Source organism: Nocardia sp. alder85J (genome assembly GCF_020176955.2).
Taxonomy (GTDB): domain Bacteria; phylum Actinomycetota; class Actinomycetes; order Mycobacteriales; family Mycobacteriaceae; genus Nocardia.
In genome coordinates, this window is the sequence record NZ_JAIUCZ020000003.1 from 403,701 (window position 1) to 519,043 (window position 115,343).

Sequence of the window (115,343 nt, forward strand, 5' to 3'; positions counted from 1 at the left end):
AACGTAATCGGATCCGAACGCCGGCCGGGCCGGGTGCGCGGCCACGACGTCGTCGAGATCGGCTGGAAAGTCCTTGCCGCACACCACATTCAGCACCCGATGGGCGATCCGGCGGAACAGCGGGACCGGCAGTACGCCGTCGATCACGCCTGAGCGATAAAGGTTTTCGGCCGTCTGCACGCCCTCGGGAAACGGATGCCCGTACAGCGCCTCGTACACCCGCGGGCCGAGGAAGCCGATCAGCGCGCCGGGCTGGGCGAAGGTCATGTGCCCCAGCGAACCCCAGGACGCGAACACGCCACCCATGGTCGGGTCGCGCAGATACACCAGATAGGGATGTCCCGCCGCCTTGTGCGCGGCCACCGCACCGGCGATCTTGACCATCTGCACGAAGGCGACCGTGCCCTCCTGCATCCGGGTGCCGCCCGAGGTCGGCGACGCCAGCAGGGGCAGGCCCAGTTCGGTGGCGCGCTCGACCGCCGTCACGACCCGTTCCGCCGCCGCGACCCCGATCGACCCCGCGAGGAAGCCGAACTCGCACGCGACCACGGCGACCCGCCGTCCGCGCAGTAACCCCTCACCGGTCAGCACGGACTCGTCGACGCCCGCACGGGCGGCAGCCGCCCGTAGCTCCACCCGGTACTCGGGAGCTGCGGCCACCTCGACAGGCGGCCGGTCCCAGCTCACGAAGGAATCCGGATCGAGCAGGTCGTCCAGCAGCTGTCGCGCCGAGATCTTCACGCGGCGAGCGTAGCCGAACACCGATCACCGGCCACGAGACCGTGAGCCCGGCGGCTCCGGTCGTGGCCGGGTCTCAATATCCCTGGACGACCTTGCGCAGTGCGTATTCGGTGACCGAGACCAGCGCCTGCTTGACCGGCTCGCGGCGACGCGCGTCCAGCGACATGATCGGCACATCGGCCGGCACCGCGAGCGCCTGCCGGATGTCCTCCAGCGGGTACCGCGGTGCGTCGTCGAACTCGTTGATGGCCACGAGGAACGGTAGGTGCCGCGCCTCGAAGTAGTCCACCGCCGCGAAACTGTCTTCCAGCCGGCGGGTGTCGACCAGCACCACCGCGCCGATGGCGCCGCGGATCAGGTCGTCCCACATGAACCAGAAGCGGTACTGGCCCGGCGTGCCGAACAGATACAGCACCAGATCGTCGGCCAGGCTGATCCGGCCGAAATCCATCGCCACCGTGGTGGTGGCCTTGGTCGGCACGGCCGCCAGGCTGTCGACGCCGACACTGGCATTGGTCACCAATGCCTCGGTGCGCAACGGAACGATTTCCGAAACGGCACCGACGAGAGTGGTCTTACCCACACCGAAGCCACCGGCGACCACGATCTTCGCCGAGGTTGGCTTACTGGTGCGGGTATCGACCGAGGACGTCGAATCATATACGCCGGAGTCCACTGAGAACCCTTTCGATCAGCTCGCGACGTTCGTCGTCGCTGGAATCGTCTTTCAATGTCGCCGAAACCCGCACATGGCCGGCTTCGATCAGGTCGGCGACCAATACCCGTGCCACCCCGATCGGCATGCCCAATCGGGCAGCCACTTCCGCGACCGACGGCGATTCTCTGCACAACTCCACGATCGACGTCTCGATGTTGGTGAGCTCGAACTGCCGCTCCAGGGCGACCGGATGCGATGCGACGAGCGCCTCCAATGCCAACTCGACCGTCGGCCTGGTACGGCCGGCGGTCAAGGAGTAAGGGCGGACGAGGCTCGGCTCGGCGCTTCCCACGCGTTGGTTGTTTATGTCCATCCCACCGTCAGGAACCCATCGTGACGCGAGGTGTCGCTTGGACCGTCTGGCCCACTCGCTCGACCAACAAGGCCATCTCGTATCCCACTTGGCCGATATCGCAGGACGTGTTCGTCAGCACGGCCAGGTAGGAGCCGTCGCCCACTGCCATCAGCAATAGGTAGCCGTGCTCCATCTCGACCACCGACTGCAACACGGTGCCGCCCTCGAAGAGGTTGGACACGCCCACCGAGAGGCTGGCGAGTCCCGCGGTCACCGCGGACAGCTGTTCGGCGCGGTCCACGGGCAACTGCGCGCTCGCGGCCATCAACAGACCGTCCGCCGAAACCAGCACGGCGTGAGCGACGCCCGGAACCTCGTTGGCGAAGTTCGAAACCAGCCAATCCAGCTGACGGTTCGTACCACCTAGATCGGGGTTCATCGGTCTCCTTTATCTCCGGTTAGGTTCATTGCTCTCATTGCGCGGCCATCCCGGACGCCCTGCTGGTGACGACTCAGACTTGACCTGATGGATTCTGGATCGCGGTCGGTGCTCGCGTCGGTGTTTCCGGTGACACCACCTGGAACCAGTCGGTTACCCGGATCGCGCTGCGGCAATCCGGCCGCCGTCCGCCGCTCCGGCTGTACCTCCACCGCGTGACGCGCGGCCTGCCAGCCCTCGTCACCAGGTGATTCGAAGGAGGCGGCCACCTGGGACCGGTCCGCATTCGGATCCTGGAGCCAGGCGGACATCATCTCGGCGAAGATCGGCGTACCGCCGATCACTGGATCGGCCTCCATCGTCGGCTGTAGCCGCGTCTGGAAGAACGAAGCGGTCTTCTGCGGGTTGGCCCGGTAGCTGTGCCGCCCGCGCTCGCGACCGTCACCGGCAGCGTCCTCGAGGTGGTCACCGGGCGTGCGTAGGCCGGGGGTCGGCTCCGGTCTCGGCGGCAGCCCGGCGCCGGGCTGGCGGCGGGGCAGGCCGGTGGGCAGGCCACCGGAGGGATCCCGCTGCGGCAGACCGGTGTCCGGGGTGGCGTCGCGCTGCGGCAGGCCGCCGGGCTGACGCTGCGGCAGACCCGTCGCACCGGTATCCCGCTGTGGGAGACCGTGCGAACCCGTGTCCCGCTGTGGGAGACCGTGCGAACCGGTGTCCCGCTGCGGTAGCCGGGTGGCGCCCGCATCCCGCTGCGGCAGGCCGGGCGCACCGGTATCCCGCTGTGGGAGACCATGAGAACCCGTATCCCGCTGCGGAAGCCGGGTGGCACCCGCATCCCGCTGCGGCAGACCGGGCGCACCGGGCTCGCGCTGCGGCAGACCGTGCGAACCCGTATCACGCTGCGGCAGACCGGTAGGGCCGGCTTCCCGCTGCGGCAGGCCCGTCGCACCGGCTTCCCGCTGCGGCAGACTGTGCGAACCCGTGTCACGTTGCGGCAAGCCGGTGGGACCGGTTTCCCGCTGCGGCTGACCCGGCGCACCGACCTGGGGCAATCGGGCCGCACTCGGATCCCGCTGCGGCAGGCCGGAACCCGGCTCCCGCTGCGGCAGACCGTGTGAACCCGTATCGCGCTGCGGCAGGCCGCTCGGCCCGGCGTCCCGGCGCGGCAGGCCCGGCGCACCCACGTCCCGCTGCGGCAGGCCGGTGGCGGGATCGCGCTGCGGCATCCCGGGTGAGGTCGGCTCGCGGCGCGGGAGGCCGCCGGACTGGGTGTCGCGAGTGGGCAGACCGGGTGCGGCGGTGTCGCGCGGCGGCGCACCGGCGCCGGGCTCACGCGGCGGCAGACCGGGCGCCGGGCGCTGCGGCAGGCCGCTGCCCGGGGTGGTCGGCGGCCGCGGCGGCAGTCCGGTCGGGGCCGCGTCGCGCTGCGGCAGGCCGTTGGGGGCGGACGGCGGACCGGCCGGCCGCTGGGACAGGCCGTTGGGGCCCGGCGCCGCGCTGCCACCCGGTATTCCGTTGCTCCCGGGCTGGCGCTGCGGCAGCCCGCTCGGCGGCATACCGGTGGTCGCCGGCGGCGGCCCGGCCGGTCGCGGCGGCTGGCCCGGAGTCACACCCGGCTGGCGCTTGAGCATGTTCGCCGCCAGCCCCGGCTGCGGCTGCGGCGTACCGCTGCCCGCCGGTCGCGGGGGCAGCCCGGTACCCGGCTGCGGCTGCGGCTGCTGCGGCCCGTTCGCACCCGGATCGCGCTGCGGCAGACCGGGATTGCGCAGATTGGGATCGGAGACGGTGTGCCGCACGGTCGGGCCGTTGGTGCCCGGCTGCCGCTGCGGCAGGCCACCGCCCGGCTCGCGCTGCGGCAGCGGACCGCTCGGCGGCGCCGACAACGGAGTCCCGTTGGGACCCTTCGTCCCCGTGGTGCCGTTGATCCCGGCGGCGCCGTTGGCGGCGACGGTGCGATCGGTGCCGTTGGCCGAAATCGGCCCGCTCACACCGGGATCCACCGTCACCATCATGTTGCCGCTGGGCGTCCGAGTGACCGCCCGCATCTGCATCGAGGACGGGCCGGTGGACTGCACCGGATTGTTCGGCTGGCTCGGCGTCGGCGCCGGGACCGTGACCATGCCGCCGGGGGGCGCCACGATGAGCACCTTGGGCACGTGCACCGTCACAGTGACGCCGGGATCGCGGGCGGTGTCGAAGGTGGGCCGCAGGCGCACGGTCAGACCGTGCCGCTCGGCCAACCGGCTCACCACGAACAGGCCCATGTGCCGCGCGGTGTCGGAACCGACCTCGGCGGTGGTCTCCAGCCGGCGGTTGATGTCGGCCATCTCCGCGGGCGGCATACCGATGCCGCGGTCCGCGACCTCGATCAGCACGCCCTGATCGTGCGCCTGCGCGAAGGTGAACTTGACGTCCGTCTCCGGCGGCGAGGCGCGCAGCGCGTTGTCGAGCAGCTCGGCGAACAGGTGCGCGAGGTCGGAGGCGGCCGGTTCGGTGATGGCACCGCGCGGTGTGGCGCCCAGCTTCACCCGCTCGTAGTCCTCGACCTCGGAGATCGCGGCACGCAGCACGTCGGCGATCTCGACCGGGGCGGACTTGGTGCGGCGCTGCCGGGTACCGGCCAGAATCAGCAGGTTGTCGCCATTGCGGCGCATACGGGCGGCGAGATGGTCCAGCCGGAAGAGGTTCTCCAGCAGACGCGGGTCCTTCTCGTCGTACTCCATCGCCTCGATCAGCGAGAGCTGATGGTCGACAAGGGACTTCGAGCGCCGCGCCAGGGTCTCGAACATGTCGTTGACCTGGGTACGCATCGCGGCCTGGTCGGCGGCGAGGCGCAGCGCCTGGCCGTGGATGTCGTCGACCGCGCGGGCCAGCTGGCCGATCTCCTCGTCGGTGTGCACCGGCATCGGCTCCAGCGGCACGTCCTCCGGGCTGGCGCCGTCGCGCAGCCGCGACACCTCGTGACCCAGGTCGTGCTCGGCCACGCGCAGCGCGGCCAGGCGCAGCTTGCGCAGCGGGACGATCATCGACCGCGCGATGACCACGGCCAGCAGCAGCGCGGCCAGGATGGTGGTGATGACGATCGCCGAGTATCGGATGGCACCGGTGCGGGAGTTGTCCGCGAGGGTGTCGACCAGCGAGGTGATGTCCGCGGTGGAGCGGTCGACGATCTTCTGGTAGTCCGCGAGGCTGGTCTCCGAGGACTGCTTCATGTCCTGGATCGGCACCTGGCCGGAGGCCACCTGCGGGCCGCTGCCCAGTTGCTGCCGATTGTCGGCCTCGGCGATGAGATCGGCGATGGTTTGGTCGCCGTCCGGGAAGCGGTGTGCGAGCACGCCCAGCATCTGCCGCTCGGTGGAGACCGCCACCAGATAGTCGCGCAGCCCGTCCTTGGGGCTGCCGCGCAGCGCGGTGGCGATGGCGGCGCTCTGGGTCACCAGGGCCGCGCGGGTGTTCAGCGAATCGACCAGCCGCAGCTTCGCGGATTCCACGCTCGGGTCGGCGACCGTGCCGACGATGGATTCCACCGTCTTCACGCTGTTCTGCCGGATGCCCTCTTCCTGGTTCAGGGCATCGGGAACGCTGTGTGCCGGAGTCTTTCCGGCGGAGCGCACCGCGCGGGCGCTGGTGATCATGGCATCGAGTGCGGCCCGGCCGCCGGACACACCGTCCAGTTTGGATTCGGCCCTGACCGCGGCGTCGATCGCCGCATCCAGTTTGGTGAGATCGGCATCGTCGACCACCGACTGGGTGCCGATCTGGACCATCTGGGAGGCGGCGATGGTGCCGGCCGCGGCGCTCAGACCGGTGACCGCCGGGATCGCCTCGACCTGACCTACGGAGGAGTTGAGCCTGCTCGAGTCGCCGAACTCGGATGCGATCCGGGATGCTCCGAGTACCACCGCCACCAGCAGGGGGACGGCCAGCACGGCCGTGACCTTCCAGCGCAGGTCCCAGTTGCCGAGCGCCCAACGCTTCGTACCGGGCCTAGCGGCGTCACGCATCTCCACTCACTTTCCAAACTGGCCCCAGCCATGCGCCATGAGCGAGCCTCCGCGATCGCACGCTGGGCTCGACAGGCGGAGCTGGCCGAGAACTGCGGCTGGCCGAGAAAATTGCGTCCATGACGGCCGATATATGTGGCATGCGATTCTAACGGATCAATAACTTCTTGTGTGACCTCTTGGCATTCCCCGGCCACCAACCAGCCCATTCTGGACAAAATCAAAGGTCGCGGCGTCCGCCCGGACGTCGCGTGAAGTCTGCCACAATCAGGCTGATCTATCGAGGCGGGCATCAGAGGCGAGGCAGGGAGTCACAGGGTTGAACGCGAAGCGGGAGTACCGGCCCACCTACCAAACGAGCCTGGTCGATCCCTCGGACTTCTGGCGCGCTGCGGCCGAGGCTATCAGCTGGGACGTTCCGCCCACACAGATCCTCGACGCCACGGCCCGTCCGACCGCTCGGTGGTTTCCCGATGCTCGCCTGAACACCTCCTACAACGCACTCGATCGTCATGTGCGCGATATCACACCGGAAGAGGACTCGACGCAACTCGAAGCGCCCCAACCGGACTCGGCCGGCCGCCCCACGGCTCCGGGGGGTCGCGCACACCAGCCGGCCCTAATCTATGACTCGGCCATGACCGGCGCCAGTCGAACCTACACCTACGCCGAATTGCTGGCGGAGGTGGCGCAGTTCGCCGGCGCGATGCTGCGACTGGGCGTGCGCACCGGCGATCGTGTGGTCATCTACCTGCCGATGATCCCGGAGGCCGTGGTCGCGATGCTGGCCTGCGCCCGGATCGGCGCCGTGCACTCGGTGGTGTTCGGCGGATTCGCCGCGCACGAGCTGGCCGCCCGCATCGACGATGCCCAGCCCACACTCATCGTCACCGCCTCCGGCGGCCTGGAACCGGGCCGGCGGATCGAGTACCCGCCGATCGTGTTGCAGGCGCTGGACCTGACCAAGACCGCGGCTCCGCACCACGTGGTGGTGAAGCAGCGCGAGGGCTTCCCGGTGATCCCCTTCGCCGCTCCCCAACCGGCCACCGAACATTTGCCGGATTCCTCGGAAACCGTTGCGGCACAGTGGCTGGACTGGGAAGACATGATTCTGGACGCGGAACCGGCCGACCCGGTGCCGATGGCCGCCACCGATCCGCTCTACATCCTCTACACCTCCGGTACCACCGGCCGGCCCAAGGGCGTCGTGCGCGACAACGGCGGGCACGCGGTCGCGCTGACCTGGTCGATGCGCAACATCTACGACGTGGCGCCGGGCCAGGTGATGCTCACCACCTCCGACATCGGCTGGGTGGTCGGACACTCCTACATCGTCTATGCCCCCTTACTGGCGGGCGCGACAACCGTTCTGTACGAAGGCAAACCGATCGGTACGCCGGACTCCGCCGCCTACTGGCGGGTGGTCGAGAAGTACGGCGTGGATGTGATGTTCACCGCCCCCACGGCCCTGCGCGCCATCCGCCGCGCCGACCCCGACGCCGCGCTGGCCGGCCATCACGATCTCTCCTCGCTGCGCGCCCTGTTCTGCGCCGGCGAACGACTGGATCCGCCCACCTACCAGTGGGTCCGTGACACCCTGCTGGCCGGCCATCCGGACATCCCCGTGGTGGACCACTGGTGGCAGACCGAGACCGGCTGGCCGATCTGCGCGGATCCCATAGGGCTACAAGAACTTCCGATCAAACCCGGCTCGGCCTCGGTACCGGTCCCCGGCTACCGCCTGCGGGTCCTGGACTACGAGGGCCGCGCGGTACCACCCGGCACCGAGGGCAACATCGTCATCGGCCTCCCCTTGCCTCCCGGCACCCTCACCGGCCTGTGGGGCGACGACGAGCGCTTCGCCCGCTCCTATCTCTCCGCCTACCCCGGCCACTATCTGACCGGCGACTCCGGATATTTCGACGAGGACGGCTACCTCTTCGTCCTGGGCCGTAGCGACGACGTGATCAACATGGCCGGCCACCGCCTCTCGGCCGGCGGGATAGAAGCAGCCGTCGCCGGCCACGAGGCCGTCGCCGAATGCGCCGTGATCGGCATCCCCGACGAACTCAAGGGCCAGCGCCCGATCGCCTACGTGGTCCTCAAGGCGGCCGCCACCGACATCGACCCCGCCCGCCTGCGCGACGAGGTCATCGCCCGGGTCCGCGATCAGATCGGCGCCATCGCCACCCTGCACGACGTCGTGATCGTCCAGGGTCTCCCGAAGACCCGCTCCGGCAAGATCCTCCGCCGCACCATGCGCCAGATCGCCTCCGACGAGGCCTGGGAGATGCCCGCCACCATCGAGGACCCGGCCGTCCTGCTGGCCTTCGAGGACCAGATCCTCGCCGGCCGCGCCGACACCCATCCCACCGAAAAAGCCTCTGCTCCCGCCTCTTCCGACGAGGACCCGACGGCCTGACCCGTTACCCCACCGGCAGGCCCCCCGCCCTCCTGCCCCGGACCCCGACCGTCCAGCAGGCCCGATCGCCGCAGCCGCCTCCCAAACCCAGCCTGAAACCACCCTCCGACCGTCCCGCCTCCCCGCCCCGCCACGGTTTGTGGCCGCCCCCGGCGTTCCGGCGCCCGATGCGATGCGACGAAGGAGCAAGCAGCGGGTGCCGGAACGCCGGGGTTACAGGCCACAAACCAGCGAGGCGAAGCCGAAGCAGTCAAACACAGCACAGGCCACAAACCAGCGAGGCGAAGCCGAAGCAATCAAACACAGCACAGGCCACGAGTCCGCGAGGCGAAGCCGAAGCAATCAAACACAGTAGCGTGTGGTGGGTGGACACGGTTCCTACCGTCTTATTGGTGGACGACGACGAGGATCTGCTGGCGTCGGTGCAGCGTGGGTTGCGGCTGTCCGGGTTCGAGGTGCTGATCGCCAGAGACGGGGCGGCCGCGCTGCGCAGTGTCGGTGAGCAATCGCCCGATGCGATCGTGCTCGATATGAACATGCCGGTGCTGGACGGGGCCGGGGTGGTGACCGCGCTGCGGGCGATGGGCAACGAGGTGCCGATCTGCGTGCTGTCGGCGCGCAACTCGGTCGACGACCGGATCGCGGGCCTGGAGTCCGGGGCCGACGACTATCTGGTGAAACCGTTCGTGCTGGCCGAACTGGTCGCGCGGATCCGCGCCCTGCTGCGACGCCGCAGCGATGCCGCCGTCCCGGCCGGGACCGGTCCGGCCGGAATCACGGTGGGCCCGCTAGAGGTCGACGTCGCCGGGTATCGCGCACTGCTCAACGGGCAGGAGATCGAGCTCACCAAGCGGGAATTCGAGTTGCTGTCCACGCTGGCCCGCAATGCGGGCGTGGTGCTGAGCCGGGAGCGGCTGCTGGAACTGGTGTGGGGCTACGACTTCGCCGCGGACACCAACGTCGTCGACGTCTTCGTCGGCTATCTGCGCCGCAAGCTGGAGGCGGGCGATACGCCGCGGCTGTTGCACACCATCCGAGGGGTCGGCTTCGTGCTCCGGGCGCCGAAGTGAGCGGCGGCGCGGGCGCAGACACGAGCACCGGCACCGGCACCGGCACCGGCACCGGCACCGGCACCGGCACCGGCACCGGCACCGGCACCGGCACCGAAAAACGTACCGGCGCAACGGCTACCGTCTGCCATCCCCGGCGGCGGCGCGGCTCGTATTCGCTGCGCACCCGGGTGGCGACGGCGACCGCGCTCGGCGCGACCGTCATCGCCGCGGTGGTCAGCTGGTTGTCGGTGCAGGCGCTGGAACGCAACAATCTGGCCCAGGCCGATCAGGAGCTGACCATCGCGGCGCGGATCGTGCTGATCCAGCCGGTGATCGCGGTCGGGGTGCTCTCGCTGGTTGGTCCCAATCACGACCTCGCGGTCACGGTCCGCGACGACAGCACGGTGGTCTCCAGCACCAGTGTGCATCTGCCGGAACTGCATCCGGGATCACAGACCATCTCGCTGGACGGCGTCCCGTTCCGGGTGCTGACCACCACCGACAATCAGCCCACGGGCCGGATCGTGTCCATCGGCATCCCGTTGACCCAGGCGTATCACGCCACCGCCGAACAACGCCGCTGGGTGCTGGCCGCGGCCGTGCTGACCATCGCCGCGACCGCGGGGCTGGGCTGGGTGTTCGGCGGGCGCGCGGTGCGCCCGATCGTCCATCTGACCGAACAGGTCGGCGCCTACGGCGCCACCGGGCAGCCGGACGAGCCGGTGGACGGCGCCGGGGTGCGCGAGGCCGAACAGCTCGCCGACGCCCTGAACGGCCTGCTGGAACGGGTGAACCGAGCGCAGGGGGAAACCGCCGCGGCGCTGGAGACCGCACGCGATTTCGCCGCCGTGTCGGCGCACGAGTTGCGCACCCCGCTCACCGCGATGCGCACCGACCTGGAAGTACTGCGCACCCTCGACCTGGACGAGCAGCAACGCACCGAGATCCTCGACGATCTGCAACGCAGCCAGGGCCGGGTGGAGGCCACGCTGGCGGCGCTGGAACGGCTGGCCGCCGGTGAGCTCACCAACGACAGCGATCTGGTCCGCACCGATGTCGCCGAACTGGTCGATCAGGCCGCGCACGATGCCATGCGGCACTATCCGAAGCTGACCGTGCGCATCGACACCGATCCGGAGCTGATCATCCGCGGCCTGCCGACCGGCCTGCGGCTGGCGGTCGACAATGCCCTGACCAATTCGGTCCGGCACGGCGGGGCCACCGAGGCGCTGGTGTCGGCGCACCGGACCGGCGACGGCGCGATCGTGTTGTCGGTCGACGACAACGGCCGCGGCATCCCGCCCGCCGAACGCGAGGCGGTGTTCCAGCGCTTCGTCCGCGGCAGCTATGCCAGCAAGGGCGGCTCCGGCCTGGGTCTGGCGCTGGTCGCCCAGCAGGCCCAATTGCACGGTGGCCGAGCGTTTTTCGACGACGGCACGCTCGGCGGGGTGCGCCTGAAGCTGGTGCTGCCGGATCACCGCTACCCGGCGTAGACCGCGAACCCGCCTCCGCGGCAGGACCACCCGGGCCCAATCCTTACCGAATCCTCAGAGACGCGCCAGAATTGGCGCCGAGTGCACCCGCTACGGTTCGTCGGTGCTCGGTAGACGTCTTCGCTGGATCCTGCTCGCCGTGGTCGTGCTCGTGGTGGCCGCCGTCGCCGGGGGTGTGGCGCTGTGGCTGCGGCCGGGCGACGCGCCGACCCGGATCGCCCTGGTGAACACCGACGCCGGACCGACCGGCGCCCGCATCGCGAAGGCGTTGCAGGACGACCACTCTCAGCAGTGGGTGACCGCGCAGCCGGGGGCGAGTACCGCCGACTACGCCGCGGTGATCACGCTGCCGGCCGATCTCTCCGGCTCGATCGCCACGCTGGCCACCGCCACCCCGCATCGCGCCCAGGTCACCGTGGCCGCCAATCGGCATGCCGACACCCACCTGGTCGACGACGCGGTGGGCGAGGTGACCCGCCGGGTCGGCGCAGCGGGCGTGGACGAGATGCTGGCGGCCATCGCCACCGCGCGGGGTTCGGTGCAGCAGGCGGCGTTCACCACGCAGCTGCTGGGCGCGGGCGTGCAGGCCGCGGCCGGGGCCTCCGGCGAGTTCTCCGCGGGCGCCGATCAGATGCTGGGTTTCCTGGACACCGCCAAGAGCGGGGCCGGTGAGCTGACCGCGGGTATCGGGCAGCTGGACAGCGCCCTGACCGCGGTGCGTTCCACCGCGTCGAGTCTGGCGGGCGCACTGGACGCCTCGGGCCTGACCCTCGGGCAGGTGACCACCTCGGCGGGGCAACTCGGCACCGGACTGGATCAGGCGGTGACGCTGCTGCGGGGGCTGCCGTTCGCGGCCGATCCGCAATTGGCCGACGTGATCGGCAAATTGGACGCGCTGCGCGGAGTGGCGAATCAGGCCGCCGGACAGCTCCAGGGTTTCGCCCAGTTGGCGGGCAGCAGCACCGATCCGGACACCCCGCTGGCCACGCTGCTGCGTGACGCGGTGGCACGCCTCGACGATGCGGGCAAACTATTGAATACCGGCGCCGGCATGGCGCAGCAGATCCCGCAGCTGGCCGATCAGGGTTCGGCGGCGCTGGTGAGCGCCATCTCGCAGCTCACCGGCGGCGTGCAGCAGTTGCAGCAGATCGTGGGAAATCTGAACACGCAGACCGGGAAGGCGCTCACCACACTGCCGGGGCACACCAGCTCCCAGCAGTCGGCGATCGCCGAATCGCTGACCGATCCGGTCGAGATCGTGCGCAGGTGACGTTCGCACCCGGGTTCCGGTGCGAACCGGAACCCGGGTGCGGACGTGTCGGCGGCGGAGCCGCCCGGGACAACTCAGCGGCGGAGCCGCCGGGAACAGCTCAGCGGCAGAGCCGCCGGGAACAGCTCAGTTGACGACGTTCAGCAGATCGATCACGAAGACCAGGGTCTTGCCGGACAGCTGGTGACCGCGTCCGGCCGGTCCGTAGGCCAGCTCCGGCGGGATGGTCAGCTGCCGGCGGCCGCCGACCTTCATCCCGGGAATGCCGTCCTGCCAGCCCTGGATCAGGCCGCGCAGCGGGAAGGTGATGGATTCGCCACGGTTCCAGGAGGAGTCGAATTCCTCGCCGGTGTCGTATTCGACACCCACGTAGTGCACCTCGACCGTGCCGCCGGGCACTGCCTCCGGACCGCTACCGGTGAGGAGATCCTCGATCACCAGCGTGGTGGGCGCGGGGCCGTCCGGGAACTCGACTTCCGGCTTGGTCATGGATCCTCTTTCTGTCGACGGTAGGCCACCTCCGGGGTGCGTAGTCCACCGCCCGGAGGCCGCGAACAACAATACGCACCCCGGGGTGCAGGATGGTGATTCGTGGCCGTAGTGATCGACATCGATGACCCGGACGACCCCCGGGTCGCCGACTTCCGCGACCTCAGCGCCGCCGACCGCCGGCCGGACCGGCCCGGCGGGCGCGGGCTGGTGCTGGCCGAGGGGGTGGTCGTGGTGCAACGGATGCTCACCTCCCGGTTCACCCCGTTCGCGCTGTTCGGGGTCGGCCGCCGGTACGAGCAACTGGCCGCGGACCTGGCCGGGGTCGACATTCCGTACTACCGGGCCGAGGCCGAGGTCATGGCCGAGGTGGTCGGCTTCCATCTCAATCGCGGGGTGCTGGGCGCGGCCCGGCGGCCGCCGGAGCCGGCGCTCGCGGACCTGCTGGCGTCGGCGCGCACGGTCGCGGTGCTGGAGGGCGTCAACGACCACGAGAACATCGGCTCGATCTTCCGCAACGCGGCCGGGCTGGGGGCCGACGCGGTGCTGTTCGGCGGCAGCTGCGCCGATCCGCTGTACCGGCGGGCGGTGCGGGTATCGATGGGGCATGTGCTGCGCGTCCCGTTCGCGCAGTTGCCGGTCTGGCCCGATAATCTGGAGCTGTTGCGTGACAAAGGTTTCCGGATCATCGCCCTGACCCCGGATCCGGCGGCGGCGACCCTGGCGGCGGCGATGTCCGGCGAGCGGGTGGCGCTGCTGCTCGGCGCCGAGGGTCCGGGACTGACCGCGGCCGCCATGGCCGCCGCCGACGTGCGGGCTCGTATCCCGATGTCGGCGGGCACCGACTCGCTGAACGTCGCCACGGCCGCGGCCATGGCCTTCTACGAAAGGGTGCGCGCCTCGTGATTCAGCCGGACGGGACTCGCCACGGGTACTACCCGGAGCCGACGCCGTGGGCGGCCGGGCTGGCGGTCGCGATATTCGTGGGCGTCCTCGCCGCCGTCGCCGTCTACGCCTTCGGGGTGGCCCTCGCCGAGGTGCCGCACGTGGGCTGGCTGCTGGCGGTGGTGGTGAACGTCATCGCCGTCGGCGGCGTGACCCCCACGGTGTGGCGCTGGCGCCACATCGTGGTCACGCGCTGGGTGCTCGGCGGCGTCGCCGCGGGTGTCGTGCTCGGCTGGCTGGTATTGCTGATCGCCGCGTTCCTGGCCTGATCGCCACCGGCGTGATCGCCACCGGCGTGATCGAGCGCGGCCCGATCGTGCGCGACCGGCTCAGCTCACCCGGTCGCGGCCGCGCAGCCAGCCGAACCATCGCGTGTGCGTGACCGATTCGCGGTCGTCCGGCACCGCCACCGCGGGCGCCTGGCCCCTCGGGAACAGGTTGAAGCCGCTGACCGGAATCTCGGCCGGGCGCACCGCGCCGTCGGAAGTCGCTGCCCGATACCCGAATCCGAGCCATTCGGAATTCGCCTCGTCGGCAAAATCCGGCGGGTCGAACGGGAGTGTCTGCGGATCGGGCCGCTCACCGGGCCGCAGCGGCACCGGATGCTCACCGGCCCAGTACGATCGCTCCCATACCAGCGGCAAGCCCTCGTCCTCGAGGATGCTGACCCGGGTGGCGCTGAACGACCGCCGGAACTCGCCGCGTTCCCAGTGCGCGAACGCACCCCAGCCGCGCGGCATGTCGTAGGACACCAGATAGGTGTGCTCGGAGGCGAGCGGGCGAATCAGCAACTCGGACAACCGGGTCGGCTTGGTGACCGCGGCGGCGGTCGTGCACACCACGGTCAGGCCGGGGAAGCAGCCGATGTAGATCGACCCCTGGTCCGGCCCCGCCCAGACCTGCAACGAACCCGAGGCGGCCGGGATCACGTCGCTGTCGGGGTGGAGTTGTCTGGCGAGGGCGAACGCGGCCTCCGGATCGGGTTCCGGATTCCGGCGCAGCACGGCCGCCGGGTCGGGGTCGTCGACATACCAGAGGGACGAAGCTGTGGACGGCACTTCGGGCACCTCCCGATGCTCGTTCGAGTAAGCAGAGCTACTCTTCAGCAAATCAGGAGAGCGGACCGGGCCCACCGTCGAGACCTGCCGATTCCCCCCGGATGAGCACCGGGGCATACCAAAAATCTACTCCCCCAACCGGCGAAAACGCGGCGCTTCGCATTCCCGGACGGCGCGTGTCGAATTCGTCCGGCTCGTCCCGGCCGCGACGGCCCGGACCACACCGGTTCAGTGCCCGGAGCTGCGCACTCCGAGCAGCACGTCCTCCCAGGACGGCATGGGCGCCTTGCCACCACGCTTGGACCGGGCCTTCGGCGCGGCCTTGGCGGGCGCCGCCTTCGCCGCGGCGGGGGTGGACTTCGCCGGAGCCGGTGCGGGTTCCGGGGCCGGCGGGGTGGCCGGTTGCGCCGGGGCGGTGGCCGCCGGGGCGGACGGCGCCGCCGGGGGCGGCGAAACATGCTGCGGCGCAGCGGTTTCCACCTGCTGCGGGGCGGCGGGCTGCGAAGCCGGGGCGGCGGTTCCGGCGTGCTGCGGGGCGGCCGGTTCCGGATGCCGGGGCGCGACCGGCTCACCCTGCCGGGGCGCCGCGGGAGCGCTCTTCGAGGTGGCGGCGCCACCGGCCGCGGCCGGCGCGGCCGCGGCACCGGTCACGGCAACCGTGTTGCCGCCGACCGCGGCTCGCGGCTCGTAGTACTCGTCGAAACCCTGCTGGCTGCGCTCGGCCGCGGCGCGGGCGGCGGTCGCCCCTTCACCACGCGGCGCGGGCGCGGGGGCCGCGGGGACCTCGGCCGGGCCGGACTCGACGGCGGGCTCCGGCAGGATGGTGGCCAGGCCACGCAGCGCCCGGCCGAAATCCGGATCGACCAGATCAGAGGCCGGATCGTCCAGTGGCGACACCGAACCGCCGTGCGCGTCGGGCTGGTAGCGCCAATGCGCGGCAATGACCGAACGGCCCGCCTGCCACTGCAATTGGGCTACCCAGTAGCCCCTTTCGTCCTTCCAGGCATCCCATTCGGCGATATCGATGTTGTGGCCGCGCTCGGAGAACGCCGCGGAGACCACCTCGATCAGGGTCTCCACCGCCGGTCCGTCCTTACGCACCGGATGCGCGCGCTGCGCCAGTTCCGCGGCCCGCGCCCGCTCCAGCAACACCGGGTAGGCGAACCGCTCGACCCGGCTGGCGGGCATGCCGGACTCCTCCGTCACCTGCTCCACGGAGGCACCGGCACGGATACGGGCCTGGATATCGCGAGGACGCATAGTCGCTTCCGTTTCGATCTCGATCTGGCCGAATCGGGCAAGGTCTCCGCGGGCGGCAGCGCGCAATTTCTCGTCAGCGGCGAGCCGATACTTCTGGCCGGTCTCGGTATCGATGCACACGATGTGCGTGGAATCGGGCGTCAATCCGATCACTCGAAGTTCACGCACCGTTACCTCCTTATCGCGTCGGCTCCGCGACACCGCCCACGTTCTGGAACAGTAGTGCACTTCTGAGATTCGTGGGGCAAGACACGCTGCCCGAAAATGTACCGCCCCCCAACCGCATAGGGCTAATCTGCTGAGTTCCAGACGAACTCGGCAGCGCCGATCGGCGCTGGATCGGGGCCGGAAAAGCGGCGTGCCGCAATCGAATTCCCGGGATCGGAGCGACCCGGACCGAGCGCCGCAACGGCCTCCGCCCAGGCGGGATTCGGCCATCATCGACATACTTACCGCCGATGCGCGACGCCCGGCTTCGCGTGTCGCGAAGCCGGGCGTCCGGCGTGCGGCATATCCGCCGCGGCGAAAACCGCGGCCCCGGCAACTATCCGGCCAGGTTCTGCACGACCCAGTCGATGCTGCGGGTCAGCTGCGACACGTCCTCGGGATCGATGGCCGGGAACATGCCGATGCGCAACTGGTTGCGGCCCAGCTTGCGGTAGGGCTCGGTGTCGACGATGCCGTTGGCCCGCAAGACCTTCGCGACCTGCGCCGCATCGACCGAATCGGCGAAGTCGACGGTGCCCACCACCTGCGAGCGCTGCGCCGGATCGGCGACGAACGGGGTGGCGAACTCGCTGGACTCGGCCCACGAGTACAGCCGCGAGGAGGAATCGAGCGTGCGCTTGACCGCCCAGTCCAGACCGCCGTTGCCGTTGAGCCACTCGATCTGATCGGCGAACAGCAGCAGGGTGGCCAGCGCCGGGGTGTTGTAGGTCTGGTCCTTGGTGCTGTTGTCGATCGCGATCGGCAGCGACAGGAATTCGGGCGTGTAGCGGCCGGACGCGTCGATCTCCGAAACCCGTTCCAGCGCCGCGGGGCTCATCAGCGCCACCCACAGGCCGCCGTCGGCCGCGAAGCACTTCTGCGGGGCGAAGTAGTAGACATCGGCATCGGCCACGTTGACCGGCAAGCCGCCGGCGCCCGAGGTGGCATCGATGGCGATCAGCGCGTGCTCGGAACCCGCCGGACGCTGCACGGGCACGGCCACCCCGGTGGAGGTCTCGTTGTGCGCCCAGCCGATCAGGTCGGCGCTCGGATCGGAGACCGGCTCCGGCGCGGTGCCCGGATCGGTGGAGACCACGATCGGATCGCCGACGAACGGGTTCTTCTTGGCCACCGAGGCGAACTTCGAGCTGAACTCGCCGTAGGTGAGGTGCAGCGAACGCTCCCGGATCAGGCCGAAGGCGGCCGCGTCCCAGAACGCGGTGCTGCCGCCGTTGCCGAGCACCACCTCGTACCCCTCGGGCAGCGAGAACAGTTCGCGCAGACCGGAGCGCACCCGCGCCACCACGTCCTTGACCGGCTTCTGCCGATGGCTGGTGCCGAAGACCGAGGCGCCGACCTCCACGAGGGATCGCAGCTGCTCGGGCCGGACTTTGGACGGGCCGCAGCCGAAACGGCCGTCAACGGGCTTCAAGTCGTCGGGGATGGTCGGGAACGCAGCGGTCATGGCCACCAGCCTAGAGCGTGACCGGCGTCTCGCCCCCGCGTGGGTGGCGGTGTGGCCGGATACGCCCGGCTACCTTCGGGAATCATGCATACCGGACTTCCCGAGTGACCTGTGACACATTCCGGCTACTCTGCTCGCCATGAGTGCCTTGGCCCGCCGGCACGCCGCGATGTCCGAGACCGCCCAGCGGGAGTTGCTACGCCGCGGGGTGGCCGGTACCGCGACGATCCTCGGCGTCCGCGCAGACCGCTTCTGGGTGCAGGTGCGCGTCGAGGAGCGGACGCCGTACGAGACGCGGGTGCGCCAGCGCGTCCCGGAGACCGACCTGCGACTGATGCAGCCCGGCGACGTCGTCGGCTGCCGCGTCGACCCGGGCGACCGCGACCGGCTGGTACTGCACGTGCCCGGCCCCGGCGAGACCGGCCGGGTCAGCATCGCGAAGATCCTCGCCGACGGCCGCCGCGCCGACGCCACCGTGCTGAACGCCACCCCGGTCGCCGCCGACTACACCGGCCGCGACAACCCGGTGCTGCGCCTGGACCTGGAGCTGCACGCCTGGGACGAACCGGCCCCCTGGCGGGTGCGCGTCGTACAACCGGTACCGCTGTCCGCCATCGAACTGGTCGACCTGGGTAGCCGGTTGGAGGTGGCGTTCTTCACCGTGGACCGCGGCGAGTCGGTGGCCGTGGACTGGGCGGCCTCCCGGGAGGAGTGAGCGCGGGACGGCGTCGCGCGGCCGTCGTCGGCGACAGCGCGAGCCGGTGCAGCACCCGCGCCGCCGCACTCGCCGCGTCACCGCACAGCTCCACCTCCGCGAAGCCCTCGCCGAGCGCCGCGCTCGGGCGCAGCAGGCCGCGGTCGAAGCACGCCGCGCCCAGCCCGCCACGCCAGCGGCGATAGCCGGTGACCACCGAGCCCAGCGAATCCGCCTGCGCCCCACCGACCTGCGCTCCGCTGACCCGGAGGTATTCGGCGATCAGCGCCTGCTGCACGCGGCGGCGGACCTGCTCACCCGTCGAGATCGCCAGGGCATCGCCGATCGCGCGGACCAGCGCGGCGTACAGCGGCCGGGCGGCACAGACCGCGGTGACGGCCTCGGTGACCCCGGTGACCTCCCTGAACAACGCGGTGTCCAGCACCGCTGCCGGCTCCAGCACGATCCACAGCGCCGCCTCGGCGCCCAGTGTGTCCCGGCGCTCGGCCCGACATCGCGCACCCGGCCGCGCGGCGATGTCGAGGCCGCGCAACAGGTCCGGGCAGCGTGGCAGTACCGAATCCAGGGCGGCGGCCAGTTCCCGGGCCGCCGGTACGCCGATGCCGGAGGTGTCGAATCCGGCGAGTTCCAGCCCGTGCCGGGCGGCGGCCTCGCGGACCAGCCGCAGCGCCTCGGAATCGGCCACCGGCGCAGCGGGAGCGTCGCGGCCGGCCCGGACCTTCTCCCGCTCGGCCCGCTTCGGACCGGCGGGCCGGGGCGCCCGGTCCGTCCGCCGCGGTGGGGACACCCGCGGCGGCGATCCGTGCTGCGGTGGCGCAGCGGCCGGTTTCGCCCACGGGCTGCTGTTCGGTCCGCGCGCGGACCACGGTGTGCCGGAGCGCGATTCGGCCGCATCGGGCGTCCGGCCGGACTGCGCCGCGGCCGGGCGATCCGCGGCGGCGCTCACCGCGCCGACGGCCGGAGCCGGATCGCCGCCGGCTCTCCCGGTTTCGGTCGTGGCAGGCGAATCCGATACCGGTGCGGTCACATTCGGCCGCTGCGCCGGATCGGGGGAGCCGGAGTCGCCGGGCTGTGCCGAATCCGGCCGGGCTCCGGTCCGGTTCGCATTCGCCGTGCCGACATCCGGCCCGGAGCTCGACGTCTCGTTCCCGGTCCGGGCACCGGCCGGGGCCACGTCCGTACCCGGTGCGGTGACTCGGGCTGCGGTGGCGGCCGTCGGAGCGCCGGTTTCCGCCGGCTCGGGACTCGCGGAGCCGGCAGTCGCGGAGCCGGGGCTCGCCGTGACGCCGGTGGTCGCGGTGGGCCATGCGGTCGCCGGGGGCGTGGCCGCGAGACCACCGTCGCCGGTGGTGCGGGCGACCACCGACCCGGCGACCCGGTCCTGCTGGTCGAAAGCATCGGCGGAGGCGGCGACGTCGCGGCTGAGCCCGTGCAGATCGGAAACCAGTTCCCGCAGGCTCTGCATCCCGCGCTGGGCGTCCGGGACGTAGTTCTCGGCGAACCGTTCACCGGTCTCGTCGGTGCCCCAGGGCTGTTGCTGCTGCTGGACGACCTGTTGCAGCGCCGCCAGCATCCGCGAACCCTCGTCGGCGAGCCGCTGGAGTTCCGATACCGTTGCGCGCAGGCCGGATTCGTCCACCCACAACGAATCCGCCATCCCGCATCTCCCTGGTTCGCTCGCCGTGGCGGCGAACCGGCAGGGGCGCCCGCAGAGGCGAGCCCACGACCGTCCCGCCTTGCCGACCGTCCCGAATTGTCACCTGTGGGACCGGCCGTTCCCAGCAATGGAAACTCCCGGTGAACCGGACGGATCGCGGCGTGTCGGGCGCATGTCGCCCGGGGCCGGCTCAGGGCAGCTTGACGAATTCGTAGCCGGCAGCGAGCAGGGCGGGCAGCGCCGCGGACATGCCCGGCGCGGTACCGGATTGCGGCCGGTGCATGTGGGCGATCGAGATGGCGCCCGGGGCTGCCTTGGACATCGCCTGCCGGACCTGCGCGGCGGTGTAGGTGGCGCCGGCATCGGCGTTGATGCTGAATCCCACCGGCTGCTCGCCGAGATCGTGCACGATGGCGACGGCGAGTTCGTCGTAATGGGCGGTGCCGGCGCGGAAGAACCGCGGCGGCTGCCCGGTCAGCTGGGTGAGCCGCTCGTGATTGCCCCACACCTCGTCGACCGCTTGCTGCGGTGAGGCGGTGCCGTCGATGTCGTAGGCGGACCGGCCGTTCACCGACAGCGGGCAATGCCGGGTGCCGTGATTGCCGAGTTCGAACAGCGGGTTGGCCGCCAGCCGGGCCGCGCGGCCGGGGTCGGCGTCGATCCACCGCTTGTTGAGGAACAGCGTCGCCGGAATCTCGTGGGCGAGCAGGAAATCGAGCAGATCGTCGTTGATCTCGTTGTTGCCGGGCCCGCCGCAGGCGTCGAAGGTGAGCGCCATCTGCTTACCGGTCGCGGGGATCGTGGTGGTGATGCCGTCGAGATCCATCCCCCACCGCGCGGGTTGCCGTCCGGCGTACTTCGCGGCGACCGCCTGCGGCGAGGCGCCGGTCCGCGCGGGCGGCGGCACCTGCGCGGCCACCGCATCACCGGTCGGCGTCGCCGACGGACTCCCGGTCGGCGCCGACGACCCGGTGGTCGAACTCGCGGCCGTCGAATTGCGGTGCGAGCCACTGCATCCGGCCGCTACCGCACCGGCGGCGGCCGCCGCCGCGGACACCAGCAACCGTCGTCGTGACCATCCTGGACCCACCACGGCACGGATGTTACGTGATGGAAACGAAATTCGTCGATCGGCGCAGCTCAGTGCCCGGCGAGGGTGTCCCAGCCGGTGACACTGTCCGGTTTGCGGGGAGCCGGGCCGGTATAGATGGCGGCCGGCCGGACGAGCTTGCCCAGCCGCTTCTGCTCCAGGATGTGCGCACACCAGCCGGCGGTGCGGCCACAGGTGAACATGGCCGGCATCATGTGCGCCGGCACCTCGGCGAAGTCGAGGATCACCGCGGCCCAGAACTCCACGTTGGTCTCGATGGCCCGATCGGGGCGGCGCTCCCGCAGTTCGGTCAGCGCGGCCTGTTCCAGCGCGGCGGCCACCTCGAAGCGCGGCGCGCGCAGCCGCCGCGCGGTCTCGCGCAGCACCCGGGCGCGCGGGTCCTCGGCCCGGTACACCCGGTGCCCGAAGCCCATCAGCTTCTCCTTGCGGTCGAGGATGCCCTTGACCAGCGCGCGGGCGTCGCCGCTGCGCTCGACCTCCTCGATCATCGGCAGCACCCGGGCCGGCGCGCCACCGTGCAGCGGGCCGGACATGGCCCCGATCGCGCCGGACAGGCAGGCCGCGACATCGGCGCCGGTGGAGGCGATCACGCGGGCGGTGAAGGTGGAGGCGTTCATGCCGTGCTCGGCCGCGGACACCCAGTAGGCGTCGATGGCCTCGGTGTGCCGCGGGTCCGGATCACCCTTCCACCGGGTCATGAAGCGCTCGGTGATGGTGGTGCACTCGTCGATCTTCTTCTGCGACACCGCCGGCTGGTAGATGCCGCGGGCGGACTGCGCCACATAGGACAGCGCCATCACCGAAGCGCGGGCCAGATTCTCCCGGGCGCTGTCGTCGTCGATGTCCAGCAGCGGCTGGTAACCCCAGATCGGGGCCAGCATGGCCAGACCGGCCTGCACGTCGACCCGGACGTCGCCGGTGTGCACCGGCAGCGGGAACGGTTCGGCGGGCGGCAGGCCACGGCCGAATTCGCCGTCGACCAGCAGGGCCCACACGTCACCGAAGGTCACCCGGTTGCCGACCAGATCCTCGATGTCGACGCCGCGGTACCGCAGCGCCCCGCCGTTCTTGTCGGGTTCGGCGATATCGGTGGTGAAGGCCACCACGCCTTCCAGGCCGGCGACGAAGTCGGCGGGTATTTCCGAGTTGAGAGGAGCCGCAGCACTGGTAGTCATGGGTCCGACTCTCCTTGCATTCCTGGCCGCGACGTCTGTGAGGCGGCCGCAGCGTGCCTGCGGGTGCGCCGCCCGTGGTAACGGGGACCGGCCGCCGGAAGGCGGGTGCGCACGCCGCTCAGACAAACCATAGCTCCCCGTTACTGGGGAGTAACGTCTGGGTTCATGCGCGAATTGGATATCGCGGCGATGCGGGCCGAGTACGGCGGCGAGCCGGATATGTCGGAATCCTGGCTCACGGACGGCTGGGAGCCGCTGCTGCGCCGATGGCTGGCGGAGGCCGCCACCTCGGGAATCGCCGAGCCGAACGCGATGGTGCTGGCCACGGTCGACCGCACCGACGACGGTCCGCGCCCGGTCTCCCGGACCGTGCTCTGTAAGGACCTCTCATCCGCCGGTGTGATTTTCTACACCCATTACGATTCGGCGAAGGGCCGGCAACTGGCGGACATTCCGTACGCCTCGGCGACCTTCGTCTGGCCCGCGCTGGCCCATCAGGTCCATCTGCGCGGCCCGGTCCACGCGGCCGACGACGACGTGACGGCCGCGTACTGGCGGTCGCGGCCGCGCAATTCCCGGCTCGGCGCCTGGGCCTCGGAGCAGTCGCGCCCGATCGGATCCCGCGCCGAACTGGACCGGCTGCTGTCCGAGGCGGCGGCCCGGTTCGAGGACGTGGACGACATTCCGGTGCCGCCGCGCTGGGGCGGCTACCTGCTGCGCCCGGAGATGGTGGAGTTCTGGCAGGGCCGGCGCAGCCGGTTACACAACCGGATCCGGATGCGCCTGGACGACAGCGGCGCGACCGTCGCGGTGGAACGCCTGCAACCCTGAGCACAGCCGCACACAAGGGTTGTAGTCATGGGATGAATCACGGAAAATATCTCGTCATGATCTGTTTCGTCACGCTAATCTTCGCCCGGTGAAACTGCTCGCCGACCTCACCCCGCTCCGCACCGACTCGTTCCGCAGGCTGTGGACCGCGGGCGTCGTCACCACCATCGGCGCGCAATTGACCGTGGTAGCGGTACCGCAGCAGATCTACGAGATCACCCGCAGTTCGGGATATGTCGGGCTCGCCGGGTTGTTCGGCCTGGTGCCGCTGATCGTGTTCGGACTGTGGGGCGGCGCGCTCGCCGACGTGATGGACCGGCGGAAGCTGCTGCTGATCACCACCGCGGGCACCGGCGTCACCTCGCTGCTGTTCTGGGTGCAGGCCGCCGCGGGGGTGGACAACGTCTGGCTGGTGCTGGCGCTGTTCGCGATCCAGCAGGCCTTCTTCGCGGTCAACCAGCCCACCCGCAGCGCACTGCTGCCGCGGCTGCTGCCCGACGGCCTGCTGCCGGCCGCGACCTCGCTGAACATGACGGTGGTGCAGTTCGGCGCCATCGCGGGCCCGGTGCTGGCGGGCGCGCTGATCCCGCTGACCGGGTTGCCGCTGCTGTATCTGCTCGACGCGATCGCGGTGCTGGCCACGCTGTGGGCGGTGTGGCGACTGCCCGAGGTGCCGCCGACCGGCGCCGTGCGGCGGGCCGGGCTGCGCGCCGTCATCGAGGGTTTCGGCTATCTGGCCTCGCAGCGCATCCTGCTGGCCTCCTTCGCCGTCGACATCATCGCCATGGTGTTCGGAATGCCGCGCGCACTGTTCCCCGAGATCGCGCACCACACCTTCGGCGATCCGGCCGCCGGTGGCGTGGCCCTGGGCCTGCTGTTCGCCGCCATGTCGGTCGGGGCCGTCGCCGGTGGCGTGTTCTCCGGCTGGCTGGGTCACGTGCGGCGGCAGGGACTCGCGGTGACCGTGTGCATCGGCCTGTGGGGTGCGGCGATGGTCGGCTTCGGCCTGGCCGTCGGCGGTACCGGGCACACCTTCGGCGCCCGCGCCGGACTGTGGGCGGCGCTGGTCTGCCTGGCCTTCGGCGGCGCGGTCGACATGTTCTCCGCGGCGCTGCGCAATTCGATGCTGCAACAGGTCGCCACCGACGAGATGCGCGGGCGGTTGCAGGGGGTGTTCATCGTCGTGGTGGCCGGCGGGCCGCGTATCGGTGACGTTGCCCACGGTTTCGCGGCGGCAGCGTTGGGTACAGCTACCGCGGCGGCGGGTGGCGGCCTGCTGGTGGTGGTCGGCGTCGTCCTGGCGGCCATGGTGTTCCCGGCCTTCCTCCGGTTCCGGGTGGGCCGGTCGACGGCTGACATCACGGTGTCGTAAACCCGCCAGCGGGGGTCGGCCAGCGAGCGGCCGACCAGTCGGAATTCGCTGAGTTGCAAAACGTACTGCGAAGTAGTTAACGCGCACCCTCGCTGCTCGCCCGTAACAGACACGGGTTAGCGTGGAGGCCAAGCATCGGTTGCCGATCGCGTCCGATGCCTGCCGTTCTAGCCTGAGAGGGATCCTTCCGTGCCCGCTGAGAACATCATCAACGTCGACGACGACGCCAAGCCGGTACTGTCCTACCCTGGCGGCGAATACGCCATGACGATCGCCAAGGCCACCGAGGGCAACGACGGAATCGATCTGGGCAAGCTGCTGGCCAGCACCGGATACGTGACCTACGACCCCGGGTTCACGAACACCGCTCCGACCAAGTCCGCGATCACCTACATCGACGGCGAGGCCGGCATCCTGCGCTACCGCGGGTACCCGATCGAGCAGCTGGCGGGCCGCAGCAACTTCATCGAGGTCAGCTACCTGCTGATCTACGGTGAGCTGCCGACCCAGGCGCAGCTGGACGATTTCACCGACCGGATCCGCCGCCACACCCTGCTGCACGAGGACCTGAAGCGCTTCTTCGACGGCTTCCCCCGCAACGCGCACCCGATGCCGGTGCTCTCCTCCGCGGTGAACGCGCTGTCGGCGTACTACCAGGACTCGCTGGATCCGCGCGATCCCGAGCAAGTGGAACTGTCCACCATCCGCCTGCTGGCCAAGCTGCCGACCATCGCGGCCTATTCGTACAAGAAGTCGGTCGGCCAGCCGTTCCTCTACCCCGACAACTCGCTGTCGCTGGTGGAGAACTTCCTGCGGATGACCTTCGGCTTCCCGGCCGAGCCCTACGAGGTCGACCCCGATGTGGCCGCGGCGCTGGACCTGCTGCTGATCCTGCACGCCGACCACGAGCAGAACTGCTCCACCTCGACCGTGCGCCTGGTCGGTTCCTCGGACGCCAACCTCTTCACCTCCGTCTCCGGCGGCATCAACGCGCTGTGGGGCCCGCTGCACGGCGGCGCCAACCAGGCCGTGCTGGAGATGCTCGACGACATCAAGGCCTCCGGCGCCAACGTCAAGGAGTTCGTCCGCAAGGTCAAGAACAAGGAAGACGGGGTGAAGCTGATGGGCTTCGGCCACCGCGTCTACCGCAACTACGACCCGCGCGCGACCATCGTCAAGAAGACCGCCGACCAGATCCTCGGCAAGCTCGGCGGCGATCCGCTGCTCGACATCGCCAAGGAACTCGAAGAGGCGGCGCTGTCGGACGACTACTTCATCGAGCGCCGGCTGTACCCGAACGTCGACTTCTACACCGGCGTCATCTACCGGGCACTGGGCTTCCCGACCCGCATGTTCACGGTGCTGTTCGCGATGGGCCGGCTGCCCGGCTGGATCGCGCACTGGCGGGAGCTCCAGTCCGAGCCGCTGAAGATCGGCCGTCCGCGCCAGATCTACACCGGCTACCCGGAGCGCGACTACCACGAGATCACCGGTCGCTGAACCCGATTCACCGCGAGGCCCGCACCCGTTCGACGGGGGCGGGCCTCGGTCGTTTCCGGCGTGACCGGCTTCTCGGCCGGTAGCGGCGTTTCGACCCGGGCCCGGCGCGGCGGATCGGCCAGACTGGCGAGGTGGCCGAGCGAGCATCCGCATCCGAGGAACCGGCCGATGGTTCCGATTCGTCCGAATCCCCGGGTTCGGACCGGATGCCGCGCTGGCTGCCGCGGGCCCTGCTGCTGGCCTTCGTCCTGCTGGGCGCCTATCAGCTGACCGACTGGGCCGCACACAAACTGTTCGGGCTGTTCACCATGATGCTGGTGGCGTTCTTCGTCTCGCTGGCGATGGAACCCGCCGTGGACATGCTGGCCGCGCGCGGCATCGGACGCGGCTGGGCGACCGGGGCCGTGTTCGTCATCCTGTTCGGTTGTGTCGCAGGGTTTCTCGCGGCGCTGGTGACGCTGCTGGTGCAGACGGTGACCAATCTGCTGCGGGAGCTGCCCCGACTGCTGAACGAGCTGGTGGACTTCGTGAATCACCATTTCCACCAGCACTTCACGACCGATCAGCTACGGGATCGGCTGCTGCACGACTCGAATATCCTGTCCGGCTACGCGGAGCGGGCGGCCAACAACGTCTGGGGCCTGTCCAGCACCATCCTGGGCGGGCTGGTGCAGTTCCTGACCATCGCACTGTTCAGCATCTATCTCACCGCCGACGGGCCGAAGCTGCGGCGCACGATCTGCTCGCTGCTGCCACCGCAACGACAGGCGACGGTACTGCACGCCTGGGACCTGGCCATCGGGAAGACCGGCGGCTACCTGTATTCGCGGGCCCTGCTGGCGGTGATCTCGGCGGTGGCGCACTGGGTGTTCCTGGCCATCCTCGGACTGCCGAACGCGCTGGCGCTGGGTGTCTGGTTCGGCGTCGTGGCCTCGTTCGTGCCGACCGTCGGCACCTATATCGCCGGCATCCTGCCGATCCTGGTGGCGCTGACCATCCACCCGATCGACGCGCTGTGGGTGCTGGGGTTCGTGGTGCTGTACCAGTGGTTCCAGGACTACCTGCTGCAACCACGGATCACCGCGCGGACGGTGGACGTCAACGCCGCGGTCGCGCTGCTGGCGGTGCTGGCCGGCGGTGCGCTGCTCGGCGCGGTGGGCGCGCTGCTGGCGATCCCGGCCACGGCCACCGTGCAGGCCTTCCTCAGCGAGTACGTGACCAGGTACGAAGTGGCCGAGGATCCGCGCATCGAACGCGACGAACACCGGTCCCGGTGGCGGCTGCCGCCGGGGCGGGCGGGGGCGGGACCGGTGGCCGGGGCGCCCGGATCCGACGGCGACCCCGAATCCAAGGGCGGCAACGAGTCCGGCGGCCAGGGCACCGGGGAGGGGGACGAGCGGGCAGGCACCGGGGACGGGAACGAGCGGACGGCCGACGGGGACGACACCTCGTCATGAGGGCCCGCCGCGGTCGCTCTTTCCGTGGCGGGCGACCGTGAACCCGCAGTGACCGGCTGCCGCGGTCATGAATCGGCCGGACGGACCGGCCCGCTCACCACGGCGTCGGCGGACGCCCCGCCGACCCGCGCGAAAAAGGCATGCACGGTGATCGCGGACCGTGCAAAGGTGCAGACATGACTTCGACGGCGTACGAACACGGAATCCACGTCCGCCCGGCGACCGCGGCGGATGCGGAGGCGGTCCTGTTGATCACCGACGCGGGGTTCGGGGTCAGCAGCGAGCCGGAGAACCAGTACGAGTTCTCGGTCTTCCCGCTGGAGCAGGCGCTGGTCGCGGTCGACGGCGAACGGGTGGTCGGCTACTCGGCGGTCCGGCCGCAGACCATCACCGTGCCGGAGGGCCGCAGCGTGCTCGCGGAGACCATCGCGAATGTCGCGGTGGCGCCGACGCATCGGCGGCGTGGCATCCTGCGCGCGCTCTACACCGAGCAGCATCGTCGCACCGAAGCGGCGAAACGGCCGATCACCGCGTTCACCGCCAGCCAGGGCGGCATCTACGGCCGGTTCGGATATGCCCCGGCCGTCGTGACCCACGACATCGTGGTGCAGCGGGCACAGGCCGAGTTCCGGGCCGACGCGCCCGACCCCGGCGGGGTGGAGCTGACACCGATTCCGGTTGCGCGGCAGGTGATTCCGGAGATCTATCAGCGCTGGCAGCGGGTCACGCCGGGTGCCCAGCAGCGCCCCGGGGTCTCGTGGGCGATGCTGTTCGACGACCCGGTGCACCGCCGCGGCGGCGGGACCCGGCTGTTCGCACTCGTGCACGCCGACGGGTACGCGCTGTACCGCTACCACCGGCGGGCCACCGGGTCGGCGGTCGAGGTGGTGGAGTTGCGCGCGGTGACCCCCGTGGCGTATGCCGGACTGTGGCGCGCGCTGCTGGCGCTGGAGTTGTTCGACCGGGTGGAGGCCTCGGTCGTGCCCGGCGATCCGCTGCCGTATCTGCTGACCGATCCGCGGCAGGTGTACACCGTCGCCCACCGGGATGCGCTGTGGTTGCGCCTGATGGACGTCCCCGCCGCGCTCACCGCCCGCGGGTACGCCGGCGATCTGGATCTCGTACTGGCCGTGCACGATCCGTTCCGCGACGCGGGCGGCGCCTTCGCACTGCGGGTGTGCGAGGGGGTGGCCGAATGCGCGCCCACCGAGCGCGCGGCCGATGCCGAACTCGGCATCGATGTGCTCGCCGGGATGTATCTCGGCGCACACCGGGCACGGGCGTTCGCGGCGGCGAACCGGCTGCGGACCGGCGATCCCGCACTGCTGCGAGCGCTGGACACGGCCTTCGGCAGCGAGCGGGAGGCGGCGCTGGGCTGGTTCTTCTGACCGCCGGTGTTCACAGCCTGCTTTCAGCCCTCGCGCCTACGCTGGGCCCATGTCGCCGATTCGGTTGGTGCTCAATGTCGTCTGGCTGGTGCTCTGCGGGTTCTGGATGGCGCTGGGGTATCTCCTCGCCGGTGTGATCTGCTGTGTGCTGATCGTCACCATCCCGTTCGGCATCGCCTCGTTCCGGATCGCCGGCTACGTGCTGTGGCCGTTCGGGCGTGAGGTGGTGCCCCGGCCCGGCGCCGGGGTGCCGTCGCTGATCGGAAACATCATCTGGTTCGTCGTGGCCGGCTGGTGGCTCGCGATCGGGCATCTGGTCACCAGCATCCCGTTGTTCGCGTCGATCATCGGAATTCCGTTCGGCTGGGCGAATCTGAAATTGATTCCGGTTTCGCTGATGCCGCTGGGGCACGAAATCGTTTCCGGCGAACGAGCTTTTCCCCGCTGAACTATTTATCCTCGGAAACGAACTGTTTCATGATCACGATCGCCTCCCGCAGCACCTCCAGTTGCTGCGGGGGCAGGCCGGACAACTGCCCGGTGAGCCAGACCTCCCGGGCATGGTTCTCGTCGTCGATCAGCGCGCGCCCGGCCTCGGAGAGCGAGACGATGATCTGCCGGCCGTCGGTCGGATGCGGTTCGCGCTGAACCAGTTTCAATTCCGCGAGCGAGGCGATGACCCTGGTCATCGACGGCGGCTGCACACGCTCCCGGGCCGCGAGCGCACCCGGTGTCATGGCGCCGTCACGATTGAGCGTGGCCAGTGCCGACAGCTGGGTGAGCGAGATCTGGGCTTCCGCGCGACGGCCACGCAAGTGGCGCGTCAAACGCACGACCGCCAGAGAAAGTTCTGCGGCCAGCGCACGGATGTCGGAAGACGTTGTCACAGAGGCAAACGATACGTGACACGCCGCATACTGACCTCCTGTTCCCACCGCTATCGTTGATCCCGTGATGCAGAAGGTGCCCGAGATACCGCCACGACTGACCGATCCACGCCCGGTGGTGGCCGTCGGTATCGGCTTGTGGGTGATCGCCACGGTCGTGGTGTGGTGTGTGGACCAGTGGTCATCGGCCCGGCCGATCTGCCTCATGGGGGTAGTGACCGGCCTCCTCGCATACGGCATCTTTCTGCTGCAACGCCGCGGCGCGCGACGCGGCGACAAGGGTGCGCAGAAAGGGCTCTGATCGAAAGACTCCACAGCGGGTCGCGCATCGAGAGAAAACCGATCGAGTCGGATTTTGCCAGGTCAGGGCGCTGGCCGCCCCCAGAGCCCTTTTCGGGTACGCGAATTGACTGAACGCGTCCTTCCCGCTTAACTGCCTGGGTGTCCTCCCGATTGAGCGTCGAAGAACGACGAGCCCACCTTATCGAGGCCGCCATCGGCCTCGCCGAGAAAAAGGGCGTGGCCGGGGTAACCACGCGCGATGTGGCTCAGGCAGCCGGTGTTTCGCTCGGAGTGGTGCATTACTGTTTCGAAAACAAGGATGCGCTCATGACCGAACTGGTCAAGGCGCTGGCGATGGAATTACGCGATTCCGTCGAGACCAACGAGGCGGTCTGGCAGGACGTCAGAAGTGGAAAAGATTCACTTCAAAACCTGGTCCGGGCCAGTCTCGAACTCCTGTGGCTCAACATCGAGGCCACCCCCGAACGACAGCTGCTGACCTACGAGACCACGACCTATGCGTTGCGCGAGGGCGAGCAGACCCCGGCGAAGCTCGCCATAGCCCGTGAACAGTACACATTCAACGATTCCACGGTCGCGGACGTCCTGGAGCACGCCCGCGACGCCACCGGCACCGACTGGCGGGTCCCCGTCCAGACCCTGAGCCGCTTCACCCTCTCCGTCATCGACGGCATAGTCCTGCGCTGGCTGGTCGACAACGACAGCGCCGCCGTCCGCACCCAATTGGATCTGCTAGCCGAAATGATCACCTCCTACGCTTGAGTTTTCGGCCTCCGCTTCGCTCCGGCGACCTGCCGACCCGACCCGACCCGCCTCACCCGCCCCGGTCACCCCAGCAGGCCCAACGTTGATGTTCTCGGCCCGTCTCGATTCTGGACCGACGGAGCGGGGGAGCGAAGCGGAGGAGTGGAGGAGGGAAGAATCGAGACTCAGGGGCCGAGAACCCGCCGCAGCGAAGCGAAGGCCAAAAACACCGAGACCCCTAACCGCCGGATCGAGCCGAATGCCGAAAATCCTGCACATGCGTGGTGGTCCCGATCCGCCACCACGGAACCTCCACCTCAGCCTCGTAAGCGCCCGACAACCGCACCCGCAGCCGCTCGTGCACCACCAGCTCACCCTCCGGCGCCGGCCCGCCCCACTGCAACCGTAACAACACCCCCAGCGGTTCATCCGCCCACGTAGTACGACGCCCGGTACTCAGCACCTCGGCCGTGACAACCTGCGACACCAGCGGCAGATCCAGCAGCGCCGCCAACGCGGGCGCGGTCGCCAACTCCCCGACCACCAGCCGATCCGCCGGCACCGCCGCCGCGTACCAGGGCTGATCCAGCACCAGCGCCCGGCTCGGCTCCAGCACGTCCCCCGACAACGCACGCACCCAGCCCGGCAACGTCAATGCCTCCAGGAACAGCCGCGGCAACGCCTCCGCCAGCTGCCCGTGCACCCGCGAAATCACCTCCGGCGAAGGATTTCTCGTCGGATCGGCAAGCGCCTCCAGCAGAACGGCAGCGGAATACTGGCTGACGGTCCCCGGGTCGGCCAGCACCGCACGCAACGCCAGCACATCGGTCTCACCGAAGCCGCTCAACTCGGGCAGCAGACCCGTATACGCGGTATCCGACGGCGCACGATGAATACCCAGCGGAATATCGTCGATACGCGCGTAACGCCGCAACCACCACACGGTGTACCCGTCGCGGTCGCCGAGCAACCGACGGGTCTCCGGCTCGGACAGCAACAGCCGCAACGCATCCGGCCACGCGTCGGCGTCGATCAGATCCAGGTCGCGCACGGCCGCGAGCACCGGCGGATCCTCCGGCAGGCTGTCCCACCAGAGATCCTCCTCGTCGAGATCGTGATCGGGCCCGGTCGGATCCGCCTCGGTGACAACGGCGAAGCCCCAGCCCACCCCGACCGCGCGCAACGCCGCCGCACCGTACTGCTCGACCAGCTCGACATCGACGGTGCCGAACGGGGAATCATCGACCAGCAGCTCCGCCAGCGGCGCGCCCGGCAGCAGCAGATCCTCCGCGGGCAGCAATTCGCCGGTGTCGTCCGGCAATTCGAGCATGCCCAGCCACTCCGGCAGCGCCACATCCTCGCCGGCCAGACCGGCCAGTTGCAGCACCGCGTCGACGGTGTCCGGATCGTCGGGCTGCTCCTCGAGTTCGGCCCGCAACGCGGGATCGGTGAGCAGTTCCTCGACGGTGGCCCGGCGCGCGCCGAGCCGGATCAGCAGGTCGTGGTCGGCCTCGGGATGCACCAGCCGGGCCCAGTGCACCGGGATCGGCACCTGCAACTGATCGTCCACCACCACCGTGCGGGGCCCGGTGACCTGGCGGCCGTCGGCCAGCGGCACCGCGAGGGCCCCCAGTTCCTCGACCGCCAGCGGATCGCCGACGAACGACTGCAACGCGTCGTAGAGCGAATACCACCATTGCAGTGGACGTTCCAGCCCCGCCGACAGCTCCGCGATCCGAGCCAGCCCGATCCGGTGCACATCCAGCACCGCCAGCCGGTCGGCGACCGCGCGCCCGGACAACTCCGGAATCACCAGCGGCCCCAGCAGATCCGCGAGCAACTGCGCCAATTCCGCACTGGCGCCGGTGAACACGCTGGACCGCGTCGGCGCCGCGACACCCTCGACCACCACCGGCTCGCCGCCGTCCTCGACATCGGAGTCGTCGACGGTCAGCACCGGCAACCAGGCCCCGGTGCGCAGTTCCTCGATCAGCGCCTCGCGCAGCAGCCCGTCCACCTCGCTGCGCGCGAAACCCGGCGCGGGCACCAGCAGCAACCGGTCGCGCGGCGGCAGCGCGCGGGCGAAATCGGCATAGCCGGAAGCCAATCGGGCCACCCGCCCACCGGGCAGCAGCCGCCGCCGATCCGGCTGCATCGCGATGTCGGCGATCAGCAACGCCGGCAACGACAGTTCCTCGTCCGACCGGGTCGGCGCCCGCAGCACATCGGGCCGCGCGGCCACCGGACGGCCGTTGCGCACCGGCAGCAGCCAGCGGGCGTGCCCGGTCCGGAACTGCCACCACACCCGATCACCGGACTCGTCGTCCGCGGCGAACGGATCGACCACCCCCGAACCCGAGGTCTCCGCATCGAGACCGGCCAGCAGCGCGTCGAGCGGATCCGGCTCCGCCCCGGTGTCGTCGTCCGCCTCGGCCGCCGCCGGCGCCTCGGCCGCGGCACGCTCCGGCCCACGCCCGATCCGCAGTTCCTCCAGACCACCGCCGAGTTCGACGACGACACTGTGGAACTCGTCCTCATCCACCCGGATCGACCGCAGCGCGGGCAGTTCCAGCAACAGATCGATCGCCTCGGACCGCATCGCCGCCAGCAGCGCGCCGGCATCGACGTCCGCGCGCAACCGCACCACGACCTCGCTGTCGAATCCGGCCGCCGGAGCCGCCTGTTCGGGCCAGACCAGCCGCAACGCGGGCGGCGCGAAATCGCCACCCCCGCGCGGGCCATGTTCGGGCAGCCGGACCCCGGCCTCGCGCAACGCCTCCCAGGTCCGCGCCCGGGAGAACCGCAACGAGCCGGTGGTGGAACGGAACTCGACCTCGTCGCCGGCGCTGAGCACCGCGGTGAAGCCGACCCCGAACTCCCCCACCGAATCCCGCCCGGACTTCGCCGAGGCGCGCAGCGCGGTCAGCGCGTGCACCCCCGAAACATCCAGCGGCACACCGGTGTTCATGACATGCAGCGCGTCGCCGCGCAGCTCCACCACCAACCGCCCCGGCACCCCGGCCCGCACGGCGGCATCGGCGGCGTTCTGCGCCAGCTCGGTCAGCAGCCGATCGCGATATCCGGCACGCACGAGATCGGCCTCGGTGGCCGCATCCTCACGCAGCCGGGTCGGTGAATCCCGCCACGCCGCCAGCACTCCAGCCCGCAGCGCCGCCGTCCCGAACGGATCCGACGTATCCACTACCGTGTTGCTCAGTTCGACCCCGCCGCTCCGGATTCACCAGGCCGGACCCGAACCGCGGACACGGCCCAGGCCTCGTCGTACTGCCCCGCGTCGCCCTGCGCACCGGGCACCGCCCCGGCCGATTCGGTACCGGCGGCGGCATCCGCTCCAGCCTCGACCACATCGGCCGCTCCTGAGTCCGGCTCGGCTACTGCCGAGTCCGGCTCGGCTACTCCGGCATCCGCAGCCCCGGCCGCGACGGGAGACTCCCCGGTGACGGCCTCCTCCGGCCCGTCGACCCGGCCACCGGAATCGGTCTCGTGCGAAATCTCGACCTCACCCACCGACACGACGGCCTCGGCGGCCGTGGCGCTCGGTGCGACTGGCTCGCTCGACGGCGCGGCAGCAGCAACTGCGTCGCCGTCCGCCCCCTGATTCGCCGGCACCGGAGCATCGGTGGCGGGCGCGGCAAGACCGTCGTTCTCGGGCGAGGGCCGTAACGGCTCGTCCGGCACTGCGGTCGCATCGGCTCGAACAGCCGATTCCGGGGTGGCGCCGAACAGGCCGTCGGGGGACTCCGCGGCCACCCCGACGGCGGGCGCCGACCCGGCGGCGCCGGGGCCGCTCTCGGGATCGATGGTCACCGCACCCGGCTCGGCGGCCGGATCGGTGTCCGTATCGGTCGGCGCGGCGGCCGAGTCCACCTCGGCAGCGGCCCGGGCGGGGTGGCCGTTCGAGGAGGCGGCGGACGAAGTGGTCGCCCGGGCCGGTTCGCCGGAGGCATCGCCGTGCGGCGCCGCGGATTCCGGGGTGTCCACGGCCGGCTCGGCCGGGGGCCGGAGTTCGGCGGTGGGGATCAGGTCCACGGCGGCGTCGTCGTACGCCTCGTACAGCGGTGAACCCTGGCCGGTGGGGAGTTCGATATCCGAATGTGCGCCGCAACCGTATTCGTTGTGCACGACGTGGCCGTCGGCGCCCATGGCGTTGGCGCAGACGCCGAAGGCCGCGCGCAGGGCGCCGGCCAGCGGCACGTAGAAACCGCACAGGCCGCAGTTCGACGGGGCGCTACGGGCCATGTCGGTGTCGGGGCCGAACTCGGAATACCAGCGGCCGGCCGCCTCCTCGCGGCCCTCCAGGCTGAGCACCCGGGGGCGGCCCAGGCCGATCTCCTCGGCGACCTCGTCGGTGACCGGATCGCCGCCGAGCAGGTAGCCGGGCACCAGGCGGGGGTCGTCGGGGCCGGTGGCGAGCAGGTCGCCGGGCGACAGGTCACCGGGCCGGACCCGCTGGTCCCAGGGCACGAAATCGGGGGCCACCAGGGCATCCGGGCCGGGCAGCAGGGCCGACTCGCTGACGGTGGCACGGTCGGCCTCCGGCGGCGCGGCGACCACCACCGCCCACTGCCAGCCGCCGTAACCGGGCAGCGTGGCCGCGAAGTGGTGCGTGGCGGCGCACTCGTCCTCGCCGGTCACCCCCAGATGCTCGCCCACGCCCGTCGGCTGCAACTCCAGGAGCGCACGACGGGCCAGTTCGACCGCCTCCGCCAGGATCGGTCGCACACCGGACTCCGAAACAGGAACAGCGCTCACGCCCTACATTTTGCCGTATGGGACGCAAACATCGTGCGTGGGCCGTGGCAGGTTCGATCATGCTGGCAATGCTGGCGGCTCCGAGCGCGGCCTGCGATACGGGCGACAGCGCCGTGAACACCCCTCAACTGCGCGTTCAGGTGGTGGCAACCCGGCCCCACGACCGCTCGGCGTTCACCGAGGGCTTGGAGATCGACGGCGGTCTGCTCTACGAGAGCACCGGTCTCGAGGGCCGCTCCACCCTGCGCGTCGACGACGCGACGACCGGGGCGCAACTCGGGCGTGTCGATCTGCCGCCGGAATTCTTCGGTGAGGGTGTCACCCGGGTGGACGACACGGTCTGGCAGATCACCTGGAAGAACCAGGTGGCCTTCGCCCGCGATCCGGTCACCCTCGCCGAGCGCGGCCGGGCATCGTACGAGGGCGAGGGCTGGGGCCTGTGCACCCTCGGCGACCGGGTGCTGATGAGCAACGGCAGCAGCACGCTGACCTTCCGTGACCCGGTGACCTTCGCCGAAACCGGATCGGTGCCGCTGACCAGCCACGGGACGGCCCGGCTCAACTCGCTGAACTGCGCCGCCGACGGCACGGTGTACGCCAACGTGTGGCCGACCGATCACATCCTGCACATCGATCCGGACACCGGCCGGGTGCTCGGCGACATCGACGCGTCCGGCCTGCTGGCGCCGGCGGACAAACTCGGCACCGACGTGCTCAACGGAATCGCCCAGGTCCCGGGCACCGATCATTTTCTGCTGGCGGGCAAGAACTGGCCGCTGACCTTCGAAGTCCGCTTCGTTCCGGCGTGAGCGGAGGGCGCTCGCGGGCCCGGCCGCGCGGATCGCGGTCCGGGCACCGCCCCGCGCCCGCCGTCCGTGCGAGAGAATCGACAGCGTGACTGTCTCCCGCGATCCCTCCGGCGCCGATCCAGGTCGGTGGGACGGCGAGGAGTACCCGATGCTCGAACGCCATCCCGGTTACGACCGCTATCCGCCGCCGAACTCGCCGTCGGAGCGACCCGCCCGCGACGGCGGCGCCCGCAACGGCTCCCCCCGGACCCGGCCGTTCGCCGCCACCGAGCCGCCTCCCGCCGAACCACCCCCCGAATCCGCACCCGAGTCGCCCGATCCGCCGCGCCGGGTCCCGCGCAAACTCACCGTGACCCGGGTGGTGGCCATGCGCAGCCTGGAACTCACCGAGAAGGGGTTCCAGACCTTCCAGCGGGCCGCCAAGGCCGACGGCGCCGGCGAGTCCGGGCTGACCGCCCTGGTCTACGCGACGATGGCCAACTTCGCGCTGGACGCGGCCATCGCGGTCGCGCTCGCGAACACACTGTTCTTCGCCAGCGCCACCGCCGAGTCCAAATCGAAGGTGGCGCTGTACCTGCTCATCACGATCGCGCCGTTCGCAGTGATCGCGCCGCTGATCGGACCGCTACTGGATCGGCTGCAACGCGGCCGCCGGCTGGCATTGTCGGGTTCGTTCGCCGCCCGGATCGCCTTCGCGCTGCTGCTGATGTTCAACGTCCACAGCTGGGCGCTGTATCCGCTGGCCCTGGGCTCGATGATCCTGAGCAAATCGTTCGCGGTGCTCAAGAGCGCGGTCACGCCACGGGTGCTGCCACCGGGTATCGATCTGGTCCGCACCAACTCCCGGCTGACGGTGTTCGGCCTGGTCGGCGGCACGCTGGGAGCGGGCGGAGTGGCCGGATTGATCGCGAGCGTCGCCGGATCGGCCGGGGCGCTGGTGTTCGCGGCGCTGATCGCGGCGGGCGGCGCCTATCTGAGCCTGCGCATCCCGTCCTGGGTGGAGGTCACCGAGGGCGAAGTGCCGACCACACTGGGCTATCACCGCAAGGACGGGCACCTGGTCGCCGCCGAGGACCCCGCCGCCGAGGCCGCGCCGCCCGGCCGCCGCCGCCAGCCGCTGGGCCGCTCGGTGGTGACCGGATTGTGGGGCAACAGCGCGATCCGGGTGCTGACCGGCTTCCTGACCTTCTATGTGGCCTTCGTCGCGAAATCGACCGAGCACCGGCCGGTACAGCAGGCCGCGATGCTGGGCGCGGTCGGCGCGGCCGCGGCCGTCGGCAACTTCGCCGGCAATGCGGCCGGGGCCCGGCTGACGCTGGGCCGGCCGGCGCTGCTGGTGGTCAGTTGCACCGCGGCGTGCACGGCCGCCGCGCTGTTCGCGACCTTCCTGGACAATCTGGTGGGCGCGGCGGTCGCCGCGCTGGTGGTCGCCGGAGCCAGTGCGCTGGCCAAGGTGTCGCTGGACGCGTCCATCCAGGACGATCTGCCGCCGGAGTCGATCGCCTCCGGATTCGGGCGTTCGGAGACGGTGTTGCAGCTGTCCTGGGTGATCGGCGGCGCCGCCGGCGTGCTGCTGCCGACCGTGTACTGGAAGGGTTTCGCCGTGGTCACGGCCCTGCTGGCGGTGGGATTGGCACAAACCGTGGTGAGCTACCGTGGACACTCGCTGCTGCCCGGCCTGGGCGGCAACCGGCCGCAGCACGCACAACCGGAGGTGCCCGGCGGCACCGACCTTCCCGGCGGTACCGAGGCGCCGGGGCTGTGACGGCCCGCCCACACCCGAGCGACAGGAAACCGATCCAGTGAAGCCCAGCACCCGCACGATCGCCGCGCTGGTCGCGGTGGCGCTGATCGTGGTGATCGCCGCCGTCGCCGGCATCGTGACCGTGGCGGTCCACCGTGCGCACCGGCCGGACCCGCAGCTCACCGCCTACGCGCACGGCACCGCGGTGACCGTGCCGCCGTATCGGTACTGCACGGTCGAGGACCAGGGGCAGCGGCTGGCGCTGAAGTGCGCGCAGAGCGGGATCACGAAGCCGCTGCCGACCCCGGCGGGCTACCCGGTGCAGCTGTCGCTGCCCAAGCAGATCGCCGACGCGCCCTGGGTGATGGTGCAGCAGTACGCACTACCCGACGGCACCACCGTGCAGCACCTGGCGTCCTACCGCGACTATCCGGCCGGGACCATGGCCGTCACCGTGGATTCCCGCCCGCAGCACGATCTCCGGCTGGTGGGCGTGGAGATCCAGCTGGTGCTGCCGGTGCGGGACGAGACCGGCGCCGAATCGTTCGCGCCGTACCAGGTCTGGTCGATCGCGACCGCCTGAGCGCGGCCGGCGCCGCGATCGATCGAGCCCGGTGATCGAGCCGGGCTCAGTGATCGAGTTCGCGGGCGACGCCGCGCACGACCTCGGCGATGCGCTGGGCCGTCTTGCGATCCGGGTACTTGCCCCGCCGCAGATCCGGCTGCACCGTCGCCTCCAGCAGGGTGATCATGTCCTCGATCATCCCGTGCAGGTCGTCGGGGGTCTTGCGCGGATGCGCCGGATTCTCGCGCCGGCGGCTCGGGGCCTCCTCGCGCACCGAGGGCAGCGGATCGAGCAGCTTGAGGCTCAGCGCCTGCGGGCCGCGCTTACCGGCGGCCATCCCGAATTCCACTCGTTGCCCGGGCTTCAACCCGTCGACACCCTTGGGCAACGCAGACGACCGAACATAGACGTCCTCACCCTCATCCTGGGAAAGGAAGCCGAAGCCCTTTTCGACGTCGTACCACTTCACCCTGCCGGTCGGCACTGCGCTCACCCGTTCGTCATCGATGCCCGGACCACCCGGGCACAACCGAGGGCACCGGAATACGTCCGGACCCTGCTGCTTGCTCGCGAAAAGAACGCGCCCCACAGTCATGCAGGACGCGAATGCACTGAGTCTACCCCGGTGCCGAGAGCCCGAGCACACGAGTTTTACGGTGCAGGAGTGCCCGATTCCCCCACGCCGCCGGCTCCGCGTCGTTCCGGCAATCAGCTGCTCTATGTCGCCGTAGGGCTGTTCGCGATCGGCCTGCTGGCCGTCGTCGCCATTCTGCTGACCCCCGTGCTGTCCGACAGCAAACCCGCACTGTGGTTGTACGTGACAGCCATGGCCGGCACCGCCCTGGGGTTGTTGCTGGCGATCCTGTTCGCGCTCTGGTCCGGCCGCCGCGCCCGGTAGCGTCCGCGAGCCCGCACATTTGCCCAGTTCATTCCCGATCTACTCCTGTGATGTTGGTCACATCACAAGCGGGTAACGAGCCGGTCACGGTCTCCGCTCGGCACAGACGCACCGCATTCACCTGCGCAGAAACACTTTTCGGGGCCTGACCCCGCGAGATCCGGGCACGGGCACACGCCGGTTATCAAATGGTGATTTTCTCCGGCGTTCGTCGTACGGTTCTTAACGCAGCCGGGATTCCCGGCACCACCGGCCCGCCGCACCGAACCTCACCCCGCGGGCACGGACCCCATACGGAAGCAAGGGGTGAGGGCGGCGCACCACACGGTGTGCAGGGAACGGACAGCCTCTCAGTCCGAACCCGAGGTTCACCTCGCAGGTGCGTACGAGAGGAAGACGACCCGATATGAGTGGACGCCATCGCAAGCCGACCAACACCGGCCGCACCGTCGCCAAGGTTGCTGTGACGAGCGCGATCGTGGGTGGGGCCGGTGTCGCCCTCGCCGGACACGCCTCCGCGGCTCCCGACTCCGACTGGGACCGTCTCGCGCAGTGCGAATCCGGCGGTAACTGGGGCATCAACACCGGCAACGGCTTCCAGGGAGGCCTGCAGTTCTCCCCCGGCACCTGGGCCTCGCACGGCGGCACCGACTACGCCCCGGCGGCCAATCAGGCATCCCGCGAGCAGCAGATCACCGTGGCCGAGAAGGTTCTCGCCAGCCAGGGCTGGGGCGCGTGGCCCACCTGCTCCTCCAACCTCGGCCTGCACAGTGCGCCGACCGAGCGCACCGCTCCGGTGAGCCCTGCGCCGCACTGGAACCCGGGTGGTTCCGACGATGTCGTGGGCGCGCCGCAGGCGCAGTTCCCCGACGGCACCCAGGACATCTTCTCGGCCGTCGACAAGGTCGTCTCCGTCGCCCAGGCGCAGGGCTTCCAGGTCCCGCAGGACGCGATGGACACCTACAACGCGTTCAAGGCCAGCGGCACCAAGCTCGATCCCTCCGTGGTGAACTTCTTCGAGGCGAACAAGGGCCTGCTGCCCAACTGATCCCGAGTTCGACACCGGCCGTCGGCAATACGGTCACGGCCGGTTCGTAGTTCATCGCGGACCGCTCATCTCCAGGCTCGAGGCTGTCGATCTCCGCGGTCGTTCTGTGCCGCGACGGGCATGCGCCGTCATCCACTCCGCTGTCGGCATGTGCGCTCGCGCAGACCATTCGAACCCGCCTCGCTCGGCATCAGCGCCGATCATCCAGCCGCACGGGTTGTTCCGTTGCCCCGGCCGATGGTCGGCGCTGCCGGTCCGCACCAGCCCGGCCATTCGTGCACTGCCGGTGGTCCCTTCCGGCCGTCACTCCTGCCGCCACGGCAGCGAACAACACACGGGCCTCACGGTTCACCCCTGGCAGCCATCACGTCTCGTGGCTACGGCGTTGCTGCCGCGGCCATCCACCGTCCCAGGGCGGGTAGCAAATCTCCCGGTGCGGCGTTTCGCCGTGGCAAGCATGTCCCCGCCGGCGATCACATCACGCGGCTGGCATTCCTGTGGCGAATACTTCCGGCGGCCGTTGCCCCGGCACTCGTCTGCGTCGGTCCGCCGCACGCCGGTGGCGGTGGCAACCTCGTGGCCATCGCACCGGGTGAGCAGAGCCGCCACTGCGGCAAAGTCGGCCGACGTCCGTTTTCCGCGCAGCAAAGGCCCCCGCACCGGTGGTGCGGGGGCCTCGATGCGGCTGGGTCAGCGGTTGATGACGGTGTGCGGATGCACGTAGGGCATCTGCTCGGCGGGGACGGGGAACTCGGTGTCCTCGCCGTACGGGGACAGACCACCCGAGCGGGCCGACGAGAGTTCGGTGACCGCGTGGTCGCCGTTGGCCAGCCGCGGCCAGCCGTTGTCGACGTAGGATTTCTTCGATTCTTTCGCCACGAGGTCATTCTGACACGGAGGCACACGTTCCGGTTCGCGGCCCGGCCCGGCGGCACCGGGCAGGGGCACCGCACCCGTGGCCACCCGATAGCCGAGCGGGGGCGCGGGTACGCGGAGCGCAGACACGAATACCGCGCTCACCGTACGCTGGACTGCGATGACTGCGACCGAAGCCTCCGCCGCGACCGGAGCGGCCGGCGGGGCCACCACCCTGGCCGATTGGCTGGCGGCCCGCACCGACGACGATCTGGTGGCGCTGCTGACACTGCGCCCGGACCTGGCGGTGCCACTCCCGGCGTCGATGGCCGTGCTGGCGGCCCGCGCGGAACAGCGGGCCTCGGTGTTCCGTGCCGCCGACGACCTGAACACCCTGGATTTCGCCGTGCTGGAGACCCTGGTGGTCCAGCACGCCGTCCGCGACACCGGCGCGCGCGGACGGGACGCCGAACCGTTGCCACGGCGCCGTCTGGTCGAACTACTCGGCGACCGCGCGCCCGAGGCCGCCATCGATGCCGCCGTCCACCGGCTGACCGCCCGCGCCCTCGTCTGGGGCGCCGACGACGCGTTGTTCGCGGTGGCGGCCGCCAAGGAGGCGCTACCGTGGCCGCTGGGCAGCACCACCGAGATCCCCGACGCCCTGACCGAACCCGAGATCACCGCCGCGCTGACCGAACTGGCCCCGCCGGAACGGGCGCTGCTGGACAAACTCGCCACCACCGGTCCGCGCGGGCGCACCCGCGACGCCGCGCCCGGCACCACGCCGGACCGCCCGATCCAGCGTCTGCTCGCCGCCCGCCTGCTGAACTGGGTCGACGCCGAGACCGTCGAACTGCCCACCGCGGTGGGTCAGGTGCTGCGCCGCGAGCCGGTCGCCGATCCGCACGCGCTGGTCCCGCCGCGGCCGGAACCGGCCCGGCATCACGCGGCCGAGGCCAACGCGGCGGCCGCGGGCGAGGTCGGCGAACTGCTGCGGCACGCCACCGACCTGCTGGAGGTGCTCGGCCAGGGCCCCGCGCCGGTGCTGCGGGCCGGTGGTCTCGGCGTGCGGGAGTTGCGCCGGGTCGCCAAACAGGCCGGCGTCGACGAGAACCGGGCCGGACTGCTGGCCGAGGTGCTGGCCGCGGCCCAGCTGCTGGACAAGGGACTGCCCGAACCGCCACCGGAACTCGACACCGTCGACGACTTCTGGGCGCCCACCGCCGCCGCGGACGGCTGGCTGGAGGGCCCGTCCGCCCGGCGCTGGGTGGTGCTGGCCCTGGCCTGGCTGGAACTGGACCGCTGCCCGTGGATGATCGGCCTGCGCGACGCGAACGACAAACCGCTGGCCGCGCTCTCGCCCGAACTGCGGACGGTGCACGCCGCCCGCGACCGGCACGCGGTGCTGGCGCTGCTGGCCGAATATCCGGCCGGATCCGCCGTCACCGCGGCCGACCTCGCCCGGGTGCTGGCGTGGCGGCAACCGCGGCGGCGCAGGCAGTTCCGCACCGACACGGTCGAGCACACCCTCGCCGAGGCGGCCGCCCTCGGCCTGGCCGGCCGGGGCGCGCTGACCTCGGCGGGTCGCGCTCTGCTGCACGGCAATCCGGGCGATGCCGAGGCCGAGATGGAGGCGGCGCTGCCCGCCCCGGTGGATCACGTACTGGTGCAGGCGGATCTGACGGTGATCGCCCCCGGCCCGCTGGTCGCCGACCTCCAGCAGCGCATCGCGCTGGTCGCGGACGTCGAATCCGCGGGCGCCGCCACGGTGTACCGGGTCGGCGAGCATTCGGTGCGGCGGGCGCTGGACGCCGGGCTGACCGCCGCCGAACTCCAGCACCTGTTCGCGGCGCATTCGCGCACCCCGGTCCCGCAGGCGCTGACCTACCTGATCGACGACGTGGCCCGCCGGCACGGCCGATTACGGGCCGGTCTGGCGCAATCCTTCCTGCGCAGCGAGGATCCCGGCCTGCTGGCCGAGGTGCTGGCCGCGCCGGTGGCCGCGCGGCTGGCCCTGCGCGCGGTCGCCCCGACGGTCGCGATCTCGCAGGCGCCGCTGGGCGAGGTGCTGGAGCAGTTGCGCGCGGCCGGATTCAGCCCGGCGGGTGAGGACGCCTCCGGCGCGATCGTGGATCTGCGCCCGCGCGGGGCGCGGCTGTCGGTCCGCCCGCACACCCGCCAGGCGTGGCGGCCCACTCCGCCCAGTTCCGAACAGCTGGCCCTGCTGGTGGCCGAGTTACGGGCCGGGGAGAAGGCGGCCCGCGCCCGTCCCGGCCAGGCGGTCCGCGCCGACGGCAGCCGCACCAGCACCGCCGCGACGATGGCACTGCTACAGATGGCGGCGAAGGTGCGGCGGCCGGTGCACATCGGCTATGTCGACGCGCAGGGCATCGCCACCCAGCGGGTGGTGGAACCGTTACAGGTGTCCGGCGGTCAGCTGGACGCGCTGGACCCGGTGACCGGCGCGGTCCGGCACTTCACCCTGCACCGGATCGCGTCGGTCGCCCTCGTCGAGTGAATTCCGCGTTCAGCTCTTCGGATTGGCCAGGCAGAACGTGGTCTTGGGATTGGACAGCGTCAGGAACGTCGAATTCGAGTCACAGACGAATTCGTCGCTGGTGCCGTCGACGCGCTTCACGACCTTGACGGTGGCCGCATCCGAGGCGCAGTCCGCGTAGGCGAAGCCGGTCTCCCGGTCCTGGTGATAGCAGCTGCCCTGCTTGAGGTTCGGGGCGAGGCACAGGAATGCGGTGCCGCCGCCGGAATTCTCCTGGTACGAGGTGTTTTCGGTACCGCAGTCGGCCTTCTGATCCGAGGTCGACACGACCCGGTAGACGGCCTTCTCGGAGGAGCAGTCGATGGGCTCGGTCTTGGCCGCGGTGGTCGAACCCTCGAGGACGTTGATGCAGTCCCCCACCTTGGCCCGCGCGGTATCGGATTTGCCGGAACTGGACGAGCAGCCGGTGACCGCCAGAGCGGCCACCGCCACCAGTGCCGGCACGAAGCGAACGATCAGCTTCGTCCCTGCCTTGTTCACGTACGAAAACCTCTCTCACCCAATCGTTCACGGCGCGTCCGGGGCGCGGTCTCGCGCGAACGCCGGTGAGCGGACGATACCCCGTGTTCCTGGCCGCCGAGGCAGCCGGGCCGGATGACCGCCGCGATCAGTACAGGGTGCTCATATACAGACCGTCCAGTCCGAGCAGTGCGTAGCCGAGCGTGCGACCGATGGTCAGCAGCGTCATCATTCCGAGATAGTTGTTCATCCTCATCACCTTTCCACAGGCGCGCGGGGCATGTCCCCGTTCGCACCAACGATTGTGTCGTCCTATTTGCGACAGTCGTTACCGACTTTCAACCAAGGGAAAGGCTGCCCGGGAAAAGCTCGGCGTCCGGCGGGATCACCGTGCGGTCCAACCAGGCGTCGAGGAATCCGCCGAGTCCGATCGGCGTGAGAGATTGCAGGTAGGCGCGGAATTCCGGCATGGAGGCGTTGTCGTAGCGGTGCGCCTGGACGAATCGCGACATCGCCGGGAAGAAGACCGCGTCACCGAGCAGATGCCGCAGCGCGTGCAGGAACAGCGGACCGCGGGTGTAGACGGCGGTGAATTCGCGTCCGGCGCCGGGATTCTGCAAGGGCGTCTGCCAGAAACTCGGATCGCCGCGATTCTTGTCGATGGTCTCGCGGTACATGGCGTCGACATCCTTGCCGTCCTTGCGTTCCGGCCACAGGTAGTCGGCGGTGTAACTGGCGAAGCACTCGTTCAGGCAGATGTCGGCCCACTGCCGCACCGACATCGAATCGCCCCACCACTGATGGGTGTTCTCGTGCACCACGGTGTTCAGGTCGGACCAGGGCGCGTAGATCGGCCGGGTCTGCGTCTCCAGCGAGAACTGGAGATCGGTGTCGACGTAGATGCCGCCGCCGGATTCGAACGGATAAGGACCGTACAGGGTTTCGAGGAAGTCCAGCACCTCCGGCAGCTTGGTCTCCAGATCGCGGCGGGACACCGCCTGCGGGGCGAAGGCGCTGAACAACGGGGTGCCGTCGACGCGGCGCTGGTCCAGGAATTCGAAGTGGTCGATCGCGACCGTGGTCAGATAACCGGCCACCGGATCACGCAGCCGCCAGTCGACCGTCCGGTGCGTGCCGTCGGCGACATCACTGACCCGCACCCCGTTCGACACCACCTCCCACTCCGGCGGCACCGTCACCCGGACCTCGAAAGTGGCCTTGTCCAGGGGGGTGTCATTGAGCGGGTACCAGGTGGCGGCCGAATGCGGTTCCCCCGCGGCGAAGGCGCCGCCACTGGGTGACAACGTCCAGCCCGAATCCGGGCTGTCGGCAGCCTCGCCCGCATAGTCGACCACGATCGCGAACGGCAGTCCGGGCAGCAACGGCAGCACCGGTGTCACGGCCAGCTTGTGCGCCCCGGTCCGCTCGAAGGTGGCCGGGCGGCCGTTCACCGTCACGGTCCGCACCGCCGGGCCGCTGAAGTCGAGGTCGAAGGCGCGCAACGGTTGTGCGGCGATCGCCGACAGCCGGGCGGTGCCGGTCAGCTGCCGGCTCGGCGGGTCGTAGCCGAGGGTGAGGTCGTAGTGCTCGACGCGGTAGCCGCCGTTGCCGTCGTCCGGGTAGTAGGGATCGTCCAGCCCCGGCGCGCCGACTGTCGGATCGGCGACCACCTGTGCCCGCGCCGGGGCCGGGGCCACCGTAGCGCCGGCGAGCAGCAGCCCGGCTACCAGGCGGCGCATTCGATTGTGCATACGGCGAGCCACCCCTTCCGACCTGCGTGCGGATATCGGGGATGGTAGCCGGATCAGTTGTTCGTGCCGGTGACCGCCACGGTCGCACCCAGACCGATGATCATCAGCCCGCCCGCGCCGCCGACCGCCTCCAGCCGCCGCGGCGACCGCGCGAACCAGCTGCGCGCGGTACCGGCCAGCAGCGCCCACGCACTGTCGGACACCAGCGCGATCGCCAGGAACATCGACCCCAGGATGAGGAATTGCACCGGCAGATATCCGTTGGCCGGCTCCACGAACTGTGGCAGCACCGCCGAGAAGAAGATGAGCGCCTTCGGATTGGTCACCCCGACCACGATGCCCTGCCGGAACACCCGTCGATGCGGCGCCGGCTCGACCCGGGCGGCGAAGGCCTCGCGCAGCGACCGGCGCTGCCGGATCGCCTGCACGCCCAGGTAGATCAGGTAGAGCGCACCCACCAGTTTCACCACGGTCAGCGCCACGGCCGAGGCCGCCACCAGGCTGCCGAGACCGGCGGCCACCGCCACCACCAGGAGCTGCACCCCGAGCGAGTGGCCCAGCACCGATATCATCGCGGCCCGGCGCCCGTCGGTGAGGGCACGGCCGATGGTGAACAGCACACCGGGCCCGGGGATCACGATGATGACGGTCGCCGCGACGAGAAAGGCCACCAGATTCGAGGTGGGGATCACGCTGCCCAGTCTACGAAGGCCCGCAACGGATTTATCCGCGCAACTCCTCCGGCAGTTGCTGCGGATCCAGCAGCAGCCGTTTCGATTCCGCGGCCAGCACCTTCGCGGCCAGCGTGATGTTGTCGGCCAGCAGTTTCCACTCGACGTCGCTGATGGCCGTCCGGGCCCGCTCGATCACGCCGACATCGCGGGTGCCCCAGGCGATCGGCATCGTCGTCACCGTCTGCCGCAGGTCGCCGATCGATCCGGTGGCGAAGTCGGTGCGCACGGTCACCGACGGCACCTGCTCACCCTCCCCGGTGCGATGGCCGGGCAGGGCCCGCACCACCCGCGCGATCAGCGCGTAGACCGGGGTGGCATCGGGTTTGGCGATGTTGACCAGGGCCAGCAGCGTCAGCCCTTTCGAATTCGGGCCCGACACCACCGCGGGCACCAGTTCGCCTGCGGCGTAGAGCTTGTCGACCCGCGCCCGGTGCGGTGTCCACACCGCCACGAACAGCGCCGTGACGGTGCCCAGCGCGAATGCGACCGCCAGCAGGAACGAATAGGGATGTCCCACCCGGATCAGACCCGCGGTACTCAGCCCCAGCACGATCGCGACCGCGAAGGCCACGATGCGCAGCCGTCGGACGGTCGGGACGATCTCGTTCACCGTACGGGCATACGCGCGGTCCACCGCGAAGTCGAAGCGTCGCACGTCCACCATCCTCACCTGTCTCACGGACCGGCTCGCCCGGCGCGCCGGCCTCCGGTCATCCGATAGTCGGTCCCAGCAGGTCGTCCGCGTCCGTGATGCGATAGGCGTACCCCTGTTCGGCAAGGAAACGCTGTCGATGCGCGGCGTATTCGGCGTCCAGCGTGTCACGTGCCACGACGGAGTAGAAATGCGCCTGCCCGCCATCGTGTTTGGGACGCAACAACCTGCCCAGTCGTTGCGCCTCCTCCTGCCGGGAACCGAAGGTGCCCGAGACCTGTACCGCCACCGACGCTTCCGGCAGGTCGATGGAGAAGTTGGCCACCTTGCTCACCACCAGCACCGGGATCTCGCCGCGGCGGAACGCGTCGAACAGCTCCTCCCGCTCCTTGGTGCGGGTGGAACCCTGGATGACCGGGGCGTTCAGATGTTCGCCCAGTTCGTCCAGCTGGTCCAGGTAGGCGCCGATCACCAGGCTCGGCGAGTTCTTGTGCCGGGCCAGGATCGACTCCACCACCGGCAGTTTGGTGCGCGCGGTGGAGCACAGCTTGTAGCGCTCCTCCGGCTCGGCGGTGGCGTAGGCCATCCGCTCGGCGTCGGTGAGGGTGACCCGGACCTCGACGCAGTCGGCCGGCGCGATCCAGCCCTGCGCCTCGATGTCCTTCCAGGGCGCGTCGTAGCGCTTCGGGCCGATCAGCGAGAACACGTCGCCCTCGCGGCCGTCCTCGCGGACCAGGGTCGCGGTGAGGCCGAGCCGGCGGCGCGATTGCAGGTCGGCGGTCATCCGGAAGACCGGCGCGGGCAGCAGATGTACCTCGTCGTAGATGACCAGGCCCCAGTCGCGGCTGTCGAACAGCTCCAGATGCCGGTACTCGCCCTTGGACTTCCGCGTGATCACCTGATAGGTGGCGATGGTGACCGGGCGGATCTCCTTGCGCTCGCCGGAGTACTCGCCGATCTCGTCCTCGGTGAGCGAGGTGCGGGCCAGCAGTTCACGGCGCCACTGCCGGCCGGCGACGGTGTTGGTGACCAGGATCAGCGTGGTGGCCTTCGCCTTCGCCATCGCGGCCGCGCCCACCATGGTCTTGCCGGCGCCACAGGGCAGCACCACCACACCCGACCCGCCCGCCCAGAACGAATCGGCGGCCATCTCCTGATAGTCGCGCAATTGCCAGGCGCCGGACTCGAAGTCGAGCTCGATGGCGTGAGCCTCGCCGTCGACGTAGCCGGCCAGATCCTCGGCGGGCCAGCCGATCTTCAGCAGCATCTGCTTGATGCGGCCGCGCTCGGACGGATGCACCTGGACCGTGTCGGCATCGATGCGGGTGCCCAGCATCGGCTGGATCTTCTTGTGCCGCAGCACCTCCTCCAGCACCGCCCGATCGAGGCTGATCAGCACCAGGCCCTGCACGGGATGTTTGACCAGTTGCAACCGGCCGTAGCGGGCCATGGTGTCGACGATGTCGACCAGCAGCGGCTGCGGCACCGCGAACCGGGAGAAGCTGACCAGCGCGTCGACCACCTGCTCGGCATCGTGCCCGGCGGCGCGCGCGTTCCACAACGCCAGCGGCGTGATGCGGTAGGTGTGCACATGTTCGGGGGCGCGTTCCAGCTCGGCGAACGGGGCGATCGCCTGCCGCGCGGCATCGGCCTGCGGGTGGTCGACCTCCAGCAGGACGGTCTTGTCGCTCTGGACGATCAGGGGCCCGGCCGCTCGGTCACCATCGTGGGGCATCTGCCCACGATATCGAGGGTGACCGACATCTCGCCGTATGGGATCGGCCACGACGTGGCGACCTGCCGCGAAATCGGTGTGGCGATCGTCACGTCCCGGGTGGACGGGTACGGGCGCGGCAGTGACTGGTACAGTTTCTCCCCGTGCAGCGCGCGTATTTCTGGTTTATCAAGCCGGCCCCGGGTGGGCCGGTCGGTGAACCGCGCTGACCTTCCCCCACCCCGAGCCGGACGAATGACCGGCTCGCGGGGATTCCCGCCTCGGTGAGTCGGCCCGAGCCGGAAGCCCCGAGAGGAACTCTCCACAGATGAGCACCGCAGGTGATCTCGACGATCAGCGCACCTTGAGCATCAGCCCGCTGCTGTCGCCCGCCGACGTCCGCCGCGCCCACCCCCTCGACGACGACCTCGCCGCCACCGTGCGCACCGGCCGCCGGACCACCGTCGACGTGCTCGACGGCGCCGACGACCGGCTCATGGTGATCGTCGGCCCGTGTTCGGTGCACGATCCCGAGGCGGCCCTGGACTACGCCCGCCGCCTGGCCGCGAAATCCGCCGCACTGGGCGATCGGCTGCATGTGGTGATGCGCGTCTACTTCGAGAAGCCGCGCACCACCCTGGGCTGGAAGGGCCTGCTCAACGATCCGCACCTGGACGGTTCCTTCGACGTCAACACCGGCCTCGGGCTAGGCCGGCGGTTGCTGGTCGGCATCACCGCGCTGGGGCTGCCGGTGGCCTGTGAATTCCTCGACCCGATCACCCCGCAGTACATCGCCGACCTGGTCACCTACGGCGCGATCGGGGCCCGCACCGCCGCCAGCCAGGTGCACCGCCAGCTGTCCAGCGCGCTGTCGATGCCGGTGGGCATCAAGAACGGCACCGACGGCGACGTGCAGGTGGCCGTCGACGGCGTCCGCGCGGCGGCGGCCAGCCACGTCTTCCCCGGCACCGACCTGGACGGGCACGCGGCGCTGATCCGCACCGCCGGCAATCCGGACTGTCACGTGATCCTGCGCGGCGGCAGCACCGGGCCCAACTACGACGCCACCGCCGTCGCCGAGGCCTGCCTGCGCCTGGAGAAGGCGTCGCTGCCGCAGCGGGTGGTGATCGACGCCAGCCACGGCAACAGCAACAAGGACCACACCAAGCAGGTCGACGTGGTCACCGATGTGGCCGAGCGGATCGCCGAGGGCGACCGGTCCGTGGTCGGCGTGATGCTGGAGAGCTTCCTCGTCGCCGGCCGCCAGGACCTCACCCTCGGCCGCGCCGCGGACCTCACCTACGGTCAGTCGATCACCGACGCCTGCCTGGACTGGGACACCACCGCCGACCAGCTGGACCGGCTCGCCGAGGCCGTGGCCGTGCGCCGGTCGGCCCGCGCCGCCTCGTAGTCGCCGTCCCGCCGCCGACCACCCGCCGGTGCTGTGGCGGGTGGCGGAGCGGGCCGCCGCAGCACGAGCTGCGGTTCACGGTCCACACGAGGGCAACCGGCCCGCGACAAGGACGTGGGCGACAGGCCAGTATCGGACTCATGATCGGAACGACTGCGGTGATAGGTGTGGCGGCGGCGGCGCTCGGAATGGTGCTGACGCCCGGGCCGAACATGATGTATCTGGTGTCGCGCAGCGTCTCACAGGGCCGCCGGGCCGGGCTGATCTCGCTGTCCGGGGTGGCGGCCGGATTCCTGGTCTATCTGACGGCGGCGGCCGTGGGGATCACCGCGATCTTCGCCGTGGTGCCCGATCTGTATCTCGCGGTCAAACTCGCCGGGGCACTGTATCTGGGCCGGCTGGCCTGGAAGACGTTGCGGCCGGGCGGGATCTCGGCGTTCGCGCCCGGCGAGTTGCCCGCCGATCCGGTCCGGCGACTGTTCACCATGGGTCTGGTCACCAATCTGCTCAATCCGAAGATCGCCATCATGTACATGGCGTTGATCCCGCAGTTCGTGGTGCCGGGCCACGGCCGGGTGTGGTGGCAGAGCCTGTGCCTGGGCTCGGTGCAGATCGCCGTCGCGCTCACGGTGAACGGGCTGATCGTGCTGGCCGCCGGGTCGATCGCGGCCTTCCTCGGCGAGCGGCCGCTGTGGCTGCGGGCGCAGCGCTGGGTCACCGGCACCATGCTCGGCGCCATCGCGGTGCTGCTGGCCACCGACCGGGCCCGGCCGCTGCCCGCCTGAGCACCGGTCGCCACCGAGGTCCGGCGCTCGCGCCGGACCTCGGTGGCGACCTCACGCCGGTTCACCGCATCGTGCGGAACGCCATGGGTTCGGGCCGGGGGGCCGCGCGATTCAGCGAGCGGGGCTGGGGGTGCGGTGGGCGGCGTGCAGGCGGCGGATGCCCTCGGTGAGGGTCTCCTCCTTCTTGCAGAAGGTGAAGCGGATCAGGCGGTTCCACGCGGCCTTGTCATCGGTGAACACGCTGACCGGCACGGCGGCGACGCCGAGGCGCTCGGGCAGTTCCCGGCAGAAGGCGTGTGCCTCGGCGGCACCGAGGTTGCGGATGTCGGCGCAGACGAAATACGTACCGTCGCTGCGTTTCACCTCGAAGCCCGCGTCCCGCAGCGCCTCGGACAGCCGGACCCGCTTCTCCGCGAGGGTGTCGCGCAGGGCCGCCACCCAGGGCATCTCGTGCTCCAGCGCATAGGCCACGGCCGGTTGGAACGGGCCGCCGCCGACGAAGGTCAGGAACTGTTTGGCCGCGAGCACCGCGTCCAGCAGCGGTGCGGGGGCACAGGCCCAGCCGATCTTCCAGCCGGTGACGCTGAAGGTCTTGGCGGCGCTGGAGATCACCACGGTGCGCTCGAACATGCCGGGCAGGGTCGCGATGCCCACGTGTTCGTGCCCGTCGTAGGTGAGGTGTTCGTAGACCTCGTCGGTGACCACCAGCAGATCGTGTTCGATCGCGAGCGCGGCGATCGCCTCCAGATCGGTGCGGCCGAGCACCGTCCCGGTCGGGTTGTGCGGCGAATTCACCAGGAGCAGACGGGTTTTCGGGGTGATCGCGGCGCGCAGGCTGTCCACATCGAGGACGAAGCCGTCGCCGTCGGGCACCAGCCGCGCGGTCCGCCGGATCGCCCCCGCCAGCGCGACCGCCGCCGAGTACGAGTCGTAGTACGGCTCGATCAGCACCACCTCGTCGCCCGGTTCGACCAGTCCCAGGATCGCCGCCGCGATGGCCTCGGTGGCGCCCACGGTGACCAGGATCTGGCTGTCCGGGTCGTACCGGGTGCCGTAGCGCCGCGCCCGATCGGCGGCGATGGCCTGCCGCAGCACCGGCATGCCCCGGCCCGGCGGGTACTGGTTCAGGCCGTCGGCGATCGCCGCCCGGGCGACGTCCAGCATGGCGGCGGGACCGTCGGAGTCCGGGAAGCCCTGACCGAGGTTGACCGCACCGTGGCGGACCGCCAACTCGGTCATCTCGGCGAAGATCGTCGAGGCGAAGGGGCGCAAGCGGGCGACGGTCTGCGTGTGGGACATGATTCCAACCTAGCGTGCTGGTCAGCGGGGCAGAGATGGCCCGGCTCGAGCCGATCCCAACCTGTCACCAAGCGCGCGGGCCGGACCGGGGACGCGGGCTCGCGGCGACCGGCGGGCCGCCGCATCCGGTTCAGTGCGGTACCCGCACCCCGGACAGTTTCGCCGGATTGGCGAGATCGTAGGCGCCACAGACGGTTTCGCCGTCCACCGCCAGGGCGATCACCCGCGCCGGGGTGCCGGGACGGCCGTCGTAGGAGGCGCGTTCGTGGATCAGCAGGCCGAGCTGCCCGTTCACCCGCACGAATTCGTAGTCCGGAGCATCGGGCGCGACGCTGATCCCGTACCGCCCGAGCAGGCCGAGGGCCAGTTCGGCGCAGCCGGCGGCGCCGGTCACGACCCGCAGCGCCGCCCGGGTCGCCCCGCCCGCATCGGCCATGTACCGGGCCTCCGGGTGCAGGGTCGCGACCACAGCGCCGGGCTCGCCGGATTCCAGCGCGGTCAGCAGCCGCCGCACCGCCGCCGCATGGCCGGCCTCGGAGACCGGGGCGGGCAGATCGGCGATGGTGTCCCGCGCGGCGGCCGCCGCCTCGGTCACCGCCGCCTCGGTGCGGCCGAGGACCTCCGCGACGATCGTGACGGGCAGCGCGAACCGGTCCAGCAGCAGCAGCGCGAGCCGGGACACCGGATCCAGCGCGTCCAGCGCGATCATGGTGGTGAAGTGGCATTCTCGCCGCCGCGCAACGGTTTCCAGCAGATCCGGCCGACCGGCGGGCTCGGGCGCGGTCACGATCGGCTCCGGGAGCCACTGTCCCACATAGTTTTTCCGCCGGACCTCGGCAGTACCCAACTGGTCCAGGCAGATTCGGCCGACGGTCGCGGTGAGCCACTCCCGCAGGTCGCCGATCTCGTACTGCGGCGCGACGGCCAGCCGCAACCAGCTCTCCTGTACCGCGCTCTCCGCGTCCGCGACACTGCCCGTCGATTGATAAGCCACCGAGAACAGGTGCGCCCGATGGGATTCGAACAAATCGGCGACGAGTGCGGAGACCATTGCGCCGATTCTACGGCGGCCCGATACCGCCCCCGACCGCCGCCTCCCGCAGGTGGCGGGAGGCCGTGCGGACCGGTCAGGCGAACATGCCCGGCTCGTAGCTGCCCGCCGGGGTGCGGGCGATGACATTGAGCCGGTTGTAGGCGTTGATCACGGCCACGGTGGCGATCAGCGCGCCGATCTGCTCGTCGTCGAAGTGTTTGCGCACCTGCTCCCAGGTGGCGTCCGAGACACCCTCGTGCGCGTCGGCGATCCGGGTGCCCTCCTCGGCGAAGGCCAGCGCGGCCCGTTCCGCCTCGGTGAACACGGTGGCCTCCCGCCACGCCGCGACCAGATTGAGCCGCAGCCAGGTCTCCCCCGCCGCGGCGGCGTCCTTGGCGTGCATGTCGGTGCAGAATCCGCAGCCGTTGATCTGGCTCGCGCGCAGCTCCACCAGCAGCTGGATCGACTCCGGCAGCGTCGACTCGCCGATGGCCTTACCGGCGGCGGTCAGCCGCTTGATGAACTTGGCGGAGGCGGGGCTGGCGAACACGTTGAATCGGGCTTCCATCACGATGTCCTTCCTCGAAGGTGGTACGTCGCGCGGTGGCGCGACGCCCGTACATCAAGGTGACGACGTGGCCGGACAGGGTGTGACACCGCCGCCGGTGACCCGCGTCACAGCGGAACCGGCCGCAATCGCCCGGTGTACACCCCGGCCCGGCCCAGGGCGTCGTCGGCGGCCGCCAGCTCGATCGCGGTCTCCTCCAGGATCTCGACCGCGCCCGCGATGCAGTAGCCGGGGGTGGTCAGCGCGCCGATGCCGGGGGTGTCGAGCAGCACGCCGGCCCGCGGCAGCGCCCGGTAGTCGGCGGTGAGCCCGGCCAGTTCGGTACGCAGCGCGATCAGCCGGTCGCGCAGTTCGCTGCGCCGGCGGTCCAGCGCGATCGGGTCGGCAGTCGCCCGGTCAGCCTCGTCCATCTGCCCAGCATGCCCGAAAACCGCTGCCGCGGCAGCGATTCGGGTCAGCGGCGGCCGAACGGGAAGCTGACCTTGGTGAGCTGTTCGGATAGCTCCCACAGCCGCCGGGCGGTGACCTCGTCGCGGGAGGCGGCCGAGGAACCGCTGCGGGCCGGGTAACCGCGCAGGCCGCCCAGTGCGGTGGGGCCGTAGAACCCGCCGGGTTCCACCCCGGCGGCCGTGGCGGCGTACAGCGAGCCGAGCGCACCCATCTCGGCGCTCTGCGCCAGTACCCGGTTGCCGACCGACATCACGGTGTCGAGAAAGCTCTCGGTATGCGATTGCAGGTCGGTGGCCGCGTAGCCCGGATGCGAGGCCAGCGCCAGCTTCGGCGACCCGGAGGCGGTCAGCCGGCGTTGCAGTTCGTAGGTGAACATCAGGTTGGCCAGCTTCGACTGCCCGTAGGCGGCCCAGCGGCTGTAGCGGCGGCGTTCCCAGTTCGGATCGGCGAGGTCGATCTTGCCGATGATGTGCGCGCCGCTGGACACCGTGACCACCCGATCGGCGATCTTGTCCAGCAGCAGGCCGGTCAGCGCGAAGTGCCCCAGGTGGTTGGTACCGAACTGCATCTCGAAACCGTCGGCGGTGCGCCGCAGCGGCACCGCCATCACCCCGGCATTGTTGATCAGCACGTCGGCGCGGTCGATCGAGGCGGCGAACTCGCGCACCGAGGCCAGATCCGCCAGGTCCAGGCGGCGCACCTGGGCCCGCTCGCCGATCGTGTTGGCGACCGCGCGGGCCTTCACCTCGTCGCGGCAGGCCATGATCACCTGCGCGCCGGCCGCGGCCAGCGCGCGGGCGGTGACCGCCCCGAGCCCGCTGTTCGCCCCGGTGACGATGACCGTGCGACCGCTCTGATCGGGAATGTTCGATGTGTCCCAACGACTCACGACGCCTCCTCGCCCGCGGTTCGCGACGCCCGCTCGGCGGGCGCAGCAGCGAACGCGCCCCCGCGCGTTCGCCTCCTGGCGTCGAGTCTAGAACCGTCGCGGCCCGGCGGTGCATTCCGCCCGCGTCCCGGCCCTGTCATGCCTGTCCTCTCCGGCGCCGGACGCGGTCGCGCCGGTCATCGCGATGCCGCCGTGACCTCGTCGTCGCTCATCGCGGCGACCTGGAGATACAGCCGGGCCACGGCCTCCAGCCGACCGTCCGGTTCGCGCCGCGAGAGCCGCTGTGCGAGACCGGCCACGGTCCGGGTGGCGAACAGGTCCGCGACCACCGCGCCGGGACAGTCCAGCCATTCCCGCACCCGGGCCACCACGGTCGTCGCCAGCACGGAATCCCCGCCGCGGGCATAGAAGTCGTCGTGCACGCCGATGCGGTCCAGGCCCACCACCGCGGTCACGATATCGGCCAGCGCCGCTTCCAGATCCGTGCGCGGCGCACTGTCGAGATCGTCGGCCCGTCCCGCCTCCAGCCGGGCCGCGACCGCGCGGCGGTCCAGTTTCCCGTTGGCGGTCAACGGCATCGAGTCCACGATCTCGATCCGCACCGGAATCATGTAGCCCGGCAGCAACTCCGAGGCCACGGCCAGCACCTCGTCGACCGAGGTGACCGTGCCCGACACGGCGGCAACCAGTTTCGGCGCGCCCGCGCCCTGGACCACCGCGATCGCGTGCCGTACCCCCGGCGCCCGGCGCAGCGCCGTCTCCACCTCGCCCAGTTCCACCCGGTAACCGCGCAACTGCACCTGATGGTCACTGCGGCCGAGGAATTCGACGGTGCCGTCGGGCCAGTACCGCGCCGTGTCCCCGGTCCGGTACCAGCGCAGGCCGTCGTGCTCGACGAAGCGCTCCGCGGTCCGTTCCGGATCGTTGCGATACCCGGCGGCCACGTTCGCGCCGCCGACCCAGAACTCACCGGGCACCCAGTCCGGGCAGTCCCGGCCCACCGGCGACACCACCCGGCAGCGCACGTTGCGCAGCGGCACCCCGAACGGCACGCTCGACCAGTGCTCCGGTGGATCGGCCACCTCGCAGATGGTGTTGTGGATCGAGGTCTCGGTGGCCCCGCCGAGCCCGGAGAACCGGCAGCCGGGCACCTGGCGGGCCAGCCGGCGGGCCAGGTCGGCGCCGACCCAGTCGCCGCCCAGGGTGACCGCCCGCAGGCTGTCACCGAGCCGGTCACCGCCCAGGTCGAGGATCATGTCCAGCATGCTCGGCACGCAGTTCAGGATCGAGACCCGGTGTGCGCGCAGCAGTTCCGGCCAGACCGTGGCCTCGGCCCGCTGTCCGGCGTCGACGGCGGTCACCGATCCACCCACCGCGAACATGCCGAAGATGTCGTAGACCGACGCGTCGAACTCCAGCGCCGACAGCGCCAGCACCCGATCCGCGGCGCCCACCTCGAACCAGTCGTTGACCGCGTCGATGGTGTTCATCGCGCCGCGGTGCGGCACGTCGACGCCCTTCGGGACGCCGGTGGAGCCGGAGGTGAAGATCACGTAGGCGATCTGCTCGGGATCGGGAAGTTCCGGCTGCGGCAACGGTTCCCGGTGATCACGAGCCCCGTCCACGGTGAGGCAGGTGATCGCCGGATCGCCCATGTCCGCCGCGCCGGCGGTCAGTGCGACGGCCACCCCCGCGGTCCGCAGGATCTCGGCGCGCCGGGCGGCCGGCTGGTCGTAGCCGATCGGCACGTAGGCCGCACCGGCGGCGAGCACGCCCAGCACCGCGACGATCTGGTCGCGGCCCTTGGGCAACTGCACCGCCACGGCGTCACCGGCGTCGACCCCGGCGGCCCGCAGCGCGCCCGCGACCGCGAGCGCCTGCCCGGCCAGCTCCGCGTAGGTCCAGGACCCGGCCGTGTCGCCGAGCCCCCACACCACCGCGACCGCGCCGGGCGTGGCGGCGGCGTGTTCGAAGAAGCCCTGATGCAGGCAGCGCCCGCTGACCGGCCCGTCGGTGGCGTTGACCCGGGCCCGGACCGAGGCCTGATCGATCGGCAGCCGGACCGCGGCCGCGGCCTCCCAGCCGGACTCCTCCGACAGCCGCCCGACGGCGGCGACGTAGCGGTCGAACATGGCGTCGACCATGCCCGCCGGGAAGGCGTCCCGGCGCACGTCCCAGTTCAGCAGCAGCCCGCCGCGGACCTCGGTGACCTGGGCGTCCAGCAGGACCTGCGGCCCTTGCGAAATGGTCCACACCGGTTCGCCGAAGGTCTCGGTGACCTTGTCCGCGAACAGTTCTCCCAGATTGAGCGCGCTGGTGTAGACGACCGGCGCGAGCACCGGCTCACTGCGGAAGCGGCCCAGGTCGCGCAGTACCTCCAGACCGGAATAGGCCGCGTGCGAACCACTCTCGTGCATGGTCCGTTGCAGCGCGCGGGCCCGGTCGGCCACCGTCAGGTCCTCGCTGACATCCACCTCGAGCATGATCGAGGAGGTGAAGTCGCCGACCACCCGGTCGATGTCCGGATGCACCGGCTCGCGGTGGAACAGCGGCACGTTGATCAGGAACCGGGGCTGCGCCGACCAGCCGCCGATGGTCTCGGCGAACACGGCGGCCAGCGCCATCGCGGGGGTCACCCCGCGCCGGTGCGCGGCCTGCAACAGCCGCTGCTTCGCCTCCGGCGCCAGCCAGTGGTCGTAGCGGACGGTCCGGTTGGGCTCGGCCCGCGCGGCGACCGGCACCACCGGAAGTTCCGGCGCCCCGGGCAGTTCCGGCACCCGCCGCTGCCACCAGGCGCGATCGCGGTCGCGGGCCTGCTCGTCCACCACCCGCTCGGTGCGGTACCGGCGGTAGCTGTACTCGGGCCGGGGCACCTCGCGGCCGTGGTACAGGTCGGCGAGATCCTCGATCAGGGTGCGGTAGCTCATCGCATCGCCGGCCAGCATGTCGACGTCGAGATGCAGCCGGCTCCGGTCACCGTCGAGCAGCGTGAGGGTGACGTCGAGCACCTGCCCGTCCTCGATGGCCAGGCGCTGATGGGTCTTGATGTCGCGCAGCCGTTCCAGCTCCCGCGCGACCGCCTCCGGCGCGCGCCCGCGCAGATCGGCGACCGCGAACACCGGGCGGCCGGGGGCGGCCAGCGCCTGCTGAGTGCCGTCGGGCAGCACCTGGGTGCGCAACATCGGGTGCAGCGCCACCACATCGGCGACCGCGACCTCCAGCCGTGCGGGATCGACCGCGCCACCGTCGAATTCGACGTACAGGTGGGCCGCGACCCCGCCGAGTTCCTGCTCGTCGGCGCGGCCGATCCAGTACGCATGCTGCATCCCGGCCAGCGGGAACGGCTCACCCTCGGTCGCCGCGACCGCGGGCGCCGGAACCGTCTCCATCACAGGGGTTTCCGCGCCGGTGGCCGAAGCCGCACCCAGCAGCGCCGACCACGAGCCGACGCTGGGGGCGGCCGCCAGCTGCGCGAAGTTGATGTCGATCCCGCGTTTGCGCCACCCACCGGCGAGTTTCATCATGCGTATCGAGTCGAGCCCGAGCTCGATCAGATCGGCCCCGGCCTCGACCTCCTCGATCGGCAGACCGAGCTGGGCCGCCACGGCCGCCCGGATCTCGATCTCGCTGACATCCGCGCCCAGTGCCGGCGACGATCCTGACTCCATGCGTCTGTACTCCTCTGAAACATGCTGCCGGACAGCGGGACAACGGCTGCCCGGCGGCGGATGAACGGCGTCCGCGCGGGACGGCTCAGGCCACGGCCGGGACCTGTTCGAAGTGATGCAGCAGCTCGCCGGTGCCGACGACCATGCCGCAGCGCCGGGCCACATATCCGGCGGCCACGGCGTGCTCCGCCGTGAGATGACGGGCGTCATCGGAGGCCGGGTAGCGCACCGCCGCGGCCACGTCCCGCGGCTGCGCGACGCGGCGCAACGGGATACCGAGCCGGTGATTGCCGAGATCCCACCATTGGATCGCGGCCCCGCGTCCCGCGAAATCCGCGACGCCCATCCCGCCGGCGGCGCCGGTGATCAATACGGTCTGCCGCCTCGCCGCCGGCGGCGATTGCTCCGACATCTGTTCACCCTTCACTGCTCGAACCGTCCGATACCGCGTGCTGTCCCGCGCGTTCAGCCGGAGATCCCCGCCCCGACCACCCCGAGCGCGCGCAGCATCGTCTCGAATTTGGTGACGGTCTCCGATAATTCGTCCTCGGGATCGGAATCCGCGACGATCCCGCCACCGGCGTGCGCCAGCAGGGTGCGGCCGTCGGCGGCGAGTTCCGCGCACCGGATGCTGACCATCCACTCGCCGTTGCCCGCGGCATCGCACCAGCCGACCGCACCGGCGTAGAAGCCGCGATCGCCTTCCAGACGGCCGATCAGCGCCGCCGCGTCCCGGGTGGGCGTGCCGCAGACCGCGGGGGTGGGATGTAGTGCGGCGGCCAGATCCAGCACCGTGGATCCGGTGCGGGCCAGGCCGGTGATCCGGCTGCCGAGGTGCCACAGCACGGGAGTGGCGGTCAGCTCGGGCAGTTCGGGTGCGGTCACGTCGTCGCAGTGCCGGGCCAGCGCGGTGCGCACGTGGTCGACGACGAATCGGTGCTCGCGCAGGTTCTTCGGGGAGGCCAGCAGCCCGGTCCCGGCCGTCATGTCCGCCTCCGGATCGCTGGTCCGCGGCGTGGAGCCGGCCAGCGGATAGCTGGTGACCAGCGGTCCTTCCCGGCGCACCAGCACCTCCGGACTGGAGCCGACGAGATAGCGGCCGCGGCGGCCGGCGGCGGTCAGATCCACCAGATAGCCGTTGCCGGAGGCGTCACCGGAAACCAAGCGGCCCAGCACATCCGACGCCGCGACCGGGCGGCCGGCGGTCAGCCGCAGGGCGCGGGCGAGCACCACCTTCCGCAGCGTGGCTCCGGGTTCGGACAGCGCCGCCACCGTGCGGCGCACCCGGTCGACGTGCAACTCCGGTTCCGGAACCGCGGCGTCGACCCGGAAATCCGGCAGATCGGGTGCGGGAGCGGGCCGCAACGGCCCGGTGTCGTCGACGGTGAGGGTGTCCGGCGCCCACAGTGCCGCGGGTGCGCCGGGATCGAATGCCAGCGCTCCCACCACATGGGTGGCCCGGCCGGATCGCAGCGCCGCGGCGGCCTCCGCGATGGTGCTGAAATGTTGCCGACCGGCCGAGGCGAGCACCGTCCGGTGCGGACGAGAGAGTGCGAACGATGCCGTGGTCACGTCCAGGCTGGGGAGAGAGGTAGAAATCGTCGTCACCTTTCGGAACATCCACGGTCCGGATCGGGGAGGGAAACACCGGGATCCGGGGCTCGATTGAGGTTAGTCTAACCTAAATTGGACCACAACCCGCGTCCCGGCTCCCAGACGATCGTGAGGCGACGACCATGACGACCAGCCCGACCGCCACCGGCCATCGTGATGGATTCGTCCCCGGTACCAGCGGATTTCGCGGACTCGTATCGTATTGGTCCGGGCGGCCGCCGCCGGAACTGCTGCGGGAATCGGCGCGGCGGCAACCGGACCGGCCGGCGCTGCTGACCGAGGGCGGCGCCCACAGCTACGCGGACCTGGACGCGGCGGCCGGCCGCTGGGCGCACGGATTCCTGGGCCTCGGTATCGCACCGGGTGACCGGGTCGTGGTGCAGTTGCCGAATGTTCCGGAATTCGTTCCGGTGTTGTTCGGTCTGCTGCGCGCGGGCATCGTCCCGATGCTCACCCTGCCCGCCCGTCGCCGCGCCGAGATCGAACATCTGGCCCGGTTGTCCGGCGCCGTCGCCTCGCTCATCCCCGACCGGGCCGGAAACGTCGACCATCGCATGCCGGCCGACGAGATCGCCGACGTCTCGCCCGAACTGCGGCACGTCCTGGTGCCCGGCGAGCAGACCTGCGCCTTCCGGTGAGCTGCCGCCGCTGCCGGCGATCGAGCGCTTCCGCACCGAGCGCGGCCTGGCGGCGTTCGAACTGCCCGATCTGGTACGCCGGGTCGATCGACTGCCGGTGACGGCGGTCGGCAAGATCGGCAAGAACGCGCTGCGCAACCGGTCCTGACCGCCGCCGGCGACAGCCCGGCAGCAGAAATCTGTGCGCGAGGTCCGTACTGCGAGCTTCAATGGGTGAGCAGCATCGCACGGAGGGCAGACCATGATCGAACGCAGTGCCGACCCAGCCGTGCCGTCCGACCGACGGTCCGCACCGGATTCGGTGGTCGCCTTGGTGGAGGCGTCCACCTCGGTCGAGCGGCAACTGATCGGCGACTGGATCGCCGCCGGCGGCATCGCCACCGAACTCGGTGTCGGCGCCCCGGTCACCCAGCTGGATCTGGATCCGCCCGCGGTGGCGGACCGGCTGGTCGGACGGCACGACGATCCACTGGTGGTCCCGGTCCGGGTGGTCTGGCTGCCGCCGGAGCGGGACGGGGTGCGCCGCACCACCTTCGCGGATTTCGTGCTGTTCAACGATCCGCGGCGGCCGAATCGGCTGCGGCAGCGCCGCCTCGCCGCCAAGAGTCCGGACCGGCATCTGGTGCTGACCGGACAGCCCGCCCGGCTCGGTGAGCTGCGCGCCAACCACCGGGCCGCGGCCGACGGTTCCGGGCGGCCCAGCGCGACCGGGGGCGCGGAACCGTTCGCGCGCGCCATCGTCCGGGCCGGCACGGTCGCCCTGGAACGCGCCGAGCGCGCGGTGATCGGCGACCGCTACAAGGTGCCGCGGCTGGTGGCCGAGGAGATCCTGGACTCGCCGGAGTTCCTGCGCCGCCTGGACGCGATCGCCGTGCACACCGGCGCCGGCTCGCGCGAGGTGTACCGCCGCGCCGAGAAGGGCCTGCGCGAACTCGTCGCCGCGCAGAGCCGGCTGGTGTCGGACCTGTTCACCCAGGCCATGCGGCCGGTGCACGCCTGGACCTGGAAGGTCGACAGCGACGCGTCCCGGCTCGACGAGCTGCGCCGGCTCAACCGGCGGTACCCGCTGGTGTTCCTGCCCTCGCACCGCTCCTATGTGGACGCCTTCGTGCTCGGGGATGCGCTGGCGCGCCACGACTTTCCACCCAACCACGTGGTCGGCGGCGCGAATCTCGGCTTCTGGCCGATGGGCCCGATCGCGCGGCGCACCGGCACCATCTTCATCCGCCGCAGCTTCGGCGACGACGAGGTGTACAAGGCGGTCGTCGAGGAGTACTTCGCCTATCTGCTGGCCAAGCGCTTCAATCTGGAGTGGTACTTCGAGGGCGGCCGCACCCGCACCGGGAAACTCCGGCCGCCGCGCTACGGCCTGCTGAACTACCTTGCCGCCGCGATCCGTTCGCGCCGCGTCGAGGATGTGATGCTGGTGCCGGTGTCGATCACCTACGAGCGGCTCAACGAACTCGGCGCCATCGCCAGCGAACAGGCCGGCGGCGCCAAGGAACCGGAGGGCCTGGCCTGGATGGCCCACTACATCCGCAACCAGCAGCGCTCGGCGGGTCACGTCTACCTGCGCTTCGGCACCCCGCTGTCGGCCCGGGAACGGCTTGCCGCACACGGTGATCCGCTCACCCCGGCACCGGGCCCCGGCGAACCGGTGGCGGCCGAGGCGGCGAACCTGGAGCGAACGGCGGTGCAGCGCTTGGCCTTCGAGGTCGCGGTGGGCATCAACGAGGTGACCCCGATCACGGTGAACGCGCTGGTGACCCTGATCCTGCTGGGCGTGCACGAGCGGGCGCTGACCCTGGGCGAGGTCCGCCGCGCGCTGGAACCGGTGCGCGGCTACATCCGGCGGCGCGGCCTGCCCGGCGGCGAACTGGATTCCCTCACCGACGATCACGGCCTGGCCGTGGTGCTGGAGCAGTTGTCGCGCGCGAAGGTGGTGACGGTCTATCGCGGCGGCCTGGAACCGGTGTACTCGATCGAGACCGGCGCGCACCTGGAGGCGGCGTTCTACCGCAACAGCGCCGTGCACTGGTTCGTCAACCGGGCCATCCTGGAACTGGCGGTGCTGGCCGCGGTCGACGCTCCGCCCGGCGAGCAACTCGCCACCGGCTGGAGCACCGCCTATCGGCTGCGCGATCTGCTCAAGTTCGAATTCTTCTTCCCCGAACGCGCCGATTTCGCCGGCCAGCTCACCGCGGAAATGCTGCTGGTGGACCCGCACTGGCACGAGCGCACCGCGGACGGCACCCTCGGCGCCGACATCCTCGCCGAGCTGACCGGCACCGGATTCATGATGGCGCACCGGGTCTTGCGCTCGTTCTTCGACGCCCAGCTGGTGGTGGCCGAACGCCTGGCCGCCGACCCCGAGGCGGGCGCCACCGCCGACCGCAAGCAGTTCCTGGCCGACTGCCTGGCCGTCGGCCGCCAGATGCTGCTGCAACAGCGACTGCACAGCCCCGAATCGGTGTCGACCGAATTGTTCACCAGTGCACTGAAACTCGCCGACAATCACGGCCTGCTCGACCCGTCCGGCCCCGACCTGCGCGCCCGCCGCCTGGCCTTCGCCGCCGAACTGCGCGCCCTCGGCGCCCGGGTCTCGCACGCCGCCACCCTGGACCCGGCCAACCGCCCGGAGGACTGATGCCCGACAACGACATCCGGGACGATTCGCTCGCCGGACCCGAATTCGCGGCGGCCGGCGCCGAACCACCGGCCGGAAACGATCCGGTGGCAGCCGGACCATCCGCCCCACCGGGTACCGCGGCGCTGACAGCCGCGATCGCGGCTGTCCACAATGGTCCACAGGGGCCCCGGATCGCCGCCGTATTCGACTTCGGCGGCACGGTAGTGCACGGATTCCGGCCGCCGCGATGGTGGCGGCTGCTGCCACGGCGGGGCGGCCCGGAGCGCGCGCTGGAAGAGACCCTGCGGACGGGGATCCGCGGGGCGCGCGGCGAGGGTGAGTACGAGCGATTCCTGCAACGCGCCATGCGGACCTGGGCCGGGCGGACCGAGGCGGAGCTCGACGAGGCCGGCGAGCGGCTGTTCCGCACCGGCACCTACGAGAACCTGTATCCGGAGGCGTGGCAACTGATCCGGGCGCACGAGGCGGCCGGGCATACGCTGGTCCTGGCCAGCTGCCTGACCCGGTTCCAGGTCGGGCCGGTCGCGGCCGAACTCGGTGTCCCGCATGTGCTCTGCACCGAGATGGCGGTGCAGGACGGCGTGCTCACCGGCCACGTGGCCGGAAAACCGTTGTGGCGCACGGGCAAGGCCGAGGCGGTGCGCCGGTTCGCCGCCGAACACGGGCTGGACCTGCCGGACGCCTACGCCTACGCCGACGCCGTGCCCGATCTGCCGCTGCTGGAGCTGGTGGGACATCCGGTCGCGGTGAATCCGGATGCCGGACTGGCCCGGCAGGCCGCCGAGCGCGGCTGGCCGACCCTGTCGTTCCGGCCCCGCGAAACCACCGGCCTGCGCGACATCGTCCGCACCACAGCCGGTTTCACCGCGCTGCTGGGCGGGGCCGCCACCGGGATCGTGCGCGCCGCGCCGACCCGCCGGCGCCGCCGGATGGCCGATGCGATGATCGCCCGCGCCGCCGACGCCACCCTCCGCGTGACCGGTGTGCGGATCCGGATCACCGGCGCGGAACACGCCCGCGCGCCGCGCCCGGCGGTATTCGTGTTCAACCACCAGAGCCAGTTCGATCTGGTGGTGCTGGCCGCGGTGCTGCGGCACGGCGTCACCGGGGTGGTGAAGCGGGAGATCACCGCGAATCCGGTGTTCGGGCCGCTGCTGCGGTTCACCGGGGCGACCTTCATCGACCGTTCGGACACCGCGAGCGCGAAGGCGGCGCTGACGCCGGTCGTGCGGACGCTGCGCGACGGGCTGTCGATCGTGGTGGCGCCGGAGGGCACCCGGTCGCTGTCGCCGCGGGTGGGGTCGTTCAAGAAGGGCGCCTTCCACATCGCCATCCAGGCGGGGGTGCCGATCGTGCCGGTGGTGATCCGCAACGCGGGCGAGATCGTCCGGCGCAATTCGATGCTCGTGCGGGCCGGGACCGTGGAGGTCGCGGTACTACCGCCGATCGATGTCGGGCAATGGCGTCCGGACGCGATGGACGCCGATGTCGAACGGGTCCGGCAACTGTTCGTCGAGACGCTGCGGAACTGGCCGGAACCGCAGTGACTTCCGGTGCTGCCGGAAAAACTTCCGGCGCATCGGCGGAGAAATCCTAGACTTTCCGCCCGAACAGGAGTTTCCACGGCATCGCCGCCGATTCCAGCTGCACCTTCAGGCTCATCTTCGAGGCACCCAGGGTGCGCTCCTCGAAACGGATGGGCACCTCCGCGATCGGAATGCCCTTCTTGATCGTCCGATAGTTCATCTCGACCTGGAACGAGTATCCGTTGCTGTGGATGGCGGCGACGTCGATCGCGCGCAGTGTATCGGCCTTCCACGCCTTGAATCCGGCGGTGGCGTCCTTGACGCCCAGCCGCAGAATCGTGTTGACGTAGAAATTGGCCCACGCCGACAGCGCCTTGCGGTACCACTTCCATTCCGCCGCGGTGGAGCCACCGGCGACATAACGGGAACCGAGCACCACCCCGGCATCGGAATTCGCCAGTTTGTCCAGCATGGCGGGAATGACCTCGGCCGGATGCGACAGATCGGCATCCATCTGGATGACCACGTCGGCGCCCTCGTCGAGCGCGCGGGTGATGCCGGCGACATAGGCGCGGCCGAGACCGTCCTTCTCGACACGATGCAGCACGCCGATCACACCGGGGTGCTCGGCGGCGAGCTTGTCGGCCACCTCACCCGTGCCGTCCGGCGAGCTGTCGTCGACGACCAGCACATGCAGGTCGGAGACCGGTAGCGAGGTCAGCCGCTCCACCGCCACCGGCAGGTTCTCCCGCTCGTTGTAGGTCGGCACGACCACGGTCACCTTCAAGACGCCCTCCGCTCGACTCGCCATACTGCTCACGCCCGCCGGGCGGACGCCGAATATTGCACCCCAGACCGTAGCGGATGCGGGTTAATCGTCCTCGCCCCAGGCGTGGTCACGGGCATCCTCGCGTTTGTTGCGGGCCTGCACGATCTCCAGGGCGCGTTCCGCGGTGGCCTGATCCGGATACGGTCCCATCCGATCCGCGAACCAGCACCGCTTGCCCTGTTCCGCACGGTGATGCTTGAGGCAGTAGTACCACTCGGAGTCAGCCATGTGATCAGGATCGCACGAGCCGACACCCCACCGGCACAACGGTGCTCCGCGGCCGCCGCCCCGCGACCGTCCGGTGACCCCCACCGGAAAATCCTGTGATCCATCTCACCGCCGAATCGATATCCCGGCCACCACCGCGACCCGAATACAGAAAAATCCCCCTGATGTGACAAGCAACGATCAGGGGGACCGGAAGTGGCCAAGGCCGGGATCGAACCGGCGACCTTCCGCTTTTCAGGCGGACGCTCGTACCAACTGAGCTACCTGGCCGGAGGCACCCGAACCGAATGCCTGGCATATCTTGCGACCCTGACGGGACTCGAACCCGCGACCTCCGCCGTGACAGGGCGGCGCGCTAACCAACTGCGCCACAGGGCCATATTCTGTTTTGCTCTCAACAGTGTCGCCACTGTACCCCCTACGGGATTCGAACCCGCGCTACCGCCTTGAAAGGGCGGCGTCCTAGGCCGCTAGACGAAGGGGGCCCGTCCGGATCTCTCCGGTCCGTTTCTCAACGGCTTCCGTTGGGAGCTCGCCTAGCTTATGACAGGCTGGACACGAATCCCAAATCAGCTGGTCAGAGACGCGGTTGCGGCCCTGACGGGGCTCACTGGACGACGTCGAGCTCCTCCAGCCTGGCGGCGGCCCGCCAGCCGTACCGCCGGAACTCCTCGGCCCACTCCGGCGTCGCCATCGCCTCCACGATGACCTCCAGCGCCTCCTGGAATCTGGTGCGCAGATCCATCGGGCCGCCCTGGACGTCGACGATGTAGCGCTGACCGGCCAGGGCGGCGGCCAGGATACGGGCGAACCGGTCCGGGTCGGCGTCGGCCCGCAACTGTTTCTGGTCGATCGCCCGGACAGCGAGCAACCTGGTCGCCCTATCGATGATGCGACCACCGGCCGCCTTGGCGTCGCGGTAGAACTCCGGCTCGATCACGAGCCGGAACTCGGCCTGGATGACGATGTCGTTCTCCAGCCGCAGCGCGACCTCGTCGACCATGCCGTGCAGTACGTCCAGGGGCCCGAGATCGGTTCTGGCGAGCCAGCGTTCGGAGGTCGCGCGGTAGCGCTCGACCGCCGATTCCAATACCGCCCGGGCGAGATCCTCCTTGGAGTCGAAGTGGAAGTACATGGCGCCCTTGGTGGCGCGCGACCCCTCCAATATCCGGTTCAGCGATGCCGCGGCGTAGCCGCTCTTCCCGAATTCAACGGCGGCGGACCTGATGATCGCCGCCCGTGTCCGGCGGGCCCGCTCTTGCTGCCGTGCCATGCTCGAAACGCCTCCGAAGCTACTTGCCGCCGGGGTACTGCCATGAGGGATCAGCCCCCGACGCGAAGTTATGAGATTTTCAAATACTTCAACTCAGGCTATTGCCCGGTTTTCCAAACTTTCGGTACGAAAACTTCCGGTAAAACCGTCCCCATACCCGGTGGTACAGTTTCCCCGCCCGGGTGCGCGGCAGGGGTGCACACCCGGGCATTTTCTTCGTCGTGGAACTGCCTCCTGTGACGTGGTCTTCGGAGTACCGCGATCGGCCTGACCGGTCGCGACACATTCGGGCACATCAACCTTCGGCCGAATCCCATCCCCCCGGGCGCTGCCGGTTCCTACGGAATTCACCAAGCGGTCACCGTACCTCGAATCGTTACCCCCCGTGTGGCATACCGGCAAGTCAGTTCGCTGAATAGCGGTTGTAGGACATATGCAAATGGGCAGCTAACGAATTGTCCGGGATCGTCCGGCGCGAATTCCCATCCCTCGCGCCGGCCGCGCCATCGATCCCGCACACCCCGGGCGGCACCACCGCCGGTCGCCTCACGGGCGCCCGCGAACCGCGACCGGCCGGACCACCGGATCACCATGCTCACCTCCCGACCAATTGCATTGCAACGCACAACGATTGGGTAATGTTTCCATACTTCCGCGCCGAAACAAATTGGGAACCAAGAAGATTGCCTCGCGCGCAGCCCGGAAATGCAAGACATGTCAACAATCCATCGGCTCCCGGCGGTCCCGGAACGTCCGGGCCGCCCGCGACGCTCCCGGCTCATCCCCCGCGAACCTCACCGAAATCGCGCCGACCTGCGTGAACATCCACACCGGACGAGCCGGGCAGATACCGGTTACCACTTCCGCACGGCGCCCACTAGACTTGCCATCCGCGCCCCTATAGCTCAGTTGGTAGAGCTACGGACTTTTAATCCGCAGGTCCCAGGTTCGAGCCCTGGTGGGGGCACACGTGCCGGTGGGCCGGGGACCAGTTCCCCGGCCCACCGCCGTTCTCCGTGACACCCGCGCAAATCACCCCGGCGAAGGCCCTCCCGGCCCGCGACCGCCGTCCCACCGGCGGCCATCGCGCCCGCGCGACCCGACCGCGACCCGCATCGCGGGCCGCTCCCCGGCACGGGACCGCCGCCGCAACCGGCGGGCGAGCGGCACTACCGGCCGGCCGGTGGCAGTCGATCGAGGAAAACAGACATCCCGCCCGTCGATCGAATGTCGGGCACGAAATTTTCATTCCGCGGATAACAGGCCGACGACCTGGGCGATAGCTCAGGTACGGGAATCGCACGGGAACGGCGCTGTCACAGATGCGTATGGACACGATCACGGCCGCGCCTACACTCGGTAACGTTCGACGCACGCCGACGATGTCGTGTGAGGCGTACAACTCGAGCCTGTGAACTCATCGGGGCGAGCTGTGAACTCACCCAAGATGCGTATCAGATCACCCTACGGTGACGTAGGGTATGGGCGCGGCAGCACAACCCAACCGGGGGGCGACCTGCAAGTTCGCACGTACCAAGACTGATGAAGGACACGGATACATGGCCAGGGATCTGACCCAACTCGAGCTTCTGTCCGAGCTGGAAGCGGTTGCCGAAGAGAACGTCGATCGGCATCTCTCCATGGCCAAGGAGTGGCACCCCCACGACTATGTGCCGTGGGACGAGGGCCGCAACTTCGCCGCCATGGGGGGCGTGGACTGGGATCCATCGCAATCTCGGCTGAGCGAGCTCGCCAAGGCAGCGATGATCACCAACCTGCTCACCGAGGACAATCTCCCCTCTTATCACCGCGAGATCGCCGAGAACTTCTCGCAGGACGGCGCCTGGGGCACCTGGGTCGGTCGCTGGACCGCCGAGGAGAACCGGCACGGCATCGTCATGCGTGACTACCTGGTCGTCACCCGCGGCGTGGATCCGGTCGCCCTCGAGCAGGCCCGGATGACCCACATGACCAACGGGTTCGCCTCCCCCACCGAGGAGGAGGCCGGCTTCCTGCACTCGGTCGCGTACGTGACCTTCCAGGAGCTCGCCACCCGGGTCAGCCACCGCAACACCGGCAAGGTCTGCGACGATCCGATCGCCGACCGCATGTTGCAGCGGGTGGCCACCGACGAGAACCTGCACATGATCTTCTACCGCAACATGTGCGGCGCGGCGCTCGACCTGACCCCCGACCAGTCCATCGAGGCCATCACCCTGATCCTGGAGAACTTCCAGATGCCGGGTGCGGGCATGCCCAACTTCCGCCGCAACGGCGTACTGATGGCCAAGCACGGCATCTACGACCTGCGCCAGCACCTGGAAGAGGTCATCCAGCCGGTGCTGAAGAAGTGGCGGATCTTCGAGCGCGAGGACTTCACCGCCCGCGGCGAGGCCGTGCGCGACCGCCTGGCCGGCTTCCTGGAGCGGCTCGGCAAGGATGTCCTGAAGTTCGAGGAGCAGCGCGACCGCATGCTGGCCCGCGAGGCCGCCAAGCGGGAGCGCGAGGAGCTGACCAGCCTCGCCGGCTGATCCGCTGCCACCCTCCGGTCCGGGTTCCCTGTTGCCGCTGTGACTCCGGCCACTGTGGCCCTGATGCCACAATGGGAAACCATGACGACGGCCCTCGAGACACGAAGCTCCCTGCGGATCGGCCCCTACGCGGTCGATCCGCCGGTCGTGCTCGCACCGATGGCCGGGATCACCAATGTCGCCTTCCGCACCCTGTGCCGGGAGTTCGGCAGCGCCACCTCGTTGTACGTCTGCGAGATGATCACCGCCCGCGCGGTGGTCGAGCGCAACGAGAAGACCCTGCACATGATGGCGTTCGGCCCCGGCGAGCGCCCCCGGTCGATGCAGCTGTACGGCGTCGACCCGCGGACCCTGGGCGAGGCCGTGCGCATCGTCGCCGGCGAGGGCTGGGCCGATCACATCGACGTCAACCTCGGTTGCCCGGTGCCCAAGGTCACCCGGCTCGGCGGGGGCGCGGCGCTGCCGTACAAGCGGAAGCTGTTCCAGCAGATCGTGCGGACCATGGTCGCCGCCGCGGAGCCGGCCGGGGTGCCGGTCACCTTCAAGTTCCGCATCGGCATCGACGACGATCACCACACCTACCTCGACACCGGCCGGATCGCCGAGGCCGAGGGCGCCGCCGGGGTCGCCCTGCACGCCCGCACCGCGACGCAGCGCTATTCGGGTGCCGCCGACTGGTCCGCGATCGCCCGCCTCAAAGAGGCCGTCACCACCATCCCGGTACTCGGCAACGGCGACATCTTCTCCGCCGCCGACGCGCTGCGGATGGTCGCCGAAACCGGTTGCGACGGCGTCGTGGTGGGCCGTGGCTGCCTCGGCCGCCCGTGGCTGTTCGCCGAACTGTCCGCCGCCCTGCGCGGTGAGCCGATCCCCACCGGTCCCACCCTCGGCCGGGTCGGCGAGATCCTGTACCGGCACGCCGTCCTGCTCTCCGATCACGACGGCGAGGACAAGGCGATGCGGGACATCCGCAAGCACATGGCCTGGTACCTGATGGGCTTCCCGGTCGGCTCCGACCTGCGCCGTCGCTTCGCCACCGTCACCGGCCTGGCTCAGCTCCAGGACCTCATCGGCCTGCTGGACCCGGATGTCCCCTTCCCCGCCGACGCCGAGGGCCCGCGCGGCCGTCAGGGCTCCCCGGGCAAGGTCGTCCTCCCCGAGGGCTGGCTCGACGACCCCGAGGACGCCACCGTCCCCACCGCCGCCGATCTCATGCACTCCGGTGGCTGACGCGCGGCGTGGCTGACACGTAATCTCCAGCTTCGCCGGATTCGCCGGTTCCCGGGTTCGGCATGCGAGGATCGTGCACTCGAGGCATCTCCGCACGTATCCCCAGCGCCGGGGCCGGGGCCGACCGGACCGGCTCGGCGAACCCGAGCGAAGCGAGGTTTCGTGACCGGTGGCGAGGATGGAACCGAGGAACCGCCCGCGTTCGTGCGGCGTGCGCCGTGGGAGCGACTGCCCGCCGCGCGGCCGTCCGCCGCGGTCGTCACCGAATTTCCGGTCATCCGCCCACTGCCGACGGTGCCCGGCGCCGAACCGGACGGTGAGGTGATCGACTGGTCCGCGTGGGTGCGGGCGGGCGAGGGCAATCCCACCGGCGGCGGCGCCGCCCGCTGGGGAGTGCGGATCGCGGTGGCCGGATGTGCTCTGGCCCTGCTCACCGCCAGCGGGCTGAGCTGGTACTTCCTGCGATCCGCCGACGACGGCTTCAACCGGGTGGCGGCGCTGGACGTGAACTCTTCCGACATCGTGGACCCGCTGGGACAGCTCGGCGACGAGAACTATCTGATCGTCGGCACCGATTCACGGGCCGGCGCCAACGGGCAGATCGGCGCCGGCACCACCGACGACGCCGACGGCGCCCGCTCCGACACCGTGATGCTGGTGAACATCCCGGCGAGCCGGCAGCGGGCGGTGGTGGTGTCGTTCCCGCGCGACCTGGATGTCGCCCGGCCCGCCTGCGAGTCCTGGAACAACGAGAAGGCCGTCTATACCGGGCAGACCTATTACGCGGCCAACGGCGAGAAACTCAACGGGGTGTACGCGCTCGGCGGTCCGAAATGTCTCACCAAGGTGATCCAGAAACTGTCCGGGCTGAAGATCAATCATTTCGTCGGGATGGATTTCACCGGATTCCAGGCGATGGTCGACACCATCGGCGGCGTCGAGGTCTGCGCGACCCGGCCGGTCGTCGACGGGCAGCTCGGCACCGTGCTGACCACCGCGGGACGGCAGGTCATCGACGGCTCCACCGCCCTGGACTATGTGCGGGCCCGGCACGTGTACGGCGAACAGCGCAGTGACTACGACCGGATCGCCCGGCAGCAGCGTTTCCTGTCGTCGCTGTTGCGCTCGGCGATGTCGAACCGGGTGCTGTTCGATCCGGCCCGGCTGCACGGCCTGGTGGAGGCGTTCACCGGGCACGCCTTCATGGACAACGTGAGCACCGGCGATCTGTTCACCCTGGGCCGGTCGCTGCAACAGCTGGAGGCCGGATCGGTCACCTTCGTGACCCTGCCGACCGGCGGCACCACCACCTACGGCAACGAGATCCCCCGTGACGCCGACATCAAGGCCCTGTTCCGGGCGATCATCGACGACGATCCGCTGCCCGGCGAGGTCAAGTCCCCGGCGGTCGGCGTCCCGGCGGCGCCGATACGCTACACCGCCGTCGACCCGGCGACCGTACAGGTGCAGGTGTCCAACGCCTCCGGCATCCCCGGCCTGGCCACCGGGGCCGCGCCGAAGCTGTCCGCGCAGGGCTTCCAGCTGGCCGGGGTGGGCAACCTCGCCGACGGCGGCGGTTCCGGCACCCGCGTGCGGTACTCGGCCGGGCACGAGGCGGAGGCGGCCACCGTCGCCGCCGCCCTGCCCGGCGCCGCCCTGGAACCGGCCGCGGGGCTGGGCACGGTGGTCGAGGTCGCGCTGGGGTCGGATTTCACCGGTACCGTCCAGCCGCCGCCGGCGCCGGGCAGCCTGCTCCCGGAGGCCACCGAGGTCGCCGCGGTGGCCGCGCCGCTGACCCTCCCGGCCGATCTGGAACATCGCAATGCCGCCGACGACATCTGCAAATAGGCCCCCGATCAGCAGGAAATCGTCCCGCTAGCATCGGGCAACACCGGCGGTTCACCCATTGTTGGTGACCCGGTCAGGGCTCCCAACTAGTGTTCTTTTTCATGCGTGTCATCTACAACGAACAAATGGCGGACCTCGCCGGCCTCCTGGGCGAGATGGCCGGCCTGGCGGGGTCGGCGATGGAGCGCGCCACCCAGGCACTGCTACAGGCGGATCTGCACCTGGCCGAACAGGTCATCTCCGAATCGGATCGCATCACGGAGATGAACACGCTCGCGGAGGAGAAAGCCTTCGCGCTGCTGGCCCTGCAGGCCCCCGTGGCCGGTGATCTGCGCCAGGTGGTCAGCACGATCCAGATCGTGGCCGATGTCAACCGGATGGGCGCGCTGTCGCTGCACGTCGCCAAGGTGGCCCGGCGCCGGCACCCGAACCACGCCCTGCCCGAGGCCGTCAACGGCTACTTCGCCGAGATGGGCCGGGTCGCGGTGAGCATGGCCGCCGCGGCGAAGCAGGTCCTGGAGACCCGGGATCCGGAGCGCGCGGCCGAACTCAGCAGTGAAGACGACGCGATGGACGACCTGCACCGCCACCTGTTCACCCTGCTGATGGACCGGGAGTGGAAGCACGGCGTCGCCGCCGCGGTCGACGTGACCCTGCTCGGCCGCTACTACGAGCGGTTCGCCGACCATGCGGTCGAGATCGGCCGCCGAGTGGTCTTCCTGGTGACGGGTGTGCTGCCCGCGGATCCGGATGCGGAGATCGAGCAGATCTGATCCGGCGGGAATCCGCGCGAGAGCAGACCGGCACGCGACCAAGGGCCCCGGAGAAATCCGGGGCCCTTGTGGTGTTCCGCGTTGACCGGCCGGCTCAGCCGACACGATGACCGGCCGGCTCTAGCCGAAGCGGCCGGAGATGTAGTCCTCGGTCTCCTTGCGCGACGGGTTGGAGAAGATCTTCTCCGTCTCATCGATCTCGATGAGCTTGCCCGGCTTGCCCTGGGCCTCCAGGTTGAAGAACGCCGTCTGATCACTCACCCGCGCCGCCTGCTGCATGTTGTGCGTGACGATGACGATGGTGAATTCCTTCTTCAGCTCGGCGATCAGGTCCTCGATCGCCAGCGTGGAGATCGGGTCCAGCGCCGAACACGGCTCGTCCATCAGCAGCACGTCGGGCGAGACCGCGATGGCCCGCGCGATGCACAACCGCTGCTGCTGACCACCGGACAGGCCGCCGCCCGGCTTGTCCAGCCGGTCCTTGACCTCGTTCCAGAGGTTGGCGCCGCGCAGCGAGCGCTCGGCGACCTCGTCGAGTTCCTTCTTGCCGCGCACGCCCTGCAGCTTCAGCCCGGCCACCACGTTGTCGCGAATCGACATGGTGGGGAACGGGTTCGGCCGCTGGAACACCATGCCGATGGTGCGGCGCACGCCGACCGGATCGACGGTGGCGCCGTAGATGTCCTCGCCGTCGAGCAGCACCGCACCCTCGACCCGCGCGCTCGGGGTCACCTCGTGCATGCGGTTCAGCGAACGCAGCACGGTCGACTTACCGCAACCGGACGGACCGATGAAGGCGGTGACGCTGCGCGGCAGCACGGTCAGCGACACACCGGCGACGGCGTGGAACTTCCCGTAGTAGATGTTCAGATCTTTGACATCGATCCGCTTGGCCATGGTGAATTCCGTTCCGCCTCTATCGGTTCCGCGTGAGCAGCTTGTTCGCCGCCGCCGCGGCGAGGTACAGCAGCCCGATGAGCAGGATCAGCGTCAGCGCCGCACCCCACACCCGGGCCCGGCCGGCGGGCTCCGGGTTGGCCAGCTCCTGGTAGATCAGCAGCGGCAGCGAGGCCATGTTGCCGTTGAAGATGTCGAAGTTGATCGACTTCGAGTAGCCGACCAGCACCAGCACCGGCGCGGTCTCGCCCATGACGCGGGCCAGAGCCAGCAGCATGCCGCTGATCATGCCGGGTGCCGCGGTCGGCACGACGATCCGCAGGATCGTCTTCCACTTGGGGATGCCGAGCGCGTAGGACGCCTCGCGTAGTTCGTCGGGCACCAGCTTCAGCATTTCCTCGGTGCTGCGCACCACCACGGGCAGCATCAGCAGCACCAGCGCCAGCGACACCGCGAACGCGCTCTGCGGGAAGCCGAAGGTCGCGATCCAGAGGGCGAACACGAACAGCGCGGCGACGATCGACGGCACACCGGCGAGGATGTCGACCATGAAGGTGGTGACCTTGGCCAGCCAGCCCCGGCCGTACTCCACCAGGAAGATCGCGGCCAGGATGCCCAGCGGCACCGCGATCACCGCGGCCATCGCCGACTGCACGATGGTGCCGTAGATGGCGTGGTAGACACCGCCGCCGTACTGCTCGGGCAGGACGCCGCGCTGCGACTTGGTCCACCAGCCGTTGCGGGTGGCCGCGTGCAGGCCCTTCTGGAGGACCAGGATCAGCACCCAGCCCAGCGGAACCAGCGCGATGGCGAAGCACAGCCACATGACCCCGGTGGCGAGGTTGTTGCGCAGCTTGCGGGCCGCGCTCACATCCCGGAAGGTCGGCGCCTTGATCGGGCGGTCCAGAGTCGTGGTCATCAGCCGTTCACCTTCCCACCGGCCGCGACCCGGGCCAGCGCGTTGACGACGAAGGTCAGCGCGAACAGCACGAAGCCGGCGGCGATGTAGGCGCCGGTGGGCAGCGCCTGACTGAATTCGGAAGCGGCCGAGGCGATCTTCGAGGCGAAGGTGTAGCCGCCGTCGAACAGCGACCAGTGCCCGGCCTTGGCCGCGGTGTGCAGCACGATCAGCACCGCGATAGTCTCACCGAGGGCGCGACCGAGGCCCAGCATGGACCCGGCGATCACACCGCTGCGGCCGTACGGCAGCACGGTCATCCGCACCACCTCCCACTTGGTGGCGCCGAGCGCCTGCGCGGCCTCGATGTGCGCGCGAGGGGTCAGATTGAACACCTCGCGGCTGACCGAGGTGATGATCGGCAGGATCATCACGGCGAGCACGATGCCGGCGGTGAAGATCGTGCCACCGCCGGCCACCGAGACATTGCCCTTGTCGAACAGGAAGAACCAGCTCAGGTTGTCGTTCAGGAACTGCTCCACCGGAGCCAGCTTCTGGGACAGGACCAGAATTCCCCACAGACCGAACACGATCGAAGGCACCGCCGCCAGCAGATCCACCAGCATGGCGAACGGCCGGGCGAGCGCTTTCGGCGCGTACTGGGTCAGGAACAATGCGATCCCGACACCGAGCGGCACCGCGATCACCAATGCCATGAGCGAACTGAGCAGGGTCACCGCGAACAGGTCGCGGATACCGAAGCGCAGATTGTTCGCGTCACGGACATTGAATTCCGTGCTGGCGAAGAAATTCGCCTTGTTGGCCGCCACCGACGGCACCGCACGGATCAACAGGAACAAAGCGATCAGCGCGATCATCGCGACGATCGTCGCGCCCGCGGCCGTGGCCAGCGAGCGGAACGCGAATTCCGCGTTCTTGCTGTGCATGCGTCCGGTGCGTGCCTTGAGCGGACTCGAGGCTCCCGGTGTGGTGTCGAGGGACATGGTGGCAGCTTCTTCGCCCGCCCGCGGGGCAGTCCCGGAGGACTGTCCCGCGGGGGCGACTTCGTCGTGCACGGTCATGGGGAGGCGCAATCAGTTGATGGCGTTGATAGCGGTGGTGAGCTTGGTCTTGAACGCGTCCGGCAGCGGGATGTACCCGGCCTGGTCCAGACCGGCCTGGCCGTTACCGACCGCGGAGGTCAGGAACGCCTTGACGGCCTTGGCGGTGTTCGCATCGGCGTACTTCGAGCAGACGACCTCGTAGGTGGCCAGCATGATCGGGTACGCGCCGGCCTGGGTCGGCTTGTAGAAGGAGCTGGTGTCCAGCACCAGGTCGTTACCGGTGCCCTTGACCTGCACGCCGGAGACGGCCTTCTGCGCGGAGTCGATGGTCAGCTCGACCGGGGTCGGGCCCGCGGAGGTGACGACCGACGCGATGTTCAGGCTCTGCGACTTGGCGAAGGACCACTCGTTGTAGGTGATGGAACCCTTGGTGGCCTTGATGATCGCCGAGGTGCCCTCGTTGCCCTTGGCGCCCTCACCGGCGCCACCCGCGAACGCCTTGCCCGCGCCCTTGCCCCAGGCGCCGTTCGACGCCGAGTCCAGGTACAGCTGGAAGTTGTCGGTGGTGCCCGAGTCGTCGCTGCGGTAGATCACGTGGATCGCGTCGCCCGGCAGGGTGACGCCGGAGTTCAGCGCCTTGATGGCCGGGTCGTCCCACTTGGTGATGCTGCCGTTGAAGATCTTGGCGGCGGTCGGGCCGTCCAGGGTCAGCTTGGTGACGTCACCCAGGTTGAAGGTGATGGCGATGGGGCCGAAGACGGTCGGCAGATCCCAGGCGTCGGACGCGCAACGGGCCTTGGCCTTGTCCGGCTCCTGGTTCTTCGGGTTCAGCGGCGAGTCGGTGCCACCGAAGTCGGTCTGGCCACCGATGAACTCGTTCACACCGGCGCCGGAGCCGCTGGAGGTGTAGTCCAGGCTGTAGCCGTCGCAGTTCTGCTGATAGGCGGCGACGAAGCGGTCCATGGCGTTCTTCTGTGCCGAGGAACCGCTGGCCTTCAGGGCCTTCTTGCCACCGCAGTCGACCGCGGTCTTGGCGACGCTGGTGCCGGACGACGAGCTGGAATTGTCGTCGCTGCCACAGGCCGAGAGAGTCAGGGCACCGGCCGCAGCCAGCACACCGAGGAGAGCGCTCGTGCGCTTGAGATTCACCTAGTCCTCCGGGAATCGTGTCGTACACGCCCGATCCCTCAACGATCGGGCGGGCGTGTGGTGAGCGACTCACAGGGAACTCGCCGCACCGGGCAGCGATGCGCTGCCCACAAGTAACGTAGGGTGGGACGGTTGACAGCGGGACCTGGGTCAATGAACGGAGGGTGAACAACCCGGCGCGATTACGGGTCCGGTCTGTGAGATTTGCCCCAATGTAACCCGCACCTCGAGCGATCGCCGCTCTCCGGACCACAAGAGATGTTCCACGCCGCGGCCGCTACCCTCCGGACCGCCGTCGGGACCTGCTAGGCCGCTGCGTAGGCGGCGTCGACGTGGGCCACCTCGAACCCCAGCCGGGTGTAGGTGTGCACGGCCGCGATGTTGTCGGCCTCGGTATAGAGCAGTACTTCGCCCTTTTCGCGTGCACGCAGGTAATGCAGGCCCGCCAGGGTGAGCAGCCGGCCCAGCCCACGCCCCTGAGCGGCCGGATCGACGGCCACCACGTAGACCTCACCCACCGACCGTTCCGTATCGGTCGCCGGATGCACCTTGGTCCAATGGAAGCCCAGCATCCGATCCGGCCGCGCCGGATCGACGGCGACGAACAGCCCGGCCGGGTCGAACCAGGACGACTCACGCCGCGCGGTGACATCCGCCGCGGTCCAGCCGCCCTGCTCCGGATGCCAGTCGAAGGCCGCGCCGTTGACCCGCAGCAGCTCCGCGTCGTCACCCGGCCCGGCGTACGTGCGCAGTTCGATCCCGTCGGGAATCCGCAGCTCCGGTAGCTCACCGGTTGCGAGACTGCGGCGCATCTGCCACAGCTCGCGGGCCACCCGCAGGCCGAGCCGACCGGCCACCGCCTTCGCGGGCGCGAGATTGCCGTGTGCCCAGACCCGGGCGTCGGGACCGCCGGCCGCCAGCGCCGCCGCCACGAGGGCCGCGCCGAGGCCCCTGCCACGCTGTCTGGGGTCCACCACGACCTCAGCCATGGCCGGATGCCCACCGTGCGCGGCCACCAGATTGGCATAGCCCGCCACCGCCTCGTCGCGGCGCGCGACCAGATGTCGGGCCGATGATGGCGAGGTGAACGAGAGTGTCACTTGTTCGGACAAGGGGTCGACACCGTCGGCCGCGGCCGCGCGATCGAAGACCTCGCGCACCCGGCCGGCAACCTCGGGCGTGAGCGCGTCGGTCCAGTCGTGCGGACCCGGCGTCGTCTCCGGCCGGGCCGCCGCCCCGGATCCGGTCACGACAGCGATCCGTTGGCGGGGGTCAGCTGTGAGTCGTCGGTGCCGCCCTCGACGTCGTCGTCGGCGAAGGTGGTGACCGCTTCGCCCTTGCTGGTGGTGCGGGCCGGTCGGACGGCCTTGTAACCCACGTTGCGGACGGTGCCGATCAGCGATTCGTACTCGGTGCCGAGCTTGGCGCGCAGTCGGCGGACGTGCACGTCGACGGTCCGGGTGCCGCCGAAGAAGTCGTACCCCCATACCTCCTGCAGCAGCTGGGCCCTGGTGAACACCCGGCCGGCGTGCTGGGCGAGGTACTTCAGCAGCTCGAATTCCTTGTAAGTGAGGTCGAGCGGACGACCGCGCAGCCGGGCGGTGTAGGTGCCCTCGTCGATCACGAGCTCACCCAGCGTGATCTTGCCGGTGTTCTCCGGGCTCGCGGCGCCGCCGTTGCGCGCCACCAGCAGGCGCAACCGGGCGTCCAGTTCGGCCGGCCCGGTACCGGGTAACAGGATGTCGTCGAGACCCCAGTCCGCGTTGACCGCCACCAGACCACCCTCGGTCAGCACTGCCACCACGGGTACCGACGAACCGGTACTCCCGAGCAATCGGCACAGACCGCGGGCGGCGGCCAGATCGGTGCGGGCATCGACCAGCGCGACGTCCGCGGTACCGGCCTCGAGCAGCGAAGCGACCTCGGTAGGCGCCGGCCGGACGTTGTGCGGCAGCAACGCCAGCGAAGGCAACACCGACTCCGGATTCGGATCGGATGTCAGCAGGAGCAGCTCCACTCAGCTCTCCTCCCTATCTGGCATGTCCGCGGCAACCTCGGTGTCCGTCGCGAATCCATGCAAGTCTGCACAGGTAATTCGTGCCTACATTAGCGCGTCCATCCCGTTCACCACGCATTCCGGGCAACCAACCCAGTTCGGAGCCACATACCCGGAGGCCCGGGCACGCCACAACAGATATCGTGCCTACATGGGTAACTCCCCGGGAAACTCCGCTCCGAGCGGCACACACGCGGCGTCGGCGGCCGACGGCGGCCGACGGCGCGGGGAAGCGGGGCGTCGCGGAATCATCGTGCGCCGGGCGATCGGCGCCGTGGTCGTGCTGGCCGCGCTGGCGGTCGTCGCGGACTTCACGGTGGCCGCCTATTCCGAATACCGGGTGTCGCGCTCGCTGCGCGCCGGCGCCCAGCTGTCCGCCGATCCCGAGGTCACCATCCACGGCTTCCCGTTCCTGGTGCAGGCCGTGCGCGGGACCTACCGCACGGTGGACATCCGCGCCCGCGCGGTCCGGCCGGACATTCCGGGGGAGATCGTGGTGGAGGCGACGCTGAGCCGGGCGCACGTACCGCCCGGCGATCTGGCCGATGTCCATCTGCGGTCGGTGCCGGTGGACGAGGTGGAGGGACGGATGCGCATCGAGCCGGTGGAACTGGGCCGGCTGTTCCGCATCCCCGACCTCTCGGTCTCGCTGAAACCGGCCGACAAGGACCAGACCGACGACGGCTCGGCGGGCGCCGCCAACAGCGACGGCAGCGATGCCGCGGGCAACTCCGCCGATTCGCCGACGAGCACCACCAGTAAGCTGATATTGACCGGCACCATCCTGACCGGCATCGAGCCGCGCACCACCCAGCGGGTGAGCGTGCAGGCGGATCTCCTCCTCGACGGGGACCAGGTGCGCATCATCGCCACCGATCTCTACAAGGAGAAGGAGAAGGACTCCGCCACCACCACCATCTCGACGCCGGTCATCGAGGGCCCGTTGCTGGACAAGTCGGTGGTCCTGAGCCGGTTCACCCGCACCATCGACACCCGCGATCTGCCGTTCGGTGTTCACCCGAACAAGGTGAAGACCGAATACGGCGGCATCGTCGTGGAAGGTAAAGGTGAGGACATGACGATCGATATGGACAGGTTCGCGAGACCATGACGGCTTTGATCATTCTGGTGGTCGTCCTGCTGGCCGGACTGGCCGCCGGGCTGATCCTGCGGAACCGGGAGGGCCGGGCCCGCGAGACCCCCGGCAGGAATCTCACGGCCGACGACGCGGGTGTCCGCGCCGGACTGCTGGCCGCCGCGGGCGTCACCGTGGAGGCGCCGGTGATCCTGCACTTCTCCGCCGAGTGGTGCGGCCCGTGCGCGGCCGTGCGGCGGGTGGTGGCCGGGGTGGCCACCGAACTGGCCGACAGCCCGCAGCCCCCGCGCGACATCGAGATCGATATCGACGACCAGCCAGCGCTGGCGCGGGAACTGAACGTGCTGTCGCTGCCCACCACCTTCGTCTTCGACGCCGACGGGCGCGAGCGGTTCCGCATCTCGGGAGTACCGCGAGCAGCCGACCTGCACAGCGCGGTCCGCCCGCTGACCGTGCCTCAGGTCGCCTGAAGCCCGCTCGTTCATGATCGGACCAGCGGGTTCGTGACAAAGTTCCGTACCCCGGGTCCAATTCCCCCCGAGAAGCAGGTAAACTCCTCCTCGTGCATACCCGCCGAGAGCTGATGCTCACCCGACGCCGCACAGTTGATCTGTGTCGGCTCGGCGGTTGTTGCTGCCTGTGCCGCTAGCCGGTCGGCCCTTCGTCTTCCCCTGTTGCCGACCGGTTGTGTTCTTCGCCGCGTGGACGAATCACGTACCGATGCCCGGTATCCGGAGAAAACTGGCCTACTTCCCAGCGCAGGAGCTTGCACCATGTCCGATGAAAACACTGTTGCCGCCACCCGGCCGAGACCGCCCGCGGGGCAGGTCGACGTGCGCGGTCCGCGCTTCGCCGCCTGGGTGACCACGGCCGTGCTGGTCGTGGTGCTGCTCGCGGCGGCCTTCGGTACCACCGTGGCGGCAGTGCTGCTCGGCGTGCAGGCGCTGGTGTTCGCGCTCGGCGCACTCCTCGGCCCGCGGCGCAGCCCGTACGGCCGGCTCTACGCCACCCTGGTCGCGCCGCGACTGTCGCCGGTCTCGGAGGCCGAGCCGGTGGCGCCGCTGCGCTTCGCCCAGCTGGTGGGTCTGATCTTCGCGGTGCTCGGCTTCGTCGGGTTCGTCGCGGGCAGCGTCGTCTTCGGCGCGATCTTCACCGCGTTCGCCCTGTTCGCGGCCTTCCTCAATGCGGCCTTCGGCGTCTGCCTGGGCTGCATGATGTATCCCCTCGTGTTGCGGGTACTGCCCGCCGCGACCGATTCCCCTGCCTAGCCTCCTGGCAAGTCACCTCTGAAAGGAACAATATGGCTCGCTCCGATGTCCTGGTCTCCGCAGACTGGGTCGAAGAGAACCTCAACGCCCCCGGCGTCGTCATCGTCGAGGTCGACGAGGACACCTCCGCCTATGAAACGGGCCACATCGAGGGCGCCGTCCGGCTCGACTGGAAGAAGGACCTGCAGGACCAGGTTCGCCGTGACTTCGTGAACCGGGAGCAGTTCTCCGATCTGCTGTCCGCCCGCGGTATCGGCAACGACGACACCGTGGTCCTGTACGGCGGCAACAACAACTGGTTCGCCGCCTACGCCTACTGGTACTTCAAGCTGTACGGCCACCAGAACGTCAAGCTGCTCGACGGCGGCCGCAAGAAGTGGGAGCTCGACGGGCGCCCGCTGTCCAAGGACGCCGTGAGCCGGCCGGCCACCGCCTACAAGGCGGCCGAGCAGGACCTGTCCATCCGGGCCTTCCGCGACGAGGTCATCGCCGCCATCGGCAGCAAGAACCTGGTCGACGTGCGTTCGCCCGACGAGTTCTCCGGCAAGATCCTGGCTCCCGCGCACCTGCCGCAGGAGCAGAGCCAGCGTCCCGGCCACATCCCGAGCGCGATCAACGTGCCGTGGAGCAAGGCCGCGAACGAGGACGGTACCTTCAAGTCGGATGCGGAGCTGGCGGAGATCTACGCCGAGGCCGGTCTGGACGGCCAGAAGCAGACCATCGCCTACTGCCGCATCGGTGAGCGCTCCTCGCACACCTGGTTCGTGCTGCAGGAGCTGTTGGGCCACGAGAACGTCAAGAACTACGACGGGAGCTGGACCGAGTACGGCTCCCTCGTCGGTGCACCGATCGAGTTGGGAGCGTAATAGACATGTGTGCTGCACCTACCCAGGGCCAGACCCTGCCCGCGAATGTCGATACCGAGAAGGAGACGGTCATCACCGGCCGTGTCCTGGACGCCGACGGCAACCCGGTCGGCGGTGCGTTCGTCCGTCTGCTGGATTCCGGTGACGAGTTCACCGCGGAGGTCGTCGCCTCCGGCACCGGTGATTTCCGTTTCTTCGCCGCCCCCGGCAGCTGGACCCTCCGGGCCCTGTCGTCGTCCGGCAACGGCACGGCGCAGGTGAAGCCCGAGGGCGCCGGCATCCACAACGTGGACATCACCGTCGCCAAGTAGGTCGCCGCTTACCATTCGGCAACCGTGTGCACGGCCCCGGGATATTTTCCCGGGGCCGTTCGCATGTCCCCGGCACGGCGGAGCTAAACTGCTCTGCGTGGTCCTTGCCTTCGAGATTCTGCTGGTCCTCGTTTCCGTGCTCATCGCATGGTTCGGTCTGTACGTCCTCTACCGGCTGTTCACCGAGTCGTGAGCGACTCGGCGCACGAGCACGTCGAGCAGGTAGCGACGAACGGGACGGCGCCGAAACAGTCGGCCGACGACACGGGCCGCACCGATGATGCGGCTCAGCGCGGCGCTGACGACACCGCCCGCCATCGTGGCGACGATGCGGCCCGCCGCAGTGCTGACGATGCGGCCCGCCGCAGTGCTGACGATGCGGCCCGCCGCAGTGCTGACGATGCGGCCCGCCGCAGTGGCGACGATGCCGTGGCTGTTGCTGCCGATCGTGCCAAATCCACCGGGAGCCGCAACATTCCGCAGCTCCCGGATCTCCCGCTGCCCGACGATACGGCGAATCTGCGGCAGGGTCCGGATCTGAGTTCCGCCATGCTGGCGCTGCTGCCTCTGGTCGGCGTGTGGCGCGGTGAGGGTGAGGGCAACGATCCCGAGCGCGGCGACTACCACTTCGGTCAGCAGATCATCGTCTCGCACGACGGCGGCGATTATCTGACCTGGAATTCCCGCTCCTGGGTGATCGACACCGACGGCAACTACGCCGGGCCCGATCTGCGCGAGAGCGGTTTCTGGCGGGTCGGGATCGACGGCGACGACGAGGTGATCGAGCTGCTGCTCACGCACAGTTCCGGCATCGTCGAGCTGTTCTACGGCCAGGCTCTCACGCAATCGTCCTGGGAGCTGGCCACCGATGTGGTGATCCGCAGCCAGTCCGGCGCGGTGGTCGGCGGGGCCAAGCGCCTCTACGGCATCGTGGAGGGCGGCGACCTCGGTTACGTCGAGGAGCGCGTGGTCGCCGACGGCGCCCTCGAACCCCGGCTCTCCGCACGCCTCCAGCGCTACATCGGCTGAGCGGCAACAAGTCCCGACACGAATCCGGCATCTCGCACCGAGGCCGGATCTCTCGTCACCGGCAGGCCCTCCGACACCCGCCCGCGGGAGCTCTCTCCCCCGGCGGGCCGCGAGCGATCTCCGAGAGTTGTTCGCCACCAAGCTGATCCGGATATGGAACGACCCCCGAGCCATATCGCGGAGGCGAACCTCTCACGATCCCGATCGGACCGATCGGGGACTCGGGGGCCGGGTGACTGCCTTGGATTGGTTCGGCATTCGCGCGAACGGAACCCGTTTGCAGCGGTGATGCCTAGCCGGCAGTCACCTCACGCGTCCTAAGATTACTCATTCTTGGAACCACCTCCTTTCCCGTGTAAAGATCAAGGTAGTCCGCGCTCAACGGATCGGCAACGCATTTTCGCGCAGCGCGGAATCGCTGGTCAGGACGCTATCGCCGGACACCGGCCGGATCGTCACGGCACCGCCCGGCGCCACCTCGACCACGACATCGGCGCGATGATCCGGCGGCAGCCGGTGCGTGACCACCACGACCGTGCGGTCCGGATCCACCAGCCCACTGGTGTCGTCCAGCAACGCGCACAGCAGATCCGCACCCGCCCGCGCCTCCAGATGTTCGGTCGGCTCGTCCAGCAGCAGCACCCGGGCCGGTGAGACCAGCGCCCGCGCCAGCAGGATGCGTCGCCGCTGCCCGCCCGACACCGCCGCCGCGCCACCGACCAGGTCGGTGTCCACCCCGTCGGGCAGCCCGTCCAGCCAGGCGCCCGCCCCCACCGCCCGCAACGCGGCCTCGGCCGCCGCGGGCGACAGGTCCCCGCGCGCGACCCGGAGGTTCTCCAGCACCGTGGTGCCGAACAGATGCGCGTCCTCCGCGAAGAAGGTGATCCCCGGCCGCGGGGTACCGAACAGCCCGGCCCACGCCATCAGCAAGGTGGTCTTCCCGGCGCCGCTGGGACCCACCACCGCGATCCGCCGCCCGGCAGGCATCGGCGGTAAACCCTTGGGCGACAACGTATTCCGAACCGACTCCGCGGCAGTGATGCGACCGATCGCGGCCCGCCCGTGGGTGAGCGCCTGCGCGGCGGCGGGCAGCACCGCCACCGCCTCGAAGGCCGACAACGGCAGCAATACCAGCACGGCCAGCGCCATCGGCGTGATCCCGCCCGGCGGCGCCGGCTGCATCGGCCCGGCCGCTGCCCCGGAACCACTGCCGTACAACAGAATTCCGATCAGCAGGGCACCGAGCACACTGGCCCCGATCGACAACGGCAGGGCCGCCACCGCCCACGCGCTCCGCGAGGCGGCCCGATCCTCGGCGGCCACCGCGCGCGAACCGGCCTCGTCCGCAGCCCGCCGCGCCGCCTCGAGACGACCGGCGACCCGCAGTTCCGGTGCGTGGTCGAGCACGGTCACCGCCGCCGTCGTGAACGCGATCCGATCCGCCCGCACCGCGATTTCCGCCGCCCGAGCGGCCCGCGCCGACAACCAGGGCGCCACCACCCCGGCCACCGCCAGCGCGGCCGCGAGCACCCCCGCCGCACCCACCGAGATCGTCGCCAACGCCACCACCGACGCCACCGACAGCACCACCGCCACTGCGATCGGCACCACCGCGCGCACCACGACCGCACCGAGATCGTCGATGTCCCGGCCGATCCGGGTGAGCAGATCGCCGCGCCGCAACCGGGTCGGATCGTCCTCGGCCCGCTCGCGTCGCAGACTCCAGACATCCGCCGCCGCCAGCGCCGCGTAGACCCCGGCCCGCGCCTGCGTCATCGCCCGCAACGCCGCATCGTGCGTCGCCAACCGCTCCACATACCGGCACACCCCCCGCGAAATCCCCAGCGCCCGCACGATCACCACGGCCACGCTGAGCTCCAGCACGTGCGGCATCTCCCAGGCCCGTGCGATCAGCCAGGCCGCCAGCCCGGCCAGCCCCAGCCCGCTGCCCAGCGCCGACACGCCCCACCCCACCGACACCGCGACCCGCCACCACGGCAGCCCCGCCAACTCCCGCATCCGCCGAAAATCGTTCAGCACCGAACTCATCCGACCGCACCGCCTCCTGCGAATATCATCGAAAAGCCCCCGTCCCGCACGTTCATCCGACCGGCTCCAGATGGCTCATGTGCGCCAATGTTGGATCGGGATCGGTTCCGGGCGTGGCCGAGACCACGATCACCTCGTCGGCCACGGCCAGGACGGTGGGTCGGTGGCCGATCAGGATCACCGTGGCGCCGGAGCGGGCACGAGCGGTGAGGGCGGCCAGTACGCGGGCTTCGGCGGCCTCGTCCAGGTGTGCGGTGGGCTCGTCCAGCAGCAGGATCGGCCGCTCCACCAGCAGGGTTCGGGTCAGCGCCAGGCGCTGACGCTGCCCCAGGGACAGGCCGGCGCCGCCGGTACCCACCACGGTGTCCCAGCCGTCCGGCAGGTCTTCCAGCACGTCGTCGAAACCCGTTGCCGCGCAAGCATTGCGCAGAGCCTTCGGAGATGCCGCGCCGACCGGGCCGAGCAGGTCCAGGTTCTCGCGCAGTGAGCCGGGCAGCAGGGCGGGTCGTTGCGGGAGCCAGGCCACCCGGCTCCACCAGTCGTCCCGGTCGAGGTCGGTGACCGGGATCCCGGCGATCAGCACGTCGCCGTGTGCGGGCGCAATCAGGCCCAGGATTGCTTGCAGTGCAGTCGTTTTGCCGCAGCCGTTGGGGCCGGTGAGGACGGTCACGCTGCCGGGCCGCAGATGTGCCGAGAGGCTGGACGGGGCCAGGCCGTCGCGGGCGGGTACCGACAGGTCGCGGAGCTCGATGATCGGGTGCGGATCCGGGAGCCGGCGGGTGCCGGCCGGAATGCGGGCCGGGTCGTCCAGTAGCCGGAAAGCCTTGTCGGCGGCCGCCATTCCGTCCTGGGCGGCGTGGAAGCGCTCGCCGACGGCCCGGAGCGGCAGGTACACCTCCGGGGCGAGGATCAGGGCGAGCAGCCCGGCGTACAGGCCCATGTGGCCGAACACCAGGCGCATGCCGATCGAGACCGCCACCAGCGCGACGCAGAGGGTGGCCAGCAGTTCCAGCACCATCGACGACAGGAAGGCCACCCGCAGCGCCGCCATCGTGCGTTCGCGCAGCGTGACGCCCAGCGCGTGCACCCGGTGCCGCATCGTGGTGGCGGAAGTCGCTGCCGCGCTCGGATTCTCGCGGCCGAGCGCACGCAGGGTCGGCAGGCCCGCGAACAGGTCCAGCAGCTGATCCGACAGCCGGGTGGCCGCCGCCAACGTCGCGGCCGCGCGGCCCTGGGTCATCCGCCCGATCAGCACCATGAACACCGGGATCAGCGGCAGCGTGACCGCGATGATGCCGCCGGACACCGGGTCGTGCGCGGCCACCACCGCGAGCACGCACGGCGGCACCAGCACCGCGAGCAGCAGGGCCGGGAGATAGCCGCTGAAGTACGGCCGCAGGCCGGACAGCCCGTCGGCGACCACCACCGCCAATTCGGTACGGCGGGCTTCCAATTCGCGCGGCGGCAGTTCGGAGGCGGCCGCCAGCACCGCGGTTTCCAGCTCGGCGACGACCCGCGCGCCGGCGCGGTGCGCCAGCCGGGCCTGCCACCAGGTGGCGGCCACCCGGCACAGCACGGCGGTGGCGAAGACCGCGAGTGCGGTACTCCAGCCGGCGATGTCGCGGCGGGCCGGATCGGTGATCACCCCCGCCAGCACCCGGGCCAGGGCGAGCGCCGCCACCACGATCCCGGCCGTGGTCACCAGTGAGAGTGCCACGGCCACAACGAGATAGCGGCGAGCCGAGCGGGCATGTCGCCACAGTCGCGGATCCACCGGCGCGGCCATCGGACTACGCTCCGGCAGGCTTGGCGTGCCGCCCGTAGGCGACCGCCTCGAGCGGCAGGCCGGTCGGCGCCGGGATCTGCTCGACGGTGATGCGCTTGCGGAACACCCAGTACGTCCAGCCCTGATAGAGCAGCACCACCGGCGTCATCACCACGGCGACCCAGCTCATCACCACCAGCGTGTAGTGGGTGGAGGAGGCGGCGACGGTGGCGTGCCCGGCGACGGTGCGGCCGTCGACGGTCAGTCCGTAGGCGGGGTCGATCGTCGAGGGCAGCACATACGGGAACAGCGCGCCGAACAGCAACGTCACCGCCGCCGCGATGGTGAGCGCGGTGCCGGTGAACGCCCAGCCGTCGCGCCTGGCGAAGACCGCGGCGCCGGCGATCAGCAGTCCGGCCACCGCGACGCCCAGCGGCGCCCAGGTCCAGCCCTTGCCGTAGGACAGCTGCGTCCAGACCCCGAACACGGCCACCACGATCGCGGTCGGCAGCAGCAGCGTCCGCGCCACCCGATCGGCCGAATCACGGATCTCCCCACCGGTTTTCAGGCCGATGAAGACGGCGCCGTGCAGCGCGAACAGCAGCGCGGTGGTCAGCGCGCCGAGCAGGGCGTAGGGCGCCAGCAGATGCAGCAGGCCGCCCTCGACCTGCCGGTGCCCGTTCAGTCGCACGCCGTGCACGATGTTCGCGAAGGCCAGGCCCCAGGCGACGGCCGGTATCCACGACCCGAACCCGATCGCGGCGTCGCACCAGACCCGCCAGCGCGGATCGTCGATCTTGCCGCGATATTCGATCGCACAGGCCCGCACGATCAGCGCCACCAGGATCAGCAGCAGCGCCAGATAGAATCCGGAGAACAGGCTGGCGTACCACTCCGGGAAGGCCGCGAACATCGCGCCGCCGGCGGTCAGCAGCCACACCTCGTTGCCGTCCCAGACCGGGCCGATGGTGTTGAGCAGGGCGCGGCGCCGGGTGTCGTCGCCGCGGCCCAGCAACGGCATCAGCATGCCCACGCCGAAGTCGAAGCCCTCCAGCACGAAATAGCCGGTGAACAGCACCCCGATCAGCAAGAACCAGAATTCCGGCAGACTCATGGCAGGCTCCTCAGTAGGCGAACGAAAGCTTTTCCACAGCAACGGATTCCGCGTCCTCGGCGGATTCCGCGCCCGAAACGGCATGCGCGGGTTCCGGTCCGGCCCAGGCATAGCGGCGCATCAGGTAGAACCACACCACCGCCAGCGCGCCGTAGAGCAGGGTGAAGACGATCAGCGAGGTCAGCACCGTCCCGGCCGACAGCCCGGATACGCCCTGCTGCACCGTCATCCGGATGTGCGGGTCGCCGGTCGGATTGGGGGCGACCACCCACGGCTGCCGGCCCATCTCGGTGAACACCCAGCCGGCGCTGTTGGCCAGGAACGGCGTCACCACCGCGAACGCCCCCACCCAGGGCAGCCAGCGCTGCCGCGGCATCCGGCCGCGCCACATGGTCCAGAACGCCGCCAGCACCAGCAGGGCCGGGCCGGCCAGGAAGCCGATCATCGCCCGGAAGCTCCAATAGGTGACGAACAGGTTGGGCCGGTAGTCGCCGGGGCCGAACTTCTGGTTGTAGGCGGCCTGGAGATCCTTGACGCCCTCCAGTTTCACGCCGGAGAACTTGCTCTCGGCCAGATAGGGCAGCACATACGGCACCTCGATGAGGTGGGTGATGCTGTCGCAGTTGTTGTGGGTGCCGGTGGTGAGCACCGAGAAGTCCGGGTCGACCTGGGTGTGGCACAACGATTCCGCGGACGCCATCTTCATCGGCTGCTGCTGGAACATCAGTTTGCCCTGCATGTCGCCGGTGAAGAACAGCACGATCGCCGAGGCGACGACCACCCAGACACCCAGCCACGCGGCCGGTCGCCACATCGCGTTCGCGTCGGCGGCGCGACCGGCGTGGGCCTCGCGCACCAGCCACCAGGGCGCGATCGCGGCGACGAAGGCGCCCGCGACGATGTAGGCCCCGGCGATGATGTGCGGATAGGCCGCCAGCGTCGTCGGATTCGTCAGCACCTTCCCGATGCTGTGCAGTTCCGCGCGCCCGGTCTCGGGGTTGTACTCCGCACCGACCGGATGCTGCATGAACGAGTTGGCGGCGACGATGAAGTACGCGGAGGCGGCGGTGCCGATCGCCACCAGCCAGATGCAGGCCAGATGCACCGCCTTCGGCAGCCGGGTCCAGCCGAACAGCCACAACCCCAGGAAGGTGGACTCCAGGAAGAAGGCGACCAGCGCCTCCATCGCCAGCGGCGCGCCGAAGACGTCGCCCACGAAGCGCGAATATTCGCTCCAGGCCATCCCGAACTGGAATTCCTGCACGATGCCCGTCGCGACACCGATGGCGAAATTGATCAGGAACAGTTTCCCGAAGAATTTGGTCAGCCGCACCCAGGTGTCCCGGCCGGTCGCCACCCACACCGTCTCCATGACGGCGATCAGACCGGCCAGCCCGATCGTCAACGGCACGAAGATGAAGTGATAGACGGTGGTGATCCCGAACTGCCAGCGCGCGACATCGACGACATTCATGCGGCCTCCTGCCGTACTACGACGTGTCGTAGTAAAGGCTACGCGGGATCCGCGGCCGGGCAACGAGTCCTAGGTCACGACACTCCGGTACTTTTGCTGCGCGATAGCGATATTCGGGATCCGCGCCATACGGCGGGCATGCGGCCGGACCGCGGGACCGGTATGTGCCGCCGACGCCTACTTCCAGTCGGTAAGACTCCAGAGCCGGGAGATTCCGCGATCCACCAGTTCCGGGATCTCCGCGGCCCGCTCCGGCGCCGACATGCGCAATCCGTCCAGCGAGGCGACCCGGGCGGCGAGGGTGACACTGGACAGTAGCCAGACGCTGTCGGCGGTGATCAGATCGGCCACGAAGCACGGCTCGTACCGGCAGTCCCACCCGGCCTTGCCCGCCTCGGCGAACAGCGCCCGCTGGGTGATCCCGGGCAGCACGCCGTTGCGGACCGGCGGGGTGATCAGCTTCTCGTCGCGCTGGATGACCACAGTCGAGCGGGGCCCCTCGAGGACCCGATGTTCGGGGCTGGTGAAGATGACGTCGTCCGCGTGATTGCGCGCGGCGAAGCGCAGCGCGGCCATATTGGTCGCATAGGACAGCGTCTTGGCGCCGAGCAACAGCCAGGGTGCGGTGGGTGCGAGTTCGATCGAGGTGCCGCGCGCCAGGGTGATCACCGAAATCCCTTCGGCGCGAGCCTTGTTCACGCGTTCGGGCACGGGCACCACGAGGACGAAGGAGGTGCCGCCGGGGCCGCCGTACGACGTCGGCGGCTCGGTGTCGCGCCCGCGGGTGAACACCATGCGCAGCGTGCCCTCCTGCTCGGTGCCCCACTCCTTCGCCGCCAGCTCGACCGCGCGGCGCCAGCGCCCCAGATCGGGTTCCGGTAGGTCCAGCGCCTCCGCGGACCGGCGCAACCGGGCCAGATGTAGTTCCAGCGCGCAGGCCTTGCCGTCCCGGAGCAGCACGGTCTCGAAGATGCCGTCACCACGCAGCAGCCCGATGTCGTCCGCGTAGAGCAACGGCTCGTCCAGGTCCCGGATCGCGCCATCGAGAGTCACCAGAACTCGATCCACCATGCGGGCAGCCTAGGCCAACAGGGCGTTCCACGAAGGGCTACCGAACCCTCGGTACACAATTCGGCCATCTAAACAAACCCTGTGTCACTAAATGTGCCACGGCAACCCCGAACGTCGAACGGGTGCGGCCGGAGGTGGCCCACCCCGACCGCGCCGGTTTCCCATACAGTGGTTGCTGTGACCGAGGTTCTTCCGTCCAGCCCGCTGCTGCAGGAGCGGGGAGCCGTCGCCGGTCCGCCCGGCTCCCCCGACGCGGCCGTGGCCTGGCATTACGGCGACCCGTTCGGTGAACAGCGGGCCGCCGCGCAGCGGGTGGCCGTGGTGGACCGATCGCATCGGTTCGTCATGACCCTGACCGGCCGGGAGCGGTTGTCCTGGCTGCACACCATCTCCAGTCAGGCCGTGGCCGATCTGGCCGACGGCCGGTCGGCCGAGAATCTCGACCTCGACCTCAACGGCCGGGTGCTGCACCACTTCGTCCTCACCGACCTCGACGCCACGGTGTGGATCGACACCGAGGGCGAGCGCGGGCCCGCCCTGCTGGACTACCTGAGCAAGATGGTTTTCTGGGCCGACGTGCAGCCACAGGCGGCGCCCGGGTACGCGGTGCTGAGCCTGCTGGGCCCCCGGGTCACCACCCTCACCGCCGCGCTCGGGGTCGAGGCGCTGCCGGAGGTCTACGCCGCGGTGCGACTGGGCGACCGCGACGGCTTCCTGCGCCGGATGCCCTGGCCCACCGAGGATTCGTACGACCTGATCGTCCCGCGCGCCGAACTCGCCGACTGGTGGGCGCGGCTGACCGCGGCGGGCGCGGAACCGGCCGGGCTGTGGACCTACGAGGCGCTGCGGGTGGCGGCGCTGCGGCCACGCATCGGGATCGACACCGACGACCGGACCATTCCGCACGAGGTGCGCTGGATCGGCGACATCGCCGAACAGGGCGCGGTCCACCTGAACAAGGGCTGCTACCGCGGCCAGGAGACGGTGGCCCGGGTGCAGAACCTCGGCAAACCACCGCGGCACCTGGTGCTGTTGCATCTGGACGGCTCCGCCGACGCCCGCCCTGCCGTCGGCGACCCGGTCACCGCAGCCGGCCGCACCGTGGGCCGGCTGGGCACCGTGATCGACCACCACGAGCTGGGCCCGATCGCGCTGGCCCTGATCAAGCGCACCGTCCCCGCCGACACGAAGCTGGACGCCGGGCCGATGGCGGCGGCCATCGATCCGGATTCGGTGCCGTCGGACGACGAGCCGCAGGCCGGCCGCCTGGCCGTGGAGAGGCTGCGCGGCCGATGAGCGGCGCGGACGGCCGGGTGCTCGCGGTCTGCGTGGTGCACACCGACGTCGAACTGCCGCACAAGATCAGCCGGGTGGGTCGCACGGCGATCGACAAACGCCCCGTCACCGGCCGGATCCGGGCCGAGGCGCTCGGCCTCGACGGCGACCACGTCTGCGACACCAAGAATCACGGCGGGGCCGACCAGGCGGTGTACGCCTACGCCGAGGAGGACGCCGAGACCTGGAGCCGGGAGCTCGGCCGCCCGCTGCCTTCCGGCTGGTTCGGCGAGAATCTGCGCGTCACCGGCCTGCGGGTCAGCGATTCGGTGATCGGCGAGCGCTGGCTGATCGGCGAGGCCGTGTTCGAGGTGTCCGCCCCGCGGGTGCCGTGCTCGACCTTCCAGCACTGGAGCGGCGAGCAGCACTGGGTCAAGCGGTTCACCCTGCGCGCGAACACCGGCGCCTATCTCCGGGTGCTCACCCCGGGCACGGTCGGCGCCGGCGACGAGATCCGGGTGGATCACGTTCCGGCACACGGTGTCACGGTGCGCGACCTGTTCACCGGCGCGGATCCGGACCGGCTGACGCTGCTGCTGGCCGCGGAACCGACGGTGTCCGACGACGTCCGCATGCAGGTGGACCGGCATGCCCGCCGGGCCGGCGCGAAAACCCGCGCACAGCATTCGAATTCGACAGCCGAGCCGGCCCGGTCGGCGGAAGGGACAGCGTGAGCGTCGAACTGGTCGAGGTCGTCCGATCCGGCTTCCGGGAGTGCGTCCATCGGGGCTCGCTGGTGATCCTGGACCCGGACGGCGAGCCGGCCGTCACGCTCGGCGAGGTGCACCTGCCGATCTATCCCCGCTCCACCAACAAGCCGATGCAGGCGATCACCTTGCTGCGCAACGGATTCGACCCGGTCGACGAGGCCGAGCTGGCCGTCGCGGCGGCCTCCCACTACGGCGAGCCCGACCATCTCGCGCTGGTCCGGCGGTTGCTGGACCGCTACGGCCTGGCCGAGTCGCAGCTGGAATGCCCACCGGATCTGCCGCACGCCGAGCGGGCCCGGGCCGAGGTGCTGGCCGGACACGACCCGGCGGAAGCCGCTCGCAGCATCTACATGAACTGCTCCGGCAAACACGCCGCCATGCTCGCCACCTGCGTGATCAACGGCTGGCCGACCGCCGGTTATCCGGAGGTCGCCCACCCGTTGCAGCAGGCCGTACTCGCCACGGTCGCCGATCTGACCGGGGAACCCGAGACCGATCTCGGCATCGACGGGTGCGGCCTGCCCATCGTGCCGGTGTCGCTGACGAACCTGGCCCGCGCCTACGCCACGATCGCGACCGCCGCGCCCGGATCGCCGGAACGTCGTGTCGCGGACGCCATCCGCGCGCATCCGCGAGTGATTTCCGGCACGGACGGCCCGGACCTGCTGACCATGCGGGCAACTCCGGGGCTGCTGTGCAAGATCGGCGCCGACGGGGTACACGCCGGGTCGCTGCCGGACGGCCGGGCCTTCGCCTACAAGATCGATGACGGTCACGACCGGGCACGGATGCCGCTGACGCAGGCGATACTGCATCGGATGGGGATCGACTGGACCCCGGCGCACGCCGAACTGGCGGCCCCGCCGGTGCTCGGTGGCGGCGCCCGGGTGGGTATCGTGCGCGCGATTCCGGGTGTGCTGTAACCGAGTTTCTCTCTCGCGACAACCGGGCAAACTCCTCCGGTTCGGGCGTCTTCCGCCACTCCTGGAAGCGCGACCGCCGGACACACGCTAGAGTGTCTGTCAGGAAGAGTATTAATTCGAACGGGGCCGCCAACCACCCCAGGCCGCCCCGCAGTGACGCGAGGGGGTCAGCCATGGGCCGTGGCCGGGCTAAGGCAAAGCAGACCAAGGTCGCACGCGAGCTGAAGTACAGCTCGCCGTCGACCGACTTCGCGAGCCTTCAGCGCGAGCTGTCGGGACATTCCCACGACTTGCCGGGACATGTCCACGACTCGCAGCGCGGTGGTGTGCTTTCCGACGAGCACGACGCGGATGTTCCGCGGTCGCGCTGGGAGGAAGACGAGGACTACGACGACTGGCGCCGCTGACTCGGATTCGATGCGTCGAGGGGGAGGCCGCAGGGGCCTCCCCCTTCGCACGTCGATATGAGGTTCGCGTCAGGTCGAGTGGTCCCCCGCCACACCGGGCTTGCAACACACCGATGTCCCCGGCTCTTCCGGTCGAGGCATCGGTGTTCTCGAGTTATTCGGTTCGGTTTCCACGCAGGTGGGCACCGCACCACGAAAAACCCGCTTCCGGATTCACCGGAAGCGGGTTTTCGTTTTTCGGTCTGTGATCGACGGCGATGCGGATCGGCGGTACCCGATCAGAACCGGGGATGCTCGCCCAGCAGCTGCACCCGGTCGGCGTCGTGGTCCTTGGCCTTCTTCACCGTGCCCAGCGCCCAGCAGACGATGTGCCGCGCGGTGAGGATGGCCAGGGCCCGGTCGGCGTCCTCGGGGGCCACCACGGCCACCATGCCGACGCCCATGTTGAACGTCTTCTCCATCTCGGCCCGCTCGACCCGGCCGCGCTGCGCGATCAGCTTGAACACCGGCGCCGGATTCCAGGTGCCGCGGTCGAGTTCGGCGACCATGCCCGCGGGCAGCACCCGGGCCAGGTTGTTGGCCAGCCCGCCGCCGGTGACGTGCGCGAAGGTGCGCACCTCGGTCTCGGCGACCAGCGCCAGGCAGTCCTTGGCGTAGATGCGGGTGGGCTCCAGCAACTCCTCGCCGAGGGTGCGGCCGAACTCCTCGACGTGGCCGGTGAGCGACTGGTGGTCGATCTCCAGCAACACCTTGCGGGCCAGGCTGTAGCCGTTGGAGTGCAGGCCCGACGAGCCCATCGCGATGACCACGTCACCGGGACGCACCCGATCCGGGCCGAGCACGTCGTCGGCCTCCACCACGCCGACGCCGGTGGCCGAGATGTCGTAGTCGTCGTGGCCCATCAGGCCGGGATGCTCCGCCGTCTCGCCGCCCAGCAGCGCGCAGCCGGCCTTCACACAGCCCTCGGCGATGCCGGAGACGATGCTCGCCACCCGCTCGGGGACCACCTTGCCGACGGCGATGTAGTCCTGGAGGAACAACGGCTCGGCGCCGCACACCACCAGATCGTCGACCACCATGGCGACCAGATCGAGGCCGACGGTGTCGTGCTTGTCCAGCGCCTGCGCGATCGCGAGCTTGGTACCCACCCCGTCGGTGGAGGCCGCGATCAGCGGCTCACGGTAGCCGCCCTTGAGCGCGAACAGGCCGGCGAAACCACCGAGCCCGCCCTGCACCTCCGGTCGGCTCGCCTTCTTCGCCAGCGGCGCGAACAGCTCGACTGCGCGGTCGCCGGCCTCGATGTCGACGCCTGCCGCAGCGTAGGAGGCAGCACCGGCTCCACTCGGGGTCTGCTCAGTCATTGTCGGGGAAAGCTCCAAACCGAATCGGTGGATAGATGCCTGAACACGCTACCGGAGTCAGATAACGAGACCGCACCGGTCTCGAGTTCTCCGCTTGACAAATCCGCGCCCGAACGGCCTCTACGCGGTCACGGCCGGTTTCTCCCTGGCGCCCATTGACATACATACGGTATGTATGTAATTGTGGTGGGTGACCGATCCCCGATCATCGGAGGCCCGACATGGGTAACAGCACCGCTCTCGGCCCGCTCCACGATGTCGCTCTGCCCGGTGGGCGGATCCGCTACCACGACCTCGGCTCGGGCGAGCCGGTCGTCTTCGTCCACGGTCTGCTCGTCAACGCCGACCTCTGGCGCGGCGTCGCCCCGGCGGTGGCCGCCGCCGGCCACCGCTGCCTGGTGCCCGACTGGCCGCTGGGCTCGCATTCGGTCCCGGTTCCCGACGCCGACCTCTCCCCCACCGGCGTGGCCGATCTGATCGCCGACTTCCTGTCCGCCCTCGACCTGCGGGACGTCACGCTGGTGGCCAACGACACCGGCGGGGCGATCACGCAGATCCTGCTGACCCGCGACCGCAGCCGGATCGCCCGGGTGGTGCTCACCGACTGCGACGCCTACGACAAGTTCTTCCCGCAGCCGTTCACCGGGCTGCCGCGACTGGCCGCCGTGCCCGGGGCATTGCGAATCATGGTCGAGTCCATGCGGTTCCGGCCCGCGCAGCGGCTGCCGATCGCGTTCGGACTGGTCAGCAAGCGCCCAGTGCCGCCGGAGGTGGCCGATTCGTACCTGCTGCCCAGCCGCCGGTCCGCGGCGATACGGGCGGATCTGCGCCGCTTCCTGCGCGGGGTGCACAACCGGTACACGCTGGCGGCGGCCGAGCACTTCGCCGAGTTGGACCTGCCGGTGCTGCTGGCCTGGGCGCGCGAGGACAAGGTCTTCCGGCCGGCGTTCGCGCAACGGCTGGCCGCCGACCTGCCGCGGGCGGAATTGCGGTGGATCGACGACTCCTACACCTTCATCGCCGAAGACCGTCCCGAGTTGCTCGCCGAGTTGATCCTGGAGTTCACTCGGCAACATGCCGCGCCGTAGCCAGGAGGACCGATCCCGCACGACCCGGGCCGCGCTCGAGGACGCCGGTCGCCGGTTGTTCGCCGAGCGCGGCTATGCCGGGGTCTCGGCCGAGGAGATCGTCACCGCGGCCGGCGTCACCCGGGGTGCGCTGCACCACCACTACGGCGACAAGCGCGGACTGTTCGTGGAGGTGCTGGAGAAGTTGGAGGAGGAGAACACCGTCGCGATCGGGACCGCCATCGCCGCACTGCCCGATCCGGCCGACCTGGTCGCGGCGATGGCCGCGGGGTTGCGCACCTTCCTGGACCTCAGCGGGCAGCCGGAGACCGTCCGCATCGCGATGCAGGACGGCCCGACCGTGCTCGGCTGGCAGCACTGGCGCGAGATGGAGGCCCGGCACGGCCTCGGCATGATCACCGACGCCCTGCAACGAGCCGTCGACGCGGGCCTGGCCGTGCCGGTGCCGGTCCGGGTGCTGGCCCAGCTGATCCTCAGCGCGGTCACCGAGGCGGGGCTGATCGTGGCGCACGCCGAGGACCCGGACGCCGCACGGCTGGAAGCCGAACAATGTCTGCTGCTGCTCATCAGCGGCGTGCTGCGCACCGGGTGATCCGGCGGAACCAGTGCGACCGGAAGCCTCCCGCCCGATGCACCGGCGGCTCGGCGGCTCGGCGGCTCGGCGGCTCGGCGGCTCGGCGGCTCGGCGGCTCGGCGGCTCGGCGGCTCGGCGGCTCGGCGGCTCGGCGGCTCGGCGGCTCGGCGGCTCGGCGGCTCGGCGGCTCGGCGGCTCGGCGGCTCGGAACACAGTAGTCGGCTCTGGCGCAACCGGATTCGACAGCACGCTCACCTCCACCGGCTGCGGTGCTCCGACCGTCGGTTCACGCCGTTCTCGCACAACGTGATTCACAGACTCGGCTGCGCACCTGCTCGGCTCGGAGCCGATCGCCGATCCGGGTCTTCCACTGCCTGTTCACTCCGGTATCGAGCGAGTGGCGGCGCGGCGGCGGCGTTGTTCGACCGGGTCCGGGACGGGGACGGCGGCGACCAGGCGGCGGGTGTAGTCCTCGGCGGGGTGGCGGAGGATGGCGTCGGCGGAGCCCTGTTCGACGACGGAGCCGTTGCGCAGCACCATGATTCGTGCGGCGAGTTGATCGACCACGGCCAGGTCGTGGCTGATGAACAGGCAGGCCCAGCCGAATTCGCTTTGCAGGTCGGCGAACAGCTCCAGCACGGTGGCCTGGACCGAGACGTCGAGGGCGCTGGTGGGTTCGTCGGCGATGAGCAGGTCCGGGTTCAGCACCAGGGCGCGGGCGAGGCTGGCGCGCTGGCGCTGGCCGCCGGACAGTTCGTGCGGATAGCGGTGTTCGGTGCCGGCGGGCAGTTGTACCTGGTCCAGCAGTTGCCGCACCCGGCTGTACAGCGCCGGGCCGTTGGCGGACCGGTGCACCACCAGCGGCTCCGCGACGCAGCGGCCGACGGTCAGGCGGGGATTGAGCGAGGTGGCCGGATCCTGGAAGACGAAGCCCAGCCGCTTGCGCAGCGGCCGCAGGCGACGTTCCGAGAGGCCGGTGAGTTCGGTGCCGAGCATCCGGATCGAACCCGAGGTCGGTCGTTGCAGCGCTGCCACACAGCGGCCGATGGTGGTCTTGCCGGAGCCGGATTCGCCGACCAGACCGAGGGTTTCACCGCGCGCGAGGTGCAGCGAGACCCGGTCGACCGCGCGGAACGGGCGGCGGCCGAGCGGGCCCGGAAACTCCACCACGAGGTCCTCGACCGTCAGAACTGCGGCAGCCGGGCTCTGCGGTGAGAGTCGGTCAGCGGCAACAGCTCCAGCGGTAGTCGCTCCCGCGGCGGCGCCGGGTACGGCGGCAGCACCGGGCACGGCAGCGGCTCCGGCTGTGGCGGGCCCGGCGGCGGCTCTGGCAGCGGCTCCCCCGGCGGCAGCGGCTCCCCCGGCGGCAGCGGCTCCCCCGGCGGCAGCGGCTCCCCCGGCGGCAGCGGCTCCCCCGGCGGCAGCGGCTCCGGCGGCGGCAGCGGCTCCGGCGGCGGCAGCGGCTCCGGCGGCGGCAGCGGCTCCGGCGGCGGCAGCGGCTCCGGCGGTGGCAGCCTCGGTAGTGGCGGGTCCAGCAATGGCAGCCTCGGCGGCAGCGGCCCCGGCGCTGGCCGCCCCGGCGGTAGCGGTGGCGACCTCGGGGTCAGCGGCTTCGGCGGTAACAACCTCAGGGGCAACCGGTTCGGGAGTACCGGGTTCGGGGGTGCCGGTCTTCAGGCGCGGGACGGCGGCCAGTAGGTCGCGGGTGTACTGCGCCCGGGGGGTGGCGAAGAGGTCGTGCACGGTGGCGGTCTCGACGACCCGGCCGTGCCGCATCACCACTACGCGATCGGCCAGATCGGCGACCACGCCCATGTTGTGGGTGATGAGCACGATCGCCGCGCCGATCCGATCGCGCAGATCCCGGAGCAGTGCCAGGATCTCGGCCTGCACGGTGACATCGAGTGCGGTCGTCGGCTCGTCGGCCACGATCACCGACGGCTCGCAGGCGATCGCGATCGCGATCATCACCCGCTGCTTCTGTCCGCCGGAGAGTTGATGCGGATAGAAGTCGACCCGCTGCCCGGGATCGGGCAGGCCGACGGTGTGCAGCAATTCGATCGCGCGGGCCCGGGCCGCAGCACGGCTGGTACCGGTGTGGGCGCGGATCGCCTCCGCGATCTGGAAACCCACGGTGAACAGCGGATCCAGCGCCGCGCCCGGCTCCTGGAACACCATGGCGATCCGGCCGCCGCGCACCGCGGTCAGTTGTTTCTCGGTCATCGCGGTGATCGCCTCGGTGCCCAGCAGCACGGTGCCGTGCACCCGGGCGGTGTCCGGCAACAGCCCCAGCGCGGTGCGGGCACAGACCGACTTGCCGGAACCGGATTCGCCGACGATCGCCAGCACCTCACCCGGGAACACCTCGAACGACACTTCGGCGACCGCGGGCACGGCGCCGGCGTCGGTGGCGAACGAGACCGAGAGCGCAGTCACGGTCAGGGTCGGGTTCGGTTGCGGCTCAGCATGTTCCGTCGACATCTCGGTCATGGTCACGCCTCCCGGTCGGTGCCGGTCATTGTCGTGGTCGAATTCGATTGCGGCCCGGCATGTCCCGGCTGCGCTTCGGTCGTGACAGCGTCCTCACCGGCCGCCGCCACGACCGCGCCCGGGATACGGCGGGTGCGCAGCAGCGGATTGAGCACCTCGTTGAGACTCTCGCCGACCAGGGTCATCCCGAGCACCACCAGCACGATCGCGGCGCCCGGAAAGACGCCGGTCCACCAGATTCCGTTGGACACGTCCGACAGCGCCTTGTTCAGGTCGTAGCCCCATTCGGCCGCCTGGGTGGGCTCGATACCGAAGCCGAGGAAGCCCAGGCCCGCCAGCGTGAGGATGGCCTCGGCGCCGTTCAGCGTGATCAGTACCGGCAACGAGCCGGTGACATTGGCGAACACGTGCCGGAACAGGATGCGCGCGGTGGAGGCGCCGGTGACCCGGGCCGCGTCCACGAACGGCTCGTGCTTCACCGCCACCGTCGCATTGCGCACCACCCGGAAGTACTGCGGCACGAAGATCACGGTGATCGCCACCGCCGCCGACAGCACGCCACCGACACTGCTGGAATTGCCGCCCGCCACCACGATCGACACCACGATGGCCAGCAGCAGGGTCGGGAACGCGTACATGGCGTCGGTGATCAGCACCAGGATCCGGTCCGGCCAGCGGCCGATATATCCGGACACCAGCCCCAGCGGCACGCCGACGAACATCGACAGCACCAGCGAGACCGCGATCACCAGCAGCGCGGTGCGCGCACCGAAGATCACCCGCGACAGCACATCCTCCCCGCGCACCGAGGTGCCGAACCAGTGCTGTGCCGACGGCGCCTGCTGCCGCACGAAATCCACACCGCCGGAGGAACTCTGGGAGAAACCGTAGGGCGCGATCAGCGGTGCGAACAGCGCGAGCGCCACGAACAGCCCGACCAGGACCAGGCCGGCCACCAGCACCGCCCGCTGTGGCCCGCCGGTCAGCCGGACCAGCCGCAGCAGACCCGGCCCGCGGGCCGCCGTCACCGCGGGCTCGGTGACCACCTCCGGTGCCGTCATCAGAACCTCACCCTCGGGTCGATCAGCGCCACGATCACATCCACCACGAAGCTCATCACGGCCACCACCAGCGCGATGAACGCCACGATGCCCTGCACCGCGACGAAATCCCGGGCCTGGAGGTACTGGGCGAGCTGATAGCCGAGTCCCTTCCATTCGAAGGTGGTCTCGGTGAGCACGGCGCCGCCGAGCAGCATGGCGATGTACATACCCATCACCGTGACGACCGGGATGAGCGCGTTGCGGAAGGCGTGCCGCCCGGTGACCACTCGCCGGGACAGCCCGCGGGCCCGCGCGGCGTCGACGTAGTCCGTGCGCAGGGTCTGGATCAGATTGATCCGCACCAGCCGCAGGAACACCCCGCCGGTCAGCAGTCCCAGCGAAAGCGCGGGCAGCACAGTGTGTTCCAGCACGTTCAGCACATAGCCCGGATCGCCGTAGAGGATCGCGTCGATCAGCATGATGTTGGTCTTCGGCGAGACGTGTTCCAAGGCCAGTTCCACATCGGTGTCGGCCCGGCCGGCCACCGGCAGCCAGTGCAGCTTCACCGCGAACACCAGCTTCAGCAGCAGGCCGACGAAGAACACCGGCGCCGCGTAGACCAGGACCGCGAACAGCCGCAGGCCCAGATCGGCCGCCGAATCCCGGTGCGTGGCAGCGTATCTGCCCAGCGGGACGCCGATCGCGAATGCCACCACCAGAGCCCAGAACACCAGTTCCAGCGTGGCCGCGCCGTAGTCGACCACCACCTGGCCGATGGCCCGATTGTCCTGGGAGCGGCCGAAATCGCCGTGCAGCAGCCGGGTGAGGTAGTCCCCGTACTGGGTCAGGATGGGCCGGTCCAGGCCGGCGTCGTGCTTGCGGACCGCGATCTGGTCCGGTGGTAACCGGCCACCGAGCGCGGCGCTGATCGGATCGCCGATCACCCGCATCAGGAAGAATACGGCGGTCACCAGGATCCAGGCCGTGGGCACGATCAGCAGCAGCCGCACGGCCAGGTAGCGCAGCAGCATTCCGGACCGGGATCCGTTGCGCCCCTGGTCCGTTCGAGGCGGCGCCACGACCGGGTCGACCGGTCGCGGCGCGGTCACCTCGTCGGTCACTTGCTCAGGACGCCGTAACGGAACTTGGTGGACAGATCCAGCGTCTGCTCGGCGCCGGAGACGTTCTTGCCGACCACGGCGACGGCCTCACCGGACAGCAGCGGGACCGTCGACACGAAGTTCTGGGCGAGGTCGTGCTGCACCTGGGCGAGGATCGCCTTGCGCTTCTCGGGATCCGGCTGCGTCACCTCGGCGGTCAGCTGTGCGGTGATGCCGGGATCCTCGAAATGGTTCTTCAGGAAGTTGTTCGGCCCGAAGAACGGGGTGAGGTAGTCGTCCGGATCCGGATAGTCCGGGAACCAGCCCATCTGGAACACCGGGTAGCTGTCGCGCACCCGTTCCTTGTTGTAGGTGACCCATTCGGTGGATTGCAGATTCACCTTGAACAGCCCGGTGGCCTCCAGCTGGCTCTTGATCGCCGCGTACTCCTCGGAGGAGGAGCTGCCGTAGTGGTCCGGGTTGTACTGGAGGTTGATCTGCACCGGAGTCGGCGCCTTGGCGTCGGCCAGGAATTTCGCGGCCGCGTCCTTGTTCGGGGTGGCGCCGTAGATCTCCTTGAACGGCTCGGTCGCGCCCGCGAATCCCTGCGGCACCGGCGAATACACCGGCTTGAACAGGCCCTTGTACACGCCGGTCGCCAGCGCGTCCCGATCCACCGAGGAGGCGACGGCCTTGCGGACGGCCAGCTTCTGCTCCGGCGTGCCGCCGGGCATGGTGTTCAGGTTGAACACGATGTAGCGCAGTTCCCCGCCGGGACCGGTGAGCACCTTGACCTTGTCATCGCCGCGCAGCGAATCCAGATCGGTCGGGGTCAGGCTGCGGTAGGCGACGTCGATCGCGCCGTTCTGGATGTCCAGCTTCAGATTCGACGCCTCGGCATAGTATTTCGTCGACACGGTCGCGGTCTTCGGCGCGCCGAGCAGGCCGTTGTAATCCGAATTCGCCTGGTACTGCACCAGTTTGTTCTTATCGTAGCTGGTGATGACGTACTGGCCGGAGAACGGCTTCGCCTTCACGATGTCCTCGTCGGGCATCGTCTTGTCGGCCGGGAACACCTTCTCGTCCACGATCGGACCGGCCTGGGTCGGCAGGATCGCCGGGAAGGTCTGATCGTTGGCGACCTTGAGCGTGAACGACACGGTGTGGTCGTCGGGGGCATCGGTGTGATCGAGGTTGTCCAGCAACGAGGCCGGGCCGTTCGGGTCGTTGATCTTCACCATGCGGTCGAACGAGTATTTGACGCTGTGCGCGGTCAGCGGGTCACCGTTGGCGAACTTCAGCCCGGCCTTGATCGTGCAGGTGTAGACGGTGGGCTGCGCGAAGGCGCACGCCTGCGCCGCGTCGGGCTGCGGAACCGGTTGTCCCGGAGCAAAATTCAGCACGTGCTGGTAGATCTGGGTCTCCGGGACATAGGAGCCCTGGTCGTAGGCGGCGGCTGGATCCAGTGAGTAGATCTTGTCGGTGGTGCCGACCACCAGGCCACCGCCGGACGATCCCCCGCCGGTGCGGCCCGCGCCGCAGCCCGCGACCGCGAGCACAGCCAGGCCCGCCATCCCCAGTGCCGCAATACATTTCACTCGACCCGCTCGGATCGCCGACGGCCGTGTCGCCAAGGTCCGCATAACTGCCCCACTTTCGCTCGCGGCGCCCGAGACCGGATCACGGCTCGGAGCGACCGCGGTGACTTCGGTATGCGGGGACAGTACCGGCAACCCGTTGCAGATATGTTGCGTTTGGCAACAAACAGAATGCAATACCCGGAACAACGGTCGGCAGGGCGCCGCGACGCCCGGTGGACGCCGCGGCAGCGACCCTACGGACGGCTCAGCGCGCTGGCATTCGCGTTGTCGCTCAACAACTCCGACTTGCCGGCGAGCAGGCCCTCCAGCACGTTCTTCCCGATGGCCGCCTCGTGCGGCAGCGGGATCGGGTAGTCGCCGTCGAAGCAGGCGCAGCACAGTCGCGAGCGCGGCTGTTCGGTGGCCGCGACCATGCCCTCCAGCGAGATGTACCCGAGCGAGTCGGCGCCGATGGAGCGCCGCACGTTCTCCACCATGTCGTCCATCGACTCGGTGGCATCGCGGCCGGACCCGTTGGCGATCAGCTCCGCCCGGGAGGCGAAGTCGATGCCGTAGAAGCACGGCCACTTCACCGGCGGCGAGGCGATCCGGACATGGATCTCCAACGCCCCGGCCTCGCGCAGCATGCGGATCAGCGCGCGCTGGGTGTTGCCGCGCACGATCGAATCGTCCACGACGATGAGCCGCTTACCGCGGATCACCTCGCGCAGCGGATTCAGCTTGAGCCGGATACCGAGCTGGCGGATGGTCTGACTGGGCTGGATGAAGGTGCGGCCGACATAGGCGTTCTTCATCAGGCCCTGGCCGTACGGCACGCCCGAACCCTGCGCGTAGCCGACCGCCGCCGGGGTGCCCGATTCCGGCACCGGGATGACCAGATCGGCCTCGACCGGATGTTCCTTGGCCAGCCGCCGGCCGATGTCCACCCGGGTGGCGTGCACCGAACGACCGGCGATGGTGCTGTCCGGGCGGGCCAGATAGACGTATTCGAAGACGCAGCCCTTGGGCTCCGGGACCGCGAACCGCGACGAACGCACCCCGTCGGAGTCGATGGCCAGCAGTTCGCCCGGCTCGATCTCCCGGACGAAGGAGGCGCCGACGATATCCAGCGCGGCCGTTTCGCTGGCAACCACCCAGCCGCGGTCCAATCGGCCCAGACACAGCGGCCGCACCCCGTGCGGATCGCGCGCGGCGTACAGCGTGTGCTCGTCCATGAAGGTCAGGCAGAAGGCGCCGCGCAGGGTCGGCAGCAACTCCATGGCAGCCTGCTCGATGCTCTTGTCGGCGGCGGCGTGCGCCAGCAATGCCGTCATCACGTCCGAATCGGAGGTGGCGGCGACCGTGGCACCCAGCTTGCCGTTGATCAATCCCAGCTCGCGAGCACGGGCGCCCAGTTCGGCGGTGTTGACCAGATTGCCGTTGTGGCCCAGCGCCAGACCGGTGCCGACCGCGGTGGTGCGGAAGATCGGCTGCGCGTTCTCCCAGGTGGTCGAGCCGGTGGTGGAATAGCGGCAGTGACCGATGGCGACGTGGCCGGGCATCGCGGCCAGCGTCTGCTCGTCGAACACCTGGCTCACCAGGCCGAGATCCTTGAACACCAGCACCTGGGCGCCATCGGCGACCGCTATACCGGCCGCCTCCTGCCCGCGGTGCTGCAATGCGTACAGCCCGTAGTATGTGAGCTTTGCCACATCTTCACCCGGAGCCCAGACTCCGAACACGCCGCACTCCTCGCGCGGCTCGTTCTCGTCCTGAGTTGCGGCGGTGGCGATAGGTAGATCGGCGGTGTGGACCGAGGGGTCGGCAAAGGTCACCATTTGCTCCCTGTTCGGCGGGCGGGGGGCACTGATCATTCTACGGGTCACCGAATGGCAACCTCGTCGCGGGTTCACACCGGTGACGAGCTGTTTGCTGTTACGGTCCCAGCCGTGACCGCGCCCGATGCACCCTCCTCACGCCGTGTGCCGCTGCTGCGCAAGGCGATGCCGGTGATAGTTGTCACCCTGCTGGCCGCGCTGCTGAGCGTGATGTATCTGGACTATGTCGTCGACCCCGAGAAGAACCTGCACAACTTTCCGATGGCGCTGGTGAACCAGGACGTCGGCGACACCCTCGGCGCGCCCGGACAGCAGCGTCAGGTGAACTTCGGCGACCAGATCGCCGCCGGAGTGCGGCAGGCCGTGCCCGGCAACGAGATCGATCTGCGTGTGCTCGGCATCGACGAGGCGCAGCTCCAGATGCAGGACGGCAAGGTCTACGGCACCCTCGTCATCCCCGGCGACTTCAGCAAGCGGCTCGGCATCCTCGGCGCCGGCAGCGTCGTTCCGGGCGATATCGAGCGGCCGAGCCTGACCCTGCAGACCAATCCCCGCGCGGGCGTCTTCGCCACCTCCACCGTGCAACGCATCGGCGACCGGGTGTTCGCGCAGGTCGATGCGCTGGTCGGCAAGCAATTGACCGACCAGGTGAACACCCAGCTGGCCGCCGGCGGCACCGCCCCCGCACTGAGCGCCGCCACCCGCCTGACCCTGGCCCATCCGCTGCGCCTGGACGTCCAGCCGTTCCACCCGCTCGCTCCCGGCTCCGGTGAGGGCCTGACCGCGTTCTTCTACGCGCTGCTGCTGTTGCTGATCGGCGTGGTCGGCTCGATGATCGTGCACACCCTGGTCGACTCCGCCCTGGGCTTCGTCCCGACCGAATACGGCCCGTGGTTCGTCCACCTGCCCTGGACCCCGATCTCCCGGGTCCGGACACTGCTGCTGAAGTGGGCGATCTGGGCGGTGACCGCGGTGATCGTCGCGGCGGTGTTCCTCGGCATCGGCAAGGCCCTGGGCATGTCCATCGAACGCCCGCTGGCGCTGTACCTGTACAGCGTCTTCGCGATGATCGCGGTCGGCTGGACCGCGCTGTCGAATCTGGCCGCGATCGGCAGCGCCGGCCTGCTGGTGAACCTGATCCTGTTCGTCATCCTCGGCCTGCCCTCTTCCGGCGGCACCGTGCCGATCGAGGCCACCCCTCGCTACTTCGGCTGGCTGGCCACCTTCGAGCCGATGCACCAGGTGTTCCTGGCCGTCCGCTCGATCCTGTACTTCGACGCGAGCGGGCCCGCCGGACTCACCCGCGGCTTCTGGATGACCGTGGTCGGCCTCGCGATCGGCCTCGTCGTCGGCCTGGTGGTGACCCGCTTCTACGACCGCCGGGGCCTGCACCGCCGCCCGCTCGACACGGGCCGGCACGCCGCCGCCTGACCGATCACAACCGCACCACCGGCAGCCAGTGCGCGAGTTCGGCGGCCCGGAAGCCCGAGGCGCTGACCGCCCCCGAATCGACGGCCGCGTCGAAGGACACCAGCCCCGTCGCCAGCAGCAACCAGGTGCGCGGATCGGCCTCGAGCACATTCGGCGGGGTGCCGCGCGTGTGCCGCGGCCCCTCGATGCACTGCACCGCCACGAACGGCGGCACCCGCACCTCCACGGAGTGCCCCGGCGCCGCGGCCGCCAGACTGCGCGCCGTACCCCGCACCGCGGCCGCCAGTTCGGCGCGCGCCGGCGCGGGCTGCGACTCGTCACGCAACCACGCCGCCACCGCCGTCACCGCGGCCCGCACCTCGGCCGGATCCGCCGCCTGTCGTCCTGCCATCCCCCGAGCCTACGAAACCGGGCCGCGCCCAGGCATCGTCGGGCGATCGGCATTCCGTGCATGGGCCGCGGAAGCGGCGCGATCCGCGGCCGGTGGTGTCAGTCGACGCCGATGAGATGGCGGTTCAGGTCCGGTGGCCGGACCTCGAGCTCCGGGCTGGAGGTGGTGTAGTAGTTCATCGCCACCACGACCCGCTTGGCGCCGTCCGTGGTGAGGCGGCGGACGTAGTGACTGTGCCGGCGAGCGTCGAAGAGCACGAGATGACCCGCTCGAGGTTCCACGATGGAACAGTCGGCGTCGATCTCCGCCACCGAGCGGACATCGCCGCGGTTGGACACCGCGAGTTCCCCGCCGGCGCCGATGGGGTGGCTGGTGCAGTACAGCAGTGCCGCGATCGGATTGCTGTCGACGTGACATTCGTAGCGTTCGGTATCGCGCTGGACGTTGAGGACCATGCCGAACCGCGGATCGGACATGGACGAAACCTTCTCCGCCGAGATCGACTGCGCCATCTCGAGGAAGAGTCCGTCGTAGAGGTCGGCCAGCCACGGCAACCGGTTGCGCAGGGTGACGCCTTCGACGATTCCGCAGGGAATCTGCTCCGAGGTGGTCGCCTCCCGGGAGGTCGAATGACTGCTGACGAGCGTCAGTTCCACGACTTCCTCCTCCACGACTTGCATGATCTGAGCCTGCCAGTCGGGGGGCAGCAGCCTCGTCACGTCGAAGGTCGTCCACCGGAAAAAGTTCATCCACCGGCCTTTCTCGGTACTTGGTGATTGATACGTGGAGGGGGAGAGATCAGCTGCCGATGGCGGGCGGCGGCGCCAGTCGGTCGAGCACCCGCACGGCGGTCTCGATCCGTTCGGGGTCGAGCAGAAAATACGCGTGCAGCGGGGATCCGGGCGGCTCGATGTACCCGAGTCGTTTGTCATCGGTGATGAAAGGCTCGAGATAACGATGGAGCACCGGGCTGTGACGCCGCATGCCGTCGACGTCCAAGCGGAACAGACAACAGCCTACGTAGAAGCTGTCCACCGCAATGTCGAATGTGCAGTGTCGCAGGTCGGTCTCGGTCAGATTCTCCGCCAGTAGCAGCGTGCGGTACTGGTGGATCACGGTGTCGTGGTCTTCGATCTCCGGCGACAGCACGTAGTGGTAGGGCCGGCCCAGCGACAGGTTGGCGGCCGTGACCGCCAGGAAGTTGCCCGCGGTCACACCCTGCTCGACATCGCTGTCGACCGGCACGAGATCGTCGGTGAGATCCAGGGTGACGATCGTGCTCGCTTCGCTGTAGCGTTCCAGCTCGAGGGCCTGTTCCTTGTCCAACATGCCGTTCAGCGTCGAGGCGCGTTTGCTCGCGATCTTGGCCGCCGCGTCGATCTGCGACGTGATGATCTCGCCCACCTTCGCGACGAAGGCCGTCTGCGCCGCGATATCGGCCTGTACCAAGGAGATTCCGGCTTCGACGTAGCGCGTGATCGGCCCGTACTCCACGGCGCCGCCGTGTCCGCCGATCGTCGTGTCCGGGCCGAAGACCAGGTAGTCGAGCGGCACGCTGAACAGCTCCGCCATCCCCAGCAGCTTGTCGAGAGCGGGGGTGGTCTGCCCGTTGATGTACTGCGACAACGCAGCCGGAGTGATGCCGAGCTGATCGCAGACCTGTCGCCGCTTGCCGCGGTACTCGCTCTCATCGATGAGTTGCTTGAGCATCGCGGGCAGCCTGACCTCGCGCATCGCACCCCTTTCGGCAACTCCGCACCGGCGCGCGAAGCCGTAACGGGTAGCCGGGGTTCGATTTAAGTCCGGCTTACCACTGAAAGAATAGTAGATAAGCGCCACTTGACAAGTCCAGGCTCGCGCGCCATTCTCGAGAGGTCAGGGCTTGGCGCACGCGGCGACGAGCCCCTGATCCGTCGGAAGAGGTGTCTCCGATGCCCAGCAGTGTTCTCCCTGGCCACCTTGCGGCCACCGAGCCCGAGTCCTTCCTGGCAGCGGCTCTGCGCACCGGACGAGCGGTGGTCGTGGGCCACGGTATCACCGGCCACCATGTCGTTCACAGATTGTTCGTTGAGTCCCAACGGGTTTCGCGCCCGATCCAGATTCTGTGGGTCGCCGATCACCACGACAGGCGGGTCGCCAGTTTCGGTGCCAGCGGCTGGCACATGCCGTTCCTGGAAGGGGATCCACGGATCGCCGCCTGGGCGCATCGATCTTTTCACAGCTGGAACATCTTGTCCGAGCTGGGTTTCGGCGAATACCGCACCGCCGCGCCGAGTGTGCTGCTGACCCGCGAGGAGCGGGTACCGGTGCCGAGCGGCTGCCCCGCGGTACCCGTGCCGGTCGATCCCGGCGAGTTCTCGGCCCCGTTCTACCGCCGGGCCGCCTACATCGCCGAGGGGGCGATCGTCTCCTCGTGCACGCTCATGCCGAACCTGTACCGGGCGGTATCGCGACTGCCCGGAGTCCGCCCGATGCGCCGCCATATTCACGATATCGGCGAATTGCTGGAGCTCACCCACGATTTCGGCGCCGAGGTCGTCTGTGTCGCCGCGGGCGACCGGGCCCAGTTCCTGCTCGACGACCAGCGCATCGAAGGCGATCTGGGGGTCGTCCTGCTCGCCGATCTCGCCCGGGTACCGCAGCCGCTGGATCGGATCGTGCTGATGGATGCCGACCGATACGACGAGCTCACCTACAGCATCCCGCATCACTCGTGCGGGCATGTCTGCCTGGGCGGTTCGTCCGGCAGGCTGGTCACCGAGCCGGAGGAGTACACCGAACTCGGGCGCGGGCTCACCGATCCGTCGCGGGTGCCGTCCTATGTCACCGCGCTCGTGGAGGAGATCCGCGACCGTGTCCTGCAACGGCTTCCGGTGCTGCGGCCGGCGCTGACCCCCGGGGCCTACCAGTACTGGTACGGCCTGCGGCCGCTCGCCGAACGCGTTATCGCCGAATGGATTCCGCGCAGCCGGACCGGGTCGGTCGGCGTGCTGGAGCTCGGCGGCCTGGGCGGTTCGGGATTCACCGTCGCTCCGGCCTTCGTCGAGGACGGTCTCGCGCTCCGCCGGCCGACCCCGCGGATGGAGTCCCATTTCGGCCGTCCCACTCCCGTCCATTCCTCGTAGCGCAGGCGCCGTCCGGCTCCGCGCGGAAGAATCCCGCGCGCGACCGCACGATGCGAATTTCCGGCGCAGCGTTTAAACTTCGCTTGTATTTCAGTGCGTCATTGCTCGGTGCCCGGGGCCGAAAGACGAGGTACGGCTGATGGACCGTTCTGCGGTCGGAACGCGCTTGTCGGTGAGTTTCTCTCCGGCCGTGCTGTCCTCGCTGTCCGCACTGGCACGCGACCGAGCGACCTCGACGGAGACCCTGATCGGAATCGCGGTCGCCGACCTGCTCGACTCGTTCGGAATCGATCGCGACACCGCGATCACCGCGGTGGCGGCAATGATGGAAATCGAGCACATTCCCGACCGGCGCCGCGCGCGCCGGAACTTCGATCCGGCCGGTGAACAGCCGGCCCCGCGGGATCTCGGAGTCGGCGAGGTGCGTCTGGACGAACCGACGCTGGCACGGCTGGCCGTGTTCTGCCGGGGCGCGGGCCTCAGCCGCGCCCGCGCGATCCGGATGGCGGTCGACCGGTGCCTGTTCCACGAGGTCACCGGATCGGAATTCGAGGCGGCACCGGACCGGCCGCGGTCGCCGAGCGCCCGGCGGCCCTGACCGGCCTCAGCAGGCCGCGGCTCCGGTATCGTCCGATCCGGTTGCGGCGCACTGGATATCGGATCGCAGCCGGAGCAGCTCGGTGGCGGCCGCCACCGCGTCGGGAGTGCCGATGCGGTGATAGATCTCGACCGCCTGCGCCAGTTCGCGTGGGACCGCGGCGACGCCGGTGACGCTGTTGACGACTCGGCACCGCGCGATCCCCTCCAGCGCTTGGGCTTCCCCGATCCAGCTGCCGACCTGACGCGCGAGCGTCAGCGCGTCGAGGAAGGTCGCCGACGCGGCGGCGGCCGTCGCGGTCTCGAACAGCAGCCTGCCCAGGTCGATCAGGACCTCGATCTGGCCGAGCCGGTTGCCCAGCCGGTGGTACAGGGTCAGCGCCTGTTGATGCAGTTCCACGGCCTCGTCGTAGCGTCCGGTGCCGGTCCGCACGACACCCAGATTGTGCAGGGCATCGGCCTCGACGAGCCGATAGCCGAGGCGGCGGGACAGGGCCAGCGCCTTGTCGTGCAGGCCGACGGCCTCGTCGTAGAGCCCGGTGCGGGTCCGGACGATACCGAGATTGTTCAGCGTGCTGGCCTCACCCCTGAGGCTGCCCAGTTCGTGGTAGAGGGCCAGCGCCTGGTGGTGCCGATCGACGGCCTCCCGGTAGTGCCCCGTGCGGGTGCGCACGATGCCCAGATTGGTCAGCGCGTTGGCCTCGCCGAGCCGGTTGCCCAACTGCCGGTAGAGGGTCAGGGCCTGCCGGTGCAGCGCCACGGCCTCCTCACTGAAGCCGGTGCGGGCGTGCACGATTCCGAGATTGTTGAGGGTATTGGCCTCCCCGAGCCGGAAATCGAGGTCGTGGTAGAGCGCCAGCGCCTGCTCGTAGCAACCGACCGCCGCGGGGTAGTCGCCGGTCTCCTCGTGCAGGGTGCCGAGATTGTTCAAGGTGCTCGCCTCGCCGAGAACGTCACCGCAGCGGCGGTAGAGGCCCAGCGCCCGTCGATAGTGGGCCACGGCCGCGGGGTAGTCGCCGGTCTCCTCGCGGGCGTCGCCGAGATTGTTCAGCGCGTTGGCCTCGCCGAGCACGTTGCCGCGGCCGCGGTAGAGGGTGAGGGCCGCGTGGAAACACGCGGTGGCCATGGAGAAATCCCCCGCCCGCCAGTGCGCGGCGCCCAGGTTGTTCAGCGCGCCGGCCTCCTCGATCTCGTCGTCGAGATCGTGGGCGACCCCGGCGGCCCGCTTGTGCAGCTCACAGGCCAGCGGCCAGGGCCCGTCGCGATCCAGCAGACCCGCCAGCAGCCCGATCATCACCACCATCCGCGCGGGACGGCGGGACGCCACGTGTTCGACGCAGGCCAGCAGATTGTCACGCTCCACCCGCATCCACTCCAGGGCCTGGACCTCGTCGCCGAACTCGCGCGCCACCAGCGGGTTGCCGCCCCGGTCACCGGATGCCGAGTCCGGACGGGTCCGGCGCGCGATCCAGCGGTCGGCCGCGGCGGTGGTCCGGTGGTAGTAGTCCAGCAGCCGGGTCTCGGCGGCGGCGCGTTCGGGTTCCGGCTCCGTCTGTGCCAGCGCGCGAGCGTATTCCCGGAGCAGGTCGTGCAGCCGGTATCGGCCGCGGGCCGGCTCGTCGAGCAGATGGTCGGTGTAGAGGGCGTCCAGTTCGGACCACGCCGCGGCCACGTCGATTCCGGCCAGCGCCGCCGCCGCGTAGGCGTCGAGGTCGGGGCCGTGGTGCAGCCCCAGCCGCCGGAACAGCCGGGCGCGTTCGGGAGGCAGATCCTGGTAGGACAGGTCGAACGCCACCCGGACCGCGCGGGTGCGGGCGTCGGGCTCGCCGAGCCGGTCGGCCGTGGCCCCGAATTCCGCCGACAGGTCCGCGATGGTCCACGCCGGGTGGTGCGCGAGCGGCGCCGCCAGCAGCGTGATCGCCAGCGGCAGATGGCCGCACTGGTGTACGAGCCGCTCGACCGCGGCGTGATCGGACGTATCGCCGATCCGGCGACGGCTCAGGGTCGCGAACAGTTCCACCGCCGCACCCGGCGCGAGCGTGTCGAGCGCGAGCGGGACGGTGTTGCCGAGATCGACCAGACGCCGCCGGCTGGTCACCAGGGTGAGGCAGCCGGGGGAGGCGGGCAGCAGCCAATCGATCTGGGCCTCGTTCTGCGCGTCGTCGAGAACCAGCAGGACGCGCTTGCCCGCGAGCCGGTCCTGCCACAGGTCGCGGCGCGCTTGCAGGGAATCGGGGAGGTAGCTGATGTCGACACCGATCCCGGTCAGCAACCCCGCCAGCACATCCGCCGGATCGGCGACCGTGCGCCCCGGCGTGTGGGCGTGCAACTCGACGAAGTAGCGGCCGTCGGGGAAACGATCGGCGAGCAGGTGCGCGGCCCGGATCGCCAGCGCCGTCTTACCGACGCCGGGCATACCGTCGATGGTGTAGACGGGAATCCCGGA

The 115,343-nt window shown here is 69.9% G+C and carries 98 protein-coding genes, 4 tRNA genes and 1 pseudogene (2 of these 103 cut by a window edge); 46 read left to right on the forward strand and 57 right to left on the reverse strand.

The genetic code is table 11. The features are described 5' to 3' along the window. From LBW94_RS13035 to LBW94_RS13055, 5 genes are all read right to left on the reverse strand, one after another. A protein-coding gene (locus tag LBW94_RS13035; protein ID WP_225054251.1) for a carboxyl transferase domain-containing protein crosses the window boundary here: on the reverse strand, positions 1-741 show its start. The gene continues 861 nt to the left of window position 1, outside the view; only the first 741 of its 1,602 coding nucleotides appear in the window; its start codon is at positions 739-741; the stop codon falls past the left edge of the window. Positions 742-814: 73 nt separating this feature from the next. Next, positions 815-1,417 (reverse strand): GTP-binding protein, encoded by a 603-nt coding sequence (locus LBW94_RS13040; protein WP_225054249.1) that lies wholly within the window; start codon positions 1,415-1,417, stop codon positions 815-817. After that, on the reverse strand, positions 1,398-1,772 hold the full coding sequence (locus tag LBW94_RS13045) for a DUF742 domain-containing protein (RefSeq protein ID WP_026343780.1): 375 nt from the start codon (positions 1,770-1,772) through the stop codon (positions 1,398-1,400). Before LBW94_RS13045 ends, LBW94_RS13040 begins: the two co-directional genes overlap by 20 nt. Positions 1,773-1,779: 7 nt before the next feature. Continuing rightward, positions 1,780-2,193: a roadblock/LC7 domain-containing protein gene (locus LBW94_RS13050; RefSeq protein ID WP_011207200.1), complete on the reverse strand. Its 414-nt coding sequence runs from the start codon at positions 2,191-2,193 to the stop codon at positions 1,780-1,782. Continuing rightward, complete coding sequence (locus LBW94_RS13055; RefSeq protein WP_225054247.1) at positions 2,190-6,194, reverse strand: HAMP domain-containing sensor histidine kinase; 4,005 nt, start codon at positions 6,192-6,194, stop codon at positions 2,190-2,192. The genes LBW94_RS13050 and LBW94_RS13055 overlap by 4 nt, the downstream gene beginning before the upstream one ends. A gap of 319 nt (positions 6,195-6,513) precedes the next feature. Here LBW94_RS13055 and LBW94_RS13060 point away from each other — a divergent pair, with 319 nt between their 5' ends. The 4 genes from LBW94_RS13060 (at position 6,514) to LBW94_RS13075 (ending at position 12,431) form a co-directional block, all read left to right on the forward strand. Continuing rightward, entirely contained in the window at positions 6,514-8,616 is a 2,103-nt protein-coding gene (locus tag LBW94_RS13060; protein WP_225054246.1) for an AMP-binding protein, read from the forward strand. A 365-nt stretch (positions 8,617-8,981) separates the two neighbouring features. Then, entirely contained in the window at positions 8,982-9,686 is a 705-nt protein-coding gene (locus LBW94_RS13065) for a response regulator transcription factor (protein WP_225054244.1), read from the forward strand. 170 nt (positions 9,687-9,856) lie between these two features. Then, positions 9,857-11,161 carry a sensor histidine kinase gene (locus tag LBW94_RS13070; RefSeq protein WP_225054456.1) on the forward strand — a complete coding sequence of 435 codons (1,305 nt, stop codon included), beginning with the start codon at positions 9,857-9,859 and terminating at the stop codon, positions 11,159-11,161. Positions 11,162-11,264: 103 nt separating this feature from the next. Then, the gene (locus LBW94_RS13075) at positions 11,265-12,431 is read left to right on the forward strand and encodes a hypothetical protein (protein ID WP_225054243.1); all 1,167 of its coding nucleotides are present in this window, start codon (positions 11,265-11,267) and stop codon (positions 12,429-12,431) included. Positions 12,432-12,557: 126 nt separating this feature from the next. On the opposite strand, the gene LBW94_RS13080 is transcribed toward LBW94_RS13075, so the two are convergent. Then, positions 12,558-12,920: an FKBP-type peptidyl-prolyl cis-trans isomerase gene (locus LBW94_RS13080; protein WP_225054241.1), complete on the reverse strand. Its 363-nt coding sequence runs from the start codon at positions 12,918-12,920 to the stop codon at positions 12,558-12,560. 102 nt (positions 12,921-13,022) lie between these two features. Between LBW94_RS13080 and LBW94_RS13085 the strand changes: the two genes are divergently transcribed. Then, positions 13,023-13,826 (forward strand): TrmH family RNA methyltransferase, encoded by an 804-nt coding sequence (locus LBW94_RS13085; protein ID WP_225054240.1) that lies wholly within the window; start codon positions 13,023-13,025, stop codon positions 13,824-13,826. Next, positions 13,826-14,134 (forward strand): DUF2537 domain-containing protein, encoded by a 309-nt coding sequence (locus tag LBW94_RS13090; RefSeq protein ID WP_225054454.1) that lies wholly within the window; start codon positions 13,826-13,828, stop codon positions 14,132-14,134. The genes LBW94_RS13085 and LBW94_RS13090 overlap by 1 nt, the downstream gene beginning before the upstream one ends. A gap of 60 nt (positions 14,135-14,194) precedes the next feature. Here LBW94_RS13090 and LBW94_RS13095 read toward each other — a convergent pair whose 3' ends face one another. The 3 genes from LBW94_RS13095 to serC all read right to left on the reverse strand — a co-directional run bounded on the left by LBW94_RS13095 (position 14,195) and on the right by serC (position 17,855). Next, complete coding sequence (locus tag LBW94_RS13095) at positions 14,195-14,923, reverse strand: DUF6928 family protein (protein ID WP_225054238.1); 729 nt, start codon at positions 14,921-14,923, stop codon at positions 14,195-14,197. 228 nt (positions 14,924-15,151) lie between these two features. Further along, the gene (gene sepH, locus LBW94_RS13100; protein ID WP_225054236.1) at positions 15,152-16,351 is read right to left on the reverse strand and encodes a septation protein SepH; all 1,200 of its coding nucleotides are present in this window, start codon (positions 16,349-16,351) and stop codon (positions 15,152-15,154) included. Positions 16,352-16,727: 376 nt separating this feature from the next. After that, the gene (serC, locus tag LBW94_RS13105; protein WP_225054235.1) at positions 16,728-17,855 is read right to left on the reverse strand and encodes a phosphoserine transaminase; all 1,128 of its coding nucleotides are present in this window, start codon (positions 17,853-17,855) and stop codon (positions 16,728-16,730) included. Positions 17,856-17,994: 139 nt separating this feature from the next. Here serC and LBW94_RS13110 point away from each other — a divergent pair, with 139 nt between their 5' ends. Beyond that, positions 17,995-18,570, forward strand: coding sequence for a hypothetical protein (locus LBW94_RS13110; RefSeq protein ID WP_225054233.1), 576 nt, complete (start codon positions 17,995-17,997; stop codon positions 18,568-18,570). Here the strand turns inward: LBW94_RS13110 and LBW94_RS13115 are convergent. The 3 genes from LBW94_RS13115 to LBW94_RS13125 all read right to left on the reverse strand — a co-directional run bounded on the left by LBW94_RS13115 (position 18,512) and on the right by LBW94_RS13125 (position 22,513). After that, positions 18,512-20,227 (reverse strand): hypothetical protein, encoded by a 1,716-nt coding sequence (locus tag LBW94_RS13115; protein WP_225054232.1) that lies wholly within the window; start codon positions 20,225-20,227, stop codon positions 18,512-18,514. The two genes, LBW94_RS13110 and LBW94_RS13115, sit on opposite strands and share 59 nt — an antisense overlap. A 190-nt stretch (positions 20,228-20,417) precedes the next feature. Beyond that, entirely contained in the window at positions 20,418-21,320 is a 903-nt protein-coding gene (locus tag LBW94_RS13120; protein ID WP_225054231.1) for a polysaccharide deacetylase family protein, read from the reverse strand. Between the two features lie 47 nt (positions 21,321-21,367). Next, the gene (locus tag LBW94_RS13125) at positions 21,368-22,513 is read right to left on the reverse strand and encodes a citrate synthase 2 (protein ID WP_225054229.1); all 1,146 of its coding nucleotides are present in this window, start codon (positions 22,511-22,513) and stop codon (positions 21,368-21,370) included. Positions 22,514-22,678: 165 nt separating this feature from the next. Here LBW94_RS13125 and pdxH point away from each other — a divergent pair, with 165 nt between their 5' ends. The 6 genes from pdxH to LBW94_RS13155 all read left to right on the forward strand — a co-directional run bounded on the left by pdxH (position 22,679) and on the right by LBW94_RS13155 (position 29,509). Continuing rightward, positions 22,679-23,344: a pyridoxamine 5'-phosphate oxidase gene (pdxH, locus tag LBW94_RS13130; RefSeq protein ID WP_225054228.1), complete on the forward strand. Its 666-nt coding sequence runs from the start codon at positions 22,679-22,681 to the stop codon at positions 23,342-23,344. A gap of 88 nt (positions 23,345-23,432) precedes the next feature. Then, complete coding sequence (locus tag LBW94_RS13135) at positions 23,433-24,716, forward strand: MFS transporter (RefSeq protein ID WP_225054226.1); 1,284 nt, start codon at positions 23,433-23,435, stop codon at positions 24,714-24,716. Between the two features lie 189 nt (positions 24,717-24,905). Continuing rightward, on the forward strand, positions 24,906-26,216 hold the full coding sequence (locus LBW94_RS13140) for a citrate synthase (protein WP_225054224.1): 1,311 nt from the start codon (positions 24,906-24,908) through the stop codon (positions 26,214-26,216). Positions 26,217-26,347: 131 nt separating this feature from the next. Beyond that, on the forward strand, positions 26,348-27,673 hold the full coding sequence (locus LBW94_RS13145; protein WP_225054223.1) for an AI-2E family transporter: 1,326 nt from the start codon (positions 26,348-26,350) through the stop codon (positions 27,671-27,673). Positions 27,674-27,849: 176 nt separating this feature from the next. Further along, positions 27,850-29,061: a GNAT family N-acetyltransferase gene (locus tag LBW94_RS13150; protein WP_225054221.1), complete on the forward strand. Its 1,212-nt coding sequence runs from the start codon at positions 27,850-27,852 to the stop codon at positions 29,059-29,061. A 49-nt stretch (positions 29,062-29,110) separates the two neighbouring features. After that, complete coding sequence (locus LBW94_RS13155) at positions 29,111-29,509, forward strand: YccF domain-containing protein (RefSeq protein ID WP_225054220.1); 399 nt, start codon at positions 29,111-29,113, stop codon at positions 29,507-29,509. Position 29,510: 1 nt separating this feature from the next. Here LBW94_RS13155 and LBW94_RS13160 read toward each other — a convergent pair whose 3' ends face one another. After that, positions 29,511-29,948, reverse strand: a complete 438-nt coding sequence (locus tag LBW94_RS13160) for a MarR family winged helix-turn-helix transcriptional regulator (RefSeq protein ID WP_225054218.1) — start codon at positions 29,946-29,948, stop codon at positions 29,511-29,513. Between the two features lie 67 nt (positions 29,949-30,015). Between LBW94_RS13160 and LBW94_RS13165 the strand changes: the two genes are divergently transcribed. Both LBW94_RS13165 and LBW94_RS13170 read left to right on the forward strand, forming a co-directional pair. Next, positions 30,016-30,249 carry a DUF2530 domain-containing protein gene (locus LBW94_RS13165; protein ID WP_225054453.1) on the forward strand — a complete coding sequence of 78 codons (234 nt, stop codon included), beginning with the start codon at positions 30,016-30,018 and terminating at the stop codon, positions 30,247-30,249. 152 nt (positions 30,250-30,401) lie between these two features. Next, positions 30,402-31,013 carry a TetR/AcrR family transcriptional regulator gene (locus LBW94_RS13170; protein WP_225054216.1) on the forward strand — a complete coding sequence of 204 codons (612 nt, stop codon included), beginning with the start codon at positions 30,402-30,404 and terminating at the stop codon, positions 31,011-31,013. A 220-nt stretch (positions 31,014-31,233) separates the two neighbouring features. On the opposite strand, the gene LBW94_RS13175 is transcribed toward LBW94_RS13170, so the two are convergent. Next, a complete protein-coding gene (locus LBW94_RS13175) occupies positions 31,234-34,197 on the reverse strand; it encodes a sacsin N-terminal ATP-binding-like domain-containing protein (RefSeq protein ID WP_225054215.1) in 2,964 nt (987 codons plus the stop codon). Positions 34,198-35,041: 844 nt separating this feature from the next. Next, a pseudogene (locus LBW94_RS44205) lies at positions 35,042-35,738 on the reverse strand (DUF3027 domain-containing protein); the annotation flags it as partial. Between the two features lie 47 nt (positions 35,739-35,785). Between LBW94_RS44205 and LBW94_RS13185 the strand changes: the two are divergent. From LBW94_RS13185 to LBW94_RS13195, 3 genes are all read left to right on the forward strand, one after another. Then, on the forward strand, positions 35,786-36,577 hold the full coding sequence (locus LBW94_RS13185; protein ID WP_225054212.1) for a glutaminyl-peptide cyclotransferase: 792 nt from the start codon (positions 35,786-35,788) through the stop codon (positions 36,575-36,577). Positions 36,578-36,662: 85 nt separating this feature from the next. After that, a complete protein-coding gene (locus LBW94_RS13190) occupies positions 36,663-38,342 on the forward strand; it encodes an MFS transporter (protein ID WP_225054210.1) in 1,680 nt (559 codons plus the stop codon). A gap of 37 nt (positions 38,343-38,379) precedes the next feature. Continuing rightward, the gene (locus LBW94_RS13195) at positions 38,380-38,904 is read left to right on the forward strand and encodes a DUF2771 domain-containing protein (protein WP_225054209.1); all 525 of its coding nucleotides are present in this window, start codon (positions 38,380-38,382) and stop codon (positions 38,902-38,904) included. A 46-nt stretch (positions 38,905-38,950) separates the two neighbouring features. Here the strand turns inward: LBW94_RS13195 and LBW94_RS13200 are convergent, their stop codons facing one another. Then, on the reverse strand, positions 38,951-39,370 hold the full coding sequence (locus LBW94_RS13200; RefSeq protein WP_225054451.1) for a cold-shock protein: 420 nt from the start codon (positions 39,368-39,370) through the stop codon (positions 38,951-38,953). 180 nt (positions 39,371-39,550) lie between these two features. Between LBW94_RS13200 and LBW94_RS13205 the strand changes: the two genes are divergently transcribed. Then, positions 39,551-39,784: a hypothetical protein gene (locus tag LBW94_RS13205; protein WP_225054207.1), complete on the forward strand. Its 234-nt coding sequence runs from the start codon at positions 39,551-39,553 to the stop codon at positions 39,782-39,784. Positions 39,785-40,190: 406 nt separating this feature from the next. Next, a complete protein-coding gene (locus LBW94_RS13210) occupies positions 40,191-40,832 on the forward strand; it encodes a transglycosylase family protein (RefSeq protein ID WP_225054206.1) in 642 nt (213 codons plus the stop codon). Between the two features lie 690 nt (positions 40,833-41,522). Here LBW94_RS13210 and LBW94_RS13215 read toward each other — a convergent pair. Beyond that, positions 41,523-41,711: a hypothetical protein gene (locus tag LBW94_RS13215; protein ID WP_225054204.1), complete on the reverse strand. Its 189-nt coding sequence runs from the start codon at positions 41,709-41,711 to the stop codon at positions 41,523-41,525. A 157-nt stretch (positions 41,712-41,868) separates the two neighbouring features. Here LBW94_RS13215 and LBW94_RS13220 point away from each other — a divergent pair, with 157 nt between their 5' ends. Beyond that, the gene (locus tag LBW94_RS13220) at positions 41,869-44,205 is read left to right on the forward strand and encodes a helicase-associated domain-containing protein (RefSeq protein ID WP_225054203.1); all 2,337 of its coding nucleotides are present in this window, start codon (positions 41,869-41,871) and stop codon (positions 44,203-44,205) included. Between the two features lie 9 nt (positions 44,206-44,214). On the opposite strand, the gene LBW94_RS13225 is transcribed toward LBW94_RS13220, so the two are convergent. The 5 genes from LBW94_RS13225 to LBW94_RS13245 form a co-directional block, all read right to left on the reverse strand. Beyond that, positions 44,215-44,724 (reverse strand): hypothetical protein, encoded by a 510-nt coding sequence (locus LBW94_RS13225; protein WP_225054201.1) that lies wholly within the window; start codon positions 44,722-44,724, stop codon positions 44,215-44,217. A 317-nt stretch (positions 44,725-45,041) separates the two neighbouring features. After that, a complete protein-coding gene (locus LBW94_RS13230) occupies positions 45,042-46,442 on the reverse strand; it encodes a M1 family metallopeptidase (protein WP_225054200.1) in 1,401 nt (466 codons plus the stop codon). Positions 46,443-46,507: 65 nt separating this feature from the next. After that, complete coding sequence (locus tag LBW94_RS13235; RefSeq protein ID WP_416276878.1) at positions 46,508-47,146, reverse strand: LysE family translocator; 639 nt, start codon at positions 47,144-47,146, stop codon at positions 46,508-46,510. A gap of 31 nt (positions 47,147-47,177) precedes the next feature. Next, positions 47,178-47,852 (reverse strand): DUF3239 domain-containing protein, encoded by a 675-nt coding sequence (locus LBW94_RS13240; RefSeq protein WP_225054198.1) that lies wholly within the window; start codon positions 47,850-47,852, stop codon positions 47,178-47,180. A gap of 46 nt (positions 47,853-47,898) precedes the next feature. Further along, a complete protein-coding gene (locus tag LBW94_RS13245) occupies positions 47,899-49,575 on the reverse strand; it encodes a DNA repair helicase XPB (RefSeq protein ID WP_225054196.1) in 1,677 nt (558 codons plus the stop codon). A gap of 307 nt (positions 49,576-49,882) precedes the next feature. On the opposite strand from LBW94_RS13245, the gene LBW94_RS13250 reads away from it, so the two are divergent. Together LBW94_RS13250 and LBW94_RS13255 are read left to right on the forward strand one after the other, a co-directional pair. Further along, complete coding sequence (locus LBW94_RS13250; RefSeq protein ID WP_225054195.1) at positions 49,883-50,965, forward strand: 3-deoxy-7-phosphoheptulonate synthase; 1,083 nt, start codon at positions 49,883-49,885, stop codon at positions 50,963-50,965. A gap of 140 nt (positions 50,966-51,105) precedes the next feature. Next, positions 51,106-51,750: a LysE family translocator gene (locus LBW94_RS13255; protein WP_225054193.1), complete on the forward strand. Its 645-nt coding sequence runs from the start codon at positions 51,106-51,108 to the stop codon at positions 51,748-51,750. A gap of 111 nt (positions 51,751-51,861) precedes the next feature. Here the strand turns inward: LBW94_RS13255 and LBW94_RS13260 are convergent, their stop codons facing one another. From LBW94_RS13260 to LBW94_RS13295, 8 genes are all read right to left on the reverse strand, one after another. Next, positions 51,862-53,049: a pyridoxal phosphate-dependent aminotransferase gene (locus LBW94_RS13260; protein ID WP_225054191.1), complete on the reverse strand. Its 1,188-nt coding sequence runs from the start codon at positions 53,047-53,049 to the stop codon at positions 51,862-51,864. A gap of 130 nt (positions 53,050-53,179) precedes the next feature. Next, positions 53,180-54,100 (reverse strand): sigma factor, encoded by a 921-nt coding sequence (locus LBW94_RS13265; protein ID WP_225054190.1) that lies wholly within the window; start codon positions 54,098-54,100, stop codon positions 53,180-53,182. 76 nt (positions 54,101-54,176) lie between these two features. Next, positions 54,177-54,650: a carboxymuconolactone decarboxylase family protein gene (locus tag LBW94_RS13270; RefSeq protein WP_225054448.1), complete on the reverse strand. Its 474-nt coding sequence runs from the start codon at positions 54,648-54,650 to the stop codon at positions 54,177-54,179. A 107-nt stretch (positions 54,651-54,757) separates the two neighbouring features. Next, entirely contained in the window at positions 54,758-55,060 is a 303-nt protein-coding gene (locus LBW94_RS13275; protein WP_225054188.1) for a hypothetical protein, read from the reverse strand. A gap of 44 nt (positions 55,061-55,104) precedes the next feature. After that, entirely contained in the window at positions 55,105-55,989 is an 885-nt protein-coding gene (locus tag LBW94_RS13280; protein WP_225054187.1) for an oxidoreductase, read from the reverse strand. A gap of 176 nt (positions 55,990-56,165) precedes the next feature. After that, positions 56,166-59,657 (reverse strand): non-ribosomal peptide synthetase, encoded by a 3,492-nt coding sequence (locus tag LBW94_RS13285; RefSeq protein ID WP_225054185.1) that lies wholly within the window; start codon positions 59,655-59,657, stop codon positions 56,166-56,168. An 85-nt stretch (positions 59,658-59,742) separates the two neighbouring features. Beyond that, positions 59,743-60,069, reverse strand: coding sequence for a hypothetical protein (locus LBW94_RS13290; RefSeq protein WP_225054184.1), 327 nt, complete (start codon positions 60,067-60,069; stop codon positions 59,743-59,745). A gap of 53 nt (positions 60,070-60,122) precedes the next feature. Then, positions 60,123-61,265, reverse strand: coding sequence for an isochorismate synthase (locus tag LBW94_RS13295; protein ID WP_225054182.1), 1,143 nt, complete (start codon positions 61,263-61,265; stop codon positions 60,123-60,125). 128 nt (positions 61,266-61,393) lie between these two features. Here LBW94_RS13295 and LBW94_RS13300 point away from each other — a divergent pair, with 128 nt between their 5' ends. The 3 genes from LBW94_RS13300 (at position 61,394) to LBW94_RS13310 (ending at position 66,106) form a co-directional block, all read left to right on the forward strand. Then, complete coding sequence (locus tag LBW94_RS13300) at positions 61,394-61,909, forward strand: AMP-binding protein (RefSeq protein ID WP_225054180.1); 516 nt, start codon at positions 61,394-61,396, stop codon at positions 61,907-61,909. A 241-nt stretch (positions 61,910-62,150) separates the two neighbouring features. Further along, on the forward strand, positions 62,151-64,556 hold the full coding sequence (locus LBW94_RS13305) for a glycerol-3-phosphate 1-O-acyltransferase (protein ID WP_225054179.1): 2,406 nt from the start codon (positions 62,151-62,153) through the stop codon (positions 64,554-64,556). Next, positions 64,556-66,106, forward strand: a complete 1,551-nt coding sequence (locus LBW94_RS13310) for an HAD-IB family hydrolase (RefSeq protein ID WP_225054177.1) — start codon at positions 64,556-64,558, stop codon at positions 66,104-66,106. Before LBW94_RS13305 ends, LBW94_RS13310 begins: the two co-directional genes overlap by 1 nt. Positions 66,107-66,152: 46 nt before the next feature. On the opposite strand, the gene LBW94_RS13315 is transcribed toward LBW94_RS13310, so the two are convergent. The 6 genes from LBW94_RS13315 to LBW94_RS13340 all read right to left on the reverse strand — a co-directional run bounded on the left by LBW94_RS13315 (position 66,153) and on the right by LBW94_RS13340 (position 68,415). Next, a complete protein-coding gene (locus tag LBW94_RS13315; RefSeq protein WP_225054175.1) occupies positions 66,153-66,896 on the reverse strand; it encodes a polyprenol monophosphomannose synthase in 744 nt (247 codons plus the stop codon). A gap of 60 nt (positions 66,897-66,956) precedes the next feature. Next, entirely contained in the window at positions 66,957-67,142 is a 186-nt protein-coding gene (locus tag LBW94_RS13320) for a hypothetical protein (protein WP_225054174.1), read from the reverse strand. Positions 67,143-67,338: 196 nt separating this feature from the next. After that, positions 67,339-67,412 (reverse strand) — tRNA-Phe (locus LBW94_RS13325). Positions 67,413-67,446: 34 nt separating this feature from the next. Then, positions 67,447-67,520: transfer RNA gene (locus LBW94_RS13330), tRNA-Asp, on the reverse strand. Positions 67,521-67,554: 34 nt separating this feature from the next. Continuing rightward, positions 67,555-67,627 (reverse strand) — tRNA-Glu (locus LBW94_RS13335). Positions 67,628-67,749: 122 nt separating this feature from the next. Next, positions 67,750-68,415: a TetR/AcrR family transcriptional regulator gene (locus LBW94_RS13340; RefSeq protein WP_225054172.1), complete on the reverse strand. Its 666-nt coding sequence runs from the start codon at positions 68,413-68,415 to the stop codon at positions 67,750-67,752. Positions 68,416-69,309: 894 nt separating this feature from the next. Here LBW94_RS13340 and LBW94_RS13345 point away from each other — a divergent pair. From LBW94_RS13345 to phoU, 5 genes are all read left to right on the forward strand, one after another. After that, positions 69,310-69,382, forward strand: a tRNA-Lys gene (locus LBW94_RS13345). Positions 69,383-69,974: 592 nt separating this feature from the next. After that, on the forward strand, positions 69,975-70,946 hold the full coding sequence (locus tag LBW94_RS13350) for an acyl-ACP desaturase (RefSeq protein WP_225054171.1): 972 nt from the start codon (positions 69,975-69,977) through the stop codon (positions 70,944-70,946). 81 nt (positions 70,947-71,027) lie between these two features. Continuing rightward, positions 71,028-72,176 (forward strand): tRNA dihydrouridine synthase DusB, encoded by a 1,149-nt coding sequence (gene dusB, locus LBW94_RS13355; RefSeq protein ID WP_225054169.1) that lies wholly within the window; start codon positions 71,028-71,030, stop codon positions 72,174-72,176. A gap of 162 nt (positions 72,177-72,338) precedes the next feature. After that, positions 72,339-74,024, forward strand: a complete 1,686-nt coding sequence (locus tag LBW94_RS13360; protein ID WP_225054168.1) for an LCP family protein — start codon at positions 72,339-72,341, stop codon at positions 74,022-74,024. Positions 74,025-74,125: 101 nt separating this feature from the next. Next, complete coding sequence (gene phoU / locus LBW94_RS13365; protein ID WP_225054166.1) at positions 74,126-74,797, forward strand: phosphate signaling complex protein PhoU; 672 nt, start codon at positions 74,126-74,128, stop codon at positions 74,795-74,797. A 120-nt stretch (positions 74,798-74,917) separates the two neighbouring features. On the opposite strand, the gene pstB is transcribed toward phoU, so the two are convergent. The 6 genes from pstB to LBW94_RS13395 all read right to left on the reverse strand — a co-directional run bounded on the left by pstB (position 74,918) and on the right by LBW94_RS13395 (position 80,822). Beyond that, positions 74,918-75,694, reverse strand: coding sequence for a phosphate ABC transporter ATP-binding protein PstB (gene pstB / locus LBW94_RS13370; RefSeq protein WP_225054164.1), 777 nt, complete (start codon positions 75,692-75,694; stop codon positions 74,918-74,920). A gap of 19 nt (positions 75,695-75,713) precedes the next feature. Continuing rightward, positions 75,714-76,613 (reverse strand): phosphate ABC transporter permease PstA, encoded by a 900-nt coding sequence (pstA, locus tag LBW94_RS13375; RefSeq protein ID WP_225054162.1) that lies wholly within the window; start codon positions 76,611-76,613, stop codon positions 75,714-75,716. After that, positions 76,613-77,596: a phosphate ABC transporter permease subunit PstC gene (gene pstC / locus LBW94_RS13380; RefSeq protein ID WP_416276880.1), complete on the reverse strand. Its 984-nt coding sequence runs from the start codon at positions 77,594-77,596 to the stop codon at positions 76,613-76,615. The genes pstA and pstC overlap by 1 nt, the downstream gene beginning before the upstream one ends. 90 nt (positions 77,597-77,686) lie before the next feature. Beyond that, entirely contained in the window at positions 77,687-78,805 is a 1,119-nt protein-coding gene (pstS, locus tag LBW94_RS13385; protein WP_225054160.1) for a phosphate ABC transporter substrate-binding protein PstS, read from the reverse strand. Between the two features lie 305 nt (positions 78,806-79,110). Next, positions 79,111-80,055, reverse strand: coding sequence for a mycothiol synthase (mshD, locus tag LBW94_RS13390; RefSeq protein WP_225054159.1), 945 nt, complete (start codon positions 80,053-80,055; stop codon positions 79,111-79,113). Beyond that, on the reverse strand, positions 80,052-80,822 hold the full coding sequence (locus LBW94_RS13395) for a winged helix-turn-helix transcriptional regulator (protein ID WP_225054157.1): 771 nt from the start codon (positions 80,820-80,822) through the stop codon (positions 80,052-80,054). The genes mshD and LBW94_RS13395 overlap by 4 nt, the downstream gene beginning before the upstream one ends. 190 nt (positions 80,823-81,012) lie before the next feature. Here LBW94_RS13395 and LBW94_RS13400 point away from each other — a divergent pair, with 190 nt between their 5' ends. From LBW94_RS13400 to LBW94_RS13425, 6 genes are all read left to right on the forward strand, one after another. Continuing rightward, complete coding sequence (locus LBW94_RS13400; protein ID WP_255633664.1) at positions 81,013-81,972, forward strand: LmeA family phospholipid-binding protein; 960 nt, start codon at positions 81,013-81,015, stop codon at positions 81,970-81,972. Continuing rightward, positions 81,969-82,427 (forward strand): thioredoxin family protein, encoded by a 459-nt coding sequence (locus tag LBW94_RS13405; protein ID WP_225054155.1) that lies wholly within the window; start codon positions 81,969-81,971, stop codon positions 82,425-82,427. Before LBW94_RS13400 ends, LBW94_RS13405 begins: the two co-directional genes overlap by 4 nt. Positions 82,428-82,730: 303 nt before the next feature. Beyond that, positions 82,731-83,225, forward strand: coding sequence for a DUF4395 domain-containing protein (locus tag LBW94_RS13410; RefSeq protein ID WP_225054153.1), 495 nt, complete (start codon positions 82,731-82,733; stop codon positions 83,223-83,225). A gap of 32 nt (positions 83,226-83,257) precedes the next feature. Further along, positions 83,258-84,091 (forward strand): sulfurtransferase, encoded by an 834-nt coding sequence (locus LBW94_RS13415; RefSeq protein WP_225054151.1) that lies wholly within the window; start codon positions 83,258-83,260, stop codon positions 84,089-84,091. A gap of 5 nt (positions 84,092-84,096) precedes the next feature. Continuing rightward, entirely contained in the window at positions 84,097-84,402 is a 306-nt protein-coding gene (locus LBW94_RS13420) for a DUF1416 domain-containing protein (protein WP_225054150.1), read from the forward strand. 429 nt (positions 84,403-84,831) lie between these two features. Beyond that, entirely contained in the window at positions 84,832-85,431 is a 600-nt protein-coding gene (locus LBW94_RS13425; protein WP_225054443.1) for an FABP family protein, read from the forward strand. A gap of 378 nt (positions 85,432-85,809) precedes the next feature. Here the strand turns inward: LBW94_RS13425 and LBW94_RS13430 are convergent, their stop codons facing one another. The 5 genes from LBW94_RS13430 to LBW94_RS13450 all read right to left on the reverse strand — a co-directional run bounded on the left by LBW94_RS13430 (position 85,810) and on the right by LBW94_RS13450 (position 92,904). After that, positions 85,810-87,480: an ATP-binding cassette domain-containing protein gene (locus LBW94_RS13430; RefSeq protein ID WP_225054148.1), complete on the reverse strand. Its 1,671-nt coding sequence runs from the start codon at positions 87,478-87,480 to the stop codon at positions 85,810-85,812. 52 nt (positions 87,481-87,532) lie between these two features. Continuing rightward, entirely contained in the window at positions 87,533-89,266 is a 1,734-nt protein-coding gene (gene cydD, locus LBW94_RS13435; RefSeq protein ID WP_225054146.1) for a thiol reductant ABC exporter subunit CydD, read from the reverse strand. A gap of 4 nt (positions 89,267-89,270) precedes the next feature. After that, positions 89,271-90,359 (reverse strand): cytochrome d ubiquinol oxidase subunit II, encoded by a 1,089-nt coding sequence (cydB, locus tag LBW94_RS13440; protein ID WP_225054144.1) that lies wholly within the window; start codon positions 90,357-90,359, stop codon positions 89,271-89,273. 10 nt (positions 90,360-90,369) lie between these two features. After that, positions 90,370-91,833 carry a cytochrome ubiquinol oxidase subunit I gene (locus LBW94_RS13445; RefSeq protein ID WP_225054143.1) on the reverse strand — a complete coding sequence of 488 codons (1,464 nt, stop codon included), beginning with the start codon at positions 91,831-91,833 and terminating at the stop codon, positions 90,370-90,372. A gap of 177 nt (positions 91,834-92,010) precedes the next feature. Then, on the reverse strand, positions 92,011-92,904 hold the full coding sequence (locus LBW94_RS13450; protein WP_225054141.1) for an aminodeoxychorismate lyase: 894 nt from the start codon (positions 92,902-92,904) through the stop codon (positions 92,011-92,013). 177 nt (positions 92,905-93,081) lie between these two features. Between LBW94_RS13450 and LBW94_RS13455 the strand changes: the two genes are divergently transcribed. The 4 genes from LBW94_RS13455 to LBW94_RS13470 all read left to right on the forward strand — a co-directional run bounded on the left by LBW94_RS13455 (position 93,082) and on the right by LBW94_RS13470 (position 96,279). Then, on the forward strand, positions 93,082-94,200 hold the full coding sequence (locus LBW94_RS13455) for a YgfZ/GcvT domain-containing protein (RefSeq protein ID WP_225054140.1): 1,119 nt from the start codon (positions 93,082-93,084) through the stop codon (positions 94,198-94,200). Beyond that, the gene (locus tag LBW94_RS13460) at positions 94,197-94,913 is read left to right on the forward strand and encodes an MOSC domain-containing protein (protein WP_225054138.1); all 717 of its coding nucleotides are present in this window, start codon (positions 94,197-94,199) and stop codon (positions 94,911-94,913) included. Before LBW94_RS13455 ends, LBW94_RS13460 begins: the two co-directional genes overlap by 4 nt. Then, complete coding sequence (locus LBW94_RS13465) at positions 94,910-95,872, forward strand: asparaginase (RefSeq protein WP_225054137.1); 963 nt, start codon at positions 94,910-94,912, stop codon at positions 95,870-95,872. The genes LBW94_RS13460 and LBW94_RS13465 overlap by 4 nt, the downstream gene beginning before the upstream one ends. Before the next feature lie 173 nt (positions 95,873-96,045). Continuing rightward, on the forward strand, positions 96,046-96,279 hold the full coding sequence (locus LBW94_RS13470) for a DUF3073 domain-containing protein (protein ID WP_225054135.1): 234 nt from the start codon (positions 96,046-96,048) through the stop codon (positions 96,277-96,279). 278 nt (positions 96,280-96,557) lie between these two features. Here LBW94_RS13470 and purM read toward each other — a convergent pair whose 3' ends face one another. Next, positions 96,558-97,640 carry a phosphoribosylformylglycinamidine cyclo-ligase gene (gene purM, locus LBW94_RS13475; RefSeq protein ID WP_225054133.1) on the reverse strand — a complete coding sequence of 361 codons (1,083 nt, stop codon included), beginning with the start codon at positions 97,638-97,640 and terminating at the stop codon, positions 96,558-96,560. Between the two features lie 221 nt (positions 97,641-97,861). Between purM and LBW94_RS13480 the strand changes: the two genes are divergently transcribed. Beyond that, entirely contained in the window at positions 97,862-98,728 is an 867-nt protein-coding gene (locus LBW94_RS13480) for an alpha/beta fold hydrolase (RefSeq protein ID WP_225054132.1), read from the forward strand. After that, complete coding sequence (locus LBW94_RS13485; protein ID WP_225054130.1) at positions 98,715-99,320, forward strand: TetR/AcrR family transcriptional regulator; 606 nt, start codon at positions 98,715-98,717, stop codon at positions 99,318-99,320. Before LBW94_RS13480 ends, LBW94_RS13485 begins: the two co-directional genes overlap by 14 nt. Positions 99,321-99,680: 360 nt before the next feature. On the opposite strand, the gene LBW94_RS13490 is transcribed toward LBW94_RS13485, so the two are convergent. The 5 genes from LBW94_RS13490 to purF form a co-directional block, all read right to left on the reverse strand. Beyond that, positions 99,681-101,783: a dipeptide ABC transporter ATP-binding protein gene (locus tag LBW94_RS13490; RefSeq protein ID WP_225054441.1), complete on the reverse strand. Its 2,103-nt coding sequence runs from the start codon at positions 101,781-101,783 to the stop codon at positions 99,681-99,683. An 11-nt stretch (positions 101,784-101,794) separates the two neighbouring features. Continuing rightward, positions 101,795-102,853 carry an ABC transporter permease gene (locus LBW94_RS13495; protein WP_225054128.1) on the reverse strand — a complete coding sequence of 353 codons (1,059 nt, stop codon included), beginning with the start codon at positions 102,851-102,853 and terminating at the stop codon, positions 101,795-101,797. Further along, positions 102,853-103,866: an ABC transporter permease gene (locus tag LBW94_RS13500; RefSeq protein WP_225054439.1), complete on the reverse strand. Its 1,014-nt coding sequence runs from the start codon at positions 103,864-103,866 to the stop codon at positions 102,853-102,855. The genes LBW94_RS13495 and LBW94_RS13500 overlap by 1 nt, the downstream gene beginning before the upstream one ends. Before the next feature lie 86 nt (positions 103,867-103,952). Continuing rightward, positions 103,953-105,509 (reverse strand): ABC transporter substrate-binding protein, encoded by a 1,557-nt coding sequence (locus tag LBW94_RS13505; RefSeq protein ID WP_225054127.1) that lies wholly within the window; start codon positions 105,507-105,509, stop codon positions 103,953-103,955. Between the two features lie 260 nt (positions 105,510-105,769). After that, positions 105,770-107,350 (reverse strand): amidophosphoribosyltransferase, encoded by a 1,581-nt coding sequence (gene purF, locus LBW94_RS13510; RefSeq protein WP_225054437.1) that lies wholly within the window; start codon positions 107,348-107,350, stop codon positions 105,770-105,772. Positions 107,351-107,464: 114 nt separating this feature from the next. Here purF and LBW94_RS13515 point away from each other — a divergent pair, with 114 nt between their 5' ends. Beyond that, positions 107,465-108,784 carry a YhgE/Pip domain-containing protein gene (locus LBW94_RS13515; protein WP_225054125.1) on the forward strand — a complete coding sequence of 440 codons (1,320 nt, stop codon included), beginning with the start codon at positions 107,465-107,467 and terminating at the stop codon, positions 108,782-108,784. Between the two features lie 4 nt (positions 108,785-108,788). On the opposite strand, the gene LBW94_RS13520 is transcribed toward LBW94_RS13515, so the two are convergent. The 3 genes from LBW94_RS13520 to LBW94_RS13530 all read right to left on the reverse strand — a co-directional run bounded on the left by LBW94_RS13520 (position 108,789) and on the right by LBW94_RS13530 (position 111,014). Next, a complete protein-coding gene (locus tag LBW94_RS13520) occupies positions 108,789-109,175 on the reverse strand; it encodes a sterol carrier family protein (RefSeq protein ID WP_225054123.1) in 387 nt (128 codons plus the stop codon). Positions 109,176-109,273: 98 nt separating this feature from the next. Then, entirely contained in the window at positions 109,274-109,924 is a 651-nt protein-coding gene (locus LBW94_RS13525) for a 2OG-Fe(II) oxygenase (protein ID WP_225054121.1), read from the reverse strand. Positions 109,925-109,973: 49 nt separating this feature from the next. Then, on the reverse strand, positions 109,974-111,014 hold the full coding sequence (locus LBW94_RS13530; RefSeq protein ID WP_225054119.1) for a helix-turn-helix domain-containing protein: 1,041 nt from the start codon (positions 111,012-111,014) through the stop codon (positions 109,974-109,976). A gap of 92 nt (positions 111,015-111,106) precedes the next feature. Between LBW94_RS13530 and LBW94_RS13535 the strand changes: the two genes are divergently transcribed. Both LBW94_RS13535 and LBW94_RS13540 read left to right on the forward strand, forming a co-directional pair. Further along, the gene (locus LBW94_RS13535) at positions 111,107-112,300 is read left to right on the forward strand and encodes an FAD-dependent oxidoreductase (RefSeq protein ID WP_225054117.1); all 1,194 of its coding nucleotides are present in this window, start codon (positions 111,107-111,109) and stop codon (positions 112,298-112,300) included. Positions 112,301-112,439: 139 nt separating this feature from the next. After that, the gene (locus LBW94_RS13540) at positions 112,440-112,898 is read left to right on the forward strand and encodes a hypothetical protein (RefSeq protein WP_225054115.1); all 459 of its coding nucleotides are present in this window, start codon (positions 112,440-112,442) and stop codon (positions 112,896-112,898) included. A gap of 6 nt (positions 112,899-112,904) precedes the next feature. Here the strand turns inward: LBW94_RS13540 and LBW94_RS13545 are convergent, their stop codons facing one another. Further along, positions 112,905-115,343: the 3' portion of an ATP-binding protein gene (locus tag LBW94_RS13545; protein ID WP_225054113.1), read on the reverse strand. It continues 465 nt past the right edge of the window; the window shows 2,439 of its 2,904 coding nt (coding positions 466-2,904); the start codon falls outside the window, past its right edge — the gene reads right to left on this strand; it ends in the stop codon at positions 112,905-112,907.

Bases quoted from the DNA above. Each gene is read 5' to 3' on its own strand.
- LBW94_RS13045 (WP_026343780.1), bottom strand. From the start codon at position 1,772: ATGGACATAAACAACCAACGCGTGGGAAGCGCCGAGCCGAGCCTCGTC.
- LBW94_RS13050 (WP_011207200.1), bottom strand. From the start codon at position 2,193: ATGAACCCCGATCTAGGTGGTACGAACCGTCAGCTGGATTGGCTGGTT.
- LBW94_RS13055 (WP_225054247.1), bottom strand. From the start codon at position 6,194: ATGCGTGACGCCGCTAGGCCCGGTACGAAGCGTTGGGCGCTCGGCAAC.
- LBW94_RS13080 (WP_225054241.1), bottom strand. From the start codon at position 12,920: ATGACCAAGCCGGAAGTCGAGTTCCCGGACGGCCCCGCGCCCACCACG.
- serC (WP_225054235.1), bottom strand. From the start codon at position 17,855: ATGACCGCTGCGTTCCCGACCATCCCCGACGACTTGAAGCCCGTTGAC.
- LBW94_RS13110 (WP_225054233.1), top strand. From the start codon at position 17,995: ATGAGTGCCTTGGCCCGCCGGCACGCCGCGATGTCCGAGACCGCCCAG.
- LBW94_RS13115 (WP_225054232.1), bottom strand. From the start codon at position 20,227: ATGGCGGATTCGTTGTGGGTGGACGAATCCGGCCTGCGCGCAACGGTA.
- LBW94_RS13125 (WP_225054229.1), bottom strand. From the start codon at position 22,513: ATGACTACCAGTGCTGCGGCTCCTCTCAACTCGGAAATACCCGCCGAC.
- pdxH (WP_225054228.1), top strand. From the start codon at position 22,679: ATGCGCGAATTGGATATCGCGGCGATGCGGGCCGAGTACGGCGGCGAG.
- LBW94_RS13150 (WP_225054221.1), top strand. From the start codon at position 27,850: ATGACTTCGACGGCGTACGAACACGGAATCCACGTCCGCCCGGCGACC.
- LBW94_RS13155 (WP_225054220.1), top strand. From the start codon at position 29,111: ATGTCGCCGATTCGGTTGGTGCTCAATGTCGTCTGGCTGGTGCTCTGC.
- LBW94_RS13165 (WP_225054453.1), top strand. From the start codon at position 30,016: ATGCAGAAGGTGCCCGAGATACCGCCACGACTGACCGATCCACGCCCG.
- LBW94_RS13185 (WP_225054212.1), top strand. From the start codon at position 35,786: ATGGGACGCAAACATCGTGCGTGGGCCGTGGCAGGTTCGATCATGCTG.
- LBW94_RS13210 (WP_225054206.1), top strand. From the start codon at position 40,191: ATGAGTGGACGCCATCGCAAGCCGACCAACACCGGCCGCACCGTCGCC.
- LBW94_RS13220 (WP_225054203.1), top strand. From the start codon at position 41,869: ATGACTGCGACCGAAGCCTCCGCCGCGACCGGAGCGGCCGGCGGGGCC.
- LBW94_RS13230 (WP_225054200.1), bottom strand. From the start codon at position 46,442: ATGCGCCGCCTGGTAGCCGGGCTGCTGCTCGCCGGCGCTACGGTGGCC.
- LBW94_RS13240 (WP_225054198.1), bottom strand. From the start codon at position 47,852: ATGGTGGACGTGCGACGCTTCGACTTCGCGGTGGACCGCGCGTATGCC.
- LBW94_RS13245 (WP_225054196.1), bottom strand. From the start codon at position 49,575: ATGCCCCACGATGGTGACCGAGCGGCCGGGCCCCTGATCGTCCAGAGC.
- LBW94_RS13250 (WP_225054195.1), top strand. From the start codon at position 49,883: ATGAGCACCGCAGGTGATCTCGACGATCAGCGCACCTTGAGCATCAGC.
- LBW94_RS13255 (WP_225054193.1), top strand. From the start codon at position 51,106: ATGATCGGAACGACTGCGGTGATAGGTGTGGCGGCGGCGGCGCTCGGA.
- LBW94_RS13260 (WP_225054191.1), bottom strand. From the start codon at position 53,049: ATGTCCCACACGCAGACCGTCGCCCGCTTGCGCCCCTTCGCCTCGACG.
- LBW94_RS13265 (WP_225054190.1), bottom strand. From the start codon at position 54,100: ATGGTCTCCGCACTCGTCGCCGATTTGTTCGAATCCCATCGGGCGCAC.
- LBW94_RS13270 (WP_225054448.1), bottom strand. From the start codon at position 54,650: ATGGAAGCCCGATTCAACGTGTTCGCCAGCCCCGCCTCCGCCAAGTTC.
- LBW94_RS13275 (WP_225054188.1), bottom strand. From the start codon at position 55,060: ATGGACGAGGCTGACCGGGCGACTGCCGACCCGATCGCGCTGGACCGC.
- LBW94_RS13285 (WP_225054185.1), bottom strand. From the start codon at position 59,657: ATGGAGTCAGGATCGTCGCCGGCACTGGGCGCGGATGTCAGCGAGATC.
- LBW94_RS13290 (WP_225054184.1), bottom strand. From the start codon at position 60,069: ATGTCGGAGCAATCGCCGCCGGCGGCGAGGCGGCAGACCGTATTGATC.
- LBW94_RS13300 (WP_225054180.1), top strand. From the start codon at position 61,394: ATGACGACCAGCCCGACCGCCACCGGCCATCGTGATGGATTCGTCCCC.
- LBW94_RS13305 (WP_225054179.1), top strand. From the start codon at position 62,151: ATGATCGAACGCAGTGCCGACCCAGCCGTGCCGTCCGACCGACGGTCC.
- LBW94_RS13310 (WP_225054177.1), top strand. From the start codon at position 64,556: ATGCCCGACAACGACATCCGGGACGATTCGCTCGCCGGACCCGAATTC.
- LBW94_RS13315 (WP_225054175.1), bottom strand. From the start codon at position 66,896: ATGGCGAGTCGAGCGGAGGGCGTCTTGAAGGTGACCGTGGTCGTGCCG.
- LBW94_RS13320 (WP_225054174.1), bottom strand. From the start codon at position 67,142: ATGGCTGACTCCGAGTGGTACTACTGCCTCAAGCATCACCGTGCGGAA.
- LBW94_RS13340 (WP_225054172.1), bottom strand. From the start codon at position 68,415: ATGGCACGGCAGCAAGAGCGGGCCCGCCGGACACGGGCGGCGATCATC.
- LBW94_RS13350 (WP_225054171.1), top strand. From the start codon at position 69,975: ATGGCCAGGGATCTGACCCAACTCGAGCTTCTGTCCGAGCTGGAAGCG.
- dusB (WP_225054169.1), top strand. From the start codon at position 71,028: ATGACGACGGCCCTCGAGACACGAAGCTCCCTGCGGATCGGCCCCTAC.
- phoU (WP_225054166.1), top strand. From the start codon at position 74,126: ATGCGTGTCATCTACAACGAACAAATGGCGGACCTCGCCGGCCTCCTG.
- pstB (WP_225054164.1), bottom strand. From the start codon at position 75,694: ATGGCCAAGCGGATCGATGTCAAAGATCTGAACATCTACTACGGGAAG.
- pstA (WP_225054162.1), bottom strand. From the start codon at position 76,613: ATGACCACGACTCTGGACCGCCCGATCAAGGCGCCGACCTTCCGGGAT.
- pstC (WP_416276880.1), bottom strand. From the start codon at position 77,596: ATGTCCCTCGACACCACACCGGGAGCCTCGAGTCCGCTCAAGGCACGC.
- LBW94_RS13400 (WP_255633664.1), top strand. From the start codon at position 81,013: ATGGGTAACTCCCCGGGAAACTCCGCTCCGAGCGGCACACACGCGGCG.
- LBW94_RS13405 (WP_225054155.1), top strand. From the start codon at position 81,969: ATGACGGCTTTGATCATTCTGGTGGTCGTCCTGCTGGCCGGACTGGCC.
- LBW94_RS13410 (WP_225054153.1), top strand. From the start codon at position 82,731: ATGTCCGATGAAAACACTGTTGCCGCCACCCGGCCGAGACCGCCCGCG.
- LBW94_RS13415 (WP_225054151.1), top strand. From the start codon at position 83,258: ATGGCTCGCTCCGATGTCCTGGTCTCCGCAGACTGGGTCGAAGAGAAC.
- LBW94_RS13420 (WP_225054150.1), top strand. From the start codon at position 84,097: ATGTGTGCTGCACCTACCCAGGGCCAGACCCTGCCCGCGAATGTCGAT.
- LBW94_RS13430 (WP_225054148.1), bottom strand. From the start codon at position 87,480: ATGAGTTCGGTGCTGAACGATTTTCGGCGGATGCGGGAGTTGGCGGGG.
- cydD (WP_225054146.1), bottom strand. From the start codon at position 89,266: ATGGCCGCGCCGGTGGATCCGCGACTGTGGCGACATGCCCGCTCGGCT.
- cydB (WP_225054144.1), bottom strand. From the start codon at position 90,359: ATGAGTCTGCCGGAATTCTGGTTCTTGCTGATCGGGGTGCTGTTCACC.
- LBW94_RS13445 (WP_225054143.1), bottom strand. From the start codon at position 91,833: ATGAATGTCGTCGATGTCGCGCGCTGGCAGTTCGGGATCACCACCGTC.
- LBW94_RS13450 (WP_225054141.1), bottom strand. From the start codon at position 92,904: ATGGTGGATCGAGTTCTGGTGACTCTCGATGGCGCGATCCGGGACCTG.
- LBW94_RS13460 (WP_225054138.1), top strand. From the start codon at position 94,197: ATGAGCGGCGCGGACGGCCGGGTGCTCGCGGTCTGCGTGGTGCACACC.
- LBW94_RS13470 (WP_225054135.1), top strand. From the start codon at position 96,046: ATGGGCCGTGGCCGGGCTAAGGCAAAGCAGACCAAGGTCGCACGCGAG.
- purM (WP_225054133.1), bottom strand. From the start codon at position 97,640: ATGACTGAGCAGACCCCGAGTGGAGCCGGTGCTGCCTCCTACGCTGCG.
- LBW94_RS13480 (WP_225054132.1), top strand. From the start codon at position 97,862: ATGGGTAACAGCACCGCTCTCGGCCCGCTCCACGATGTCGCTCTGCCC.
- LBW94_RS13485 (WP_225054130.1), top strand. From the start codon at position 98,715: ATGCCGCGCCGTAGCCAGGAGGACCGATCCCGCACGACCCGGGCCGCG.
- LBW94_RS13490 (WP_225054441.1), bottom strand. From the start codon at position 101,783: ATGTCGACGGAACATGCTGAGCCGCAACCGAACCCGACCCTGACCGTG.
- LBW94_RS13495 (WP_225054128.1), bottom strand. From the start codon at position 102,853: ATGACGGCACCGGAGGTGGTCACCGAGCCCGCGGTGACGGCGGCCCGC.
- LBW94_RS13500 (WP_225054439.1), bottom strand. From the start codon at position 103,866: ATGCTGCTGCGCTACCTGGCCGTGCGGCTGCTGCTGATCGTGCCCACG.
- LBW94_RS13505 (WP_225054127.1), bottom strand. From the start codon at position 105,509: ATGGCGGGCCTGGCTGTGCTCGCGGTCGCGGGCTGCGGCGCGGGCCGC.
- LBW94_RS13520 (WP_225054123.1), bottom strand. From the start codon at position 109,175: ATGGCAGGACGACAGGCGGCGGATCCGGCCGAGGTGCGGGCCGCGGTG.
- LBW94_RS13525 (WP_225054121.1), bottom strand. From the start codon at position 109,924: ATGAACTTTTTCCGGTGGACGACCTTCGACGTGACGAGGCTGCTGCCC.
- LBW94_RS13535 (WP_225054117.1), top strand. From the start codon at position 111,107: ATGCCCAGCAGTGTTCTCCCTGGCCACCTTGCGGCCACCGAGCCCGAG.
- LBW94_RS13540 (WP_225054115.1), top strand. From the start codon at position 112,440: ATGGACCGTTCTGCGGTCGGAACGCGCTTGTCGGTGAGTTTCTCTCCG.